This window comes from Providencia sp. PROV073, from assembly GCF_033688125.1.
Classification (GTDB): Bacteria; Pseudomonadota; Gammaproteobacteria; order Enterobacterales; family Enterobacteriaceae; genus Providencia; species Providencia hangzhouensis.
In genome coordinates this window covers 1-91,941 of record NZ_CP096356.1, presented here as the reverse complement: position 1 = coordinate 91,941, position 91,941 = coordinate 1, and the positions used below count along the sequence as shown (strand labels likewise).

General features: G+C 42.8%; 91 protein-coding genes and 3 pseudogenes. 76 read left to right on the top strand and 18 right to left on the bottom strand.

All coding sequences use genetic code 11. The features are described 5' to 3' along the window. Positions 1-301: 301 nt before the first annotated feature. From M1F17_RS22535 to M1F17_RS22420, 24 genes and pseudogenes are all read left to right on the top strand, one after another. A complete protein-coding gene (locus tag M1F17_RS22535) occupies positions 302-1,165 on the top strand; it encodes a ParA family protein (protein WP_071548932.1) in 864 nt (287 codons plus the stop codon). A 5-nt stretch (positions 1,166-1,170) separates the two neighbouring features. Then, the gene (locus M1F17_RS22530) at positions 1,171-2,181 is read left to right on the top strand and encodes a ParB/RepB/Spo0J family partition protein (protein ID WP_140172786.1); all 1,011 of its coding nucleotides are present in this window, start codon (positions 1,171-1,173) and stop codon (positions 2,179-2,181) included. Beyond that, the gene (locus M1F17_RS22525) at positions 2,178-2,618 is read left to right on the top strand and encodes a hypothetical protein (protein WP_140172785.1); all 441 of its coding nucleotides are present in this window, start codon (positions 2,178-2,180) and stop codon (positions 2,616-2,618) included. Before M1F17_RS22530 ends, M1F17_RS22525 begins: the two co-directional genes overlap by 4 nt. After that, complete coding sequence (locus M1F17_RS22520; protein ID WP_071548935.1) at positions 2,615-2,944, top strand: hypothetical protein; 330 nt, start codon at positions 2,615-2,617, stop codon at positions 2,942-2,944. Before M1F17_RS22525 ends, M1F17_RS22520 begins: the two co-directional genes overlap by 4 nt. A gap of 631 nt (positions 2,945-3,575) precedes the next feature. Further along, on the top strand, positions 3,576-4,439 hold the full coding sequence (gene bla, locus M1F17_RS22515; RefSeq protein WP_102139633.1) for a class A beta-lactamase: 864 nt from the start codon (positions 3,576-3,578) through the stop codon (positions 4,437-4,439). Between the two features lie 385 nt (positions 4,440-4,824). Then, entirely contained in the window at positions 4,825-7,185 is a 2,361-nt protein-coding gene (locus tag M1F17_RS22510) for a hypothetical protein (RefSeq protein WP_025441398.1), read from the top strand. Continuing rightward, positions 7,178-9,301, top strand: coding sequence for a site-specific integrase (locus M1F17_RS22505; RefSeq protein ID WP_025441397.1), 2,124 nt, complete (start codon positions 7,178-7,180; stop codon positions 9,299-9,301). The genes M1F17_RS22510 and M1F17_RS22505 overlap by 8 nt, the downstream gene beginning before the upstream one ends. Next, positions 9,298-9,876: a hypothetical protein gene (locus tag M1F17_RS22500; RefSeq protein WP_025441396.1), complete on the top strand. Its 579-nt coding sequence runs from the start codon at positions 9,298-9,300 to the stop codon at positions 9,874-9,876. Before M1F17_RS22505 ends, M1F17_RS22500 begins: the two co-directional genes overlap by 4 nt. Then, positions 9,863-11,269 (top strand): site-specific integrase, encoded by a 1,407-nt coding sequence (locus tag M1F17_RS22495; RefSeq protein ID WP_025441395.1) that lies wholly within the window; start codon positions 9,863-9,865, stop codon positions 11,267-11,269. Before M1F17_RS22500 ends, M1F17_RS22495 begins: the two co-directional genes overlap by 14 nt. A 15-nt stretch (positions 11,270-11,284) precedes the next feature. Further along, entirely contained in the window at positions 11,285-11,638 is a 354-nt protein-coding gene (gene umuD, locus M1F17_RS22490; RefSeq protein WP_318837472.1) for a translesion error-prone DNA polymerase V autoproteolytic subunit, read from the top strand. A 5-nt stretch (positions 11,639-11,643) separates the two neighbouring features. Beyond that, positions 11,644-11,868 (top strand): annotated as a pseudogene (locus tag M1F17_RS22485) (SOS mutagenesis and repair protein); the annotation flags it as partial. Between the two features lie 555 nt (positions 11,869-12,423). Next, entirely contained in the window at positions 12,424-13,407 is a 984-nt protein-coding gene (locus M1F17_RS22480) for a DGQHR domain-containing protein (protein ID WP_071979582.1), read from the top strand. A 2-nt stretch (positions 13,408-13,409) separates the two neighbouring features. After that, on the top strand, positions 13,410-14,294 hold the full coding sequence (locus M1F17_RS22475) for a hypothetical protein (protein ID WP_140172782.1): 885 nt from the start codon (positions 13,410-13,412) through the stop codon (positions 14,292-14,294). 275 nt (positions 14,295-14,569) lie between these two features. Further along, positions 14,570-15,751, top strand: coding sequence for a translesion error-prone DNA polymerase V subunit UmuC (gene umuC, locus M1F17_RS22470; protein ID WP_140172781.1), 1,182 nt, complete (start codon positions 14,570-14,572; stop codon positions 15,749-15,751). 673 nt (positions 15,752-16,424) lie between these two features. Continuing rightward, a complete protein-coding gene (locus M1F17_RS22465) occupies positions 16,425-16,715 on the top strand; it encodes a hypothetical protein (protein WP_140172779.1) in 291 nt (96 codons plus the stop codon). 64 nt (positions 16,716-16,779) lie between these two features. Beyond that, on the top strand, positions 16,780-18,780 hold the full coding sequence (locus M1F17_RS22460; RefSeq protein ID WP_140172778.1) for a ParB/RepB/Spo0J family partition protein: 2,001 nt from the start codon (positions 16,780-16,782) through the stop codon (positions 18,778-18,780). 41 nt (positions 18,781-18,821) lie between these two features. Next, positions 18,822-19,544 carry a plasmid SOS inhibition protein A gene (locus tag M1F17_RS22455; RefSeq protein ID WP_140172777.1) on the top strand — a complete coding sequence of 241 codons (723 nt, stop codon included), beginning with the start codon at positions 18,822-18,824 and terminating at the stop codon, positions 19,542-19,544. A gap of 13 nt (positions 19,545-19,557) precedes the next feature. Then, complete coding sequence (locus tag M1F17_RS22450; RefSeq protein ID WP_140172776.1) at positions 19,558-19,824, top strand: hypothetical protein; 267 nt, start codon at positions 19,558-19,560, stop codon at positions 19,822-19,824. Between the two features lie 938 nt (positions 19,825-20,762). Continuing rightward, entirely contained in the window at positions 20,763-21,014 is a 252-nt protein-coding gene (locus M1F17_RS22445; protein WP_140172775.1) for a hypothetical protein, read from the top strand. Between the two features lie 96 nt (positions 21,015-21,110). After that, complete coding sequence (locus M1F17_RS22440; RefSeq protein ID WP_140172774.1) at positions 21,111-21,449, top strand: hypothetical protein; 339 nt, start codon at positions 21,111-21,113, stop codon at positions 21,447-21,449. Positions 21,450-21,539: 90 nt separating this feature from the next. Beyond that, positions 21,540-21,782 carry a hypothetical protein gene (locus M1F17_RS22435; protein WP_140172773.1) on the top strand — a complete coding sequence of 81 codons (243 nt, stop codon included), beginning with the start codon at positions 21,540-21,542 and terminating at the stop codon, positions 21,780-21,782. 44 nt (positions 21,783-21,826) lie between these two features. Next, positions 21,827-22,633, top strand: coding sequence for an N-6 DNA methylase (locus M1F17_RS22430; RefSeq protein WP_257468653.1), 807 nt, complete (start codon positions 21,827-21,829; stop codon positions 22,631-22,633). A 463-nt stretch (positions 22,634-23,096) separates the two neighbouring features. Beyond that, the gene (locus M1F17_RS22425) at positions 23,097-23,576 is read left to right on the top strand and encodes an antirestriction protein (protein WP_140172772.1); all 480 of its coding nucleotides are present in this window, start codon (positions 23,097-23,099) and stop codon (positions 23,574-23,576) included. A gap of 76 nt (positions 23,577-23,652) precedes the next feature. Beyond that, a complete protein-coding gene (locus M1F17_RS22420; protein ID WP_140172771.1) occupies positions 23,653-24,519 on the top strand; it encodes an LPD29 domain-containing protein in 867 nt (288 codons plus the stop codon). Between the two features lie 107 nt (positions 24,520-24,626). Here M1F17_RS22420 and M1F17_RS22415 read toward each other — a convergent pair whose 3' ends face one another. Next, positions 24,627-25,073, bottom strand: a complete 447-nt coding sequence (locus M1F17_RS22415) for a transglycosylase SLT domain-containing protein (protein WP_140172770.1) — start codon at positions 25,071-25,073, stop codon at positions 24,627-24,629. A 473-nt stretch (positions 25,074-25,546) separates the two neighbouring features. Here M1F17_RS22415 and M1F17_RS22410 point away from each other — a divergent pair, with 473 nt between their 5' ends. From M1F17_RS22410 to M1F17_RS22235, 36 genes are all read left to right on the top strand, one after another. Then, positions 25,547-25,924, top strand: a complete 378-nt coding sequence (locus M1F17_RS22410; RefSeq protein ID WP_140172769.1) for a relaxosome protein TraM — start codon at positions 25,547-25,549, stop codon at positions 25,922-25,924. Between the two features lie 232 nt (positions 25,925-26,156). After that, positions 26,157-26,909: a hypothetical protein gene (locus M1F17_RS22405; RefSeq protein ID WP_140172768.1), complete on the top strand. Its 753-nt coding sequence runs from the start codon at positions 26,157-26,159 to the stop codon at positions 26,907-26,909. A gap of 171 nt (positions 26,910-27,080) precedes the next feature. Further along, positions 27,081-27,263, top strand: coding sequence for a TraY domain-containing protein (locus M1F17_RS22400; protein ID WP_180359551.1), 183 nt, complete (start codon positions 27,081-27,083; stop codon positions 27,261-27,263). A gap of 232 nt (positions 27,264-27,495) precedes the next feature. After that, the gene (locus M1F17_RS22395; protein ID WP_140172766.1) at positions 27,496-27,864 is read left to right on the top strand and encodes a type IV conjugative transfer system pilin TraA; all 369 of its coding nucleotides are present in this window, start codon (positions 27,496-27,498) and stop codon (positions 27,862-27,864) included. An 18-nt stretch (positions 27,865-27,882) separates the two neighbouring features. Next, complete coding sequence (gene traL, locus M1F17_RS22390; RefSeq protein ID WP_140172765.1) at positions 27,883-28,188, top strand: type IV conjugative transfer system protein TraL; 306 nt, start codon at positions 27,883-27,885, stop codon at positions 28,186-28,188. Positions 28,189-28,201: 13 nt separating this feature from the next. Further along, positions 28,202-28,771 (top strand): type IV conjugative transfer system protein TraE, encoded by a 570-nt coding sequence (gene traE, locus M1F17_RS22385; RefSeq protein ID WP_140172764.1) that lies wholly within the window; start codon positions 28,202-28,204, stop codon positions 28,769-28,771. Next, positions 28,755-29,528 carry a type-F conjugative transfer system secretin TraK gene (locus M1F17_RS22380; RefSeq protein ID WP_109913044.1) on the top strand — a complete coding sequence of 258 codons (774 nt, stop codon included), beginning with the start codon at positions 28,755-28,757 and terminating at the stop codon, positions 29,526-29,528. The genes traE and M1F17_RS22380 overlap by 17 nt, the downstream gene beginning before the upstream one ends. After that, complete coding sequence (locus M1F17_RS22375) at positions 29,515-30,876, top strand: TrbI/VirB10 family protein (protein WP_140172763.1); 1,362 nt, start codon at positions 29,515-29,517, stop codon at positions 30,874-30,876. The genes M1F17_RS22380 and M1F17_RS22375 overlap by 14 nt, the downstream gene beginning before the upstream one ends. Positions 30,877-30,934: 58 nt before the next feature. Continuing rightward, complete coding sequence (locus M1F17_RS22370) at positions 30,935-31,129, top strand: hypothetical protein (RefSeq protein ID WP_140172762.1); 195 nt, start codon at positions 30,935-30,937, stop codon at positions 31,127-31,129. A gap of 6 nt (positions 31,130-31,135) precedes the next feature. Next, positions 31,136-31,627: a transcription/translation regulatory transformer protein RfaH gene (gene rfaH / locus M1F17_RS22365; RefSeq protein ID WP_140172761.1), complete on the top strand. Its 492-nt coding sequence runs from the start codon at positions 31,136-31,138 to the stop codon at positions 31,625-31,627. 219 nt (positions 31,628-31,846) lie between these two features. After that, entirely contained in the window at positions 31,847-32,080 is a 234-nt protein-coding gene (locus M1F17_RS22360) for a hypothetical protein (RefSeq protein WP_140172760.1), read from the top strand. Positions 32,081-32,277: 197 nt separating this feature from the next. Further along, entirely contained in the window at positions 32,278-32,841 is a 564-nt protein-coding gene (gene traV / locus M1F17_RS22355; RefSeq protein ID WP_140172759.1) for a type IV conjugative transfer system lipoprotein TraV, read from the top strand. Between the two features lies 1 nt (position 32,842). Further along, positions 32,843-35,554: a type IV secretion system protein TraC gene (traC, locus tag M1F17_RS22350; RefSeq protein WP_272663195.1), complete on the top strand. Its 2,712-nt coding sequence runs from the start codon at positions 32,843-32,845 to the stop codon at positions 35,552-35,554. Continuing rightward, entirely contained in the window at positions 35,530-35,955 is a 426-nt protein-coding gene (gene trbI / locus M1F17_RS22345) for a type-F conjugative transfer system protein TrbI (RefSeq protein ID WP_272663194.1), read from the top strand. The genes traC and trbI overlap by 25 nt, the downstream gene beginning before the upstream one ends. A 9-nt stretch (positions 35,956-35,964) precedes the next feature. After that, positions 35,965-36,597: a type-F conjugative transfer system protein TraW gene (traW, locus tag M1F17_RS22340; RefSeq protein WP_272663192.1), complete on the top strand. Its 633-nt coding sequence runs from the start codon at positions 35,965-35,967 to the stop codon at positions 36,595-36,597. Continuing rightward, on the top strand, positions 36,594-37,589 hold the full coding sequence (traU, locus tag M1F17_RS22335) for a conjugal transfer pilus assembly protein TraU (RefSeq protein WP_272663190.1): 996 nt from the start codon (positions 36,594-36,596) through the stop codon (positions 37,587-37,589). Before traW ends, traU begins: the two co-directional genes overlap by 4 nt. Positions 37,590-37,604: 15 nt before the next feature. Further along, positions 37,605-38,225 (top strand): type-F conjugative transfer system pilin assembly protein TrbC, encoded by a 621-nt coding sequence (trbC, locus tag M1F17_RS22330; protein WP_272663189.1) that lies wholly within the window; start codon positions 37,605-37,607, stop codon positions 38,223-38,225. Then, positions 38,222-40,114 (top strand): conjugal transfer protein TraN, encoded by a 1,893-nt coding sequence (locus tag M1F17_RS22325; RefSeq protein WP_272663187.1) that lies wholly within the window; start codon positions 38,222-38,224, stop codon positions 40,112-40,114. The genes trbC and M1F17_RS22325 overlap by 4 nt, the downstream gene beginning before the upstream one ends. Then, positions 40,111-40,899, top strand: a complete 789-nt coding sequence (gene traF, locus M1F17_RS22320) for a type-F conjugative transfer system pilin assembly protein TraF (protein ID WP_272663186.1) — start codon at positions 40,111-40,113, stop codon at positions 40,897-40,899. The genes M1F17_RS22325 and traF overlap by 4 nt, the downstream gene beginning before the upstream one ends. 10 nt (positions 40,900-40,909) lie before the next feature. Next, a complete protein-coding gene (locus M1F17_RS22315) occupies positions 40,910-41,212 on the top strand; it encodes a hypothetical protein (RefSeq protein WP_071548969.1) in 303 nt (100 codons plus the stop codon). Between the two features lie 5 nt (positions 41,213-41,217). Then, positions 41,218-41,742: a type-F conjugative transfer system pilin assembly thiol-disulfide isomerase TrbB gene (gene trbB / locus M1F17_RS22310; protein WP_272663201.1), complete on the top strand. Its 525-nt coding sequence runs from the start codon at positions 41,218-41,220 to the stop codon at positions 41,740-41,742. Positions 41,743-41,869: 127 nt separating this feature from the next. Continuing rightward, entirely contained in the window at positions 41,870-42,271 is a 402-nt protein-coding gene (locus M1F17_RS22305) for a hypothetical protein (RefSeq protein WP_272663184.1), read from the top strand. Then, the gene (locus M1F17_RS22300) at positions 42,268-42,663 is read left to right on the top strand and encodes a hypothetical protein (protein WP_272663182.1); all 396 of its coding nucleotides are present in this window, start codon (positions 42,268-42,270) and stop codon (positions 42,661-42,663) included. The genes M1F17_RS22305 and M1F17_RS22300 overlap by 4 nt, the downstream gene beginning before the upstream one ends. Before the next feature lie 195 nt (positions 42,664-42,858). Further along, entirely contained in the window at positions 42,859-44,235 is a 1,377-nt protein-coding gene (traH, locus tag M1F17_RS22295; RefSeq protein WP_272663180.1) for a conjugal transfer pilus assembly protein TraH, read from the top strand. 12 nt (positions 44,236-44,247) lie between these two features. Beyond that, positions 44,248-47,139 carry a conjugal transfer mating-pair stabilization protein TraG gene (gene traG / locus M1F17_RS22290; protein WP_272677415.1) on the top strand — a complete coding sequence of 964 codons (2,892 nt, stop codon included), beginning with the start codon at positions 44,248-44,250 and terminating at the stop codon, positions 47,137-47,139. A 51-nt stretch (positions 47,140-47,190) separates the two neighbouring features. Beyond that, positions 47,191-47,688, top strand: a complete 498-nt coding sequence (locus tag M1F17_RS22285) for a hypothetical protein (RefSeq protein WP_140172750.1) — start codon at positions 47,191-47,193, stop codon at positions 47,686-47,688. An 88-nt stretch (positions 47,689-47,776) separates the two neighbouring features. Next, positions 47,777-47,983: a TraR/DksA C4-type zinc finger protein gene (locus tag M1F17_RS22280; protein ID WP_071548975.1), complete on the top strand. Its 207-nt coding sequence runs from the start codon at positions 47,777-47,779 to the stop codon at positions 47,981-47,983. A gap of 52 nt (positions 47,984-48,035) precedes the next feature. After that, positions 48,036-48,425 carry a hypothetical protein gene (locus tag M1F17_RS22275; protein WP_140172749.1) on the top strand — a complete coding sequence of 130 codons (390 nt, stop codon included), beginning with the start codon at positions 48,036-48,038 and terminating at the stop codon, positions 48,423-48,425. Positions 48,426-48,488: 63 nt separating this feature from the next. After that, on the top strand, positions 48,489-50,711 hold the full coding sequence (gene traD / locus M1F17_RS22270) for a type IV conjugative transfer system coupling protein TraD (protein WP_140172748.1): 2,223 nt from the start codon (positions 48,489-48,491) through the stop codon (positions 50,709-50,711). Continuing rightward, positions 50,711-55,837 (top strand): conjugative transfer relaxase/helicase TraI, encoded by a 5,127-nt coding sequence (gene traI / locus M1F17_RS22265; RefSeq protein ID WP_220693750.1) that lies wholly within the window; start codon positions 50,711-50,713, stop codon positions 55,835-55,837. The genes traD and traI overlap by 1 nt, the downstream gene beginning before the upstream one ends. A gap of 411 nt (positions 55,838-56,248) precedes the next feature. Beyond that, positions 56,249-57,187: a RepA family replication protein gene (locus M1F17_RS22260; protein ID WP_140172940.1), complete on the top strand. Its 939-nt coding sequence runs from the start codon at positions 56,249-56,251 to the stop codon at positions 57,185-57,187. Positions 57,188-57,893: 706 nt separating this feature from the next. Further along, positions 57,894-58,457: a ProQ/FINO family protein gene (locus tag M1F17_RS22255; protein ID WP_257468674.1), complete on the top strand. Its 564-nt coding sequence runs from the start codon at positions 57,894-57,896 to the stop codon at positions 58,455-58,457. Then, the gene (locus M1F17_RS22250) at positions 58,454-59,074 is read left to right on the top strand and encodes a DUF2913 family protein (protein WP_140172935.1); all 621 of its coding nucleotides are present in this window, start codon (positions 58,454-58,456) and stop codon (positions 59,072-59,074) included. The genes M1F17_RS22255 and M1F17_RS22250 overlap by 4 nt, the downstream gene beginning before the upstream one ends. A gap of 119 nt (positions 59,075-59,193) precedes the next feature. After that, entirely contained in the window at positions 59,194-59,760 is a 567-nt protein-coding gene (locus M1F17_RS22245) for a hypothetical protein (RefSeq protein WP_238789268.1), read from the top strand. A gap of 186 nt (positions 59,761-59,946) precedes the next feature. Then, positions 59,947-61,677, top strand: coding sequence for an ATP-dependent nuclease (locus M1F17_RS22240; RefSeq protein ID WP_140172934.1), 1,731 nt, complete (start codon positions 59,947-59,949; stop codon positions 61,675-61,677). Positions 61,678-61,679: 2 nt separating this feature from the next. Next, positions 61,680-63,095: a UvrD-helicase domain-containing protein gene (locus M1F17_RS22235; RefSeq protein ID WP_094962749.1), complete on the top strand. Its 1,416-nt coding sequence runs from the start codon at positions 61,680-61,682 to the stop codon at positions 63,093-63,095. A 152-nt stretch (positions 63,096-63,247) separates the two neighbouring features. Here M1F17_RS22235 and M1F17_RS22230 read toward each other — a convergent pair whose 3' ends face one another. The 3 genes from M1F17_RS22230 to M1F17_RS22220 all read right to left on the bottom strand — a co-directional run bounded on the left by M1F17_RS22230 (position 63,248) and on the right by M1F17_RS22220 (position 64,277). Continuing rightward, a complete protein-coding gene (locus M1F17_RS22230; protein ID WP_180359560.1) occupies positions 63,248-63,526 on the bottom strand; it encodes a hypothetical protein in 279 nt (92 codons plus the stop codon). Beyond that, the gene (locus M1F17_RS22225; protein ID WP_164529214.1) at positions 63,523-63,678 is read right to left on the bottom strand and encodes a hypothetical protein; all 156 of its coding nucleotides are present in this window, start codon (positions 63,676-63,678) and stop codon (positions 63,523-63,525) included. The genes M1F17_RS22230 and M1F17_RS22225 overlap by 4 nt, the downstream gene beginning before the upstream one ends. 83 nt (positions 63,679-63,761) lie before the next feature. After that, a complete protein-coding gene (locus M1F17_RS22220; protein ID WP_125894902.1) occupies positions 63,762-64,277 on the bottom strand; it encodes a hypothetical protein in 516 nt (171 codons plus the stop codon). Between the two features lie 1,159 nt (positions 64,278-65,436). Here M1F17_RS22220 and M1F17_RS22215 point away from each other — a divergent pair. Beyond that, on the top strand, positions 65,437-65,745 hold the full coding sequence (locus M1F17_RS22215) for a hypothetical protein (protein WP_140172933.1): 309 nt from the start codon (positions 65,437-65,439) through the stop codon (positions 65,743-65,745). Positions 65,746-65,804: 59 nt separating this feature from the next. Next, positions 65,805-65,948, top strand: a pseudogene (locus M1F17_RS22210) (arylsulfatase regulator); the annotation flags it as partial. A 100-nt stretch (positions 65,949-66,048) separates the two neighbouring features. Here M1F17_RS22210 and M1F17_RS22205 read toward each other — a convergent pair. From M1F17_RS22205 to M1F17_RS22195, 3 genes are all read right to left on the bottom strand, one after another. After that, positions 66,049-66,324 (bottom strand): type II toxin-antitoxin system YafQ family toxin, encoded by a 276-nt coding sequence (locus M1F17_RS22205; protein ID WP_140172931.1) that lies wholly within the window; start codon positions 66,322-66,324, stop codon positions 66,049-66,051. Then, positions 66,324-66,581: a type II toxin-antitoxin system RelB/DinJ family antitoxin gene (locus tag M1F17_RS22200; RefSeq protein ID WP_140172930.1), complete on the bottom strand. Its 258-nt coding sequence runs from the start codon at positions 66,579-66,581 to the stop codon at positions 66,324-66,326. The genes M1F17_RS22205 and M1F17_RS22200 overlap by 1 nt, the downstream gene beginning before the upstream one ends. 172 nt (positions 66,582-66,753) lie before the next feature. Continuing rightward, positions 66,754-67,383 carry a recombinase family protein gene (locus M1F17_RS22195; RefSeq protein ID WP_180359559.1) on the bottom strand — a complete coding sequence of 210 codons (630 nt, stop codon included), beginning with the start codon at positions 67,381-67,383 and terminating at the stop codon, positions 66,754-66,756. Between the two features lie 176 nt (positions 67,384-67,559). On the opposite strand from M1F17_RS22195, the gene M1F17_RS22190 reads away from it, so the two are divergent. Both M1F17_RS22190 and M1F17_RS22185 read left to right on the top strand, forming a co-directional pair. Beyond that, positions 67,560-70,586 carry a Tn3 family transposase gene (locus M1F17_RS22190; RefSeq protein WP_042849110.1) on the top strand — a complete coding sequence of 1,009 codons (3,027 nt, stop codon included), beginning with the start codon at positions 67,560-67,562 and terminating at the stop codon, positions 70,584-70,586. An 82-nt stretch (positions 70,587-70,668) separates the two neighbouring features. Continuing rightward, the gene (locus M1F17_RS22185; protein ID WP_180359558.1) at positions 70,669-70,842 is read left to right on the top strand and encodes a hypothetical protein; all 174 of its coding nucleotides are present in this window, start codon (positions 70,669-70,671) and stop codon (positions 70,840-70,842) included. Between the two features lie 103 nt (positions 70,843-70,945). Here the strand turns inward: M1F17_RS22185 and M1F17_RS22180 are convergent, their stop codons facing one another. Both M1F17_RS22180 and M1F17_RS22175 read right to left on the bottom strand, forming a co-directional pair. Beyond that, positions 70,946-71,641, bottom strand: coding sequence for an IS3 family transposase (locus M1F17_RS22180; RefSeq protein WP_272677417.1), 696 nt, complete (start codon positions 71,639-71,641; stop codon positions 70,946-70,948). A gap of 48 nt (positions 71,642-71,689) precedes the next feature. Next, the gene (locus M1F17_RS22175) at positions 71,690-74,695 is read right to left on the bottom strand and encodes a Tn3-like element Tn3 family transposase (RefSeq protein ID WP_001143760.1); all 3,006 of its coding nucleotides are present in this window, start codon (positions 74,693-74,695) and stop codon (positions 71,690-71,692) included. 163 nt (positions 74,696-74,858) lie between these two features. Here M1F17_RS22175 and M1F17_RS22170 point away from each other — a divergent pair, with 163 nt between their 5' ends. From M1F17_RS22170 to M1F17_RS22160, 3 genes are all read left to right on the top strand, one after another. Further along, positions 74,859-75,416, top strand: coding sequence for a recombinase family protein (locus M1F17_RS22170; protein WP_001235713.1), 558 nt, complete (start codon positions 74,859-74,861; stop codon positions 75,414-75,416). A 182-nt stretch (positions 75,417-75,598) separates the two neighbouring features. Beyond that, positions 75,599-76,459: a broad-spectrum class A beta-lactamase TEM-1 gene (locus M1F17_RS22165; protein WP_000027057.1), complete on the top strand. Its 861-nt coding sequence runs from the start codon at positions 75,599-75,601 to the stop codon at positions 76,457-76,459. A 258-nt stretch (positions 76,460-76,717) separates the two neighbouring features. After that, positions 76,718-77,194, top strand: coding sequence for a WbuC family cupin fold metalloprotein (locus M1F17_RS22160; protein WP_013023839.1), 477 nt, complete (start codon positions 76,718-76,720; stop codon positions 77,192-77,194). A 46-nt stretch (positions 77,195-77,240) separates the two neighbouring features. Here M1F17_RS22160 and M1F17_RS22155 read toward each other — a convergent pair whose 3' ends face one another. From M1F17_RS22155 to M1F17_RS22145, 3 genes and pseudogenes are all read right to left on the bottom strand, one after another. Continuing rightward, entirely contained in the window at positions 77,241-78,116 is an 876-nt protein-coding gene (locus M1F17_RS22155) for an extended-spectrum class A beta-lactamase CTX-M-3 (protein WP_011091028.1), read from the bottom strand. Positions 78,117-78,450: 334 nt separating this feature from the next. Then, entirely contained in the window at positions 78,451-79,713 is a 1,263-nt protein-coding gene (locus M1F17_RS22150) for an IS1380-like element ISEcp1 family transposase (RefSeq protein WP_000608644.1), read from the bottom strand. A gap of 459 nt (positions 79,714-80,172) precedes the next feature. Continuing rightward, positions 80,173-80,398, bottom strand: a pseudogene (locus tag M1F17_RS22145) (transposase); the annotation flags it as partial. A 154-nt stretch (positions 80,399-80,552) separates the two neighbouring features. Between M1F17_RS22145 and M1F17_RS22140 the strand changes: the two are divergent. Beyond that, on the top strand, positions 80,553-81,479 hold the full coding sequence (locus M1F17_RS22140; protein ID WP_125894908.1) for an Rpn family recombination-promoting nuclease/putative transposase: 927 nt from the start codon (positions 80,553-80,555) through the stop codon (positions 81,477-81,479). Between the two features lie 72 nt (positions 81,480-81,551). On the opposite strand, the gene M1F17_RS22135 is transcribed toward M1F17_RS22140, so the two are convergent. After that, positions 81,552-82,187: a recombinase family protein gene (locus M1F17_RS22135; RefSeq protein WP_125894910.1), complete on the bottom strand. Its 636-nt coding sequence runs from the start codon at positions 82,185-82,187 to the stop codon at positions 81,552-81,554. A 193-nt stretch (positions 82,188-82,380) separates the two neighbouring features. Between M1F17_RS22135 and M1F17_RS22130 the strand changes: the two genes are divergently transcribed. From M1F17_RS22130 to M1F17_RS22105, 7 genes are all read left to right on the top strand, one after another. After that, on the top strand, positions 82,381-82,623 hold the full coding sequence (locus tag M1F17_RS22130) for a type II toxin-antitoxin system ParD family antitoxin (protein WP_071548927.1): 243 nt from the start codon (positions 82,381-82,383) through the stop codon (positions 82,621-82,623). After that, positions 82,616-82,921 (top strand): type II toxin-antitoxin system RelE/ParE family toxin, encoded by a 306-nt coding sequence (locus M1F17_RS22125; protein ID WP_140172927.1) that lies wholly within the window; start codon positions 82,616-82,618, stop codon positions 82,919-82,921. Before M1F17_RS22130 ends, M1F17_RS22125 begins: the two co-directional genes overlap by 8 nt. Before the next feature lie 114 nt (positions 82,922-83,035). After that, positions 83,036-83,422: a pentapeptide repeat-containing protein gene (locus M1F17_RS22615; RefSeq protein WP_413242995.1), complete on the top strand. Its 387-nt coding sequence runs from the start codon at positions 83,036-83,038 to the stop codon at positions 83,420-83,422. 288 nt (positions 83,423-83,710) lie between these two features. Further along, positions 83,711-83,800, top strand: a complete 90-nt coding sequence (locus M1F17_RS22610) for a hypothetical protein (RefSeq protein ID WP_375547323.1) — start codon at positions 83,711-83,713, stop codon at positions 83,798-83,800. A gap of 60 nt (positions 83,801-83,860) precedes the next feature. After that, positions 83,861-84,187 carry a hypothetical protein gene (locus M1F17_RS22115; RefSeq protein WP_140172926.1) on the top strand — a complete coding sequence of 109 codons (327 nt, stop codon included), beginning with the start codon at positions 83,861-83,863 and terminating at the stop codon, positions 84,185-84,187. Positions 84,188-85,017: 830 nt separating this feature from the next. Beyond that, positions 85,018-85,872: a hypothetical protein gene (locus M1F17_RS22110; RefSeq protein ID WP_140172925.1), complete on the top strand. Its 855-nt coding sequence runs from the start codon at positions 85,018-85,020 to the stop codon at positions 85,870-85,872. A gap of 186 nt (positions 85,873-86,058) precedes the next feature. Continuing rightward, positions 86,059-86,241 carry a hemagglutinin gene (locus M1F17_RS22105; RefSeq protein ID WP_140172924.1) on the top strand — a complete coding sequence of 61 codons (183 nt, stop codon included), beginning with the start codon at positions 86,059-86,061 and terminating at the stop codon, positions 86,239-86,241. Between the two features lie 253 nt (positions 86,242-86,494). Here M1F17_RS22105 and M1F17_RS22100 read toward each other — a convergent pair whose 3' ends face one another. The 3 genes from M1F17_RS22100 to M1F17_RS22090 form a co-directional block, all read right to left on the bottom strand. After that, positions 86,495-86,737: a hypothetical protein gene (locus tag M1F17_RS22100; RefSeq protein WP_140172923.1), complete on the bottom strand. Its 243-nt coding sequence runs from the start codon at positions 86,735-86,737 to the stop codon at positions 86,495-86,497. 99 nt (positions 86,738-86,836) lie between these two features. Continuing rightward, positions 86,837-87,463: a recombinase family protein gene (locus tag M1F17_RS22095; protein WP_220693744.1), complete on the bottom strand. Its 627-nt coding sequence runs from the start codon at positions 87,461-87,463 to the stop codon at positions 86,837-86,839. Positions 87,464-87,811: 348 nt separating this feature from the next. Beyond that, a complete protein-coding gene (locus tag M1F17_RS22090) occupies positions 87,812-88,135 on the bottom strand; it encodes a hypothetical protein (RefSeq protein WP_318837475.1) in 324 nt (107 codons plus the stop codon). A 287-nt stretch (positions 88,136-88,422) separates the two neighbouring features. Here M1F17_RS22090 and M1F17_RS22085 point away from each other — a divergent pair. Then, positions 88,423-89,498, top strand: a protein-coding gene (locus M1F17_RS22085; RefSeq protein ID WP_413242978.1) for an IS3 family transposase whose coding sequence is annotated in 2 segments (ribosomal slippage) — positions 88,423-88,672 and positions 88,672-89,498 — 1,077 coding nt in all. Because the reading frame shifts where the segments join, the coding sequence is not laid out codon by codon here. Between the two features lie 36 nt (positions 89,499-89,534). Here M1F17_RS22085 and M1F17_RS22080 read toward each other — a convergent pair. Together M1F17_RS22080 and M1F17_RS22075 are read right to left on the bottom strand one after the other, a co-directional pair. Beyond that, complete coding sequence (locus tag M1F17_RS22080; protein ID WP_318837474.1) at positions 89,535-90,458, bottom strand: hypothetical protein; 924 nt, start codon at positions 90,456-90,458, stop codon at positions 89,535-89,537. A 298-nt stretch (positions 90,459-90,756) separates the two neighbouring features. Then, a complete protein-coding gene (locus tag M1F17_RS22075; RefSeq protein WP_140172787.1) occupies positions 90,757-91,638 on the bottom strand; it encodes a bacteriophage abortive infection AbiH family protein in 882 nt (293 codons plus the stop codon). Positions 91,639-91,941 lie beyond the last annotated feature (303 nt).

Genomic DNA, 91,941 nt, shown 5'->3' with positions numbered 1-91,941 from the left:
CATTTAGTTATACTTAAATGGTATGTTGAAGGTTCTTAATGTAAGCATAAGATAATTTTTTAGAAAATTTCGCTTGCGAAATTCATTGCATATCAATATTGATATGCAATGAATTTATGATATAATCCCCTCAAGATATGAATTTAGATTCATAGCTTTCAAAGATACATGAAGTTGTGTCTTTTTAGGCGAAACGCCTGACTCATAGGAGTGGATATGAAAATTGATATTAATATAAGTATATTCTTGTCACACCACACCTTTCTCAACATTTCGCATGCGAAATACTAAGGATTCTAATATGGAACTCAAAACAGGAAAAAAACTTGGCAAGCTAATAGTAGTGTGCAGCCAGAAAGGTGGTGTAGTTAAGTCTCAATCTACTAATGAAATATCTTTCAACTTGCAAAAAATGGGGTATTCAGTTCTAGAAATTGATGCGGATTGGACTACAGGGTTAACAGAACGTACCTTTCCGAATGAACTTCCATTGGAAATTGAAAAAGAACCATTAAAGCATGAGTTCACCCCTGGTGAGGCTAATACCTATCAATTGTTTTTTTCTAATACTGACATTAAACCGATAACTCTAGATGATGGACGTGACTTCATAGGCACAACGAGTGAACTTAATGAGGTTAACTATAGACACTCTGATTGTATGTTTGATTTCCGAGATCGTATATTAGAATTGAAGGAAAAATATGATTTTATTTTTATAGACTCAGCCCCTTCATATTCTAATGTAATGGTAGCAAGTCATATGGCTGCTGATTATTTATTAATTCCAACCTTACTAGAAAAACAATCAAGGAATGCTGTAGCTAAACAATTAACTTACATGCAAAAAATAAAGAAAAACTATAATCCATCGTTACAATTTTTGGGAACCTATGTGACTCAAGCTACAGTTGCGAACTATTCAAAACCACTTTTTGATGGTTATTTGGGGGCTGTGGATACTCATAACCTTAATATGCTAGTCGAAATACTTGAAGATAAAGGTTATACCCAAGATTATATCTTAGCTTATATTTCGTTTGCTCAAGCAACAGCAAAAGAAGCTATAGAATTAGGTATGACATTTAAAGAATATGAGCCTAAATCTAAACCAGCAATTCAATATGAAGAATTAGCAAAACGAATTGTGAAACAGGTAGGATAAATTAAATGGCTAAAAAACAATTTTTGAGTCGACTACGTGATCAAAATCGTAAATCGGCAACCGAAGCAATTAACAAAGTTATTGAAACTAAGTCACCTAATGAGGAAATCAGAGATATTGCTGCTCACCAAATTATGACTGATATTGCCCGCCCTGAATTAGAAACGGAAGGGCAAATAATTAGAGTTTCAATAGATGAAGTTTATGCAGAGAGTCAAGTTCGTCCAGAGGAAGATTTTGATGACTCCATAATAGAGGGAATGGCTGATACATTTAACACTGTAGGGATATTAACACCACCGCGTTGTTATCCAAAAGATAGGACTGGTTATAGGATTTGGATGGGTGAAACTCGTTGGCGAACAGCAAAAAAAAGAGGAGATACCTTTATTGATATTTATGTCGGTTCTCCACCCAAAAACGATAAATTTCGAATTATTGGTCAGTTGATAGAAAACCTACAACAATCCGGCCTTAAACCTTTAGCAACAGCAGTAGCATTTAATGAGCTTAAAACAGTTCATGGAATGACTGGAGAAGAAATAGCAAAAACTGTAGGTAAACCTACATCATTTGTGAGTAAACATTTAAAATTAATAAGTGCTCCTGAAAGTGTTACCACATTACTAAAAGATAAAGTAACTTTAGATGTAGACTTAGCATATACACTTACTCAGATAAATGAAATTAACCCCAAAATTGCTGAAAAACTTGTTGAAAAAGCAAGAAAAAATGGTGTTTCTCGTAATGAAGCAAAAGATGAATTAAGTAAAATAAAAAATAGAGATAAAGAAAAAATTTCGCATGCGAAATCAAAACAAGTTTCTCATTCAAAATCTCAAGTTAATACAAATGATGTGTGGCATGTTCAGGTGGAGTTTGATAACAAGATAGGTATTATTCTCACGGATAAAAAGCCTGAAAGTGACGGGGTTGTATGGGTAAAGCTTGAAAATAGCATCAACTCTGTCAATGTTGATAAATTAATAGTAAAAGGGTTAGTACAGATCAAATGATAGGTACGCCATTTTCAACTATGGCCACAGAGTTTCGTGGCCAGATTATTAAAACATGGTTATTGCAAATATCTGGTACAGCAACAGAAAAATCAAAAATATTATGTCAAACAGCTATTGAACTCGGTCTTACTGAAAGGTCTAAATCAATTCCAGGTTCTGCATTAATCCAATGGACAAAAACAACACCGACAAACACGCCACTTTGGGCTGCACAAAGCGCTCTTCTATTATTATTTGCTAATGAATGGAAACCAAGCACACATGTAGAATGGTGCGGAATGGCATCTCTATTACAACGGTTATATAAGAAAAATAGTATAGCTGAGATGTTAAGTTATCTACCTAAACATATAAATAAAGATATTGCAGCAGGCTGGATTACTGCAGCCATAGAGGAAGATGCAAATTTTAGAAGGCATAAAAAAAGAAAATGACTTTTTCGGGACTAGAAAAAATAATTACATCTTCAGGACGTCGTTCAATATCATCATCCTTGCTAGCATATTTACTTGATGCTTTTGATAACGGATTCGATGGTATTGATCTTGATTTGTTCCAATCAAATACTGGTTATGTAAGGACAAATATAACTCAAGTTGCAAACTATCTAAAAGATAAAGGAATCATTTTAATATACTACTATAGAGATCAAGGTGACAAAAATAACCGAGATTATATTGAGGAGAACATTTTTGGACGGTGGGGTAAGCAGCATTATAAATTAACATCTGATGTATTACGTTTGTATAGAAGGAATTAGAAAACCATTTCGCATGCGAAATAGTAGATGTGAATTATAAATTCACATGTTTGTTTTTTAAAATGGAGTAAAGTATACTTATACTGTGTATTTATACAGTATTGGTGCCCTATGCAAATTCCTATTTTCGAGAGTCTAGTTGCCTGTGGTTTTCCCAGTCCAGCGCTTTTCCCATATTGCTCTTTTTTGTCAATGTTCTGAAATCTATTAATAAATAACGAAAAAATAATAAGATAGTAAGATAAATCTCGTTCATACCTACTTTTACGGCGTTGACAACTATCACTCGGTCGAGTTTTTTCACTGATCCCCGCTGGGATCCCCTAATTGGTTGCCTTAGCGCTCATCCGAGCAAAGTTGAGTTAGGCTAGTTAACTAAATAATATAAATGGCCTTGTCCGACTCAGGCGAGACGGAACAACTTCGGTGGCCTCGATAAGCGCTGGCCCACTCCGAACCGTGAGAGTTTTTAAACAAACTGGTAAAGCAGACGCAATTCTCTTTCACTCGAAGCTGCTTTAAACCGCAGGTCGCGACCCATAACAGACGCTAATTCTTTAATCGATATTCGTTTTGATGTATCATCGCGAGCAGGAAACACCTTTCTTTATATCTAGGAAAAAACTATCGTATGTACTCCAAATTTGTTGTTTTTGTATCGCTGTTAAGCAGCTTAACCCTCAGCATTCCTGCCAACTCTTCTCCAGACCTGATAGTCAACAGCATCAAAGAGGTAGAGCAAAACCTGGGTGCTAAAGTAGGAGTCTCAATCTACAGCGTTTCTGATGGTTACCTTTGGCATTACAACGGCGATTCACGTTTTCCGTTGATGAGCACCTTTAAACCTCTTGCATGTGCGAAATTGCTCCACGATGTTGAAACGGCGAAGCTGTCGATTGATCGATCTGTGAAGATTGAGGAACAAGACCTTATTACTTGGTCGCCGATAACAGAAAAGCTTGTTGGAGAGAGCTTTTCCCTCAAGCAGGCTTGCACGGCTGCATTGGTTATGAGTGACAACACAGCGGCTAATATAGTACTGGACGGTATTAGTGGCCCATCTGAATTGACCTTGTTCATGAAAGAACTCGGTGATGAAGTAACGCGACTGGATCGTATAGAGCCTCATTTAAATGAAGCGCGAAGCGGGGATGAGCGTGATACAACAACACCTAACGCGATTGTAAAAAGCCTCGGGAAACTGCTTTATGGCGAGAAACTCTCAAGTGGCTCTAAAGAACAATTAATTGAATGGATGGCTGGCAACAAGGTGTCCGATAGCTTGTTGCGTTCAGTGCTACCAGAGGGGTGGTCAATTGCTGATAGGTCGGGTGCTGGTGGTTTTGGGTCTAGGGGAATCACCGCTGCGATTTGGTCAAATGAACAGCAGCCATTAATTGTTGCGATATATCTCACCCAGACTGAAGCTTCGTTTGACGAGAGAAATAAAGCTATTGCCAAAATAGGTAGAGAAATTTTCGCTTCTTATAACTAAGGCAACTTGGCGGGTACTAAGCACCTCAGCATCATAAGATGAGAGGTGTTCTTTCAATCTTCCTTTATAGCGGCAGCTAAATCGCAGCTAAAGACATCGATCAGGCCGCTCCGTATGTCCGCATTGTGCCGACTCCGGTATATGCGCAGGAAAATCATCTAACGTCCGGTTCCGGAAATTTCAGTTGGCTCTGTTAAAGCAACAGTGAGCGTATGCCCTCTCCCCCTTTAACGCTGCTCCTCAGAGACGGCTATACGGTAGTTATCTGCGGCCGTAGTTGAGCAGTGTGGTCATTTAGCAGTATCTCGCGCTATAAAAAACTGTATGTATATACAGTTTTTTATAGTAGGCTTATCTTGTAGAGCAAGGTGAGTGAGATCTCTTTATGAGTCGGGTTTCCCCAAAAAGTTTTCCCCAAGGTATCATTACGAAAGGCCACACAGATAAGAATTTCCAGTTTCTGGTTCTGTCCGGTAATGTTTTGCTTCTAATTCAATCTCACCTTGCTAATTTACCGCCGTCCCAGCGGCGGAGCGCTAATAGGGCTGTGTTCTACTTCGAATGTTTCCTGTGGCTAATCAACCATCCACCTATCACAAGCACTCTAGACCTTCGAACAAATGCTTTTCTGAGCATTCAGCGCCTTTTCTATGGCGCGCTTTACTCAAACTGTTTTCTGGCTGCTGAAGTAAAATACTCAGGCAGACAGAGACTTGTCCGGTATTTCTTTAAACTCCTCGCTGAGCTGTCTAAATCGTCTCCTATCAATATTTTTGTATATTCAGACCTTACAGATAGCCAGGTCCGAGAATGCATCGCTCAGTTTGAAGCTATTGGGATTGACCCTGTACGAGCAGCCAAGCTCATGGGGTGGCAAGTCGCAGACAGAAGCGCGAACTCATTTCGATTAAAGATGGGAGCCATCTTCGATGTTTTTGGGCCTGATTTTACGATGGAATTACACCAGGAGAGTAAGAAGCACGCCTTGGCTCATAGTCATTATAGTAACTACGCTAATGTGGTCTCTCGATTTGATGATTTTCTGCGCTGGTATGACGATGATCCGATAGACAGACCTTCCTTAAACGCTCACGTGCTCCAAGATCCAGTCTTTGTATATCAGCTTTTCTGGAGCTTTCAGCGCTGGCATTTCGAAGGGTACTCCGAGCGGAGCCAAACCCAACCGACGGAACGGGTGTTGGCAAACCTTCAGCGCCAATGGATCAGAATCATCTGTTGGGCAAAGTCTGTTCTGGTTAGCGGAGGGCTTATGTGTTCCCCGCTTGGCGATGTGTGGCCCGAAGGGAGCAAAAAGCTCACTCGATTCCTCCATGAAGTAGGCCACCATCGATACGCTGATGGTGAATCCCTTGTATCACAAAAGCTTTTGACCCAGATCCCACTGTCTGTCACAGATAAGGAGGCAACGGAGCTTCTATTCAGACAGATCGAAGACGACTTCAATAAAGTCGTTCGGTGGGCTCGACGGGAGATTGATCACATAGCTCATCGTTTGAACGTTATTGATCAGGCCTGCGATCAAGGGGATCTGATAACGCTAGGTTCTCGAATATCTGCTCGGGCTTATGGCCAGCCTGTGATGGGGATGAACAGCCTTATCAGAACTGTAAAAGAAACCCACAACGGATTTGCAATCATCGACCACGCTATGCGCGGCCACTTGGTAAGCGCAACAGGGAGTTCTTTTTCAACATCGGAGTTAGCGGCGAATCTGGCTATGCCGACGAAGTATGCGATTGCTCCCATCGCTCTCTGGCTAGTAGCGCAGCATCCCGTTCTGACCGAGGCATCTCTATTGAAATGCGAGTTATTCGACCGAAACGGTAAGCGAACCGGCTTTGTTAAGACCGACTCTGGATCTGTGCTTGTTGTGAAGAAAAACCGGAAAGGGAAGCAACAGGAGGTTGTACTGAGCGACGACGCAGCTTCGGTGGTCGAGCTGCTTATCCAGATCACGGCCCCGGTTAGGCGCTATCTCAAGGAGAAAAGGGATGATGCCTGGCGACGATTGTTCATCGTCGCGGGTGGTCAGGGCTTTCAGGAACCTTACACTTTCACAAACCAGACCAGCTTCGCCAAGATCCTCCGGCAGAAAGCCTTTATACAAGCTCATAGCGCCGAGTTAGGAGACATGGTCTCCGTATTGTCGCTGGCCCGGATAAGGGCTACCGCAGGTGTTCTCGTCTACCTCAAGTCGTTAAGCATAGAGAAAATGGCAGAGTCACTAGGCAACTCGAAACGAGTCGCCATGAACCATTATCTGCCGCCTACCATCATGCAGTTTTTCCAAGAGCGGTGGGTCAGGATTTTCCAAAACGCGGTGATTGTCCACGCTATGAAGGACTCTCCTTATCTGCTTGATGCAACGGACTTTAGCAGCATGAGTGAGTTGGATATGTTTCTAGAGGCGCATGCCCTTCGAACGCCGCCTGAAGAACCCGAACAGCTGAGTAGTTCCTCTGAGCAAATATCTGGTTCGTCAGATCCAGAGATCGTTATTTCTATCGATGAAGGCGTTCTTGGTGTGCTCCTCTCGCTAAAAATGGCCGTTGAGCAAGCTGGCCCACGTGCGGCGGGAACGGCTGTGTACTGGAGCCAGTTCGCAGCGAAGATAGAGGCTCACATTGAATCTGATGGTTATCTAGATCCATATATCCGCGGTTGTCTAGTTAAGGCTAAGGGGATAGCGAATCCTCAACAGTTTGAGGGTCTAGTCTATGGATGATAGCAGCGCGCTACCTCGCGAATTGGACTTCATAACGCGATCAGTCGATGCGGATCTAGGACTATTCCGAAGCGCTGAATGGCTCAATTCGAAGTTCGATGACCCAGTATGGAGCGCTCGTTTTGCCGAAAATGGCAAGAGAGACACTGTTATTGATTTCAGGGTTAGGCTCGATGATGGGCTACTGCTCACCCACCCAAGACATCACAACCTTTTGGAAAGCATAAAGGCATATTTATGTCTGTCGTCCCATCCGTTGGCCACCGGAGGCAGCCAGCTTGCCCCGAAGACGGTACAGCAAAGGGTTCGTACGACCTTAGGTATCATCGACTACTTTCTCCTGAGAGCCGAGCATTTCCAACTGGCATCCCATCAGTTCAAGCTAATTACGCCGCATGACATAACTGAGTTCATGGCTGTGTTGGCTACTGATCAGTACGCTAAGAACAATCTCTACGCTGCGCGTGAAGAGCTACAGCGTTTCCTTCGCCTCAACAGCCATCAGGTTACGAAGCTGGAGACACAGTACGTTCTATCAAAGGTTCCTGGAATCGCTATTGTTGATGATGTAGATGAGAGCAACCTTGGCTTATCAGAGTCGGAGATTGTTGCGGCTAGGATTTTTCTGTGGATCAACGGAAACTACAAACGCATACCGATTAAGGCGGGTAGTCATGGGCATTCATTTTTTAGTCATCAAGTTTCTCCAAACAGTATCTACTCTGAAATTTATCATGAGCGAACTTTAGTGACGCCTAAATTCCGGGGGCTGGTGCTGGACGAGCTCCACTTTAGCCCATCCGAGAAGACCTTTAGAGAGTATCCCATGGTTTCGTCCATGGTTCTGTATGATGATCCACTTCCCTCTGAGGCTGGGGTTGATTTCTACCGACAATCGCTTAAACGGATGGAACTCCTTAAGCTCTGTGGGCTGGACCATATCAACCATCTTTCGCTAACAGCCTTGGATAATAGAGCTTTCCTCGGGCAACTTAAGATGAAGGGCACCGGGCGTTACCGGTCGCTGCCTCGGGACGTCGTATTTTCATCGTTTCGGAACGCAGTGGAGTTCTACTTAGATTTGGGTCAGGTCCTTATCGATGGTTATCTGGCCTTGGCGCGAGAGGCTGATGCACGTGGATGTGCCATCGGGGATTTGACCCAATCTGAAACGATAGAGCTGATCCCAAAGAGGTTGCGAGACATCGGAGTAAGTATCTGGGATCTCTCGGCAGATTTTCGCGGGCAGAACCGTGGAGGCGGTAGCGCTCTGTTTTTTAAGCGGTTCAGAGAGAATGAGGGACTGCTCCAGCTAATTGAGGTACTTTATGGTGCCATCTGGATAATACTCGCTGCGCTTAGTGCCAGACGTTCTGGAGAGCTTAGGGATCTTAAGGCAGATACCTGCCTTGTTAAGAAGTCCCATGGCTATTATTTACAGTTTGACTTGCGGAAACGGAACTTCGGCAAGACTCGTGAACAGGTCCTTCGTCCCATTCCCAATGTCGCGGCCCGGTGCATTCTGAGCTTGGGTGATCTTCGTCAGAAGCTCTCCTTGCTTAGTTCAGTTACGATTTCAGATAGGCTGTTCAGCAAGCCTCATTATCGCGAAGTTGGCCTGTCTGCGATGGGTTCAGTAGACGCGGCCAAGGTGCTAAACCGCTTTTCTGACTATTTCGAAGTCCAACAGGACGCTACTGGGCATCGTTATTACATTCGTACCCATCAACTTAGACGCTTCTTCGCTATGACATTCTTCTGGGCCGGCGGATTTGGCGGCCTAGACACACTTCGGTGGTTTTTGGGTCATACGAATGTCGAGCATGTTTATCACTACATCACAGAGACCGTTCCAGGAGAGGTGTTGCGAAGAATCGGTGCCGAATACGCATCTGATGCACTTCTCATAGGGCAGAGCAACACAGAAGATCTGGGTAATCTCCTACGTGAGCGTTACGGATTGTCATCATTTTCCATCATGCAGTCGGATGAAGTCGCAGACTATATCGAAGACCTAATGATGGAAGGGTTGCTAAAGATAGAGCCAGTCTTCTTCGACACACCGACAGGAAAGCGCCATGAGATCCTCTTTAAAATCACCGGAGAAAATTCATGAAGAAAGCATCACGGCAGGTGTCTGCTCAGCTTGAGATTAGCAACAGATCTGTTCTTTCTCGCGTTGAGTATCTCGAATCGATTATTCACTCACCCGCCGAGCATCAAGAAAACATAACACTTTTGATCGCTTTGAAGAGCCAAAGTGGACTTGCAAAGCTGGCGGTTAGCGAAGCTTTTATTTCTCCTATGTCTCTCAATACGCTTAAGAACAGAGCGAATGACATACTCCCTGGTGGGTTTACGACTATTGATCACCTGAGACGCCAGGCCGCAAAAGCTATTCACGATTCAACCGTAGTCAAGCCTTCATCGTCCTCTATAACCAAGCAGGACCTCAAAGATAAGATTAAGGCTCAGGAAAGGACCATCTCTCAGTTGTGGGATGAAATCGCACTGGTTACGAATGTTTTTAGAGAATCAGTAACACTCGCCCAACAGTTTGCCGAGAAATGCCCAGACCCGGCAGATCTGATCCTTTTCAAAAAGCGCCGTAGAGAGCTGCTTTTAATGTTCTCATTAAGCAAGCGGCCTCAGACGCCTTTACATGAGAGCCCGTCCAATGCCGAAGGATGAGAAACTCTATAATCTAACGAGCGATGTTTTCCGATTACCTTACGGGGTTGATCGAAATAGCCACGTCCTCAGCGTCAGAGCTGATAACATTCCGCTTCTCTGTTGGCCCGATGGCAGGCCGTGCACCGAGGCGAACCTATATATGCTGCACTGTTTTGAGCGTGGACTTTCCCGTAAGGAAGGCGGTGGGACACTTACTCAATATGCCAAGCTTCTTTCACACCTTATTCGCTTTTGCTTTAACAACAACTACTCATTCATAGGGTTGACTGATTCTCGCTTTTCACTATTCATCAGAACGCTCCAAGGAGAAATGGATCCACGAAAACCAGAGCAGAGAAAACGGAGAGCAGCCCATGTGGCAAACATAGGGAGAACCTGCCTCGGCTTTTTAGGATTCGTTGGAGAACTCTATCTAGAACCGTCGTTCGTCGGCGCCGCAGGAACGATCAGGGCTGAGACGAAGGAGTTCAAGCTGGCTGGTCAGAGAAAGCAGATAGTCCATACCTATTGGCATCACCATTCCTTTCCTAACCCCGAGCCTCCAACACGGCGCTTACCTATCAATTCTACAAATATCGCAAAACTGATCGAAGTGATTCCGGATGTGAGCACGACGACCTATCAGAGAAGACGGCGTTTCATTCTGGTCAAGCTTTTGGAGATTACTGGGGCAAGGCGAGTTGAGATCGCGAACATCAGAGTCGAAGACATCTATAACGCGAGGAAGATGAAGCAAGAGCCTGTTCTCAAGGTCTTCACCGCCAAGCGCTCGGGAGGAAGGGAAGAGTACAGATACTTGCCGGTTTCCAAAATGGACCTTGAATTGATCGTAAATTTCATCGAAAAGTTCCGACACCGGATCATTAAGAAGACCATCGGTAGCGCTAGTGACTTGGGCTATCTGCTGATTTCGGAAAGTAGTGGACTAAGGCTCGCTACCGAGACGCTGACGAATGAACTACTGCTGCTTGCCAAGGCTGCCAAGATCGAAGAGCAAGCCTGCGCACACATGTTCCGGCATAGATTCATTACCAAGCTTTTTGTGGCTTTGATTGAGCAACATGAATTCGAAAATGGGGACGATTTTCGGCGTGCTCTCCTGGATGGTGAGACCCTCAAGAGAAAGGTTCAAGAGTACACGGGGCATACTTCGATCAGTAGTCTTGAACCGTATATTCACTTGGCTTTCGAGGAAGTGGCGAGGTTTGGAAGTACCTTAGACCTGATTAAAGCAAAGCTTGCCGTTGAATCGCTACGGTCCAATCTCAAGGACATTGCTATCGAACTCAGACACGGCAGGAGTCCTACTGAATTGAGCGCCCTCCTCCGCGACTATATCGACTTGGCGCTGGAGGAACTCAGTAGCGCCTCAATTTCTACAGAGAGCTGACAAGATATGGGCAGAATGAGTTCATATGGGAATCCCGCTCAAGACTACGTCGAACGTCGTTTATCGCTCGATGCTGAACTTATTCGCTATCCTGAAAGCACCTATTTTCTTCGTGCTTCAGGGGATTCGATGAAGGATGCGGGGATTTTTGACGGTGACTTATTAGTCGTTGAAAGTCACCTTACTGCCAGTCATGGGGAAATTGTAGTCGCCGAATACAATGGTGAATTCACCTGTAAGTACCTGCAAATCACACCGACTAAAGCGCTTATTCCCGCTAACAGCCAATTTCCCTCTATCCCCATCAATGACGATACGGACGTGCAAATTTTCGGTGTCGTTCGTTATGCCGTGCATACCTGTCGGTGAAAGATATGTTTGCGCTCATCGATGTTAATTCCATGTACACCGCCTGTGAATCTGTCTTTAGGCCTGATTTAAAAGGAAAGCCAATTATTTGCCTTTCGAATAACGATGGGTGCGTCATTGCGCGTTCAGCTGAAGCGAAACCTTATATCCGCATGGGAGCGCCTTATTTTGAAATCAAACAGATAATCAAACAAAAGCAAGTAGTTGTATTTTCTTCAAATTATCCACTTACAGTTGGGAAATACTTTAGACATCACATGTTGTAATGTTTCAGGTTGTATAAATTAGACGTCGAGATGAGGGGCGGTTACAATTTTTACTATTGGTTAAGAAATATCTTGAAAAAGTAGATGTATGAACGCGTAACCCCCTGGGGGAAGGCTTAGCAGTGTGAATAACGGATGATTTAGGTGTTAATGTGATTGAACAAAATAGGTCGTTTCCAGATGACTTCGGCTTTGACTATTGTCTTATGTGGATTAGTACGGAGAAATATCCCTCATTTATAAGTAGGCCACACCCTGACAGTGGCGAGGTCATCCTAGTCTGGACTCAACCTGTCAAATTCAAATCACGATGCAATTAGGTCCGACAGGTTGCTCTAACTCACCTCTGCCCCTAAGTGTGTTGTGAGCGTTTAAATACATTTCACCAAAGCACCATTTGACTTACTTTTTGTAATACCAGTAATTTGTCTACACAAACGGGTGACTTAACTTTCAGAATTTAAGACACAAGATGTTGTTCTTGGTATCATAAAAAAAATAAGAAAAAGGACTAAATTGATGACTCAAATTAATAAAATGGCATTCAGCATAGGTAATGATGATATTGATTTATACCTTACGGCAATGAAGGCTAGTGAAATTTTGCAAGTTGCCACAGTTTCTCGAGTAGATGAGGATGCACAAAAGGGGTATCAGCGTCATTTGTCAGAACCACGAGCTAAGCTGATCGCGGAATATTTAGATTCAGGGAATCTAATCCCAGGGGCCGTAATTCTGAGTGCTCAAGAAAACTCAGTTATATCATTCAGTAATTCTGAATTATCGATGGAACTGATTCCTAACTCTTTATTCGTTATTGATGGTCAGCATCGATTATATGGCGCTCATTTGGCAGAGCAAGATATTGAACTACCCGTGTGTATTTTTAAAGGTTTAGAACACACTAACGAAGTTCAATACTTTATAGATATAAACTCTAACCAGAAAGGCGTGCCTAAAACACTTCGTCTTGAGTTGTTAAAGTTTTTGGCTGAAGAGGACTCGCTCGATGCTGTTAGAGCCCGATTATTCGATGAGCTTGGAAATGAGCCTGATTCTCCCCTTTACGGAAAACTCAGTGCAACCTCTAGTTCTAGAGGTAAAATCTCGCATGTTCCATTTCAAGCAGCCTTAGACCCTATATTGAAAGTTCATCCATTATCTAGCTTGGCTTACGATGATAAAAAACGTCTATTATCAAACTATACCTCCGCTGTACAAGGTGTTCTTGAAAGCACATTAGGGAGCAGCGAAAAGCTAACTACAGCAGCATATTTTGAAGCTGTATTTAGCATCTTTGGACAAGTTTGCGGCCTTTCAATGATGTATTCAAAAAGCTACTCTGCCTCCGCACTAAAGGAAGTCTTAGAAGGTTTAAAACCATTCAACTTTGCTATTCATACAGGCACAAACCGTGATGCTATCAAGAAAATGAGTGATGAAATGCAAGAGCTAATTGAAATTCATAGCCACAAACTTGGCTCGGTTCAAGATTTGTTTTAATCATGATCAGTTCTGAAATATCAAAGGAAGTATTAGGCAGGCTTACTTCACTGGGATTCCAAAGAAGTGATAAGCCATCAAGTTATTCGATGGCTAATAGCTTCAAAAAAGCCCTAGTTAGCTCTATTGTCGATATAGATGTTCAAGTGATCAACTCAAGCCGCCTTGAGGTTACCATGCCGAAGAGTGACTATCTAAATGCAATTCTAACGGACTTTCACTTTGGAAAAGTTCGTGTAGAAAACCAAATTAAACACTTAACTGAACAGGTTAATGGTGATCTACAAGCTGCATGGTGTGTTGTTACAACTTATTATGCTTGCTACTTCATGTGCAATGAGATTTCAAGGATTGCAGGAAAATTCATAACCAACCTGACAGAAGAAGATCAAACCCGATTATTAAGTGCAGCTCAAGCAGGTACATCATCGATGTTTAACATTGATGGCCCAAGTAGCTTTGCTGTAATGGCTTCTCAAGGTAATAATTTTAATGAAATTAAACTAGATATCATTAAAACGGGAGCTAGACCTCATCAAGTCGCTTGGACAAATGTAAGTAGCCTAATCAATCCTATAAAAGTATCGGATAAACACAATACAGCATGTCAACTGCTAAAGGATATTGTATCTTCATCTAATGACAGGTGGGCTTTACCTAGCGCAATTAGAAATGAGTGGAACTACAGTGCACCTAGTCTTTATGGAGATTCTGGTACTGATATTGGAAAGAATTTTTTATCCCTTATGAAGCAAGGGTCTTCAGTTAAGTGGGCTTCAAAAATAGGTATTCAACCCCATGAAAATAACCGTGTTGCTGCGTTAGCATATGTATATGATTGCTTAAGTGGTGCGTATCAGTTGATCGATGGGCGCTTAAACAGTTGAAGCAAACCAATATTGGCCATTGAGCGGTTCAGTAGTTTTGAATACCCTATCAGTGAGCACCATCATCAAAGCGAGTGAAATTTCCATACTTTATCTAATTCATGTTTTTCTAAATTAGCTAAAATGCAACTCAGAAATGTCCAGAAGTGAGTTGTGTGGTGTCGAGTGGAGATTGTACGATTAAGCCCCTAAGTAATTAGTCCGTCAGTCTCCCTCGGTAATCAAATTAGTACATCTTAGCGATCAAATTGGTAAAAAATTAGACATGTAGATGAATGCCCACCTTAAAAAATAGACAGCGGGTTGGGCAGGGGGATTTTTCTGGTGTTAGACGCCAGCAACCCATGCGGCAGAATGGTTGCTCACTTACTCGCCTATTTTTAGCGGGAATTCTTAGCCAACTGTACCCGCTTTATGCCGATTTTAGTAACCGGTTTATGGCGGTAGTCGCTCAAATTGTGCCTCAAATTGAGGTTTACAGTATTGACGAATGTTTTTGTAACCTGACAGGCATGGATACGTTGTATTCCTGGCATGAGCTTGGCCATAAATTAAAAGAGGATGTATTCCGGTGTGCTCACTTGCCTGTAGGAGTGGGGATTTCCAGTACCAAAACGCTAGCTAAACTCGCAAATCACGCCGCCAAAACATGGAAAAAAACAGGTGGAGTTGTCGATTTAAGTGCGCCCAGTCGTCAGAAAAAACTCATGGCACTCGTGCCAGTAGGGGATGTTTGGGGAATTGGCCGTAAACTGGCAAAACGCTTAAATCAAAGTGGGATAGAAACTGCCTTGGATTTAAGTCGGCTGCCAACGTCCCAGGCGCGTAGACTGTATTCCGTCGTTTTAGAGCGAACGGTACGAGAGTTGAACGGGGAGTCCTGTCTTCAGCTGGAAGAAATCGCACCCGCCAAGCAACAAATTATTTGCTCTCGTTCGTTTGGCCATAAAGTCATGGACTACGAGTTAGTTCGCCAATCAGTGTGCGCATTTGCCGAACGTGCAGCAGAAAAACTACGTGAAGAAAAACAGTATTGTCGGTTAGTCACATTGTGGGTACAGAGTAGCCACTTTTCCCATCATGACCCGTACTATTATCGACAAGAAACCCAAGCCTTGGTTTATCCTACCCAAGATACGCGCGAGATTATTCAGGCGGCTGTCGCTTTGTTTGACCGACTTTGGCTTCCGAATGTGAAATACAGTAAAAGTGGGATATTGCTCAGTGAGTTTACCCCTTCAGGGCAAGTGCAACTGAATTTGTTTGAAAGTGGCCATAGTTTTCGTAAAAGTGGTGAGTTAATGCGGACAATTGACCGGATTAATCGAGGAAAAGGCGCTATCTGGTTTGCAGGCCAGGGAATACAATCGCAATCCGCTTTATGGAAAATGAAGCAGCAATTTCTATCACCCCGCTGGACAACTCAATTGTCGGATATTCCCATCGTAAAATGCTAATCATCAAGTGATGCTTTTTTAAACAGCTCTGATATTCATTCATTAATCAAACCATTATCCTTGTTATTAACAGGGCTATTTCAAGTTATCCACTGATTTTGTGGATACGCCCATTTTGAGTTTTGGGGCAACGGCTTTATTTTGGCGTTGAGCCAGTATTAAGCCGAACGCCGGATTGACCCCATTTACACACAGTTGGCGCAGGTTCCCCGTACACTCTCGTTCTCGCGCCTGTTTGGGGCGCGCTCACTGGCTCGCCAAATGTGGAAAATGGGGACAACCGGCTTGAAAGGTCAACCGCTGCGCCTTTTACCGTTTTCAACGTGGCGCAAAGGGCAGGGGTGCAGCTCCCTGCGGGACCGCCCCTGGTTCACTGCTTAGCTGCGCTAAGCGTTAATGGCGACTTGCCGTTCGCTTCTCTCGCTGCAAGTCGGGTGCTGCCATTTTCATCACCTGTGTGATTAATCTTTCATCGAGCCCCTCCGCTTGGCCTAAAACATAGCCTCATCTCGTCATACAGCAAGCGTAAAGTGCACTCCACCAAAATTCTTGTCGCTGCGCTTTCCAACAATTTTGTCTCCGCCCTTGCTTCCTTCCTCGTCTCGGCTATGTACGGCCTTTGCAGCGGAGGAACTCGACGAAAGAAATCATTAATACAAAGGAGGATTAAAAAATGTCATCACATCAAAACCTTGCAGCTCCAGAATCTAACGAAAGAAGGGTTAAAACCCCACTGACGCATGAGCAGAAAGCGGATTTATTGCATTACATTGCGCCATTAACACGGTTATTGGAGTTATTCGAGGGGGGTATTTCACCGGAGTTATACGACGAAGAAATCACGCTGCACAGTGATGCGTTCGATTCCAACAGTATTTTTATGAAAGACGGCTATCCGATTGGCTTTAGTGACAATTTAAACAACATGTTCTATCTGCGTCCTGAACTGATTCAGGCTTCTTAGGTACTAAGGGAGTTCATGAGCCTCCCTTAGCAAAGACACATTAAAAACAATAGAGGTATCAATTATGTCTACATTAGAAACTATCATTAACCCGAAACAACGTAAAGCGAAAAAAGGCACAAAATCCGCACAAGCCGACGCAATTTATCAGGCGTTGGACAGCATGGAAGCGCATGTATTGCCGTTATCGGTATTGGTACAGAGTGAACTCAATGTCCGTAAACGCCCAGTCGATGAAAAAGCCTTGTCAGAACTGGCAGACAGTATTCAAGCGGTCGGGGTGTTACAAAACTTGGTGGTTTACCCGATGGACAATGACGTCTACGGGGTTGCAGCGGGTCAACGTCGTTTACTGGCGTTACAACAATTGGTGACAAAAGGGCATTTAGCGTCGAGTTTCCCTGTGCCTGTCAAAGTGGTTTCAGAGTCCGATGCGCTGATTATTTCCCTGACGGAGAACAGCCAACGTGAAGCCATGCATCCAGCCGACCAACTTCATGCGTTTATCGAGCTACAAAAAACAGGAAAAAATGCGTCTGAAATCGGTGACTTATTAGGGTTTAGCACTCACCACGTGAAAAAATGTCTGCGTTTAGCAAACATGGCGCCCGAGCTATTAGCCGAATTGGATGCGGACAATATCACCCTAGACCAGCTGCAAGCGTTAGCCGGAACCCCTGACCATGACCGCCAAGTCATGGTGTGGAACAATGCAATAGGTTGGAAAAAAGAGCCACGTTACTTACGAGAAGCGGTCGAAGAAACCAAAACCCCTGTCGAAAATAATCGATTGGTGAAGTTTGTTGGGTTGGATGCCTACGAGCAAGCAGGGGGAACCCTTGAAATTGACCTCTTTACCGAAGCCGGATTTATTGAAAATGCCCCATTATTAGAAAAATTAGCACTCGATAAACTCACTGTCTGTGCGGAACTGTTAGCGGATATTGAGGGTTGGCAGTTCGGTATTGCACGTTTAGAGCGTCCGAGTTTTTACGGTAATGACGGGGAAACCTTGTCTATTAGTCATGCACCCGAGGCGGTCATTTCCCCTGAATTTGCGGATTTACTGGCTGAATTGCGTGCTCGTGAAACAGATTTACGTCAGCAATCATGGGAAACGAATGATGAAAATGAACAAGCTGACCTTTGCCAAGCCGTGGCAGACTGCGAAAAGCAAATCGAAGACATTAAAGATCGTACCAAAAATCAGGCGTGGACAGCCGATGGAAAAGCAACAAAAGGCGTAGTGGTCTACCTTGACCGTGATGGAGAACCCTGTGTCATCCGTGGCGTCATTGACTTAGCACAGCAAGAGTCACAGTGCAGTGAAGTGGAAAGCGAAACTGAAAGTGTGAGTGAGCAATCAACGACTCTAGTTGAGACGGTTTCTACCTACAGCGCAGCGTTGTGCAAAAGTTTGTCCTCAGAGCGCACCTTAGCGGTTCAAGCGGCATTAACACAGCACCCGAACGTGGCACTGGCGATTTTGGTTCATGATGCGTGCATTCAGGTGTTTGGTTCAGGGTATGCCAAAACCGCGTTTAACATTAAGTTTTCATGTACTCAGGAGGAGTTACTCAAAAATGCCCCGACCGCCCAAGACAGCGAAGCATTGCAATTAATCAATACGCAATTTGAGTCATGGTCAGCCCGTTTCCCCGAAGGGTGGCAATCCGATTTTTCATGGTTGTTGTCATGGGAGCAAGCGGATTTAGTCGCATTACTGGCATTTTGTTCCGCGCAAACCCTAAGTGAAGTGAACCATCATGCTCCGCACGATAACACGTTAGCTAAAGCCTTGCGTCCAATTGAACAGGTGATTGCTTTTGATTTTCGCCAGTGGTGGCAGCCAACCAAAGCCAACTTCTTTGGGCGTATAAGTAAAGACCAAATCAGCGATTGTTTAGCCGAGGCTGGCGCATCAGATAAAGCCCTTGAAGCCGTCAAAATGAAAAAAGGGGATGCCGCTGAGTTAGCTGAAAATACCCTTAAAGAGTCGCATTGGTTGCCGAGCTGTTTTCTCGATGCAAACGCTGACTCTCACCACACCGATAACGCGCAATAATCAACATGGAGACACTGCCCGAAAGGGCAGTGTGAATAATCATGACAACTATTCCAAACCATTTAGCCCTTGTGCCTTTTAATGACCGTCAATATGCCGCTGCAAAAGCCATCCTTTTTGTCGAAGATAAAATGCAAAAAGGGCAATACCAAAAACGATTTCCCTATGCGAGCGCGTTAATTCGCATTTTTACGGGGAATAAAGGGTCAATAACCGCAAAAGATTTGCACTATACATTGGTGTTATCTTTCGATGATAAACGTGAAATGCCGTCAAAAAATCGCTATCTTGCCGCCCTTGATACGTTTATTCAGTCTCGTGGTTATATTTGTCCGTTGCCGTTATGTGATCATCATGTGCGAGATTTTTTTCCTGAGCTGGATTACCGCGACCGTGAACGGCAGGGGCGTAAAATTCAGTCTCAAGTCCAAGTTGTGAGCCGTGCCCGACAAAAAGCCCAAATAAAAGCGCAGCAACAGTATCAAAATCGATTAGCTCAAGCTGAAATTGAGTTAGCCTTTATTACCCCCAGTGAGTTTAAATCGTGGTACAACCGGTTTAATCATGATGGGATTGAAGAGTATGATTTGATTGAATTGCTTGTAAACTGGACGACGCGATTTAACAATTTAAACTTGCGAAAATACCTTGATTTTGCCCCGTTGTGGTCGGCGCTCTTGGATTTCAATGACGATATCGATACCCGATCATACGGTGAGCAATTACTGGATAATTATGCCATTCCCAATAAATTAATCGGTTAAAAGGGTGTTGACGATGAATGAATGGAATGTGGTTTTACTCGAAACTGAAGACAGTTTGGTGCTAATGATGCGCGGTGAGCACACAAAAGAAACGGTCGTTAATTCAGCAATTGCCGCGAATGAAATTTCACAGAGTGACCGCGAAACGTGGTTAGCCTGTGAAGATATCAACGTGGGCTATTACAAGGCGGTGCCTAGAGAAGGGTATGCCACCTATTATTATCCTGTCAGTCAGGACGTTAAAGGGGCGTTTTTAGCAACCAGTCTTGTGCTATTTTAAGGTTGAGAGCCAATTAGTGAGTTGATGATGCAATTAAAAAGCAAACAAACACAATGTGTTCATTGTTATTACAATGGCACCTTTTTATCTGCTGCATAATACTTCGGGTCAGGTGGGTGTTAATGATGCCTTTAATGGCGAGATGACGGATAACAGTACACAGTTGGATGGTATGCGATTAACCTCCCTGAAAACTGTCTATTGTGGGGAGTGTCATCGACCTTTATGAACCGTTGAAGAACGAAAGCAATAAAGGGCTGTTCGGGTAAACCCGAACAGCCCTTTATCTCTCAAAAAACGAGGATAACCCGCTAGTCTTTGCGTTTGAGATCCGTGGGGTTTGTTAAAAAAAATGAGATTTTACTGAGGTTGCGATTGCGTATCGTTATTTTTATTTGTAAAAACAATGAGATGAAGATTTTTGACAAAAATTTAAATCAAAATTCATTTATCAAAAAAATACAATAACCCCTTATGGGTTCCTACGGCAGCTCGACTTCTTCGAGCTGTCGCCTACACTTCAACGCCATTCGTAAAACGAATGGGTTTCCGCAGAGCCGCAAGCGTCTCTGTCCTTCGGATAGCAAGCGAAACCTAACTGCACGGCATTTCGTGCTTCGCACGGCCGTTAAAGACGCCACGCGTTGCGTGTCGGCCGATTGCCTCCTCACCCGACGGTTATTTTCTTACTATCAGCCCATTCGCTAGGGCTATTGATTACGCCCTTAAGCTCAAGAACTTGCAAGGGTTCGCTTCGCCGCGTTGCGCCCCTGCAAAACCTTTCCCTTGAGGGCTTCATCGCCCTTGCCGCGACTGAACTGACAGTAAGATGAATTAACACTTTCAAAGAGAACTACGAGGCCATCGGTAAACGTCAACACCGCCACGCCAAAACCTCCAGAAAGATGAGTTAAAAGCCAAAAACAAGGAGTATCAACATGAATTATCAAATTTTTATTGCGGAAACCCATAAGAAAAATGTGACAGGGCAAACGGATGACGTTTATCACTTCAATTCCATTGCTGAATTCTTCACTTTTCTGAAAAAAACGAAATTCGCGGAAAAAATGAACATGAATTACCAATATGCCTTAACCGATGGAACAAAAAACACCGATTTAACTTACCGCGAAATTGAAAGCGCCAACCACCTTAAACCGTTTAAAAAACAGGTTCGCCAATACCGTTAAAGCGACCTATTGAATAGCGCGAAATCGTAACGCGCTATTCAATATCGAGCCAGTTCGATATTGAACCAACCACTAAATCATAAAAGGAGAAACAGTATGTATCACGCATTAGAGCAGTACGAAACAGACAGTTACCAAGAAACCCAAAGCGCGGAAATGATGTATTGGATAGGACGTGAACAAGCGGCTAAAACTGCCCCGACAGAAATCACCTTAATGCAATTTATGGATGCATTATCCGTTATGCCCCCGTTGGATTGGCAAGGCAATAACAATACTGAGTCCTTTAAATTGCAAGAGATGTTTTTGGGGAACGTGACTGACATTTTTGTCAAAGTGGACGGGCGCTATTTCACGTTTAGGGATGTATCAACGTTATCTCACGCGCAAATTATTTCGCGTGTGCGTTGTGCTGGATTACTAGCGCAACAATGAAAAAAGCAGGCTTGCGCCTGCTTAATCCGTGCCTTGAGCGACTTTAGCGTAGGAACTCAAGGTATTCACCCAATCAAAGGAGTAAATCCGATGAATACAAATATCATGGCATACGCTGCCAACCCTGTAAAGCCCCAAATGCCCGTTGCGTCAAAACGTCGGGTCATGCGTCACGATATCGCGATTAGTGATATTGAGCCTACCTATCGGGCAATGGCGCGACATATCGACAAACAGCTTAAACGCAAACAGCCCGTTCGCATCCCTGCAATGAATAACCATTGTTTGGGGCAACTCTTGCGCTGTTTGGAACTGCGTAAATCGTGGATTTAAGTTAACTCACTGCCCCTTTTCAGGGGCAGTTTTGGAGCGTCGATATGTCACAATTGAGTTTTTTTGATGTAGATTTAAGCCAACCTGTAAAAACCCCCAGTCCTATCATTTCAGGCTCACCCAATAAGATAGACACAAAGACAGACAAAACAGTCGAAAAAGCAACCCTAACAACTAGCACCAAGTCAAAGCGAGATTTTCACACCGAGTTTATTCAATTGTTTAATCAAACGGCACGTTATCACAGTCGCTTAGACGTGTTTCGGGATTTTATTCATGTTGCCGCGATTTCATTAGAAAACAGCGTGAAACAGTGTCCTGAGTTGGAGCAAACTTACTTTAACGTGATTGCGCGTTATGAAAGAGCCGATTTAGATGTGTTCGCCAAATTAATGGCAATTTGTGTTAATGCCTTAGACCAGCAAGCCACCGATTTTTTAGGGGCGGTGTTTATGTCCCTTGAGTTAGGCGAAGGGGCATGGGGGCAATTTTTTACCCCATTTCATATCAGCCAGCTAATGGCAAATCTTATCATCGGTGATTGCAGCACTATAATTGAAAAAAATGGCTATATCAGCGTGTCCGAGCCAACGTGCGGGGCGGGCGGAATGGTGATTGCCTGTGCCAATTCTGTGTTACAACAAGGTTACAACCCACAAATGCAAATGATCGCAGTGTGTACCGATATTGATGAGGTTGCCGCCCGAATGTGCTACGTCCAATTGGCATTATTGGGAATCCCTGCCATTGTGAATATTGGTAACAGTTTAACGCTGGACGTTCGTCAAACGCTATATACCCCGATGTTAATGTTAAATTCATTTCGCTTTAAATCCTTTTTAACAGCCTAATTCACGTTATTTCAAGGGGATTTATTCCCCTTTTTTGCGCATCGGCTTAATCCTGGCATCGAGCCAGGCTCAATCCGACAACGTCAACCCCTGCGCCTTTTTACGCTGACGCGTGGCGCAAAGGACAGGGATGCAAGCTCCCTGCGGGAGCTGCCCCTGATAAACCGCTTAACGTTGTTAAGCTCAAAGGACGCCTTGCGGTTCGATTCTCTCGCCGCAAGTCGGGTTGTGTCATTTTCAGCTACTGTGTTGTTAATCTTTCGCCAAGCCCCTCCGCTCGGGCTTAAACATAGACTCAACTCGTCATCCAGCAAGCGTAAAGTGCACTCCAGCAAAATTCTTGTCGCTGCGCTTTCCAACAATTTTGCTTCCGCCCTTGCTTCCTTCCTCGTTTCGACTATGTACGGCCTTTGCAGCGAAGGAACTCAACGAAAGAAATCATTAACCCAAAGGAGACACTAAAATGACTCAACAACAAAACCTTGCAGCTCAAGAATCTAACGAAAGAAATGGAAAAGACCAAATCGTTATCACGACAATTGAGGTGAAGAATGCTCAAGCTCGTTTAAAATTTTTACCTTCAAAATTAGGGCGGTACTGTATTGCCTTTGAAAATGCAATCTATAACTGGATGACTCGGAACGCCGTAGCCTATAACGGCGGTTATTGGGATTTTTATACGTTGTCGAATGGCGGTTTTTATCTGCAACCGACAAAAGGCTATATGCTCACTTCACCGAATGGATTTATGGACGATGTAAGTGCTCAAGAAGCAGGAATTATTGTCACTTTAATGATGTTAAGTCATTTTTCATTTGTGACCTATGAAAAAGAGCATCACGAAGATTGTGAGCGTATTTCTGCTTATTTTCATCAATTACGGGATTTTATTTTCACATTATCCCCTGAATCACAAACCAAAATATTAAACGCCATTGATTAAGTCTATCACGCGCAAGTCTTAGGCTTGCGCTTAATTGAACACCATCAATCAATAAATCAGAAAAAGGTAAATGAATATGGAACAGCAAACATTATTATCGGTTGGTCAAGTGGTTTACACTAATTTATATAATCTCGGCAAGGGGGTTATTGTTAATATTCATGGCGAGCAAAAACCACAAAGTATAAAGAATATGTATAATGTTATGGTCACAGGGGGCAATGCGGAATTTGATATCGTATTCTTTAATGGGAATAAATCAAATCGTTTACCGGAAAGTATTTTCCACGGCGTACAATGGAAAATTGAAAATGAAACGGTTGAACAAGAAACCATTAAATCATTAATTGAAAAAGCTGAGGCACATGAACAAGCAGAAAAAGCCGAAGAAGAACGAAAGATAAATGAATTTAAACAAGGTGTCGAATTCCAAAAAAACAACACAGAATATTCACACTTAACACAGATAACCTCTAATTCAGATAAGAAAGTCAAAATAGTCGGTAAAAATATCCGTGCTGAGTTAAAAAAACATTTTCCAAAAACAAAATTTTCAGTACGTAAACAGTATTACAGTTCTTATCATGTAAATTGGACAGATGGTCCGACAGTGGAGGAAGTCGAATCTATAATCAATAAATATGAAACATCGCGTTTTGATAGTTATACCGATTATCATTATAGTGAAACATCACCTTTTAACGTAGTTTATGGTGGTGCTGATTATGTTTTTACACATCGGGATTACAGTGATGAAATAATCGCATTGGCTATCAAATCATTGATTGATAAATATGGCGAGTCTTATGAGTTTGATACCGCGCTAATGACGGTTGAAAATTATCATCAAGGAATATTATACAAAATAGGACGAGAACAAATTATTGGGAATGATGGGATAGGTGGAGAAATTGGTCGAGTATTAAGAAAAAACAGTTATTAAAGAAAGCGCGCCTAAAGGCGCGTTTCTCGTTTTAATACTAAACCACATGCATTACTTAATATTAAACGTGATTATAGCGTTAAAAATAGAAAGTAAAAGGAGTAAGTTTAGTTATTTTTTTTAATGTTAAGATAAATGTGATAGACCTCAAGCGCATATTGATTTCTTTTTTGTTCTTGAGCCTCGGATTTTTTTAACCCTGCATTATAAGCCCCCACACCTTTCCAAATATCCCCTTGTATGCGAATAAATTTCGCGAGATAAAATGCACCCGTATAAATATTCATGCATGGGTCTTGCCTTAAATGATTTTCTGTAATGCCATACTGGGCTAATTCATTAAAATTTTGTGAATGAATTTGCATTAATCCAATCGCGTATCGTGTCGATGATGCTTGATTAATTGCATTCGGTTGGAATGAACTTTCACGAAAGGCAACCGCGCGTAATAAATCAGGGTCAATTTGATAATCTTTTCCTGCTTTATCATAGCAATCAAACGAAAATGAAAAAGGTGAGAAAATTAACGCAATGAGAATACAGATCATTCGCATATAAACCCCATAAAATAATAAATACGCTTAACTCAGAATCGCCCATTTTAATTAAAAAATAAAGCACCATTTAAATGCAAGCCAAAAGAAAGGAGGAGCAATAAATACGCTCCTCTGAAAGAAAGACATCACACCCCACGCAAAATTTCATTTTGCAAGAATTTATCATTAAATCAGGGTGTTAATTAAAAATAAAGCGGTGAAAATTTTAAAAATCTTAGTGTTAAGCCCATTACTAGCCCACCAATAGCGTCTATATGTGGGCTAAATAGATGCACTCTGTGTGTATTGCTAATAATATCAAATATATACAATTTTTCACTAAAATTAGTGGGCTAATGGTGGTCTATTGTAATATACTGTTTATATGTCATTTATTTTTCATGATTGTATTTGGTGGGCTATTTGTGGGCTGTGTGTTAATTGACCGTAGCCCACAAATAGAGGCTAGTAAAAACTAAGGAAATAAAAGAATGCCACGTCAACATATATATATGAAGCAAAAAACGTTAGATGGAATTCGTAATATTGTGGATAAACGAAAAAACGATGGTGCTGATGCAAACATTTCCAGTGTTGGCTCTGAATTACTGGATATTGGATTGCGCGTTGTTGAGAACTTAGAAAAAGACAAAGAAGGGGATGATGGTTTATCTTTAGAGGAGCGTTATAAAAAACAATTATTGGAAGAGGTGACTAAATCACGTCAATGTATTCAAATTTTATTCAAAATGATGTTTGATTTAGAAGAAATAAAAAATGATAATCGATATAACTATCGAGAATATATTGAAGATTTTAAAAACAGAACTCAATCAATATTAGATGAGTATTTTCCTGATAGCAATTAAAAAATGGTAATGTAAGAGCGAATATAAGGATAACTTAAAATAGCTTATTTACATTACGTGAATCTAATCAAATAGCGAGTAAAATAGGATATATTTTTATTAAAATAAAAATATATTAATTGATTTAATTATTACTAACATGGTATATTTAGAATAAATAGAATCACCCAATAATCGAGTTACAGCTCGATTATTGGGCTAATCAAATAACCCCACAGTTAAGGACGGTTAAATGACTACCTTCAATAATATTGATCCGCAATGTGGATCTCAAGTGATTTTTGATATCATTTATCAATTTAATGATAAACGTCTCTTTTATATCCGTAATAGCCAACATGATATCACTCATGTCAGTGATGATTTCTGTCAGATGGTTAATATTCCATCAAAATCACCTCTTCTTTTGAAAAACTTTCCCAAATTAAAAAAATTAGAGGCTTTGGAGAAACAAGTGATCACTAACAAAAACAGCAAATCACTTTTTTTCGCCTATAAGCTTAAATCTGAATTTTATTATCTTTTTTATGTTCATATTAAATGTATATCATTTAATGATAAAAACTACACAATAACAACTTTCAGCAAGTTTAGTGATTTCTTTAGCCATGAAACTATTTTTAACACAATTAATATTGCTGATGGTTTTTTTGTTGATGATGGTTTCCCAATTGACAATTATAATAATATTAATCCTGTTTCTTTAACTGTGAATAATGAAACAAAGAAAGAAGAGAGAATATCTTGGCATATTATTTGGCTTTTTTTAACAGGAAAGTCTATTAGATGGATTGCCGAGTTTAGCCATTTAAATAAAAAACAAGTTGAAAACTCATTAAATAAATATTACACCAATTCAGGAGTTTTAAATCAAAAAAATTTGCGAGCAATAGCCAGGAAATATGGATGGTGTAATTATATTGATAAAAATACGGTAGAACTTATTAATTTTCGCTTAAGTGAAGATGGAAAGATTTTAATATAGAAAAAGTTAGATTTAAATATTTTATTTTTAATTATTTATGGTTTTATATGCTTTTTAGGGGTGTTTTTGTGAATATCATCACAATCACCCCCCTTTATTTGGGACAGCTGTCCCAAGACATTGATTTTTATTTGTGTAATATAAATTCAGTCCAAAGGGATGGGTAAGGATATGAATGCAAACAAACATAAAAAGATTAGTGTTGATATTAGTTTAGTAACAGAAGAATGGTTAGTTAAAGCAATTGAATTATCTGGAAGAACTAAAAAAGAAGAAATTAGGATACGTCTTGCTCATAGCTTAAAAAACATTGAAAAAATAGATGATAATTATTGGGAAATAATCTCAGCCTAATTTTTTTTGATTATATAAACTGTTAAATAAAAAGACAGCGGGAAGACTTTGCCATTAAAAATGGATTTGTCGGGCTGGGGCGGTAGCGCATTTAAATTAAATGAATTTTTATCTCGCTTTATTTCTTTGAGATTAACGAAGGAATAAAGCGAGCTAAAAGCTCAGAAGTTATTCGAAACTCTTTAGGAGTTTATTTTGAAAATACTGAAATATCTATTAACAAGGAAAACGTATGAGTCAAATTGCTATTGAATCACCGGTAACAAAAAGAAAAGGTATTTTTGCACGAGCTTGGAATTCACTGAATTCTAAAGTCGCTAAATCGCTGTATAAATATGTTGCTTCACCATTACTCTTATGGATGGCCGCACGTGGCTTCGCACAAGCCGCCGATTTAGCGGCCGCAGGGGCAGAGGATGCAGGCGATACCTTCGGTGAAGGGTCATCGGTGATGTACTACATCATGATCGGTGAAGCGGTGTTGGTATTCTTAGCCTTTATGCGAGCACAAAACCCCGCGTTACTCCTGCTCATTCCTGTTTTCATTGTGGGAACTAAAATCGTCTTTGGTTTAATCGAAGCACCATCAACAGGCGGTTAATGGATTAGGAGTTGGATGATGGAAAACGAACGTGCCCAGCGATTCATTTTCCCTCAGACGTTAACCGAGCAAGGCGGTATTCTTCCATTACCCAATGATGAAACCGCCGTTCTACTAGGCCCCATGTTATGGGGCTTTTATGACGGACATTACATGACTGGCCTTGTGGTTGGTACGTTGCTCTGGTATGCCCTGAGGTACTTCAAAAAAGGGCGGGGAAGTCAGTGGTTACTCAATGCCTGTTATTGGTACTTACCCGCTTACTGCTTTAAAAGCATTTATAAATCTCTCCCTGACTCTGCGTTCAGACTTTATTTAAAATAGGAAGGAGGCTGCCATGAAACTGAGCGCAGCTAAATCCGCCACGAAATACACCTCGTTATTGTTTATTACACTGACCTTTATGTTAGGCCTCAGTTTGACAGGTAATATTTTCGCGTGGCTGAGATTAGATGATTTACTCAATAGTCGACAAGAAACGTATATCCCGATGTTTTTTGATACCCCATTTACCTTAACGCGCTCGCATGCGGATGCGAACTACCTTGAATCCGTCGCACAGTCGTTACTTTTTTTACGCTATAACGTCAGTCCGGAATCAGTGAAAGCAAACCATCAATCGTTATTACGGTATGTAGCCAAAGAGGCGCGACCTGAAATGCAAGATGTGTTGGCGGTCGAAGCCAAAGAAATCATCAATAACAACGTCACCTCGGCATTTTACATGACCAAAATGGAAGTCTATCCCGCTGACGGCATTATTGATATTCAAGGTGAGCTAAAAACGTGGATAGGTAAGCGCGAATCGTTACCTGAACATAAAAAATTACGGTTGCATATCAAGTATGTCAATGGAATTAGTGAAGTGATCAGCTTTGAGGACATTATTGATGAAGAAAAAAAGTAATCCGATAAAGCTTCTCTGTTTAGCGTTAGCATTTTGTGGTTTTGTCTCGACAGTGCGTGCCGAACCAACAGCGCAGTTGCCAACCCAAATTCCGGTGTCTCCGGATTCACAAGTGAAGGTGGCTTTTAGCAACAGTGAACCGAATATGTTGGTTGTGCCAGGTGACAGAATTGTGGCCATCGACAGTGCTCAAGGCATGTTTATCAATGGCAATCAAAAAGGGGCAACAGGTGTTGCGAATGGGGGCGTGGTATTAATGACCGCGCAAACTAAGCCCTTTACGTTTTACGTCAGAACGGCAGGGGGCTTAACGGTGTCGGTTGTGGCTGTTCCGCAAAAGCGTGATGGTCGCGTGTTGCAGTTTATCTCCAATCAACCGGCACAAAGTGCCGTCGCTAAACGTTGGGAGAGGGCTTTACCGTATCCACGTGTCTTGGTTGAAATTCACAAAGCGTTACTGAACCAACAAACGCCGAATGGGTTTATTCCTGCGCCTGTGACGGCTTTACCGTCATTCGCATTACCGTCAGCCTATCGGGTGACAGCAAACAAAATGTGGAATGGGGGAGAGCTACGGGTATACCAACTGGATGTGATGAACACCAGCGCCGTCTCACAACCGCTAAGTGAGCGGTTGTTCAATCAGCACAATGTCCGCTCTGTGGTTATCTATCCCTATAGCGATACTGTGTTGGCGGGTGCCACAGCAACGGTCTGGTTAACCGTTAGTAATGAGGTTGAAAATGGCAAATATTAATGTTCGTGCAAAGCGAAAACAAACGGCTCTGTTTGTGTTATTGGCCTTGGGATTAACGGGGATTGGTGGCGCAGCTTGGTACATGAGCTTACCTTCGAAGCCAAAAGCGGCCGCAAAACAATCGCGGCCTGCCCCCAATATGACAGGCGTCGTGACATCATCCTTTGATAAGAATGTGGGAAAATCGGCGATGGCCGATTTGCAATCCACGGCCTCTCAAATGGATAAGCAAATGAAGCAAGTGAACGCCCGTATTGCGAAACTGGAACAAGAAAACCGTGCGTATCGCGATAAAATTACTGAGCAGGATAAAGAATTAACTGCCTTAGGTGAAGAACTCACGAAAATGGGAAACGATTTCATACACGGTAATAGCAATAACGGTTTGCCACAACCGCAGCAACTGCCCGTAGGAACACTACCCACACCGAATGCACAAGCCAGTCAGCCAATCATTCCGCCGCCAACGGCATTTTATCAAGGGGGGCAATATCCAGTCGGGCAACCACAAATTAATGTGAATCCCGTACTAAAACAAGGTTTATCCTCGATGACGATTGAGTATGAGGATGAGCAGGAAAACACCGATTTACCGGATTTGCCCTACATCCCATCAGGCAGTTTTGCCAAAGCGATGGTGATTGAAGGGGCTGATGCGAATGCGTCTGTGACGGGAAACAGTAATCCCTCTCCAATGCAATTTCGGTTAACGGGTAAACTGATTATGCCGAATAACGAAGAGTATGATTTAAGTGGTTGTGCCGTTACCGCTGGGGTGTATGGCGATATTTCCAGTGAACGCGGATTGGTGCGTACCGACCGACTGTCTTGCAAACTGTTTGGTCATACCATCGATATGCCCTTTAAAGGCCACGTCTCTTTTATGGGGAAAAATGGGATTAAAGGCGAGCCGGTCATCCGAAATGGTGAGTTAGTCGGCTACGCCTTTGGCGGTGGCTTTCTTGAAGCGGTCGGTTCCGGTTTTTCAAAAGTGGGTGATAAAACGGTGGGTATTGGTGCCAGTAGCACAACCACGATGGCCGATGTGGCACGCGGTGGTGTCGGTGGCGGTGTACAGCAATCCGGAAAAATGTTGTCGGAATATTTCATTAAACGTGCTGAGCAATACCATCCGGTTATTCCCATCGGGGCAGGCATTGAAATTACGGTGGTGTTCCAGGAAGGTTTTCAGTTGAAGTTTATTGAACAAATGAAGAAAGCCAAATCGCAAAAACAAGCGGGGAACTCGCTGGAAAACTCCATTAATCAAGGTATCACCGTTTCAAAACAAGCATTAGAGCGGATTTCTTTAGGGGATGCCGTCCCCGCTGAGACTATCCCACAGTAACCGAAGTCCTTTCAGTATTTATTCTTAATTTTCATTGTCATCATTCAGGTACAGCCCAATGCAAAACCGAATTCGTCAGCTAAAAAAGCGGATGCGTTTGAGTTCGTTACTTATGACGCTCATTACGATTTCTCCGGCCGCGTTATTTGTTTCCCATCATGTGAGTTGGGACTCGGTCATCTTTTTAGCGATTTACAGCGGGTTAAGTGTTTGGGTTGTACAAATCCTGAGTGCTGACCATCAACTAAAGTGAGTCATCATGGAAAAGTGGTATTTATTATATTGTAAACGTGACCAGGTTTTACGCGCGATTGAGCACCTTGAGCGTCAAGGGGTGACTGTACATAACCCAACCTACAAAACTGAGAAAATGGTGAGGAATCGCCGTAAGAAAGTGATGGAGCCGTTATTTCCCAATTATTTATTTGTGAAGTTTGATTATGAAGTCATTCACTTTTCGACGATTGGCTCGACACGTGGCGTGAACTACTTTGTCCGCTTTGGTCAGAACCCCGTGGTTGTACCTAATGAAGTGATTGCGACACTGGTTGTACCTGATTTCGTGAAAGAGATGAGTGATAACTTACCGCAAAAAGGGGATGAAGTCGTCATTACGGACGGTATTTTTGTGGGTATTCAAGCGATTTATAACGAACCCGATGGGGAAGCACGTTCGGTATTACTTCTTAAAATCCTCAACAAAGAAGTTCCCAAAGTCGTCGATAACCGCAGCTTTGAAACCATTAAATAACAGGCTAAGGGGGCAGGTAGTAATGGAATCAATGACTTTTCCGATACTTGTGATTGCCATTATATTCTTAGGGTTAGCACTAAATGGGGCTATCCGTGCAGGTGAAGCTAAATTTGGAATACCCCTAAAATCAGTGTAATACCCGAACAATGCGAAGAGAAGGATTAAATTCATTTCAGCCATCGGGTTCGTTTTCTCAAATTATCAACAGGATTAATAATGGATATACAGTTTAAAGATTTTACGATAGATGGGGTTATTATTTCTAATTTAAAAAGTGTTAGGCGTGACCGACGGCTAATGAATGATGAAATGAACCAATGGCTAAATGAAAATAATATAACCGATATCATTAATATCGAATCCTTGGAATATGAGGTCCCTCCAACTATTGGAAGCCTTGGTGGTGTTAAATTTCACGGGTTTAGGCTTTGGTATAAAATCATCAAGTAACGTCTTTCGTTTAAATTCAAATTCCTAGAAACTCACTTGTCTCAAAAAGTACATGATTATCCGTTAATTAACCGTATTTAATTAAATGGTTATGAATAAAAATATTTTTATTCGTCACTGAATAAGCGGCGACACAAATTCATCGTTATTTCTCCACAAAACACTTCTTTTTGTCATTCATTTATAAGGTTCATTTTATGAAAAAATTCCTAATTCTAGGCGCATTAACCTTGCTCGCCGGTTGTACAGCGGGCATGAAAGATTCCTTTGATTGTAATGCCACCGCGCAAGATAGCTGCATGACGATGGAAGAAGCCAATCAAAAGGCAGCACAGCAAAATTTCACGTGGAACCATCCTGCTAATGGGGAGGGCATATCCCAAAAGCGAGTCGAACTGCCGCGGTTAGCACCGTTGGCAACCCCGACTGTGCCAGTTGTGACAACCGCGTCTCCAGCTCAGTCTGTTCGTACTGTGGTGCAGGATAATCGCGCTTCTTCACAAAATGTGGGGGCATTAGGTGCATTCAAGCCTTCATCCGCATCCGTTAAAAAATCCGTGCCATCCAATACACTACCCCCCATTCAACACACGGCACAAGCCTGGGCGAGTTGGAGTGATATTGGTATGGCACCGCCTCAACGATTACCGACCACGACGGCTCGCTTATGGATAGCCCCGTGGATAGATGAACAAGATAACCTGTATCAGCCTGCGGTTGTCTCTTTTGTGGTGAAAGATGGTCAGTGGAGAGTCCAGTAACATGAATGAAAAACCGTCCTTAATCGATAAGCTGCTTGCCCCGTTTCTCCCCAAGTCAAAAGACATTGTGTTTGATGACGAGCCCGAACCGGTATCGTTGCAAGAAGCGTTATTCAAGAACTTATTTACCGCATGGCGAGAGCCGGATGGAAGCAAAGGGGCGTCTGAAGCCTTGGACAATATGGATTATCCTTCCTTTTGCAGCGTATTACCGTATCGAAATTATGATGCGAAATCTGGCCTGTTTATCAATAAAACCACCATTGGCTTTTTATTAGAGTGTACGCCACTGGTGGGCGCGAATGAAAAAATTGTCGATGCGCTGGATTACTTTCTACGCAATAAGCTCCCGCGTAAAACGCCATTAACATTCATGTTATTGGGCAGTAAGTGCATCAGTGAACAGTTAGGCTATGGGCTAAAAGACTTTGGGTGGCAAGGGGAAGAAGCGGAGAAATTCAACCATATCACGCGTGCCTTTTACGAGCGTGGTGCTTTGGAAGGGCTGAATAATAAGCTCAATCTGCCGTTATCGCTACGCAATTACCGTTTGTTTGTGTGTTATGCCGAAGAGCATAAAAAAGCCGATGCACTCACATTACAAAAAGTAAATCAAACCCTCAGTATTGTCATGGAGTCCTTGGCTGGCGCCTCCCTGCACTGTGAGCAAATGGATGACAAAGGATTACTGCAACTGGTACGTGAAATCACTAACTTTCGACACGATCAGATTGCGTTATCAAGCAGTGAAGTTGACCCGTATGAGTCGCTCAATGACCAGTGCGCTGACCGTTCGATCAACGTTGAAATTCGGCCCGATGCTATTCATCAGTCGTTATCGATGGAAAAAGGCCAGAAAAGCAAAACGCGTATCATGAATTACATGCTGGAGAAAAACCCAACACAATTCGCTTTATGGCAAACGGGCGATAACTTGAGTAATTTGCTTGATCCTGCATCCAGTGTGTCTTGTCCGTTCGTCATAACCGTGTCCGTGTATGTTGAAGATTTGGTGAAAACCCAAAACGAGGCCAAGAAAAAGTTTATCACCAATAATAGTCGGGCTAACTCTAAGTACATCAATTGGGTGCCTGGCGTAAAGCGTAAAGCTGAAGAGTGGGGCGCATTGCGTGAAGAGCTGGACGCCAATCAAACCGCTCTCGCGCGTTACAGTTACGGTATCTCCTTATTTTGTGAAGACGATGATGATAAAGCGTTAAAAGCGGAAATGGCATTGATGAATACCTACACCACTAATCGCTTAAAGCTATGCCCAACAACGTTTATGCAATTACGTAACTATTTGGCGCTGTTTCCTTTTGTCATGCAAGAGGGGCTTTGGGGCGATATGGTGCGTTCAGGCGGCACACTTAGAGCGAAAGCCTTTAATGTTGCCAATTTATTGCCTGTGGTGGCCGATAATCGGATTTGTCAAAAAGGTTTACCTATCCCGTCGTATCGGCACCAACTCTCCTTTCTCGACATTTTTGAGCGGGGTTCAGGTCTCGGTAATGACAACTTTAATGCGGCGGTGTGTGGGACGTCAGGCAGTGGTAAATCATTCCTCATGCAAGCGCTGATCCGTCAAGTGCTCGATGCAGGCGGTTGGGCGTATGTGCTAGATATGGGGGATTCCTATAAAGAGCTGTGTCACAGTCTTGGGGGCGTCTATGTCGATGCTCGCGACCTTAAATTCAATCCGTTCGCGGGTGTCGTCGATATAAAAGAGGCCGCGGAAAGTATTCGTGACCTGCTCATCGTATTGGCGAATCCTTCGGGCGATATGGATGATGTGTCTAAATCTATCCTACTCAATGCCGTTCAAGATGTGTGGGAAGGGAAAGCGCCAAGCAAGCGTAAAGGCAATCAAGTCCTGATTGATGATGTTCACGATTACCTTAAAGCCGAAGTTGATTTGGGCTACTTTGATCCCCAAAGTACGGTCCAAAATAAGATGCAAGAAATCATTGTGGCATTGAAAAAATACACTACCAAAGGGTTATATGGGGCGTATTTTAATAGTGACAAGCCGGCACTGAATGAGCAGGTACGCTTTACCGTACTGGAAATGGGCGGACTGCAAAACAAGCCTGACCTGTTAGCCGCCGTCATGTTCTCGATGATGATCTTCATTCAGCAACGAATGTACTTAACGGCGCGCAGTATCAAAAAACTCGCGGCCATTGATGAAGGTTGGAAGCTACTGGATAACAAGAGTAGCTTTGTCGCCGACTTTATTGAAAGCGGTTATCGAACTGCCCGTAAATACGGTGGCTCTTACATTACCATCTCACAAGGGATCGACGATTTTGACGGCGATGGTGCCAGTACTGCCGCGAAAGCCGCGTGGAGTAACTCCTCCTTCAAAATTATCTTGCGGCAAAACATGGAAGCGTTCCGTAAATACAATCAGAAGAATCCCGACCAGTTCAATCCTGTTGAACGCGCCATTATTGAAGGGTTCCCTGCCGCAGGGGATGCACACTTTAGTGCCTTTATGCTGCGAATTGCGGGGCGCTCCTCATTCCATCGGTTGGTAACCGATCCGATTAGCCGGGCATTGTACTCAACCGATGGGGATGACTTCCAATTTCGTGAAAACCGCATGGCGGAAGGACTGTCACAACAAGCGGCGTTATTGGCACTGGCTAAGCGCAAATTCCCACAAGAAATGGAGACCTTATCCCAATGGCAGAGTCAAACACGACATTAGTCGATAAGGCAGTCAAAACGCCTGCACGAGGCATGAGCCGTCGTCGCAAAGAGTGCTTAAAAGCCATGAGCTTTTTTATGGTCATTGCCGTGGTGCTGAGTTTCAGTATTTCGGTATTTGTGGTGCGTTGGCTTGCCCCCGTTACCGTCACTTTCGACATGACAGGCACAGTCAACCAGTATCAGCAGCAAATGGCCATGCAGTTTAACAGCGAAAACCCATTGAGCGAACAGCAAATTGCAGATGCCACTCACCGTTTTCAAATGGCGCTCAGTGACAGTTTATCCGAGTACCAACAGTCACATCAGGCCCTGATTTTAGTCACGCCTGCGGTGGTGATGGGCGCGGAAGATATCACGGTCGATATTCAAGCCGCGATTGCAGACAAAATGGCGCAATAAGGAGGGAAAATGAAGCGAATACGGCAGTCTACACTGGCAGTCTTGTTTTGTTTACCTTGTCTTGTTACCGCCAAAGATCTCGGTGTCTGGGGGGATGTGTACCCCGTTCAAGAGCAAAGTATGTTGGACTTTATCCAGGGGCGGTTAAAGCAGATGGAGGGCACGGGGGAAATCGCGCAGATGCAGCAGGATTTTAAAGATCGCGTGATTGAAAATACCCTGCGTCCACCGCCTGTGGATTGGCTCAGTACGGATACTGAAGCACACACACTGTGGTACGACCCGACGTTTACGGTTCAAGGGGATTATGCCGATCACAATGGCGTGGTGTTTGCCCGCCAAGGCGACAAAATAAACCCACTCAGTCACGTGGCACTCGGGCAAACCCTGTACTTTTTAGATGCGGATGATCCGCGCCAAATCGCGTGGATGAATGCACAGCAGCCCGCGACCTTGCGTTATAAAGTCATTTTAACTAACGGCAATATCAAGGAGGCCACACAGGCGCTGAATACGCGTGTGTTCTTTGACCAAGGGGGCAGTTTAAGTCATCAGCTCGGGCTTCAGTATATTCCCGCAGTCGTCACACAAGAGGGCGACAAGCTCAAAATCGTCTCGGTGGCGATGCAGGAGGTGCGATGAATAAATTTACCCGTTGGCTATTGAGTGTGTGTGTCCTTGGCTGTGTGAGCGTGACAATGCCAGCGAAAGCCGATGTGATGTGTGAAGGGAATTTTGTTAATCCGATCACCGATATTTGTTGGGATTGCCTGTTTCCGATGACCATTGGTAATGTCCCCGTTTTCCCTGGCGTGGCACCGGATACAGAAAACCCTTCGATGCCGATACAGATTTGCCCGATGGGAATTTTATACCGCATTGGTCTTGCCATTGGCTATTGGGAGCCCTTTGCCCTAACGGATGTGACGCGTTCACCGTATTGCATGGTGAATTTAGGCGGCTTTAACATCAATGTCGGTAAAATGGGCGGGGGCAAAGGTACGCAAAATGACCCTGCCACTCAAGGGGCGTTCTACCATGTGCATTGGTACAAATACCCGCTGACCTATTGGCTCAATATCATTACCTCGGCAGGCTGTTTAGAGCGCGGGGATATGGATATCGCCTATTTGTCGGAGTTAGATCCCTTGTGGAATGACAGTTCGTTGTCGTCGATTATTGCCCCTGAAGCGTTTGTGTTTGCCAATCCTATCGCGCAAGGGGCGTGTGCTGCGGATGCGATTGCCAGTATTGGCAGCAAGCCCTTAAATGCGCTCTTTTGGTGTGCGGGTTCTCAAGGCAGTATGTATCCGTTTACGGGGTATACGGGGAATGAATTTAGCCCACAGGCTTCCTCGGTTCTGCTGTCTGAGCGCATGGCGTTTAAATTACATCGGCAAGGGTTGGTGATGAACAGCGTTGGGAAAAATCAGGAGGTGTGCTACACCTATCCGTCCCCGATTATCCCGAAAGACCGTTATCGCTATCAAATGGTGAATATGTACCCGGATACCGCGCAATGTCATCCTTTTGGTCGGTCCGTGATGCGCTGGCAAACGGGGCATGCCTCACCCAACAGTCGTAAAAACTTCGGTTATCTCATCTGGCGTAAACGTAACTGCGTTTTCCTCTAACACGAGGTCCTTTTCATGAAATCCGTTTTCTTTTTATTCGCAAGCGTACTGCTTGCGTCGACGAGTCATGCCTTAACGGATGACCAACAGTTTTTAGAACAGCTGCGCGACCAAAGCGCGACCTTGCGGGAACACTCCTTGCCGCCGGATGGCTTTAAGCCACCGGAAATCTCGGCCAAGGATAAAGCCTGGATTGATAGCTTATTAGCCAAGCAGCAGCATGCGCAGCAACAAGTTGCCGATGCGGCTAAAGCGCAAACAGCTCGGGAAACTCCGTTTATCTATTTTGTGTCGTTTTCTATTCCCGAAGCGGGACTCAAACAGATGGTGCCAGAGGCCACGCAGCTTGGTATCCCCACGTTGATTAATGGGCTGATTGACAATGACTTTCGTAAAACGGCCAGTGCCGTGTTTGAACTGACCAAAGACAGTGGTGAAGGGGGCGTACAAATCGACCCGAAAACCTTTGCACAATACGGCATTACGCAAGTTCCTGCACTGGTAGTGCGCTGTGAGCAAGGCTTTGATGTGATATACGGCAATATTCGTTTGATATCCGCCATTGAACGGATTGCCAGCAGTGGCGATTGCCATCAGGTTGCTCAAGATTGGTTGGTATCGAGGACGCGGCAATGAAACGGTTATTGATTGCATTATGTGGTGTGGGGGCTCTGTCACTGGGGTTTGCGGCCAATGATTATAAAGCAGGCTCAGAATTTGCGAATAGCCTGAAAAATAAAGGGACAGACACGATAAAAAACACCAATCCCGCCGACATTATTCCGAACTATACCGCCAATCCGTCAGAAAGTGGCTATTACGGTGGGGTGACGTCAGGCGCAGCTTCGGGGCTGGAAAATGCCGGTATGAAAGCGATGAATGACACCGATGCGGGACAAACCACGATGGAGGTCATGAAAAACCGACCACCGGATAAGTTAGATTTGGACGCCCCGTTCTTAAAAGCCGGCATTGATATGCGGGAAAAGGCGGAGTCAGAAAGCGGGCAAATTACGGTGCCGTGTCAGGATGTGACGCTGGATAAAACCGAAATCACGTCACACCAATGTGAGCGAACCCCAGCGGCCAGTTTAGCCTGTACTCGCACAGCCAAAATTACGTGGGAAGAGGATACACAATCGGTTTTGAAAGAAATTTATATCCCCAATGAACAAATCAAATATCACAATGTGGGCAGAAAACCGATTGTTGGGACATTTAATCTTGATCAAGATGGGCGAATTGAAGCCTTTACGATGTATGCATGGGCAAGAAAATGCGCCCCCTACAATGAGCCATTGTTTCCGTGGCATACAGATCAGGTTATCAGTTTATGGGGATTAACACTGACGGATTTAAAACCGCAACGCACCTGTAATTGGAATGATATGGGAAATGCAAAAACGGTTGTTGCTACTAAGGCCGTTAATGTTAAAGAGGGAAAGCATCAGTTTACGATTTCATTAACGGGGCTTTGGCAATACGGCAATATTACGGAAGGTAGCGTTGATTTATTGAATAAAAATCAATTAAGAATCAATTTGAAAATTAAGATGTGGGTACTCGAAAAAACGGTTAAACCCAAAATTGAATGGGTTGAACATTGTCCGTTTGATAAATCTGAAGAAGTGAAAGTTGAAACCCAATGTACTGAAAAAGGGGGCACGAAAACCGTCACGGTGGGCGGTAAAAAATACGATGTTTACAGTGAATGTTGGCAGTACACCGATTATTACGCCAAGCAGTCGGCAGACAATGGCAGCTGCGGTGACTACATGAAAAATCCCGCTTGCACCATTGTCAAAACCACCTGTATTGAATCCGTTGGCAGTACGTGTTTGCGGGAGCAAGCGGTGTTTTCCTGTGAAAAAGGGCTGACCGGAGGCGGGAAAATGTGCGGCGTTGAGCTGATTTGTGCCAGCGGCGAGTGTGACCAAATCAAAAATGATAAAGCCAACAGCTTCCAAAAAGCGGTATCGGCGTTAGCAGCGGTGGCGGCGGCAGGCGAAGATGTGGCAGAGCTCAATGACGTGAATGTCAGGGCTTTTACAGGTCAGCGTTATACCTGTCGTAAAGCGGCTGCGGGGTTTAATAACTGCTGCAAAAGTGGTGGTTGGGGAAGTGATGTGGGGCTGGCGCACTGTGACAGTGAAGAAAAAGCGCTGGGTAAAGCCAAAAGTCGCAATCTGACCATTTATGTCGGTTCCTATTGCTCGAATAAAGTCCTCGGGGTGTGTCTTCAGAAGAAAGAAGCCTACTGCGTGTTTGACAGTAAGCTTGCCAAAATCGTGCAAGAGCAAGGACGTGGCGGGCAGTTACGCATTGGTTTTGGTAGCGCCAAAAACAGTGACTGTCGCGGTATCACCGTCGATGAATTGCAGGCCATTAACTTTGACCGACTGAATTTTGCGGATTTCTATTCCGATTTGGAATCGGGCACCGATATTCCGGCTGACCAAGAACTGATTGACCGCGTAAAAAATCAAATCGCCAATGGCCTGCAAGGGCAAGGGGGACAAGGATGACAAGACGGATTTTAATATTGCTCATCAGTCTGGTGATACCCGGAGCGGGATTGGCCAACAATGAGGAAAGGGTTGAAACGCGAACGTATGTGGATGAGCCCATCGTCGGTTGGCACTGGTACAACGAGCCTCAACCGGAAGACGAGGAAGAGCCGCCAGAGCCAGAGCAAATCCCACTTTCGACGTTATCACCGACGCTGCAAAAAAAGGTCATGCAAAAGTTGACAGAAGAAGCCTTAGACACCGCGATTATGCAACCCTCGCCACAAAATGCCCTGCGATACATGGCGTATCAGCGCTTTTGGTTGGAGCAGTCCGGTAAGTTTGAGCGGTCAGTAAAAAAAGGGTTATTGCTTGACCCTACCCTTGATTACAACTTGGAGCACAGTCACTACAACAGTACGGTGCCATTGCAACTATCCCAACTGCAAGGCAAGGAAAAAGCGGCTATTCAATCGTTATCGTCACAATACGGTGTGTTTTTCTTTTATCGCGGACAAGACCCACTGGATAACCAGTTAGCTACCGTGGTTCGGGAATTTGCACAGTCACACAGTATTGCTCTGATTCCCGTATCCGTTGATGGCGTTCGCAGTGAAGCACTGCCTGAGACTCGACCTGATACGGGGCAAGTCGCCAAAATGGGTATCACCCATTTTCCGGCCTTGTTCTTAGTTGACCCGAAAAGTGAACATTACCAACCGCTTGCGTATGGGTTTATGACGCAAGATGCGTTAGCCCGCCGCTTTTTAGATGTCGCCACAGATTTTAAGCCTAATTATTAAGGATAAAGACATGACAAAACCCACGATAAAAGAACGATTAATTGAAAATACTTTGATTTACCTTGGCATGACGTTGATTTTTGCCTCACTGATTTTTTATGGACTGATCCATTACTTAATCGATATTCGCCACGGCGTTTTAAGTGAGTCTACAAAGCAAACCCTTCAAATGATACAAGAAACCGGCATGGTATTTATTTTCGCATTAGGGGCTGCGACGTGTTTGGCAGGGATGTTCTATGCCGTCATTAAAGCTTGGCAGCGCATTAAAGCCCCGACCGTTTTTCCGGAGGATGAGGAGAAAACATCGTGAGAATAATGATGTTAGCGATAATGTTGTTCTTCAGCGGTCTAGTTCAAGCGAGTGTGATGGATGATATTGCGGAGCTTGAAGCGCATAAAACCGCCCCAACCGAGCGAGAAACCGTCATTGAAGAAGAAACACCGCCATCAAAAATCAATACCGTTGTAGTTAAACCGTACCGATTACCCAACGGAAAGGTCGTCAATTTAAATGATTATACCTTGGTGTTGTTTATGCAAGCTAAGTGCCCGTATTGCCAGCAGTTTGACCCGCAATTAGCCTTACTGTCAGCGCAAACGGGATTTAAGGTTTTTGCGTACACGCTCGATGGTCAAGGCGATATGGCGTTTCCCAATGCGATACCCGCGCCCGCTGAAGTGGTGCAAACTTTTTTTGGGGCAGGGATGCAAGTTGTGACGCCTTCCGTGTTTTTGGTGGAGGTCAATACCTTACGAACATACCCACTGCTACAAGGGCTGACGGATATGCAGGATGTGATGAACCGAATCAACAGTAACTTAATGTTGGCGACACAATAAAGGAGATTTGGTGACTGAAAATGCGTAAAGCGCAAAAAGATGTGTAAGAAGTACTTTTTTTAGTGCTAAGTCTGTGGGGATATTTTACTGCTGACCTATTTTATCATTTGAAAATAGAGAACGTATTATGCCAAATAATCAGGTGGATACTGCAATCCAAGATGAGATAAATCGTGATAAAAATGCAAAACTCCAAAAAAGAATTCGTGAATTAAGAAAATACCAATCCTGTGAAGCGAAACGCCAAGACCAGAGCGCTTCTGAGTTTATTGGTTATGCTATCGCAGGTTTGGTTCTTTGGTTTGTGATGCATAAGGCGTTTGAGATGGCATGCTGGCCTGATAGTGAACTCGATGCTGACCCTAACTACTTAGGAACAAAAGGACTGTGGAATGTGGTGATGTATGTTGTGCCCTTTTGTTTTTGGGGTATTGCGATAAAACACCTTGTGATAGGGGTATTTTCTTGGATCGAATATTACTTTGCACAGTTTAAAATCACTCGGTTGAAAAAGAAGTTAGCCAAATGAAAAAGCGAGATTATCACATTATCGACCCACTGATTGAACCACTGGTGAAAACCTTCAATCAATGCGGTTTTAGCACTTATGCTTCCTGCCAAGGGCATGGTTGGCCTGTTGACTATCGGAAGCCCTATATCGCGTTTATATCGACAACTGAACATGCAGGGCGGCTTGAACAGCGCTTGCGGGAGGATATGGAATCCCCATTACCCAAGCTTAACTGGGGATGGATGATTGGCTGCGGGTTTAATGACGCTTATCAATTGTGTTTTTCACTGCGGCTTTGTGGCCATCGCCGAGGGTATTATCGCTACTGGCGGCCGTCAATCATCCATGATTTTGCGGTTATCGAGAAGATGCTCCTCACCGAGTTTGGTTCTCATTCTTCAATGGAATAACGCTATTTCGCTCGTTATCTCCCTTTAATCTCACTTTACTCTTTAATGCCGACACGCAATAGCTTGCGGATGATGGCACTCAATAAGGTTTACCCACAATGAATGATTTAATCAACCCTATTCCTTGCCGGAATAAGGCGATAAACCCTGCCTTATTCTCGTGTTGGCCTATTTATCTTCAATCCGGAGGCCCTAATGCGTAAAGGACTCATTGCTGTCATTTGTTCGGCATTACTCAATCAAACCGTGGCGGTTGCCAATGTGAACAGTGATATGAATAACTTCTTCAATAAGTTGGGCTTCGAAGGCAATGCCACCGATGCCCGTGCTTGGGAAGGTCAGGCCGCAGGTTATGCCACAGGCGGTAATTTATTCCTGCGTAGCCAAGTGAAGCAGTTGCAAATTGCGTCATTCACGCCGCCATCCATCAATGCGGGGTGTGGGGGGATTGATGCCTACCTTGGGTCTTTTTCTTATATGAACAGTGAGCAGCTGCAGCAATTTATCAAACAGATGATGACCAATGGGGCAGGATATTTATTTGATTTGGCATTGCAAACGACTGTACCTGAACTGAAATCGGCGAAAGATTTTGTGCAAAAAATGGCGTCAGATATCAATAGTATGAATATTTCATCGTGTCAGGCCGCCCAAGGCATTATTGGCGGGCTGTGGCCCACCAATACCGTGGCCTCACAAAAAATCTGTCAGGATATTGGCGGGGCGACCAATTTGTTTGAGGACTGGGCGGCTTCACGTCAAGGATGTACGGTCGGCGGGCAGATGAACAATGCCTTTAATAAAGCCCCTGAGAACATGAAAGACCAAATCATGCAGAATAAAAACTTGATGTGGGAAATCTTGGCCAAAAGTCAGTTTTTATCCGGCGATAACGAGTTAAAAGAGTTGGTCATGAACCTGACAGGTACACTCATTTTTGATGCCAAAGGAAATGTTAAAAGCACCATTCCCAAAGTGAACCGCCAAGAACTCATCAAAACCTTGATGGAAGGCGGCACGATGACCATTGAGGGATGTGTGTCTACCGTGGATTGTCTGGAGCTAAAAAGCAAAAAAATCACCATCAGCAGTCAAAATGGGCTTATCTCCATGACCAAAACCATGATTGAAGGCATTCAAGGCAAGTTACGCAGTGATGAGGGGTTAAGTGCCAAAGAAAAAGGCTTTATTCAAAGTACCTCTATCCCGATTTTGAAGTATTTGGTTGACCCGATGCAACTAAATATTCAAGCCAATTTATTACCGGCCCTGGCCGATTATATTGCTTATGACATTTTACTTCAGTACCTGCAGGAGTTGATTGACCAAGCTAAAGGGGCAATGGGAAGCCGAAATTACATGGAAGAAGCGGTGAAGCCGCTACGAGAAAATATCGCTGAAGCCTCACGCCAATTGGAATCCCTGCAGCAAATGGTCAACACCAAGGCCAATGTCTTGATTGAGCTGGAGCGACAAATGAGTTACTTGCGCCAACAAACCTCCAGTCAGCTGCAAGAGCGTTTTATGCAAAACACCCGCTTTAATATCGTCAATCCTGAAACACAAAAATAAAGGAGCCGCAATATGGCCGTGATAGATACCGTCTATGTGCTCGGCGGCGGTGAATACATGATGCAAGTATTCAACGGCGTCGCTGCATTGATAGGCTCTGATACATGGGACTCGATGTTCCGCATTGTATTATCGATTTCTGCGGTATCCGTATTGATATCGTTTATGAAAGCCCATGACCCGAAAGAGCTAATTAAATTTACAGCTATCATTGTGTTGGTCTCCAGTGTGTTGTTAGTACCCAAACGAACAGTCCAAATTATTGACCGTACCAACCCGACGGGGGTCTATTTAGTCGATAATGTCCCGTTAGGGTTAGCGGCACCGGCTAAATTTATTACCTCGATTGGAACGGGATTGACTGAGTTGTATGACATGATATTCCATACCCCTGACTCATTAACCTACAGTAAAACCGGCATGTTGTTTGGGGCAAATCTGGTCGGTAATCTCAGCGATGCGATGATGGTTGATGGAGATTTGGCGGAATTGATGGGGCTTTACACCAAAAACTGTGTCATCGGGGATATTTTAATTAACCATAAATATTCGTTTCAAGAACTGATGAGTAGCCGTGACCCTTATACGCTCATTTTCCAAAAACCAAGCCCGTTACGCGGCATTATTGTGCCCTACGGTAACACCGCTGCCGTTGGCGCTAATGGTGTTGCACAAAGTGGTTTCTGGACGTGTGCAGATATAGCAAAACATGTCTTAATGCCAAAACTCAATATCGATACACAAACGGGTGGAAAAACCTGGAATTACATGGTGAAACAAATCTTTGGCGGCCGTCCTGATGCCAATGTGTTGTACAGTAATATGATGGGCGATAGCTATAACTTTTATTACCAGGGGTCAGAAACTGCCAGTCAGTTGATGCGAAATTCCGTGGTGATGAACGCGCTTAAAAACGGCATCAGTGCTTACAGTGCGCAAAGCGGTGATACCGCCAGTTTAGTGAACTTAGCCTCCACGTCGTCATACAATAAAATGCGATTAAGTTGGGCGACGTCATCCCAAGTGGCGGTTTCCTTTGTACCGATATTGAATACCATTTTGTTGTCGTTAGTGATTGCGCTTTTTCCTATCTTTATCTTACTGGCGGTCATTCATTCACTTTCGGTGAAAATGTTATTCAACTACATCATGTCCATCATTTACCTGCAATCCTGGCCGCCGATGTTTGCCATTTTAAATTATGCGACCAGTTTTTACTTACAGGGAAAAACTAACGGCTTAGATTTTAATCTGGCGAATCAAGCCAGTATCCAACAAATGCACAGTGATATCGGGTTAATTGCCGGTTGGTTATCCATATCGATACCCTTTATTGCAGTTGCAATAGTGAAAGGATTAGGTCCTGCAATCGCGCAAGCGGGGAACTATTTAGGCACCGCCATCAACAGTTCGGCGACAGCCACTTCCTCACAAGCGGCGGACGGAACCTGGTCATTTAATAATATGCAAACGGGGAATGTAGCAGGCAATAAATGGGATACCAATGCCAGCTTCCGTGATGGTCAGATGACACGGCAACTGGCCAGTGGGGCAAGCAGCACGGTAACCAGTAGTGGCCAAGAAGTGATGGATATCAGTGGCGCGATGTCGAGATTACCGGTATCCATTAAAGGCAGTGAGGCAGTGGTGAGTTCGTTACAACAAAGTGCGAAGTTCGCTAAAACTCAAGCCGCGCAGTCGCTGAGTGCGTTCCAAAGTTCAGTGAATTCCGCATGGAATCAAGCGTCACAATTTACTAAGCAATTTGGTAACAGTGCAACAGCATCAACCTCTACAGATTCGGGATTGAGTGGCAATCAGGCCGAAGGCTTTAAGAAAGTGATTAACGCCACAGAAACGCGAGCAAAAAATGACAACATTAGCAATGAAGAGGCATTTGCCAAGCTCTTGAGTGAGAGCTTTGATGCGTCTAAAACCATGGGGGCAAAAGCGGAAGGCGGGATATCACTCCCAGTTATTGGGGGAGCTCAAGCATATACCGATGGTAATACCCGAGATACGGACAGTAAGCAAAGCAGCGTACAAGAGCGAAGTTCAAGGCATCAAGATACACGCAGTGAATCTGGTTCACAAACGAACCGCGACTTTACTGAAGGCTTAGATATGCTCAATAGCAGCAAAATCTCGGAAGGAACCAATCGACACGATAATGAGGCGAATTCAGAGATTAATCAAATTGTTGCAACACTGAATGTAGCGAAAAACCAATATGAGCAATACTCAAATAGCTTAACGGAAAGTAAGGAGTTAAGTGATATGGCGAGCTTCGCTCAAAATAACAGTGCGCAGATTGACAGTAATTTAGATCAAGAGTTTGCCAGCTACGTCAGGCAAAAAGCACCAAGTCAAGCAGATGAATTACTCAGTAATACCAGTGATATCCGTGTGGCAAAAGAAAGGGATGCTTTGGCTCAATCGTTTGTCAAAGAGCGGTTACTACCAAAACTGGAGAGTGAATACTCTCAAAATCGTGGAAATATCGAAGCTAAAGGTGCAGCTGCTTCAGGTGGAAATCTACACTCATCGAGTGATTTAATTGCTGAACATGAATCCAATGACAAACGGATTAAATCGATGAGTGAAGGAGCAGAAATAAAACATGATACAGCTCAAAATGTACTCGCAAAAGAGGCGTCAACAAAAGGAAATATTGCTAATATTAAAAATGATATAGAGAAAGGAAAAAAAGAAATTGACCTACGAAAAAATGAGCTTGAAATTAATCATCAAGTAGAGATAAAAAAACAAGAAACAAAGTTTAAAGAGGAGCAAGATCATAAGAAAAAAGCTGGTTTAATAGTGGATGATCGGCCGATAGAAAAGAAACCAGGCTCTAATGGAATAATGGATCCTGAGGATTTTTACAAAAAAAATAGTGATTGAGTCTGCATTTTAGGTTAAATAGTAGTTATTAGATTAAATTAAGGAATTAAAATGGTAAAAAGAATCAGTGTTTTTATTTTGATTTTTGTTTCATTCTTTTCTTATTCAAAAGTAAGTGTTATAGGATTAATAATAAATCAAGATACTAAAAAAATAGTGGCTGAAAAATACACTATAAAAAATGACAAGTCTCAATGGAGATGGGATTTGCTTCCAATGGAAGTGAAAGTTGATCATATCAAAAAAGCAGACGTTTCATTTGATGGCGATATTTTAAAAGGTGTGTGGCTTACATTACCTAAAGATAATTTTAATTATTTCAATGAAATACTAAAAAACAAATATGCATTGAAAGAAGAAAATACACCATTTTTAGGTGATAAGTATGCTATTTTTGAAAAAGAAAATGTTATTATTTGGATTCAGGCAAAACATATGTCTTTTGATATGAATGTTGTATATATGGATAAAGTATTTAAAGAAAAACTAGAAAAAGATATTAATGAAATAAAACAAGAAAGCAGAGAACGACTCATTGAACAACTATAATCCTAACGCACTTCGTTTGTTAACAGTCTATTCCCCTTAATAATAAATTTTTCAGGGGAATAGACTGTCTCGTCTCAAGAGGTTTCCAATGGCTGATGAAATTGATGTCTCTCAAGCTGAGAGCGATTTTTTGCTGTCTCTAAGATTGAGTCAACGTGCTCAATATCAGGGGCAGAGTGCAAAAGTTTGCGTCGAGTGCGGTGATAATATCCCGCTGGCTCGTCGAATCGCCTTACCTGGTGTTCAGCACTGCGTGGGTTGTGTCGAGCGCCAAGAGTTGTTCCGTTCCAGATAATGATTTTTCACATTCATACCCCGAATTTTTCCAAATATCTATTGAGGTTACAATGAAAAATATAATCCGTAATAAAGCGGTGTTCGCTTTATCGTTACTATTTTTGTCAAATATCACCTATTCATCAGAAGAAAAGAATAAACTTGATGAAGTTATGCTTTATTTTACATTATCTCAATGCAGTGAGTACGTGATTGGTACTCAACATCCCGATAAAACGCTTGATGACAATATAACAACTTATTTGGATTATCTTAGAATAGACAAAAAGGATATTTCGTTTCTCTCACAAGAAATCATTAAATTTAAAGACACCTTACCCACATTAGACCCTGTGTTATTTAAAGATAATGAAAATAGAGATAAAGAAGTTTCATTTTGTGCAATAGCCTCAGCGCATTATATTGAACAGTTAAAGAATAAATTGGGATTAACAAAATAAGTGACCTTCCTTCTCCGACTTTAAATCCTATTTTTTTCCTTATTAATTTAGAGTGATTTCATTATGAGTTCAACCAAGCATATTACGCAGGGTGGACAAGTCTTTAGCTATATGCTCGGCATGTTCATGCAAGTCAATAAGCGAATATCTTTTTGGCTTATTCTATTTTTCTTGATGATCTTCCCGATTATTTTTTATTTTAAAGTGCCACTGCAAGAAATTAAAAATGGCGGATTATATTGGTGGTTATATTTAACCGCAGGCGGTGAAAAAGCCTTATATCGCGTGGCACCCATTTATGAAGTGGATTTTGATGGCCAACTTTATCGGTTTACCTCAGATGCGATATTAAAAGACGATTATATGATCTATGCCGGAAATATCGTGCTACAAGAATTGGGATTATCCTTATTATGGGCATGTATTGTCGTCATTGTGCTGTTTTTTGTCATCTACCGAGTATTTCATGGCTTAGGTAAGCGCCAAGCGAATGATGATGTGATTGGTGGGCGTACACTCACGGAAGATATTAAGCATGTTCGCAATATGCTGCATGCACGACGCGAAGCGTCGCCTATTACTTTTGATGGGTTACCCCTGAAGCTTAACAGTGAAGTGCAAAACATGCTAATGCACGGTACGCCCGGTTCAGGAAAATCAAATACCCTCAATAAATTACTTATCCAGCTTCGCAAACGCGGCGATATGGTGATTGTTTATGATAAAGGGTGTTCCTTAATCAAACAGCATTACAATGAGAACATTGATAAGCTACTGAACCCATTGGATAAACGGTGTGAAAATTGGGATTTGTGGAGTGAATGCGTCACTATCCCTGATTTTGACAGCGCGTCCAATACGCTTATTCCCCAAAGCACTTCAGAAGATCCGTTTTGGACAGGGTCGGCGCGTACCATTTTTACGACTGTCGCGGCTAAACTCGGTAAGGATGATAAGCGAAGCTATAACAAATTATTGCGTACCTTATTGGCCATTGATCTTAAGACGTTGCGTGCGTATGTCGCAGGAACGGAAGCCAGTAACTTGATGGAAGAGAAGGTGGAAAAGACTGCCATTTCAATTCGGGGTGTCTTGACTATCTATGTTAAAGCGCTGCGCTACCTACAAGGGATTGAGCGTAATGGTAAACCGCCATTTGCGATCCGTGAATGGATGAAAACCGTCAACGAGAAAAAAGACCGTCACGGTTGGTTGTGGATCACCAGTAATGAACGTGAACATGAGTCTCTAAAACCGTTAATTTCCATGTGGTTATCGCAAGCGGCGAATACGTTACTGGAAATGGGTGATAACCGCGAGCGCCGAGTGTGGTTTATCTATGACGAATTGATTTCATTGCACCAGTTACCGAATTTACCCCTCATTTTGTCACAAGGCCGTAAATTTGGCGGATGTTTTATTCTTGGCTTTCAAAATAAAGCACAACTGAATGTGACTTATGGTAATGAAAATGCTGATGCAATGATGGATTTACTGAATACCCGCTTTTTCTTTCGTTCTCCCGATGAAAGTATCGCTAATTGGGTACGCGGTCAGCTCGGGCAAACGCGTAAAAAAGTGGCCAGTGAGCAATACAGCTTCGGGCCTGAAACAGTACGCGACGGTGTGTCATTCAGTAAGCAGCAAGAGGATGTGGATTTAATCAACTACTCCGATGTGCAAAAACTGCCCGATTTAACGTGTTATATCACATTGCCTGGGGAATACCCGGTCATTAAGCACGCCATGAAATATGAAAAGCTGAAAGTCATCGCGGAAGAATTTATCCCACGACAAATCAATGACAGCTTAGACCAAGAGATTGAAGCTGAAATTGACGAGCGGTTAAGCCTGGGGGCGCTGCCTGACGTGGTTAATCAGGCCATTGATAGCTTAATTAGCGGTAAACCGATTGAAACACCCGTTGATACGGCACAAAACAATATCGCTCCGGAAGTGGCTCAGACTCAACCACAGTCTATCGTTGAGCTCACATCGCAGTCAGTCACACAAAACTCCACGCCGATAACATCGGAAACCGCAGCATCTGGCAATCCACCGGAAGCCCAAGGCGGGCAGGAGGTCATCATTGATAACGTCTTGGTGAATACGGAAACAGGGGAAGTTTTGGGGGCAGTCGTTGAACAAGAGGAAAATCCACAAGACCTGTATGACAGTTACACGCGCATGCGGCAGGACGAAAAGGAAATTTTTAACCGACCCAAACCTTCCCAAGAAAAGCCAAAACACATAAATGATGATCATGATGAACCGGAGATGTGGTGATGCTGACTGTTGCACCGATTGCCAATAATGCGGCAAATTATTATACCCATGAAGACAATTATTATTTTCTCGGCAACCTTGAAGCCCGCTGGATGGGTGAAGGTGCTAAATCACTTGGATTAGAAGGCGAAGTCACTAAAGACCAATTAGGTGGGATCCTTGAGGGGCGCTTACCCAATGGCCAAAGTCTTGAGCGGATGGAAAACGGTAAAAATGCGCACCGTGAAGGGCATGACTTAACGTTTTCAGCACCCAAAAGTGTCTCGGTATTAGGACTTGTTCTTGGCGATAAGCGTATGATTGACGCACATAATCATGCCGTCGAGGTCGCCCTGAAAGAAGTGGAGAGCCTCGCGTCAACGCGAGTGATGGTTGACGGAAAAACGTCGCTGGAAATGACCAAAAACTTAGTTATCGCGGCATTTAACCATGATACGTCCCGCGAGCACGATCCTTTAGTCCATACGCATGCTCTTGTGATGAACATGACCGAACACAATGGCGAGTGGCGCACGTTATCCAGTGATACACAGCAAAAAAGCGGCTTTAGTGAGGCGGTTTATGCCTTACAAGTGTCATTAGGGCAAATCTACCGCCATGCTTTACGTGAGCGTGTGGAAAGCTTTGGCATGCAAACCCATGAAACAGGCAAGAATGGATTATGGGAAATTGTGGGCGTGCCCGTTGTGCCGTTTTCTCAGCGGCATTACCAAATCATGGATGCGGTGGGGCATGAAGCCTCACTCAAATCCCGTGATGTGGCCGCCCTCGATACGCGTCAAGCCAAAACAACCCCTGAAAAAAGTGAGTTGTTGACCGACTGGTTTGACCGCTTGGATAAAAATGGCTTTGGCCCTGAAGAACGCAAAGCGTTTTACGCTGAAGCCGAGCAGCGTCTTGCCAAAGGCCAGATGGGTGATACCTCTCGGGATATACAGCCCGATATTACCCGCGCTGTCACTGATGCGATTGCGTTACTCAGTGATAAGCAGCTTAGTATGACTTACAGCCAAGTGTTGGCTAAAACGCTTGGGGGATTGGAAGCCCGTGCGGGCATGATAGCGCAGGTGCGTGAAGCGATTGATGTGGCGATTGAACAGCGTCAACTTATTCCACTGGATGAGAAAAAAGGGTTGTTTACCTCGTCCATTCATTTAATGGACGAGCTGAAGCTGCAACAAATCGCCACCGACATGAAGCAACATAACCGTACCGTCAGTTTTCAGGTGCGGACAGAAACCCTCACGCCAGTCATGGAAAAAGTGGCGGACACCTTACCCAATATTGCGATTGTGGCCAGTCAAGGGCTTGGTAAAGCGCAGCGAGACGGGGTATTAGACGGTGTCACGATGGCCCAATCACAAGGGCGTGACGTGGCTGTAATGACCCTTGATGCGACCAGCGGTAAAGCGTTTGCCAATGATAATCGCTTTGCCACTGTGCCAAAAATGACGCTGGGTGATGGTCAACCACTCAAGCCCAACAGTACCTTAGTGGTGGCTAATGCGGAAAAACTGTCATTGAAATCGGCCTTATCTCTACTGGAAAATGCTCAATCTGCCAATGTGCAGGTGCTCATGATGGACAGTGGCGGCCGTAAAGGTACGGGAAACGTGTTGGCGACGCTGCAAGATGCGGGGGTGCCACGTTTTAAAGGTGAGTCTTCCGCTGTCTTGACGGTGAAAACGGCACACATTCCCGATAAAAATCATCGTTATGCGGCATTGGCGGCGGATTATGCACAGCTACACAGTGACATGAAACCCGTGGTTGCGCAGGTCAGTGGCGTTCGGGAACAAAAAATTGTCACTGACACCATTCGCCAAACGCTCACTGAGCGGGGCATGCTCAGTGAAAAAACGGTGACGGTGACACAGCTCAAACCCGTGTGGCTCGACAGCCATTCGCGCAAGCAAATCGACAGCTACCGTGAAGGCATGGTGATGGAGCGTTGGAATGCGGATAAAAAAGAGGTTGAACGTTACACCATTGACCGTGTGACGCCTGAAACTCGGTCGGTCACGTTGCTTGACAGTCAAGGGCAAAAACAGGTGATGAAACCGCAGCAATTTGATGGCCAATGGAGTGCGTATCAACGCCAAACGATGGACATCAAGCAAGGCGAGCAGTTAACGATATTGGCGAAGCAAAATAAGCTCTCTGCACGTGACAGGGTCACGGTAACTGGGTTTATGCCAAACGCAATAATGGTTAATTTCAACGGAAAAACGCACCGTATTGATGTACGAGACGGTGTCAAAGCCGATTATGGTTATGTTACCGCGCCAGGGCAACAGGCTAACGATACGGGCACAGTGTTATTGGCCGCATCAGCACGGGATACGCAACCCACATTACTCAATACGGCTGCGCGCAGTGGTGAACATATTACCGTGTATACGCCACTGGATAAGATGGAAACCGAGCGTCGTTTATCGCGTTCGCCAGTCTATCAGCAAGCGCGGCAGTTAGCGGGGGTTGAAGGGTTAGACAGCAAAGCCATTGAACAAGCCGTCGATAAAGCCACGGAAGCGTTATTGTCTAAGCCCGAAAAAGCCCTGCAACAAGGCATGGCGTTAGCACAAGAGAGTCAGGTTTTTTTCTCGCGCATCGATGCAATTGCCAAAGCGTTACCATTACACAACTCGCTCGACAGTCAATCGCTTGGGAAAGCTTTTGACCGCTTAGTCGCCCAAAAAGCCATCATCCCCGTGACCAGTGGTAAAGGCGCAGCCCAACAACGCTACGTGACGGCCAGTACGTGGGAGATGGAAAAGCAAATCCTGACCACCATTTTAGCCGGCAAAGGAACACAAACCCCACTGATGGAGTCTGTTCCTGAAGCCGTACTGGAAGGGCTAACGGAGGGGCAAAAGGCCGCCACTACATTGATTTTAACCACGCGTGACCAGTTTGTCGGCATACAAGGCTATGCCGGGGTGGGGAAAACAACTCAGCTGAAGGCTGTTCTCAAGGCCTTGGAAACACTCCCTGAGACGCAGCGACCGGAAGTGATAGGTCTTGCCCCCACACACCGAGCGGTGGGGGAAATGGCCGCTGTGGGGGTGAAATCACAAACCTTGCATGCCTTTTTGATGGATGCGAATCAACGCCAACAGCAAGGGGAAGTGCTGGATTTTAAAAACACCCTCTTTTTAGTCGACGAAGGTTCGATGGTCGGAAACAAAATTATGACTGAAGTGTTAGACGTGATTGGGCGCGGTGGCGGGCGAGCGCCGATTTCAGGGGATAGGGCGCAGCTATTGTCGGTGGACAGTGGTACACCGTTTTCCCTCGCGCAAGACCGTTCAACGCTGACGACTGCGGTTGTGAACGAAATTGTACGGCAAAGACCCGAGCTTCGCCCTGCGATTGAAGCCATCATAGCCGGTAATATTCAAACTGCGATGGATACGATGAATCGCGTGACGCCTGATGTGGTTCCCCGTCGCGCGGGGGCGGAATTCCCCGAACAGTCGGTGATAAATTCAGGCGACAAGGTCATCACACATATTCTTGATGACTATCGCGGACGAACGGTTGAAGCCCAAAAAGAGACACTGATTGTGGCACAAACCAACCGCGATAAAGATGAACTTAATCGCGGTATTCATCAAATCTTAGTCGAGCAAGGGCAATTACAAGGGGGAAAAGACGTCCCGATATTGGTGCGTGAAAGTACGCGCACAGAGGCCTTGTTATCAACGGCAGGACTGGCAAAACATGCCGGTAAAATTGCCCTCATCCAAGAGCAGTACTATCGGATTGAGGTGACTCAAGAGGGCGTCAGTGACGGAGTTGTGACCCTGGTTGATGAACAAGGCAAAAGGCATTTACTTTCGGCCTTTGAAAGTAGCTTGCTGGATATTGGTATTTACCGCCAAGAAACCCGTCATATCGCCGCAGGGGAAAAAATCAACTTTACTCGCACGGATAAAGAGCGCGGACGCGTGATGAACAGTGACTGGACGGTCAGTGAAGTCAGTGGTAACGGGCAAATCACCATTACTAAGGGCGATGAGTCACGCGTGCTTAGCCCGAATAGCGAATTGACAGACCAACATCTGGATTACGGTTATGCGGGCACGGCACACAAAGCGCAAGGGGCAAGTAGCTTGTATGTGATTGTCCTTGGGGGGGTTGAGTCAGGACGACGTATGCTGGCCACCTTACGTGATGCGTATGTGGCTTTATCTCGTACTAAAGCGCACGTGCAAACCTACAGTGATGATTTGGATAAATGGACAAAAGCCATTGAAAACCCCGGAAACCGGAAGACCGCGCATGATGTGTTGCTGGCTGAGCAAGACCGTGCCGCCAAAGTCGGTAATCAACTGTTTGACCATGCGAAACCCCTTAATGATACGGCGATTGGTCGCGCTTTAAGTCGGCAAATGGGGCTCGGTGAATCCCATGAAGGGAAGTTTGTTTATCCGTCCACCAAGCACCCCGAGCCACATGTGGCGTGGCCCGCATTTAATGAACACGGTAAAGCCCAAGGTACGGTGTTACAAGCGATTGAACTTGAAGAGGATAAATTGAAGGGGCTTCGTGCTGAAGTGCGCTTACTGGGAAGCGAGCAGGCACAATTTATTGTCGTCAAACCCAGTCAAAACGGGCACACCGTGATTGTGAACAGTCTAGAATCCGCTTTTGAGACGATGGCACAGCAACCCGAACAGGGTGTGGTGGTGCAACTCAATCCGGATGAACGTTTACACACGGCCATGATTGAAAAAATCACGCAAGGGGAAGTGGATAACGCCTATTCCAACCCGAATACCGCGCAAACCGATAAAGCAGACAGTGACCCGAAAAACCTGCAAACCCCCGAGGAGCAGGCGATTGATAAAGCCTTAAAAGAGGCTGAAGCTGCCCTGCGTCAGCAAGCGAACAGCGAGCCTAAAGTGCCAGAACTGAGCGAGGACGAACTGAGGCAGGTGATGGCGCAAGAGCGTGATAGCTTACTTAAAGGGGAACATGACTTAATGGAGGCGAAAGAGCGAGTCATTGAAAAGGCCGTTCAGTTTGAGCGTGAACATCAGCAACAACAACGAGACGTTTTGCGTCAACAAGAGCGTGAAATGGTGATGGAAAAATCCCGTGACCGTGAGTTTGGTGATTAACACCCTGTTATTTTAGTTTTAACCCGCATTGTCGGCGATTTCCGCCAGTTTCGTTTAGTTTTCTCTCGCGTCGAACCTCAAGTTTTATCACAAATTTTGTGAATAAATCGCGTCTTTATCGTGAAGACGTTGCTTGAATGCGCATAGAGTGCTAAATTAGCCGACAATTGATGTGAATTTTGTGGTCGCCACGCCGAAAGGTGGCAAGAGATGGGATGTAACACACAAACATGTGCTGTGAACCCAAATAGAAAACCCCTGTAATCTTCTTCTATCTTGGCGGACCGAGGAAAGATTATCAGGGGTCATCAGAGTAATTCCGCTAGGGGTAATGTTGAACTCCTAGCGGGGAGTATAGAATTATGTGCAAAAAAATTCAACTCCTTCCGTACAACATAAGTGCGGAGAGACATGTCTAATGGGATCTCAATTCCTGCAATCCCTTGTTCCGTCGGTAAAATTCATCGGCATTATGCGCCAAAATTTTTAGGGCAATTACCGAAATTAGTGCCTGTGCGTCGCTTTGCAGCCGCATTAAAGCGTCACGATTGGAACCGCAACCCCCATATTTACCAACTGCGATATAGCCGAAAGCAGCGGATATCGGTGCGTTCAGAGCGTCGAGAAACCTTTGATGCATTAGCGATGGCCATGATCGCCTATGCGGATTACAACCCTGAAAGTGATGCGTTGTTCGAAGTAATGTGCTCCGTGGAGAAGTTGGCGGAGTTATGTGGACAGCTGTATCGCTATGACAGTGGTCGTAAAAGTTACGACCCGATACTGCATGCCTTGCGCGACTGGGAACAAGCCAACCTGATTGTCATTGACCGCGATTTTGATGTCGAGGCGAAGCAATACAAAGCGATGCGTATTTGGATACGCCCTGAATTTTTCCATGGACTCGGATTTTCCGCATTAGAGCTGCGGGAAGTGGTCGCCAGCTTTAGCCGTTGGATGGAAAAAAAGGGATTAAAAGAGAGCTACCAAAAACGCTACGCCCAACATGTCTTGCGACTTGCGCGTGCGAATGTGGCGTCACTGGACACTAAGCACAAACTTCGCAACCTGCTCAACAAGCTCAAAACCCTTGTGGTTGGGAAAGATGAAGCCCTGAAACAAGAGAAAAAACATTTAGCCAAAGCGCTGAAGGAAAAGAAAGCCTTAGCCCAAAGTACGCGTGCGCCTGAAAGTCAAGAGCATGCCGCCTGGCGTCGCTTTGAAGCCTGGAAGGTGACGCAGCCTATTGCGGCCGTCATGGCCTTTGAGCGGAAAATGAAAGCCTTGTATCCGAGTGTTCAAGGGCAGGCCATTTACCTGCATTATCTGGAACACCTACCCGACGCCTAATTCCCCCCCCCTAAATTTACCGCCTTGACTGGCGGTGGTTTCGTTCGCCCCAAATCTGGATAGCCTGTTTTTTGAACAGGAAATTCGTTGTTCTAATCTCTCCATTCATCTCAACGATGACACCTCGACTATTTTCGTTGGATATTTACCCCATTAACTTCGAATGGGTTTATTCTCTGCAATTAACTTCGAATCAGTTTGGGGTTTTAAAGTTAAATTCGTTTTTAGGTTCTGAACTAAACGTCCTTTTTAATAAAAGGAGTTGCGGCTCTGCTTTTTCAAGCCGCACACTCTAAAGAGATAAACCCAATAAAGCCTTCGCTTACAAGCCATAAATGGCTGTCGCTCAGATTACGGTGTCAATATCGTGCCATTGCCCCCGTAAAGCTGGCCTTTGGCCACCTTAACGCGCAGCTACAGCCGTTCATCGAGGCTACGCCTCTTGCCCGTCTCACTGCGTTTTTCAAAGGGTCAAATACGCAAAATGACGGTGTTAGTTTCAATCGGCTCAACCAGGACAGGGGGTAGATTGGGGGATTAAACAGCACGTAACCGCTCACGCGGGTCTCGACGGCCCTAACCACTATTCGTTCTTTGTGACTATTTCTGCCGTCTACAGCCCTACGGGCGGGTGATTTCGGTTAAATTTCATGATAATCTGCGATTAATGCATTGATGATAAACACGATTTTGGTGTGAGGTTGGAATGGAACGCAAAACACTGACGTTAAAACGTCCGGCGATAGAAAAAGACTCGGAAAGTACTGAACCGGTTATTCAACGTCGCCGTAAACAGGTGGTGGTTAACACACAGCGTAAACCCCATAAACCCGCCAAAACAGCGCCAACTCAATCGACTAAAAAAGTAACCCCTGCGAAAAAACAGAAAGCGGTTGTCATCCCGTTAGAAAAGAAAGTCATTCCTCCAACGCCACCAAAACAACATCTGCCGTTAGAGGAGGCGATTGCCAATATTTCAGCCTATTGGCCACAACTCTTTCCCGATGGACAACTTCGACCCATGGCAGTGGGGACACGAGAGGCCTTATTTGCGGACAAAAAAGTCCGTGAACTGCCTATTTCATATAAAAAATTGAAACGCAGCCTGGCGGCCATTAGTCACAGTGTCAAATACCGCACGACGATTATGCCTGGTGCAGTACGTTATGATAAAGACGGCCAACCTAACGGGGCTGTCACGGAATCGGATGTGGCCGATACGTTAAAACGCATACAAAGACTCGCTAAACAACAATCACGACACACATGACAAAAGTAATAAATCCCCCGATTTCTGTTGAAGAAAAAAATCATTGGTTAGGTAAATTAGCCTTTTCCGCTTTAGTCGCGCTCAAGCTGGCGCAGTGGGATGGAAAAGCTGCCCGAAACGCCCAGTCCGAAAATCTTTTTCTGCTTCGCTGGCTACAAACGGCCCTGAAACAAAAACGGTTTCATCGTTGTGTCGTTCATGATTTTGAATGGCTCATTCACCTTGGCCAACAATGGCTAATGACCTCAAAATTAAAATCACGGTTAGAATATCTGTGGCGTTCGTGTTGTTGTGATATTACCAGGCAAAGTGATTTGTTTCGTTTAACCTACGCGACCGAGCTGCTTAAAGATTTGGGCTGGGACAGTGTGGTACTCAGTGAAGACCGCTGGCAAAAACTGATTGCGAAAAAGCCGATAGTCACTGCAATTCCCACCTTCTATGTTACTGCCTCTGCTTTAACCACTGGATTCAGTGATGAAGGAAAACAGATAGACTCGGTGGCGTTTTGGGTGCTGGGTGATAAAAAACAATTTAGCGAAGTCTTCAAACAACACCATCTTTGCGGTCAGTTCGATGAAAATTTGCCACACTATACGTTGTTGTTCTTACTGTAGGGTATGGATTTGCAGAGTTTTTCTCAAAAATACACTTAACGCACAGTTTGTGTATAGTTAGGCTTTAGTCCCTATGAGACTCAGTTGTTCGAAATTTAAGCTAAAAAAGGATATACTCCATGAGAAAAATCAACATAAGCTTAAACGACTGTTTTGGTGAAAAAATCAAAATGATTAGAGAGCGAGAAAAAAATTTTTCTCCAGATATTAATTGGTTTTCTAAAATGGATATTGAACGTTTAGATACATATATGACAAAATTTCAATTCAATTCATTTGAAGAAATTCCTCAAGATATGTCTAATTTTTCATACCCACCTTTTGAGGAAATTAATTTCGAATTACCATCGCTACTCAAGCCTGAACATATAGCTAAACTTCCTCTTCAACATCAGAAAAAACCAATAATAATAGAAGTAGACGGGCTTCTTTTTTTAAAAAACCTTGGGAAAGGTGCTTTTTGTATAGACCCTCGCCGTTGGCACAGAATTAAAACTTACATAGCCCAAGGGAATGTAACTTATCCTGAAGGGTTAAATGATGAGTTTGGTGTTTTTGATGGCCGTCACAGAACTCTTCTATTGATGCAATTATATAAGCGCAGATTTGTGCCTGTTGTCGTAGATGAAAAACAGTCTAAAGAATTTATAGCGGCTGCAAAACGATTGAAAGCGCTAAAATTCTAAATTTTGATAGATATGATGTTAGGATTTCCGAGTTTTTAGTTCCACTAATTGGGGCCCGCTTGGAAAACAGAAAATATCCTACGTTAAGGTTATGTTATATACAAATTGATATCAACTCTAGTTCCAACAAGTTTAAAAACTACAGTGGTAAAGAAAAATGCGTTCCCATTTTTAAGAGGCTAAAAGATGTCAGTAATAAGAGCAATAACAATACAGAATTTTAGAAGCATAAAAGAGTTTAAGTGGCATCCAAAACCTGGGCTTAACTGTATAATTGGCCCAGGTGACACGGGAAAATCCACAATTCTAGATGCTATAGACTTAGCGCTCGGAGCGAGACGAAGTTATAATTTTACTGATGCTGATTTTCATGGTCTAAATACTCAAGAGCCTATCGTGATAACAGTCACTATCGGTTGCCTAGATGGTGAGCTCATGAATATTGATAAATACGGCTTTTTTCTTCGTGGTTTTAACCACACATCACTTGAAATACACGATGAACCACAACCGGGTGATGAAACAGTTCTTACCATTAAACTAATAGTTGATCAGGATTTATACCCAGACTGGCGCTTGTACTCAGAAAGAGCAGAAAGTGAAGGTTTAGAGAAGCGTCTGCAATGGAAGCATAAAGAGTTACTAAGCCCAGCTAGACTTGGAACTACTACATATCAACACCTCGCTTGGGGTAACAGCTCTATCCTCAATAAACTCTCAGAAGATACCCTCGATGTTTCAGCAACACTTGCAGAATTAGGAAGACAAACTAGACAACACTTCGCAGATCAGCAAGTTGATGGTGTTAATGATGTTCTATTAAAAGTACAAAAAATCGCAAATGGATTGGGAGTACCAGTCGGTAAACTTAAAGCGCTATTAGATGTCAATGGAGTATCCCTTTCAAACGGCGCTATAAGCCTTCACAATGATGACAATACCCCTTTACGTCAACTAGGCACTGGCTCATCTAGATTGCTTATTAGTGGGTTACAAAAGGCTGCAAGCAAATCAAACATTATTTTAGTTGATGAAGCAGAATATGGGCTAGAACCATATAGAATAACTCGTTTGCTAAATGAGTTAGGTTCCAAAGATACACAGCCAACTCAGCAGGTGTTCATTACTACACATTCACCATATGTTCTCCGAGAGCTACAGGCTCAACAATTAAATGTATTAAGAAAAGTATCTTTAGCTACTCAAGTTTTTGGTAATACCCAAGAATCTCATAAACTTCATAGCCTTGAAGGAAACGATGAGCAACAATCGACTTTGCGTGCTTGCGCTGAATCATTCTTCAGTAAAGCTGTAATCGTTTGTGAAGGTAAAACAGAAATTGGATATGTTCGAGGAATTGATCTTCACAATCAAAGCACGAATTACCGTAGTATTAACGCATGTGGTGTCCATTGTGCCGATGGCGGTGGAGATAGCATGTTCGTAAGAGCGGAAATTTTTGCTCAATTAGGTTATCCCACCGCCATATTTAAAGACTCAGACAAAGCTCAGGAACATGTAGGACCTTCTCAACTGGCTGCGAGTAAAGGCATCGCTATCTATGAGTGGGGTAATAATTCTGCAACTGAAGATGTGCTTTTTATGGCTTGTCCGGCTCAGGTGATTCCTCAATTACTGGCTATTGCAATTCAGCGAAAAGGCCAAGCAGCAATCGAAGACCATATTATTGCTCACTCACAAAACCAAATAACGCTTGATGTTTGTCTAAATCACTTTCAAGAGAGTTATCGAGCGATTTTAGCCAAAGCTGCAAAAAAAAAGTCATGGTTCAAAGATATCGAACCAGCAGAAACGTTTGCACGGAATGTGATTGCTCCCAATTATGCTCAATTTTCAGAAGCTCTCACAACTACGACTAACCAACTGTTTCGATGGGCTCTAGAGCAAGGTGATTGATAATGAGCATAGAAGCAATTTTCGATAATGATGTTGGCTCTATAGTGGCTCCGGCAGGGTGCGGTAAAACCCAGTTGATCACTGATACTCTGGTGATAAAACCAAACAAGCCATATCTTGTCTTAACTCATACGACGGCAGGTGTAGCCGCTCTAAAACTAAGGTTGAAAAAATTATCTGTCCCAACAAAGAACTTCTTTGTTACAACAATAGATGGTTGGGCTTTGAAATTAGCAAAAAACTTTCCTGTTTCATGTCCTATACAAACCTCTCCTGAAAATCCAAAGGCATTCTATCCAGAGTTAAGAAGAAGTGTTCTTGCGTTACTCCAAAATGGGAACGTAAACGACATTCTAAGAGCATCATATTCACGACTACTTGTTGATGAGTACCAAGACTGTAACTTGGTGCAACATCAGGTAGTAACAGAGCTATCGTCATTAATTCCGACGACAGTTTTCGGCGATCCGATGCAGTGTATATTTAACTTCGCAGGAAGGATGCCTGACTGGAACACAGAGGTTCAAGCAAGGTTTCCTCAAATACATGAATTAACAGTACCATGGAGGTGGAATAATGCTGGTTCCCATGGTCTTGGACAGTGGGTACTCGATTGCCGAAATATATTGATCCAAGGTAATAAAATAGATCTTTCGACATGCCCTGGTTATGTTCACCACAAGCCATTGTCCGGTGTTGCAAGCACTGACTTACAAGCTCAACAAGCTGCTCAATATGATATTTTTAATAGAGCTCAAAATGAATCTTTGCTCGTAATCGGTGATTCAATAAATGCAAGATCTAGGCATAAATATGCTCAAAGTAGTAGGAATATTGATGTCGTTGAGCCAGTGCAACTCGACGATGTAGCTAATGCTGCTCGCTCTTTTGATAGTGCGCAAGGCATAGATTTGGTTGATGCCATTCTTACCTACTCGGGTGAGATGATGACCAATGTGCAAAGGCCACAGACCCTACAAAGATTACGCACTATTCAAGCAGGGAGAAGTCGAATACCTATCACTTCACTGGAGACTGCTCTCCTCAATGTTCTCCAGAATAGCTCTCGCAATAATATTCTGACGGCTTTGCTGCAATTAGAGTCTAAACAAGGAGCTAAAGTTTATCGCAAGGCTGCATTTTCAGCGCTGAAAGACACTATTTCACTTTCAAGCTCTATGCCTGACCAGACCATATTGGACGCCGCTTCATCAATTCGTGAGCAACTCAGGCTACATGGCGATCGACGAATATCTCGCCGCGCAATTGGATCGACACTGCTACTGAAAGGGCTAGAGTGTGATCATTCACTAATTCTTAACGCTGATAACATGAATGCACAACATCTATACGTTGCTTTATCAAGAGGGGCAAAATCAACAACTGTTTTTTCTCAAAGCAACCTGATTGGCCCATAACCATTTAATGGGGTGTTTTGACTTAAAGAACGGTTTGTCTGATTGATTCTTAAAACGCTTTTAAAAACATAGCGTTATAATGGTTTGTTAAAATTAAAAACTTAATATTCAACATACTAATCAACTGAATATTAAGCTTATTTTTAATTTCTTTATTTCATAAATTCAATGCTATTAATTTCATCCTCTGTTAAAGGTAGAAATTCTTCCATGCTGTCGGCTACACTGTGTGCATAAGCACTAATATCCTCTTCATCGACTTCACCTAAGCTATTCCTCATGCTCTCTGCAAACTCTTCGATATTATTGATAATATTAGCATGCAAGCTCGGATCTGCTTTAATAGCGGGGTTCAGTGATGAGGGGAAACAGGTTAACTCAGTAGAGTTTTGGGTGCTTGGGGAGAGAAAACAATTTAGTGAAGTAATCAAACAGCACCATCTTTGTGGTCAGTTCGATGAAAATTTGCCACACTATACGTTGTTGCTATCACGTTAGGATGTATCATATCTACAGCGTCATACACTTTAGGTAATAAACGCTCACGTTTGCGATTGGCTAAAAAATCGTAATAGCGGATCATCTTAAAATGCCGTGGTGGGTATAGAATGGGATTCCTGCGTAGAACCCATTCTGATTTATTTATAGCATAGAATAATGTAGAATTTATTGTGTTGTATTCGAAGGTTTTTTACATCCTAGTTCTATAAGTGCATCAGTAATAAATGGAAATGCTGGTTGTTGCCATGGATTAATATAATTTGGTTTTAGGCTTGTTACTTCAAATTTTGTTTTATTTTTATTGTCATAAACCCATCTCTTTGTCGTATTTATTTCTTCATACTTATCAATCTGATATTTGATGTTATCAAGAATATCTTTTAATGAGATGGATGGACAGTTCCCTGTTCCTTTTGTTACGTACTGCTGCGCCGCTTCCAAAAATCCCAAACAGTGAGAGTATTCGTTGCTTGAACCTTTTTGGGCTCCATTATTACAAATTTTGACCAAATCTTGAATTGATGGTGCTGCATAATAGGTGGCTTTTGGTGTATCTATGTACTTGCTGATGTCACCGAATAGTTGAGAGTCAATAATTGATGTGTTTTTACTTAATACTATTGAAGGAAAAAAAAACATCGAAAATAAAATATAACTAATTGATATGTTAGGTTTAAGCATAATTTTATTTATCCCAATAAGTGAGATGGTGTTAGAAAAACTCTTTCTTAACTGAAGGTATACAATGTTAATCTAAAAATGCACAGTATAACATGGAGTTGGATTTTTACCGTACATGGCTAGGAATCTATGGTCACTCCTTTTTTGCAACACAGATTTTGAAGATATTGTTGGCTTGCATGAATCTATACGGCGTCTGAATCCGCACCTAATGAACCTTGTAAAATTGAGCTGCATTGGCTCCTGAGGGCCAATGGAACGAAAACGTACGCTAATTAGTGTACGTTTTCCGAATGGTTGGCAGTTATCGCAGCTACCCTGTCACTGCCCCCTGAATTGTTTGTCACTTAGACATTAATGAGTGTCAATTTTGTTTAATCCCATGCCCGTTTGGTGAATAGGGTTAACATTTTTCGTGATTTGACTGACATGATGACCTGGACGAAAAGGAATGTGATTTTTTATTTATAGTCAATGTGTCCACTAATTCATTGAAATCGTGCGATTAAATACATCTAGATAGAGTGTGAAAATGCAAATTAGACTTCACTCGAACATTGAGAGTCGAAAAACGGACAGAAAATCGATTCTGCGTTATGAGGGGTTTGAAGCCTAACCGTACGAGATCGTACGCTAAGTTTATTTTTTTAGCGGGTTTGGCGAGTAAAGAAAACGAGGGTTTTGTTTACTCTTTTCATTGATGGCAGTATCCATCAGTTTCAGACACTTCCGACGTTAATAAACTCGGTAATCAAAGTAAATCTATTCGACAACATAACGGCTTTATAGACTTAAAATCATATAGTTACTTCCTTAACGTACGTTTCCGCACGGTTAGGCTTCAAACCCCGATTAAGGTCCCATCAATGAGAAATATGCATAAAAAAAACATCAAATTAATGGTGTCGGATTTTTCGGCGGTTCCGGCGTGGAACCCCAATCACTAACCGTATGACAAAGACACCCAATCCCTCAATTACCTTTGAAGAAAAAAATCGTTGGCTGGGTAAATTTACGTTTGCGGCTTTAGTAGCGCTCAAGATGGCGCAATGGGATGGAAAAGCTGCCTGAAACGCCCAGCCTGAAAATCTTTTTCTTCTTCCTTAGTTTTGTTATCTTAGCGTATTCTTACCTTACTTAACTTTTTCATGAGGTTTGTATGCGCTATCTTCTAATTTTTCAGATTTATGATCGTAGTTGTGATATTTACCATGAAGAAATTTTTGAAAGTTTTGAGCCTTTTATGTCATTGCATGTCGGTGATCATGTCAACCCTAATAGCCTTCCCAAATTAGCTTCATTGGCTGAGACGATTATTCATCCTTTAGGCGGTAAATTTAAGCTCCAAGTTTCTGAGATTGAACATATGTTCCATTCTACTAATGATCTCGACAAAGGTGGTTTTGTAGAACATTCTGTTGGAGGGCATACGACTCTAATTACGTTGCAAAAATCGACAGAGGAGTGAAGCACTAAGCAGGGTAAATAAGTAGGGGTTCGCTTGGGAAACGGAAATTATCCTACGTTAAGCTGGTGATGGACAGCACATCAAAGGTACAGATGAACTACTTCTGTCAGCAATATTCAGGATATTTTTGGTTTGCGAAATGGATGGAGCGACTGGCTCAGGGGATTGCTGATGGTGTTATCGAGGTTCCGAAAGACCGCTAAAATAGTAGACCGGAAATTCCGGCGCGGCGTAGAACCCCATAACCATAGTCGAACTACAGTAACTTCCTATACACGAGTGCTTCATGCCCCGTTAAGTAGATTAATATTGGCTAAAAATATCTTGGTGAGAACCCGTTCTCGCTAACTTTAATTCTTGACCAGTAATTTTATAAATTAGTAGCCAATCGCCTTCAATATGAGCATCTCTATATCCTCGCCAATTACCTGTTAAAGGGTGGTCTACATAGTCCGCAGGGATCTGTTCTTCCTTTATTAGTAACTCAATTAATACTTTTAGCTTGTTTAAATCCTTCCCTCTTTTTTTTTGTCGCTTAACATCCGCCTTAAAAGCACTAGAACGAATAGGAGTTAGCATCAGATCCCCAAATCATCGAAAAGTGCATTGGTTGAAGAAAATGCTTTTCCATTCCCTTTTTCTAATTCTTCAATTGCCTCTTTAGTCACAACATTTGGTGTTTTGATATCAAATGGTAGTTTTCCTTCATCGGCAACACGAATCATAACCATACGGATAAGATCAGATGTATTTAAGCCCATCTTTGCAAGTGCAGATACAGCTCGTTCTTTGACATCTTGAGAAATTCTAGCTTTAACAGTCGTATCAGAAATCATATTATTATCCTCATGTGTTATCACTCTTTTATTGTGTGCCTGATGTGCCCACAAATCAAGCTTTTTTGAAGTTTATGTTTACTATGGGCTCTTTTAGGGGGGCTAGCCCACTTCATCGAAAAGCCCAAATTTTGCTCGTAACACATTGATATCATAACTATGGATAAGTCATTTATTTCGCTGCTTTCATCGATTTTGATACCTTTGAAATCGTATGTCTTGAACAACCTATCAGGTTTTCTATCTGACTATAGCTTTTCCCTTCCATCAGCAAGCCTTTAATATTTTGGTGTAATATTTTATTGATCGGGCGACCTTTATATTTTCCTTCTTGTTTGGCTTTTTGCACTCCTTGGGCTTGGCGACGGCGTCTATCCTCATAATCCTTTCTCGCAATTGCAGCCAGCATGTCTAACATCATACCGTTAAGAGCCGCGAGCATTCGTTCTGTAAACGCATCAGTGCTACTCATAAATTGATAACTGGTTGGAAGATCTAAAGACACAATCTTTAGCCCTTTATGTCCAATGAGATATTTTAATTTTTCCCAGTCATCCGTATTCAAGCGGCTAATTCTATCCACTTGTTCAACTAAGATAATATCACCTGCCATGGCCACATTGAGCAAGCGGAAGAGTTCTGGTCGGTGAAGTTGAGCACCCGACTCATTCTCCTCAAACCAGCAGGCAATTTGCAGCCCCATTCCTTCCACAAACCTAAGTAGTTCTTTTTTTGCTCTAGACGCATCTTGCTCATGCGTTGATGCGCGAAGATACCCATAAATTCGTGTATTTGTATTCATTGGTGCACTATACATTGGTGTTGTTATGTCAGTGCATTATACATCGGTTTTTCATACTTACTACACTAGAGTTTACTTAGTGAAGTTAAGGTAGACTTAAATTGCACTTTTATATCGATTACGCGCGCGTCCATTATATGATGTTGTTTATTTTTAGAGGATATAACATAACCACAATGAAAGAGATTAAATCAGGCCGTATTCAAATTTTGACAGAACAGGAGATTCATGAGCTCTATTCTCGTCCAATATTTAATCAAATTGAGCGTGAAGAATATTTTTCATTAGATCCGAGTATAAAAAAAATCCTCACTAAAATGGGAAAAATTGAAACGAAAATATATTTAATTCTTCTGATTGGTTATTTTCGCGCGAAGCCTGTTGTCGCTCAATTTAAACTACGAGAGGTTAAACAAGATGTCGACTATATTTATGCGACACATTTTCCAAATAGAAAGCCGAAATACCCCTTTATTGCTAAAAGTACTCGAGCAACATTGATCGCTAAAATGCATGAAATACTGGGTTTTTCGCGGTTATTAAGACAAGATAAACAAGCCTTGATAGAGCGTTTGGGTGATGTCGCAACAATCTGTACATACCCCAAATATATTTTTGATGAATGCCTCGCTTTTTTAGGTCAAAACAGAATTGGATTAGTGGGTTATTCCACTTTGCAAAATATGATCACCACGGTTTTAGCTAATGAGAGGCATCGTACCGAGTTGATCCTTTCAAATAGCGTGCCACCAATAATACATAAAAAATTAAAGAAGATACTGCATACAAAAGGGGTTTTAAATAGTCTATCTGGCCAACAAGGCGCAGCTAAAGATTTTACACCGACAGAGCTCGCAAGTGAAATTGAAACGCATAATGCCATAAAAAGTGTTTATCCCGACGTAAAACGTCTTGTTGGTGAATTGGGATTATCATTAGGTAATTTAAGCTATTATGCATCGATTATTCAACATCAATCGATTTATAAAATTCGTCGATTTCCCGAATGGCAAGGCATGTTATATCTGGTTTGTTATCTATTTTTTCGCTACCAAGAAACTAATGATAAATTGGTAACAGCTTTTTTATATGTGACGAGAAAGCAAAGGGAAGCTGCGAGTGCTTTAGCTAAGTTACGCATTGCAGAAGAACTGGAAATTATTCGTGAAAAGTTAATGCATGCGGGTAATATTTTACACCTCTTTGTTGATGAAAACGTCAGTGACAATACGCAATTTGGTGATATTCGCCAAAATGCATTTGCAATGATGTCTAAAGATGAAATTCAGTTAATAAGTCAACATCTTAATAAGAATAGTTTTGATAAAACCCATTATGAGTGGCTATACATTGATACACAATACAGAAAAATTGCGAATACAATGAGGTCACTCTTTCTCGCGATTGATATCGAGTGCGAACCAGGATTACAACTACTATCTTCCCAATTATTAACAGCAAAATCAGAACTTCAAAAAGATAAGCACATTTCTACCGTCGATCAGCGGTTACTGTTAAAAAACGATAAACCTTTTATCCTGATAGATGAACAGGTTAATACTCAACGATTTGAATACTATTTATACCAAAAAGTGGCTCGGATGATTGAGAGTAACAATATTTACATCAATGAAAGCGCCAGCAACAAGCGTTTAGACGATGATCTGATTTCAGCCACCGAGTGGAAAAAAAGCCATGTCATCATTCAAAAAACAGGATTAACTCGGCTCAATACACCGATACAACAAACGCTTTCGGAATTAACGCAAAAACTGAGAGACCAAATGGAGCGAATTGGTCGCAATATCCATGATGGAGCCAATGATTTCGTGACACTTCAACCGCGTTCAAATCAGTTAACATGGAAACTGGCGAATAAACGCTGGAAAGATGACATTGATAATCCCATATATAACCAGCTCCAACATATGGGGATCATTGAAATTATGGACTATGTTCATCAAAAAACGGGTTACTTAGATGCATTTAAAAATATCGCATCAAAAAAGAAAAACACTAAGGCCAAAGAGGGCGATTTACTCGCTTGCATATTTGGAAATGGCTCAAACTATGGTGTTCATCATATGTCATCAATATCAGATAGAGCCATCGGTGTGCTTAGAGCCGTCAATGATGGTTATATTAGGCCTGAAACAACGAGTGAAGCTAATGATATGATAGCTGATGCTTTAGCAAAACTCCCCATTTTCAAATATTATACGATTAACGAAAGTGCCCCATTTGGTAGTATTGATGGCCAAAAACATGGTTGCCGAATCAATACATTTAAAGCCCGTTTTTCTGCTAAATATTTCCGAAAAGGGAAAGGCGTATCAGCACTCACATTAGTTTCAAATCATGTACCAATAAATACGAAAGTGATTTCAGCCAATGAATATGAGGCTCACCACGCATTCGATTTACTCTATAATAATACCAGCCATATTCAGCCCAAAACATTAGCAACAGACACGCATGGCGTTAACAATGTAAACTTTGCTATCCTTGATCTCTTTGGGTATCAGTTTGCCCCGCGATATGCAAAATTTAAACACGTTTTTAATGAATTGTTTGAGATCGAGTATGATGAAATCCTTTCCCTGAAACTTAAAAAATCGCTCAACTTATCACTCATTCAAGAAGAGTGGGAAAATATTCAATGGATAATTTGTTCATTAAGCCGTAAAACGACGACACAAAGCACGGTGATTACTAAGCTTTCTAACAGTAAGAAAAACAATCGCACCTTAGCGGCTCTTCGTGAATATGACCGAATAATTAAGTGTTTATACGTTCTCGATTATGTTGATGACAAAATGCTCAGGCAGTTTGTCCAACAAGCACTTAATCGGGGTGAGGCTTACCATCAATTACGGCGTGCAATTGCGTCAATTAATGGTAATCAATTCAGAGGTGGCGATGATTACCAGATAGAACAATGGAATGATTGTGCTCGTATCATTGCTAACTGCATTATTTATTATAATTCTGCATTATTATCCAGTTTGATTGAAAAATTTGCGCGTGAAAATAATCAAGAAGCGGTGAATATGATAGCTGAGTTATCACCTGTCGCATGGCAGCATATACAGCTGGCCGGTAATTACACCTTTGGCCTTAAAAAAGATAATATTGTACTGGAAAGATTACTGGAGAATTTAGATCCTCTTATTTCAGAAGAGTCGTTAAGCTTAGCGGCATAGTCTATTAATATTATTAAACTATATATCGGCTGTAGTCCTTGATATCAAAGGGCTACAAGCAAACTTTGGACTTTTCGATGAAATGGGCACACAACCCCATATAGGAATTAAACCTGAATATTTGGCTATGTTATACCGAACCACTGGTGATTTAGATGGATTGAAACTCCCAAAAAGAAATCGTCATGGAAAAGTAAAAATGAGTGAAGTTTTATTGTTTAAAAAGGAGTTTGAAAATAAAAATGAAGGAGGGTAAATCTCTAGTATTGCTTTATTTTAAATTTTTGGAACGTAAAAAAGTGTGGGGTATTTACACGATGTAAATACCCCATTTATAACACAGTCATCTCGTAGAATATTTATGCCGCACTTCGGTACTCAAATGGCGTCATGTCATTGAGTGAATCGTGCGGCCGTTCGTTGTTGTATAGCTCAATCCAGTCTTCGGTTATTTGCTTCACTTCGTTCAGGTTGTTGAAAATGTAGCAATTGAGTACATCATCGCGATAAGTTCGGTTAAATCGTTCAATGTATGCGTTTTGATATGGGCAACCGGGTTTAATGTAATCAATCATAATGTCATGTGCTTTTGCCCAATTTACAAACACTTCCGAGGTGAATTCGCTGCCATTATCAACCCGAATTTTCTCAGGGTAACCGTGCCACTCAGCAAGTTGGTCAAGATAGCGTATGACACGCAATGACGGCATGCTGGTCGCAATATCAATACCTAAAACTTCGCGATTAAAGTCATCAATAACGTTAAATGTGCGGAACCTGACTTTGTTGTGCAAGCTGTCACTCATAAAGTCCATTGACCAAGATTTTCCCAATGCATTCGGTGCAGCTAACGGCTCTGGGTTACGGTTGGGCAGTCGCTTTTTGCCTTTGCGTCGTAGGTTCAGTTTTAGCTCCTTATAAACGCGATAAACACGTTTGTGGTTCCAACTGTGGCCTAGCTTTCGAAGGCGTTTAAAGCACTTCGGGAACCCCCACCGATAATGCTTGTCGATTAAAGCATTCAAGGCATCAATGATTTCGTCATCATCGGTCAGCTTTGGCTCGTAATAGGGGTCTGACGCTCAGTGGAACGAAAACTCACGTTAAGCAACGTTTTCTGCCTCTGACGCCTCTTTTAATGGTCTCAGATGTCCTTTGGTCACCAGTTCTGCCAGCGTGAAGGAATAATGGCCGAGCATATTGATATGTCCGTGGCAAAGCGGGGAGAGGCGTGCGATATCTTCATCATTCAGTGTTTCACCCTGCGCCCGGAGATGATCCAGGGCTGCCTGCATATAAATAGTGTTCCATAACACGACGGCGTTAGTGACCAGCCCCAGTGTGCCCAGTTGATCTTCCTGACCGTCGGTATATCGTTTTCTTATCTCACCTTTTTGACCGTGACAGATGGCTCTGGCAACGGCATGGCGACTTTCTCCCCGATTAAGCTGGGTCAGAATGCGCCGGCGGTAATCTTCATCATCAATATAATTAAGCAGATACAGCGTTTTGTTGATGCGCCCCACTTCAATGATTGCCTGAGTCAGTCCGGAAGGACGTTCACTTTTCAGCAATGAACGGACCAGCACTGAAACCTGTACTTTGCCCAGCTTCAGGGAGCCAGCGGTCCGGATCATTTCGTCCCACTGAAGGACTATTTTTCGGGGATCTGATTGCCCTCTGGCAATATCATTCAGCACGCCATAGTCGGCATCATGGTCCATTCGCCAGAAAACCGAAGCACCGGCATCAGCCAGGCGTGGAGAAAACTGGTATCCCAGCAGCCAGAAAAGGCCAAAGACAAGTTCGCTGGCACCTGCTGTATCGGTCATAATTTCGGTTGGATTCAGCCCGGTCTCCTGTTCCAGAAGACCTTCCAGCACAAAGATAGAGTCCCTCAGCGTCCCCGGTATAACGATGCCATGAAAGCCGGAATACTGATCGGACACAAAGTTGTACCAGGTGATCCCTCTGTTATTACCAAAGTATTTGCGGTTCGGTCCGGCATTGATTGTTCTGACTGGCGTAACAAAGCGCATTCCATCTGCAGATGCCACTTCTCCTCCACCCCATATCTGTGCCAGTGGCAGCGTTGCCTGAAAATCAACCAGTCTGGCATTAGCGCTGGTGATAGTTTCAGCCCGCAGATAGTTCGCTTTTGTCCAGTTCAGCCGGTGTCGGGTCAGTGCAGGAACATTTGATCTGATCAGTGGTTCCAGACCGATATTGCAGGCTTCAGCCATCAGCACGGCGCTGATGCTGACGGGCAGATCATCAACTCTGGCACTGGCTTCACTAGCATGGAAAAACTCATCAGCAAATCCGGTATGGGCGTTAATTTCGAGCAGCAACTCCGTTAAATCCACCGGAGGGAGTAGATCACTGATCATTTTGCTCAGTCGTTTCAGACTGTCCGGCTCATCAAGACTGGCGAGGGGAGAAATTGTCAACCGGGGCTTCGGGCCAGAAACATCGAGTTCGACAGCCTCATTTTCGCAAAGACGTGCAGCAACCTGTCTGTAACGACTATCAAGCTGATGACCCAGAGATTTTATTGCTTCCTGCGGGTCTGTCGGGTGCCCCAAAGAACGATAAACCTTAATCCGGTTTGCCTGCCAGTCAGCACCCTGTAGTAATCTTGCACGAGGATCTCCCCACCGGTTACTGCCGGTAACGTAGACATCCCTCCGCCTCAGACTATCCTGCAGTTTACTGAGAAAGCAGAGCGTGTATCCCCTGCGGGTGATATGTTTTTCCTTGTTAATCACCAGCCGTTTCCATGACCGACTGATAATTTCCGTTGGTGCGTCGTCAAAAAACTGCCGCCGTGAGCTGAACTCCCGGCTGAGGTAGTCACAGGCATTCAGAGTGGTAACCCCGGCAGGTGCGGATGAAAATTTAACGGTATTCAGCAGATGGGGCAGGAAACGACGAACGCGCCCGTACTGCTCCACCATTTCTTCATGAAAATTATCGTCTGAGGGCCGGGCAATTTCACGGACAAGCGTGATGATTTCAGCCAGCTTTTGCCTTGGGATGTAGCTGAACACCTCAGCACGAATCGATTCGTCCGGTGTTTCTTCTTTCAGCAGGTACGAACATGCGCTGGCGAGCGCCAATGCAGATTTATCCAGATCCTTCAGCGAGCGGAGCCGTTTTTTCTGCCCAATCTTTCTGGCGTCACGGATGATAACGGCCAGCATGGCGTCCAGAACGTCCAATGCATCATCCAGCGCCAGCGTTTCCCATGCAAGGACAAAGGCAACCAGAACCGCCATCCTTTTCTGCGGTGACATCCTGGCAATATTGAACACCGAAGTCATACCAGCATAACGTGCGAGATTTTTCAGGCGCACAGCCGGGAGTGTACTCAGGTTTTCAGCATGCAGGCCAAAATCGTTCAGAGTTTTCCAGCGTTCAATTGCTTCATTAAACGCCGGACCACTGATGGTCACAGGGCCCTTTTTCAGTGATTCCAGTAAAGACAGGCGGCTGCAATCAGTTGGCCCCAGCAGCATCTCCAGCTGTGAACGCTGTTCGGCTGACGGTATCAGTGCCAGTTTGTTCCACAGGCGCAACGTCGCCTTTTCCCTTACCTCTGAAATCAACCGGGTCAGCGTAGTGGCTCCGGGGAGAATAATACGATGTTGCATAAGCCACCCTGTCGCCAGATCGAAAAGCAGGCCAGGACGTTCGTTGCTTATCCAGCTCCGGGTATATAAAAGACGGGTAAGGCGAAATGTCCAGGGCCAGGCAAATTCACGATACTGATAGTGCTGACGTATCAGCGCTGCATGCTCACGGCGGGTATTTTCCCTCTGACCGTATTCTGCAAGAACGGTGATATCACGAATCCCGAGCTGTCTGGCGGTAAAATGCCGGACGCCGGAAGGAATATGATTCATATCGGTGAGGAAGGTGCCCAGAAAACGGACACATCCAATTTGCAGGGCAATGCCCAGACGGTTGTGATCACCTCTGCTTTTTCCGATAAATTCCTTGTCTGCTTCATCAAGGTGAAAATATCGTGCCAGCTGAAGCTCATCCGGTTCACCGGTGAATCTGCCATAGCTTTCAGTCTGCTCAGTGGTCAGAAAGTCAACGGGCATATCGGCCTCCCTGCCTGACGGGCATTTAGTAACATTTTTCCAACCGTACGAAATGTTATAAATTATCGGACATCGTAAAACTGTTACATTAATATGTCTATTAAATCGTAAATTTGTAATAATAGACATGAGTTGTCCGATATTCGATTTAAGGTACATTTTTATGCGACTTTTTGGTTACGCTCGGGTCTCAACCAGTCAGCAGTCTCTTGATCTTCAGGTCAGAGCACTCAAAGACGCAGGTGTGAAAGCAAACCGTATATTTACCGATAAGGCATCCGGCAGTTCAACAGACCGGGAAGGGCTGGATTTGCTGAGGATGAAGGTGGAGGAAGGTGATGTCATTCTGGTTAAGAAGCTCGACCGTCTTGGCCGCGACACTGCCGATATGATCCAACTGATAAAGGAATTTGACGCTCAGGGCGTGGCAGTCCGGTTCATTGATGACGGGATCAGTACCGACGGTGATATGGGGCAAATGGTGGTCACCATCCTGTCGGCTGTGGCACAGGCTGAACGCCGGAGGATCCTAGAACGCACGAATGAGGGCCGACAGGAAGCAAAGCTGAAAGGAATCAAATTTGGCCGCAGGCGTACCGTGGACAGGAACGTCGTGCTGACGCTTCATCAGAAGGGCACTGGTGCAACGGAAATTGCTCATCAGCTCAGTATTGCCCGCTCCACGGTTTATAAAATTCTTGAAGACGAAAGGGCCTCGTGATACGCCTATTTTTATAGGTTAATGTCATGATAATAATGGTTTCTTAGACGTCAGGTGGCACTTTTCGGGGAAATGTGCGCGGAACCCCTATTTGTTTATTTTTCTAAATACATTCAAATATGTATCCGCTCATGAGACAATAACCCTGGTAAATGCTTCAATAATATTGAAAAAGGAAGAGTATGAGTATTCAACATTTTCGTGTCGCCCTTATTCCCTTTTTTGCGGCATTTTGCCTTCCTGTTTTTGCTCACCCAGAAACGCTGGTGAAAGTAAAAGATGCTGAAGATCAGTTGGGTGCACGAGTGGGTTACATCGAACTGGATCTCAACAGCGGTAAGATCCTTGAGAGTTTTCGCCCCGAAGAACGTTTTCCAATGATGAGCACTTTTAAAGTTCTGCTATGTGGTGCGGTATTATCCCGTGTTGACGCCGGGCAAGAGCAACTCGGTCGCCGCATACACTATTCTCAGAATGACTTGGTTGAGTACTCACCAGTCACAGAAAAGCATCTTACGGATGGCATGACAGTAAGAGAATTATGCAGTGCTGCCATAACCATGAGTGATAACACTGCTGCCAACTTACTTCTGACAACGATCGGAGGACCGAAGGAGCTAACCGCTTTTTTGCACAACATGGGGGATCATGTAACTCGCCTTGATCGTTGGGAACCGGAGCTGAATGAAGCCATACCAAACGACGAGCGTGACACCACGATGCCTGCAGCAATGGCAACAACGTTGCGCAAACTATTAACTGGCGAACTACTTACTCTAGCTTCCCGGCAACAATTAATAGACTGGATGGAGGCGGATAAAGTTGCAGGACCACTTCTGCGCTCGGCCCTTCCGGCTGGCTGGTTTATTGCTGATAAATCTGGAGCCGGTGAGCGTGGGTCTCGCGGTATCATTGCAGCACTGGGGCCAGATGGTAAGCCCTCCCGTATCGTAGTTATCTACACGACGGGGAGTCAGGCAACTATGGATGAACGAAATAGACAGATCGCTGAGATAGGTGCCTCACTGATTAAGCATTGGTAACTGTCAGACCAAGTTTACTCATACTGAAATAATTGGGGGGTGATTACCACCGTAAATTTTTCCCAGACGGTAAAAAGAATTACAGACTTTTATCAACTAAAAAAGTGGCCTGAATATCAGCACTACCGTCAATACCATTTCAGTAAATCAGGATAGGGAAAAATTGGCAAACCCAGTTCTTCACTTGCTCTGCGGGTTCTGTCACCCTGACGTCATACGGTAATCCCCCCCAATTCATTAATCGACAAGGTCATCCTGATGAAACAAATTACCATGAGCGATATGCAGCAACAGAGCGCAGCGGCTGTGCAATCGCCTCGGCTCCGCGCGCACCGTAATTTCCATCCAGAATTAAGCGATTCGGTCCAACGTCTGGCTATTGCCATGGAACCTGGGACCTACGTGCGCCCGCACCGACACCCTCACACCTTCGAGCTACTGTTGCCATTAAGGGGTCGTTTCGTGGTGCTGAATTTTGACGATCGGGGTACCGTCACCCATCGGGCGATATTGGGGGAAACCTGTACGGTGCTGGAGATGGCCGCAGGAACCTGGCATGCCGTGCTGTCGCTGGATACCGGTGGCATAATTTTTGAAGTAAAACACGGTGGCTATCAACCCGTGGCTGCCGATGACTATGCGCACTGGGCTCCAGCGGAAGGAGAACCAGGAACCACGGAGCTTATGGCCTGGTATGCGCAAGCGCAGGTGGGCGACAGCACTTTTGCCGTCTAAGGCGATAAACAAAAACGGAATGAGTTTCCCCATTCCGTTTCCGCTATTACAAACCGTCGGTGACGATTTTAGCCGCCGACGCTAATACATCGCGACGGCTTTCTGCCTTAGGTTGAGGCTGGGTGAAGTAAGTGACCAGAATCAGCGGCGCACGATCTTTTGGCCAGATCACCGCGATATCGTTGGTGGTGCCATAGTCACCGCTGCCGGTTTTATCCCCCACAACCCAGGAAGCAGGCAGTCCAGCCTGAATGCTCGCTGCACCGGTGGTATTGCCTTTCATCCATGTCACCAGCTGCGCCCGTTGGCTGTCGCCCAATGCTTTACCCAGCGTCAGATTCCGCAGAGTTTGCGCCATTGCCCGAGGTGAAGTGGTATCACGCGGATCGCCCGGAATGGCGGTGTTTAACGTCGGCTCGGTACGGTCGAGACGGAACGTTTCGTCTCCCAGCTGTCGGGCGAACGCGGTGACGCTAGCCGGGCCGCCAACGTGAGCAATCAGCTTATTCATCGCCACGTTATCGCTGTACTGTAGCGCGGCCGCGCTAAGCTCAGCCAGTGACATCGTCCCATTGACGTGCTTTTCCGCAATCGGATTATAGTTAACAAGGTCAGATTTTTTGATCTCAACTCGCTGATTTAACAGATTCGGTTCGCTTTCACTTTTCTTCAGCACCGCGGCCGCGGCCATCACTTTACTGGTGCTGCACATCGCAAAGCGCTCATCAGCACGATAAAGTATTTGCGAATTATCTGCTGTGTTAATCAATGCCACACCCAGTCTGCCTCCCGACTGCCGCTCTAATTCGGCAAGTTTTTGCTGTACGTCCGCCGTTTGCGCATACAGCGGCACACTTCCTAACAACAGCGTGACGGTTGCCGTCGCCATCAGCGTGAACTGGCGCAGTGATTTTTTAACCATGGGATTCCTTATTCTGGAAGAGACGAAATAACAACAACATGAATAGTCAATATTTTACCTGAAGCGAGCCACAACGCGTCCGATTTTATGCTTCCGAAAGGCAAATACGGACGTCGCCAGAATGAAACCTAAATTCCACGTGTGTTTTTTATTAGCTTCAAAAATCACTATTTCACGAAGAATTTAGACTGCTTCTCACACATTGTAACATTATTTACAACCACCTTTCAATCATTTTTGATAAATCATTGATTTCATCTTTGCTGCAATGATACTTAATAAACTCTGCAAGTTATCCACAGAGCAACACTCAATTTTATTGATGATATTCTTATTATACCAGACATTTTTCATACACTCCCTTGTACGGATAGTTTTCCGACAACTTCATGATTACATATCTTGCGGTTTTGATTATTTTTGCTGCAAGAAATACATACTTCAAACGAAAGGTCTTTATTTGCTGTCTGTATTCTGAAGAGTCCAAGGAATCAAACTTGAACAACAAAAATAGGTTATATGAAAGCATCATCATTTGAAACACGGCTTCATTCGCCCAAAATGACTTTAGCAAGAGATGACCCACCGCCATGTCGTATTTGGCTTCTTTGATATAGTTTTCAGCATTACCACGCTTTTCATAGTATATAACTACTTTTTCAGAAAGCAAGGTAGTATTTGTTACAAAGAAAAAGTAGTCGTATTCGGAACCTTCTAAAAGTGATAATTGTGCTCTTTCTTTTTCTGGTTTCAGTACGCGAGATACGACAAATCTTCTGTCTTTTTCCCATTTAACTAATTTTGTATACAGTTCTGTAGTTTCTCTACCTTCTTCTCCTTTAACGAATACAATTGATGAATTCGTTGCTTGTGAGGTGAGTGTAGAATAACTTTTGGCTTTAATTAAATATTTGCATCCAAGAGATTCTATCGTTTCGATAATTTTTTCATCAAAGTAGCCACTATCCATTCGAAATAAAATTTCTAAATCGTCTGATTTGATGTTAGCAACAATTTCTTTGATCATTTCCGCAGCACCGTTTGCAGTGTAAGTATTGCCACTTCTTACAAATCCGGTAACATATGCTTTTAATTCGTCGCAAAATGCAAATTGGATATTGTAGCATCGGTTTCCCAGTTTCTTAGGATTATATCCTTTTGACGCACCTTCTTGATGACCTTCTACGTTAATTACACTACTATCAATATCAATCGTAATGGATGTCAATTTACTTTTAGTGAGCAGTTTTTTAAAGACTTTAAAATTAATGTCTCTAAACATTTGGGTTGTCTTGAAGTTGAAGTTTCCTAGAAACCGTGACACTGTTTCAGGTTCTTTTACGGAAATATCAAACTCGTTGACGAGGGGATCATTTTGAAGTAGCTTTAGACGTTCTAACTTATCAATGCCAATGAAGTGACCGCAGAGCATGGTCTTTATATGATTCATCTTGATTTTATTTGTTGAGTCATTATCAAATACGAGGTCATTTTCAATAAAATCAAAAATCCCATTGCTTTTTGCATTCTCAAGGAGCAGAAAAAGACCTGCATTTGATGTTAGATTCTTAGCTTTGAAATCAATTTTATTAATCATAATTAGAACCCCTTTTTACTACTTTTCTTACTATTATTTTACCATATATCGAGTCATAAAAGCTGATAATTTAACATATTTTTGAGCACTTTTCTTTCACCCAATGGGTGAAAGCTGAATTTCGAAGGAATGCATATTTATCAAGGCTTTGATTATGCTTTTTGAAGTACTGACGTAGAATCTAGGTCATATATACTTTAGATTGATTTAAAACTTCATTTTTAATTTAAAAGGATCTAGGTGAAGATCCTTTTTGATAATCTCATGACCAAAATCCCTTAACGTGAGTTTTCGTTCCACTGAGCGTCAGACCCCTAATAGTAAGCGGTACGACTGATACCAACCACATGACAGCACTTCACTACGCTTGCGTTATACTGCACCTGTAACTCGTGTGCCCAGACTTTCCGTTCTGCCACAGGCGCTAGAGCTTTTTTATGATGTCTTCTTGCATCTGTGACTTGAGACTCAACTCAGCATACATCTGCTTACGTCGACGGTTCTCTTCTTCAAGCTCTTTCAAGCGGCGCACATCAGACGCTTCCATACCGCCGTATTTTTCGCGCCATTTATAAAACGTTGAATTACTGATGCCGTACTTACGACAAATATCTTTCACCGGCATACCCGCTTCGGCTTCTTTTAAAATCGCCACAATCTGGCTTTCAGTCATGCGTTTGCTCATCGTAAAACTCCTTTGGCGCGTGAATCACCTTGTGTCTGAAGTCGTGCGTATTGGACAAGTGGCCAACGAACATACCTCGACGTCAAAAAGCGGACAAGCGTCGTCATTTTGAGTATCCTAGCCACTTAAGATGTGACGTGTGAAAGGCGGATTGATGAAACCCAAACAGACCCCGACAGCCCATGATGCCGCTTTCAAAGGCTTTATGACGCAAGTTGACAGTGCTAAGGACTTTTTTGAGATACATTTGCCGGAGCACATCAAAGCGCTGTGTGATTTTAGTACCTTGTCACTGACCAATTCTTCGTTTATTGATAAGCAATTACGCTCCCGCTTATCGGATGTGCTTTACTCGGTACAAACCACTGAAGGTGAAGGGTATATCTACCTGTTGGTCGAGCATCAATCGACGCCGGATAAGCTGATGGCGTGGCGATTGATGCATTATGCGTTTTTAGCCATGAATCAACACCTTCAGCAAGGGAATAAAACGCTGCCGTTGGTGGTTCCGGTGCTGTTTTATCACGGTGGCCGCTCACCCTATCCGTATTCCCAGTTGTGGACCGATTGTTTTCCGTTACCCGATATCGCCAATACGTTGTATACCCAACCGTTCCCGTTGGTCGATGTGACGGTGATTGATGATAATGAGCTGGTGAATCATCGCAAAGTGGCCGTGATGGAGCTGGCGATGAAGCACAAATATTTGCGGGATGAATTTGACCGAGTTATCCCGTTATTGGCACAAGCATTGAATCAACAGTATAATAGTGATAACGACATCATCACTATCCTCAATTACCTGTTCATTGCGCTGGATTCGCCGAACTTTGAACATATTGTCCAGCAATTGAGTGAACAGGCAGATAAGCATCAGGAGGTCATTGTGAACATTGCACAACGCTTACAAGATAAAGGCGAAAAAATCGGCTGGGAAAAAGGCCGTGAAGAAGGCCGTGAAGAAGGGATGCGTGAAGCGCAGATTATGATGGCGCGTAATCTCTTGAAAAATGGTGTCAGCCTTGAACTGATTATTGAAAGTACCGGTTTAAGCCGTGAAGATCTGATTTCCTTGCAGTGATATTTTTCTGTTCGCAGTATCTTATGTGCTGCGAACCCCCTCACCAATAACAGAAAATGAAATAAATTGTCTTTATGATTTCTGTTTGTCATTTAACTGAATACGGCACACTTGAGAACGACTATAGCCAGTCGCTTCCGCGGTTTCTCGAATACTGAGTCCTTTGATTTTTCGATAATAAATTACCTTATCATGGCGTTCTCTATCGGGTTGCTTCCCTTTGTATTTACCTAATGATTGTGCACGTTCAATACCTTGTTTTTGGCGTTCCCGGCGGCTAATCCAATCTTTGTGGGACATGGCGGCCATTAGATCAATTAACATGGTGTTAATGGCCGAAAGGACGGCTTGAGTGATAGGATCATTCTGTGTCAGATCTTGATTATTTAGAGCTTGCCAAGATGTCGGAATATCTAAACTCACAATGCGTAACTCATGGTGCTCAATTTGTTTTTTCAGTTTTAACCAATCTGCGTTATTTAATCGGGTCAGTCGGTCAATTTGTTCAACGAGCAAAATATCACCCTGTTGACTGTCACTGAGTAAACGAGAGAGTTCGGGGCGTTCTAATTTTGTTCCGCTGATGTGTTCGCGATAATAATTCGCAATTCGTCCACCTCGTTCTTCAACAAAATCATTGAGCATCTTTTTTGCTCTATCTGCATATTGATCTTCAGAGGAGGCTCGAAGGTAAGCACGGATGAACATTTTTTCACCTATCTATCGCATTTAAGTTATCCCATAAAAAGTATCGCATATAGGTTATTGCATTGATAGTGATTTGATGCATTTTAGGTTATCGCTCTGGGGTATACCCTAAAGCTATAGATTGAATTGACTTGATTTTATAAAATGGGTCAACTAAAATTTTTGTGTTAATAATTAACACAAAGGTAATTTTATGGCTCGTACAACAAGTGTAACAATCGGAGCTCAACTGGATGAGTTTGTTAATCAACTCATTTCGTCTGGAAGATATGGCTCAACAAGTGAAGTCGTTCGCTCTGCTCTACGTTTACTTGAGGTCCAAGAAAAACAAACAGCAGCATTGAAGATGTTAATTGATGCCGGTGAGCAAAGTGGTGAGTCGTCGTTAACGCTCCAAGATATCGCTAAGAAAGTGAAGAATGCTCATAATGTATAAACTTTCCAATTTAGCGGCTAAAGACTTTGAAGGGATATTCGAGTATACCCTCGTGAATTTTGGTGTTAGGAAAGCGGATGAATACACCAAAAATTTACACGATGTATTAGAAGTGATTAGCAGCAATCCATTGATAGGAATCGAGTGTACAGAAATTGCAGTTGGGGTTAGGCGTCATAACCACTCTAAGCATGCAATTTTTTACCGATATAGAACCGATGATATTTTTGTTATCCGAATTCTTCATCAACAAATGGAGCCGTTAAAGCACTTTTATTTTGACGAGTTTGAAAAGTAAGTTGACAAATATTTTAATAGAATTATCTTCATGCTGAAGATTAAAGTACCCTTTCTAGTTTTATCAGAAAGATAACCTAAAAAAGGTACTTATATGAATATTTAGCTATTATTTATTAATACAGCATTACATTTTATCATCTTTAGCCATGCTGTCTTTAGCCATGCTGTCTTTAGCCATGCTGTCTTTAGCCATGCTGTCTTTAGCCATGCTGTCTTTAGCCATGCTGTCTTTAGCCATGCTGTCTTTAGCCATGCTGTCTTTAGCCATGCTGTCTTTAGCCATGCTGTCTTTAGCCATGCTGTCTTTAGCCATGCTGTCTTTAGCCATGCTGTCTTTAGCCATGCTGTCTTTAGCCATGCCGTCTTTAGCCATGCTGTCCTTAGCCATGCTGTCCTTAGCCATGCTGTCCTTAGCCATGCTGTCCTTAGCCATGCTGTCCTTAGCCATGCTGTCCTTAGCCATGCTGTCTGCATAAGAAGCTGCAGCTGTCATACATAACGCACTAGTTAAGATTACTAATATTAATTTTTTCATAACAAATTTACTCTCTATCAGTTTATTTATATTAATACTACCATTATAACTATGGGTCATTGATTAAAAAATGATTACAAATTTGTCATAAAGCGAGGAGTAAGAAATATGGGCTTGTTGCAAATAATAAATTTGCGCATTTTTAACTCAGCGCTAAGAAAGTGAAGAACGCTCATAATGTATAAACTTTCCAATTTAGCGGCTAAAGACTTTGAAGGGATATTCGAGGGGCTTGTTGCAAAAATTACCTAAGTGGAACAAATCCGAGTTCATTTAGCAAAAGCTGACATAGTAGCTATTGATATGAGAATATTGAATTCTCAAAATCAAGCAAAATTATAAGAACATATAAATACTTTATCAACCCAAGAAAAAAATTAAATTGTATTAATGAGGTGATATATGGCTGGTATGTATTACTTGGGTAGTGGTTTGTCTGTAGGCTTAGGAACTCCGTCCTTAACAATATTATCGGATGAGTTAAAAAAAGAGCTGCAATCACATGCATATATTATCGATAAGATATTTGATTCCTTCGATTATGATCTAACTGTCGATTTCACATCTTTATCTACAGAAGAATATAAAATTTGCCATATGGCTTTATGTAATATAGTTAACTCTATTAAACGTCAAAATGACCGTGAAAAAATATGGATTGTTAGTCTTTGGAATGAAGAGTTACATAAAAAAATGCAATTATCACCTTTATATAAAGTAGCTGACTAGTGGGTATGTGACGATTTTAAATCGTTAAAATTGTAGTTTAACAATTGCCAATCAATCGTCCGTTTTTGTGACAACCCTAACTGATACTAGGTATCGGAAAAATCAGTGGTTCAGGCGTGGAACCCCAAAAAATCCTGATCCTCAATAATCCCGTTATCCTCGACCGTTGCTTAACGCTATTAACGCCTCCCCAATCCCAGTAAACGAATTGATTTATCGCTTTTTTCTAAAGAATGCATTTCCTCTGTGAGTGACACTTCTCTAGCGTGTCACTTTTTGCCCTCCGCCAAATTCCAATTCTACGCCATTTTACGTGATTTTTTCTTTTAGCCAGCCGATTGCTTTACCTATACTCTTTTTTCATCGTAGCAGGCCTTCTGTGCGGTCGATTTTTTTCGGGGGTGTGGAGGATTTTAGTCATTTTGCGTTTTACCGCTAGAGTGTGCAATTTACTACTTTTGCTGCATATTGGGGTGTTTGAACTTCATTATCACTAGATGTGGGGTTTTCGGCATCCTTTTGATACGCAAGGCAGGAATGAGAATTGCGTTTTACCCGCTATTGACGGCAAATGTGCAATTGGTAGGGGAATTTACGACGTGAGGGTGTGGTTAAAAAAATAGCGAATCACTCTGACCGATCACCAGAGGAAAATTTAGGGCTGAAAAATAGGGGTTGCCCTGAGTGCGAAAATTTGATTTAGTATAAGGGCATGAGCTCTACGGCCATCGCACTGATTTTTATTTTAAACCTCCCTTACTTTATTTTTTGAAGGTATAGGCTGGCGTAGACGGTTCCTGATTACCTTCATTAAAAATAAGGTATATAGTATGAATACAACTCAATTTCTGACGCCCATTAATCCCGTTAAAATGGCGATGACGTCATCGATGCTTTCCTCTTTTGAGGTCTTACACTCTTTTGTCTATGACGTGATTAAACCTCTTTTTCCTAAGCAGCCCTATTTATCGCGGACGATCCGCGATGCACTCAGTTTATCAATAGGCTATAAGTCCTACTCGGATTTAGTGGACAGTGCACGGCGAAACACCGCAACGTCAAACGATACAGAAGGAAATGTATTTGACTTCAAAAAACATGAAGATGCGGTGTGGCTCTCTGTATGTCATCTTGCTGAAAAATTATGGACACATAAAAAACATGAAGTCTTTACGGAACTTGATGATTTGCATTCGATCTTGACGCATGATTTTTTTGCTTTTGTTATTCTAGAAGGTAAATCCACGGAGCTATCGTTAAGCCTTAAAAATAATGAAATTATCGGGGCTGGACGGATCGAAAATTTGTACGAAATGAATAGTATCAGGTTATTTAACCAGCATACATTACAGTTATATCATCACTTTATCGAATGGGGTTATCAGCCTTATTTAGATCCGATAACCTTTCAAGTATTAAATAATACATTTATGCTTACCCTAGATATGCAATTGGCAGATGATATCGCTAAATTTAAAAAGGCTGAAACTCTAGATACAGAATCTAAAAATGCACTCGCATTGCATATTAATGCACAGATGGATAAGGTGTTTATTCGAAATAACTTCTTTTATGATCAGCAAAGTTTTACGCCATTTTCCATCAAAACGCATTTTTATGATATTGATGGCGATGCGATGTTTATCTCTGACTTGTATCAAGTCGATAAACCATTTAAAAATTAAAATAACTATTTAATATTACTGCATGGAACATCGCCTATAGCCCTTGATATCAAAGGGCTATGAGCTAAACTTGGACTTTTCGATGAAATGGGAGCGAAACCCCTTTAAGCAAGTTTCGAAAGTATTAAAAAAAATTAATGGCAGAATGATAGAAAAAATAAAGATAGTTAATTACAGGAGAATTAAATGGCTTACGAAATATATGCTGAGTGTCCTTGTTGTGAAGTGACAGCCGATAGCATCAATGAAATCGAAGAAGTTTTTGGGTTTCGTATAGTTCAAAATGGAGAAAAAATTCCTCAATCCTACTGCAAGATATGTCGCGGATTACGCTGCTCACCCGATAATAAAAAATGTCAAAAAATTTAGTATAACATCCCTATTGAGCTTGTAACAAAAAGCCCGCAAATGCGGGTTTTTTGTTACAAAATACTTCGATGCCGTAATTAAGTTTCAATAAGGGGTATTTTGATTTAAACAACGGTTTGTCCGACTACACCTTGTAAGCTCATATAATCCAATGGGTTAAGACTAGATATTGATTTCATATTGCGATGTACATCTTATTTGGGTTCCACGCCGGAATCACCGTAAATTCCGATACCATTAATTTGGTGTTTTTTTATACAACAGGAATGACAATAGTATAACAAAATTGCCTAGGTGATGAATTGTCAGATTCGTATGTAGACAAAGCAAGATCTAAATTTGGGTAATGCTTTGCTGCTAGTTCAATTTTATCAATTAGATAATCATCACTATCACTTATATGCCCATTATACAACGCTTGCTTAAAATTTTCGCCTTCGTGTATTTTTATACTATATTTTGTTTCTATTTCTTTGATTTTACTGAAAATACTCATTTTAAACCCCTTTCTTTTTAAAATACCTAAATGATGATTATACCAATTCAATGTATTGGCATACGTTTATGCTCATTATAAATTCAATTTTTACTTTCTTTAAATAGACTGTTTAATTGCTCGACTTATAGTACCTCTGCTACAGCCTAAAACTTTTTGAACTTGGCTCCATGAGTGGCCGCTATCGAGTAAACGGTTGATTGCATCATATCGATTTTGATTTACCTGACGACCTTTATATTTTCCTTCTTTTTTAGCTTTTTCTATTCCCTGTTTTTGTCTTTCACGACGTTGCTCATAATCACGTCGTGCAACTGCGGCTAACATATCAAGTAACATATCGTTAATAGCGGCAAACATTCGACTATCAAAATCATTCATATTTGCAGATAGCCAAGTTGTCGGTACATTAATAGCCATGACACGGATATCTTTTTGGTGGATCATTTTTTTCAATTTATTCCAATCATCCATAGTTAACCTAGAGAGCCGGTCAACATCTTCAATTAATAAAATATCTTGAGTTTGACAATCCTTAAGAAGCCGAAACAACTCTGGGCGATCTAAACGTGAACCTGATTCATTTTCAATGTAGTAATTACAAATTGACAGCCTTCGTTCTTTAGCGAATGCTTCCATTGAGTTTTGAGCTCGAGTTGCATCTTGTTCTGATGTTGATGCTCGAAGGTAAGCTCTAACAAAGCGATTTTGTACTGCTGAGGTCATTATAGAGAACCAGTTCTATTTAAGTGGTAATTAATAGGTTAAACAGTACCAGAATTGGATGGTGTTGAAAAGGTATACCTAAATTACACCAATGAGTTATTGCATATCTGAGATGTATTATGAAATACACTTTCTCTAGAGAGGTGAAAAACACCTAATATTACTAGGTGGCAGGTTTGTGCTGTGTGTTGCATCCACCGGTTGAACTCACAGCCAGGAGCGGACGTTGCTTACATTTTTCCGTGTTAACATACAGGTTGCAGTTCATTTTAAATGAGACGCTCAGGTTTTTATTAATCCATGCCTTACAATAAATCTCAAAAATTTAATTTCCATTATGAATATTAATTAGTCATGAAACTGATAAGCCCTGCCTCGAAAACTATTTATTGGGGAGGATTTTAATATACCCCATTTATTTTGCATTTCATGAAATAAGTCAATTTCTTGCTCAGTAACATTTCTCTTCTCACGATAAACCAGCGCGAAGTCTTTTTTATATACTCTAGCCATAAAGCTTCTATAGTTTGTGTTCCACATCACTGGAGGTTCTGAAATATTATCAAACACAGCCACTACAATATCTCTGTTCATTGATGTCTTCTGTTGATAATAAATAGCGTAGGCTTGGGCAATCAAACGTCTTTCCTCCTCATATTCTACTTTACTCATTTTTTTACATACTGCCTTTGGGAAAATAACAACGGCAAAAATGGAATTACGAGTATAAGATGAGTCATCCTCTCCCAATAAAATAGCCCGACTACTAATAGCCCGCCCTAAAGTTTCTTTGAACTTAGCAATAATACTTTTGGAAAGTTCTCTACGACTTAACCGATCAAAATCACATAGAACCTCCAATACTTTTTGGTTTGCTTCGAACTTAGTTGTAACTATCCCGTAAAATAATACAGCTCACTCGTAGAATTTCTTGTAAACTAAAACAAAGGAGTTTTACGATGAGCAAACGCATGACTGAAAGCCAGATTGTGGCGATTTTAAAAGAAGCCGAAGCGGGTATGCCGGTGAAAGATATTTGTCGTAAGTACGGCATCAGTAATTCAACGTTTTATAAATGGCGCGAAAAATACGGCGGTATGGAAGCGTCTGATGTGCGCCGCTTGAAAGAGCTTGAAGAAGAGAACCGTCGACTTAAGCAGATGTATGCTGAGTTGAGTCTCAAGTCACAGATGCAAGAAGACATCATAAAAAAGCTCTAGCGCCTGTGGCAGAACGGAAAGTCTGGGCACACGAGTTACAGGTGCAGTATAACGCAAGCGTAGTGAAGTGCTGTCATGTGGTTGGTATCAGTCGTACCGCTTACTATTACGAGCCAAAGCTGACCGATGATGACGAAATCATTGATGCCTTGAATGCTTTAATCGACAAGCATTATCGGTGGGGGTTCCCGAAGTGCTTTAAACGCCTTCGAAAGCTAGGCCACAGTTGGAACCACAAACGTGTTTATCGCGTTTATAAGGAGCTAAAACTGAACCTGCGACGCAAAGGCAAAAAGCGACTGCCCAACCGTAACCCAGAGCCGTTAGCTGCACCGAATGCATTGGGAAAATCTTGGTCAATGGACTTTATGAGTGACAGCTTACACAACAAAGTCAGGTTCCGCACATTTAACGTTATTGATGACTTTAATCGCGAAGTTTTAGGTATTGATATTGCGACCAGCATGCCGTCATTGCGTGTCATACGCTATCTTGACCAACTTGCTGAGTGGCACGGTTACCCTGAGAAAATTCGGGTTGATAATGGCAGCGAATTCACCTCGGAAGTGTTTGTAAATTGGGCAAAAGCACATGACATTATGATTGATTACATTAAACCCGGTTGCCCATATCAAAACGCATACATTGAACGATTTAACCGAACTTATCGCGATGATGTACTCAATTGCTACATTTTCAACAACCTGAACGAAGTGAAGCAAATAACCGAAGACTGGATTGAGCTATACAACAACGAACGGCCGCACGATTCACTCAATGACATGACGCCATTTGAGTACCGAAGTGCGGCATAAATATTCTACGAGATGACTGTGTTATAAATGGGGTATTTACATAGTTAAACCTGTACAGATAACTTCTCCTCTTACAAATTGATCAGAGATATACTCAATTAAATCATCAAAAATAAGTGAAACCCGATCTTCCTGCTTTCCATTTAAGTAATCACTAGCCTTGTTAAGCTCATTAAACCTCTCAATTTTAAACCCTTCTTCCTTAAAGTATAAACCTGCATCCCTACTTATGGATGGGCTTAGGATATATGTCGCTAACAAATCAAGTTCTATCAACTTATCATAGTTGGTAAAAAATCCTTCTCGTGCTGCGCGTTCTTTTTCCTCTAGGTATCCTACGAATTCATTTACGGTACTTAGCTCTTGTGTTAGAGCTTCAATGGTTGAGCTATCAAAAACGTGTATATAGTTACCATGACGATCTCTACAGTTAGTGATGATACCATCATGAATACCATTACCTAGATAAAGCGGATATTGGCAGCCGTTAGCGATGGCAACACGATAGACATTTAGTTGATTGATGCTTTCGCTATTTATAAACGGAAATTTATCACTCGACAAACATTGTTCAGTAAAATAAATTCGGTCATAATGTGTGCGAATCCAACTTTCTGCCCCTTCAATCTGCTTTACTGAATTATCAACTGCTCTTCTTTTCCAACGCTTCCAAGCTACAGAAGTACCATCCTCTTCAGGAATATTTTTTTCTCTATCTTCAGTGTATTTAACTTCTTTATCCGAAAAAATAATGACTGTATTATTGTAATAAACCAGAAGATCGCAGATTTCCTTCCCTTTTCCATTTTGCTTGATACCTTCATTACTATATAAACTGGTCCAAGACCAGAGCTTTAGAAAAGTTTTATCACAAATAGCCGCTAATTTTCTTTCAGTTTCAGTAAAGCCTATGTTTTTCTTTGGGGAAATAGACTTTTTATTTATTTTATCTGTGCTCATTGTTTCCCTTGTAACTATTTTAGCAATAAAGCACCTCTTATAATACTATAAAAATCAATGCCTTACCATGATTTCCATCACACTTCCCTAGAGATTCCCATACTTATCTGAACAATAATAACTATCTACTCACTAAGAGTATTGAACTACGATGCGTTACGATCTCATAGTAAGCATGAACGTTCATCCAACCCTTACTTCGGTCTAGTTCTCTGATCAGCATTTATAAGATGAGCTTCCGCTTCTCGCTCATAGCGGACTCAATAGCCAGTTTTGGGTAGAATGATATGTGTTTCACTCAGATGTCTTCATACTGCACGTAAGAAATATTTGAGTCTCTGACATCATAATCTTCTAAGCTGCCTGACTTTTCCTCACCTCTATATAAAGCAACTATCCATCGAGCGTTTTCTTGGATGCATTTATTTATTTCAGCGAAGTATTTACCGTCAACTTCGGCAAGCGAATGGCCTAAGACAATGACCTCATCCACATTTTTAAGCGACGAGAAAAAAACACTCTCTTCTTTAATTATGTCTTCAATTATGTCTTCGCTGGGCTTGAATGTATTTCCGAAGTATTCGTCTATGCTGTCGTACGCCTCTGCTATTCTTGTATCTTGATCCGGTCCTATATATGGATTTAGTGACTTTTCCTCCCTAAAACTGTGACCTAGTATGAGATCGTCATCGTAACTACAATTGCCGTGAATATGTATAATTTGCTCGTCTGGAACGGCATAGATTTGCTGCAAGGTATTTGTATAATTAAATGAAAAATAGAGACTTTCTCTTGGTATGGGGGGGATGTATTGCTCAGAATTGTAAGCATCGGCTATGTTAATCCCTTTAACCCAATCAGCGAATTGCTTCTTCAAGCGAGCTGACAGCATCCGTGTGATTTTATCTACTTCATATTGGTAATCGTGATGGTAGGCATCGCTCCAATCATCGGTATTGTACGAAGCCAAAAACATCTCACTGTTTTGAAGGATAAGCTCATAATCAATTTCACCTAAAGCACTTTCTAACTCGTTCCACTCGTCTCCAGCTGGTATGTATTCTTCTATCGAATCATATAGTTCTTGGTCATTTTTTGCCACATACGACTTAAAGTGCTTGTATCCTGTTGGTAAGCCATGTCGAATGTCAAATCCGTTTCCTATTATGTAAAGCCTCATCGTTTTTCCCATAGTCGAATTGTAAAAAGATATTAATCTGACCTGCTCCCAGTTGACTCCCCCCTTTAAGTAATGCCTTCATCAGATGTAAAACAATCTGCAAATTTCCACAGTTCGCTCAAAGCCAACTGTCAGAATTGATTTTTTTCTGCGAGATAAGTTTGTTTAATAATATCAAATGACGTCAAACTTTATTCATTCTCCCATTCAAGATTCTTCCATTATGACTTAAATAATAATGTATCGTTAAAGGGGTAAATGTAATTCAAATGATATGTAAATTGTAAACTAGGATATACTTAT

Bases quoted from the DNA above. Each gene is read 5' to 3' on its own strand.
- M1F17_RS22535 (WP_071548932.1), top strand. From the start codon at position 302: ATGGAACTCAAAACAGGAAAAAAACTTGGCAAGCTAATAGTAGTGTGC.
- M1F17_RS22530 (WP_140172786.1), top strand. From the start codon at position 1,171: ATGGCTAAAAAACAATTTTTGAGTCGACTACGTGATCAAAATCGTAAA.
- M1F17_RS22525 (WP_140172785.1), top strand. From the start codon at position 2,178: ATGATAGGTACGCCATTTTCAACTATGGCCACAGAGTTTCGTGGCCAG.
- M1F17_RS22520 (WP_071548935.1), top strand. From the start codon at position 2,615: ATGACTTTTTCGGGACTAGAAAAAATAATTACATCTTCAGGACGTCGT.
- bla (WP_102139633.1), top strand. From the start codon at position 3,576: ATGTACTCCAAATTTGTTGTTTTTGTATCGCTGTTAAGCAGCTTAACC.
- M1F17_RS22510 (WP_025441398.1), top strand. From the start codon at position 4,825: ATGAGTCGGGTTTCCCCAAAAAGTTTTCCCCAAGGTATCATTACGAAA.
- M1F17_RS22505 (WP_025441397.1), top strand. From the start codon at position 7,178: ATGGATGATAGCAGCGCGCTACCTCGCGAATTGGACTTCATAACGCGA.
- M1F17_RS22500 (WP_025441396.1), top strand. From the start codon at position 9,298: ATGAAGAAAGCATCACGGCAGGTGTCTGCTCAGCTTGAGATTAGCAAC.
- M1F17_RS22495 (WP_025441395.1), top strand. From the start codon at position 9,863: ATGCCGAAGGATGAGAAACTCTATAATCTAACGAGCGATGTTTTCCGA.
- umuD (WP_318837472.1), top strand. From the start codon at position 11,285: ATGAGTTCATATGGGAATCCCGCTCAAGACTACGTCGAACGTCGTTTA.
- M1F17_RS22480 (WP_071979582.1), top strand. From the start codon at position 12,424: ATGACTCAAATTAATAAAATGGCATTCAGCATAGGTAATGATGATATT.
- M1F17_RS22475 (WP_140172782.1), top strand. From the start codon at position 13,410: ATGATCAGTTCTGAAATATCAAAGGAAGTATTAGGCAGGCTTACTTCA.
- umuC (WP_140172781.1), top strand. From the start codon at position 14,570: ATGCCCACCTTAAAAAATAGACAGCGGGTTGGGCAGGGGGATTTTTCT.
- M1F17_RS22465 (WP_140172779.1), top strand. From the start codon at position 16,425: ATGTCATCACATCAAAACCTTGCAGCTCCAGAATCTAACGAAAGAAGG.
- M1F17_RS22460 (WP_140172778.1), top strand. From the start codon at position 16,780: ATGTCTACATTAGAAACTATCATTAACCCGAAACAACGTAAAGCGAAA.
- M1F17_RS22455 (WP_140172777.1), top strand. From the start codon at position 18,822: ATGACAACTATTCCAAACCATTTAGCCCTTGTGCCTTTTAATGACCGT.
- M1F17_RS22450 (WP_140172776.1), top strand. From the start codon at position 19,558: ATGAATGAATGGAATGTGGTTTTACTCGAAACTGAAGACAGTTTGGTG.
- M1F17_RS22445 (WP_140172775.1), top strand. From the start codon at position 20,763: ATGAATTATCAAATTTTTATTGCGGAAACCCATAAGAAAAATGTGACA.
- M1F17_RS22440 (WP_140172774.1), top strand. From the start codon at position 21,111: ATGTATCACGCATTAGAGCAGTACGAAACAGACAGTTACCAAGAAACC.
- M1F17_RS22435 (WP_140172773.1), top strand. From the start codon at position 21,540: ATGAATACAAATATCATGGCATACGCTGCCAACCCTGTAAAGCCCCAA.
- M1F17_RS22430 (WP_257468653.1), top strand. From the start codon at position 21,827: ATGTCACAATTGAGTTTTTTTGATGTAGATTTAAGCCAACCTGTAAAA.
- M1F17_RS22425 (WP_140172772.1), top strand. From the start codon at position 23,097: ATGACTCAACAACAAAACCTTGCAGCTCAAGAATCTAACGAAAGAAAT.
- M1F17_RS22420 (WP_140172771.1), top strand. From the start codon at position 23,653: ATGGAACAGCAAACATTATTATCGGTTGGTCAAGTGGTTTACACTAAT.
- M1F17_RS22415 (WP_140172770.1), bottom strand. From the start codon at position 25,073: ATGCGAATGATCTGTATTCTCATTGCGTTAATTTTCTCACCTTTTTCA.
- M1F17_RS22410 (WP_140172769.1), top strand. From the start codon at position 25,547: ATGCCACGTCAACATATATATATGAAGCAAAAAACGTTAGATGGAATT.
- M1F17_RS22405 (WP_140172768.1), top strand. From the start codon at position 26,157: ATGACTACCTTCAATAATATTGATCCGCAATGTGGATCTCAAGTGATT.
- M1F17_RS22400 (WP_180359551.1), top strand. From the start codon at position 27,081: ATGAATGCAAACAAACATAAAAAGATTAGTGTTGATATTAGTTTAGTA.
- M1F17_RS22395 (WP_140172766.1), top strand. From the start codon at position 27,496: ATGAGTCAAATTGCTATTGAATCACCGGTAACAAAAAGAAAAGGTATT.
- traL (WP_140172765.1), top strand. From the start codon at position 27,883: ATGGAAAACGAACGTGCCCAGCGATTCATTTTCCCTCAGACGTTAACC.
- traE (WP_140172764.1), top strand. From the start codon at position 28,202: ATGAAACTGAGCGCAGCTAAATCCGCCACGAAATACACCTCGTTATTG.
- M1F17_RS22380 (WP_109913044.1), top strand. From the start codon at position 28,755: ATGAAGAAAAAAAGTAATCCGATAAAGCTTCTCTGTTTAGCGTTAGCA.
- M1F17_RS22375 (WP_140172763.1), top strand. From the start codon at position 29,515: ATGGCAAATATTAATGTTCGTGCAAAGCGAAAACAAACGGCTCTGTTT.
- M1F17_RS22370 (WP_140172762.1), top strand. From the start codon at position 30,935: ATGCAAAACCGAATTCGTCAGCTAAAAAAGCGGATGCGTTTGAGTTCG.
- rfaH (WP_140172761.1), top strand. From the start codon at position 31,136: ATGGAAAAGTGGTATTTATTATATTGTAAACGTGACCAGGTTTTACGC.
- M1F17_RS22360 (WP_140172760.1), top strand. From the start codon at position 31,847: ATGGATATACAGTTTAAAGATTTTACGATAGATGGGGTTATTATTTCT.
- traV (WP_140172759.1), top strand. From the start codon at position 32,278: ATGAAAAAATTCCTAATTCTAGGCGCATTAACCTTGCTCGCCGGTTGT.
- traC (WP_272663195.1), top strand. From the start codon at position 32,843: ATGAATGAAAAACCGTCCTTAATCGATAAGCTGCTTGCCCCGTTTCTC.
- trbI (WP_272663194.1), top strand. From the start codon at position 35,530: ATGGCAGAGTCAAACACGACATTAGTCGATAAGGCAGTCAAAACGCCT.
- traW (WP_272663192.1), top strand. From the start codon at position 35,965: ATGAAGCGAATACGGCAGTCTACACTGGCAGTCTTGTTTTGTTTACCT.
- traU (WP_272663190.1), top strand. From the start codon at position 36,594: ATGAATAAATTTACCCGTTGGCTATTGAGTGTGTGTGTCCTTGGCTGT.
- trbC (WP_272663189.1), top strand. From the start codon at position 37,605: ATGAAATCCGTTTTCTTTTTATTCGCAAGCGTACTGCTTGCGTCGACG.
- M1F17_RS22325 (WP_272663187.1), top strand. From the start codon at position 38,222: ATGAAACGGTTATTGATTGCATTATGTGGTGTGGGGGCTCTGTCACTG.
- traF (WP_272663186.1), top strand. From the start codon at position 40,111: ATGACAAGACGGATTTTAATATTGCTCATCAGTCTGGTGATACCCGGA.
- M1F17_RS22315 (WP_071548969.1), top strand. From the start codon at position 40,910: ATGACAAAACCCACGATAAAAGAACGATTAATTGAAAATACTTTGATT.
- trbB (WP_272663201.1), top strand. From the start codon at position 41,218: ATGATGTTAGCGATAATGTTGTTCTTCAGCGGTCTAGTTCAAGCGAGT.
- M1F17_RS22305 (WP_272663184.1), top strand. From the start codon at position 41,870: ATGCCAAATAATCAGGTGGATACTGCAATCCAAGATGAGATAAATCGT.
- M1F17_RS22300 (WP_272663182.1), top strand. From the start codon at position 42,268: ATGAAAAAGCGAGATTATCACATTATCGACCCACTGATTGAACCACTG.
- traH (WP_272663180.1), top strand. From the start codon at position 42,859: ATGCGTAAAGGACTCATTGCTGTCATTTGTTCGGCATTACTCAATCAA.
- traG (WP_272677415.1), top strand. From the start codon at position 44,248: ATGGCCGTGATAGATACCGTCTATGTGCTCGGCGGCGGTGAATACATG.
- M1F17_RS22285 (WP_140172750.1), top strand. From the start codon at position 47,191: ATGGTAAAAAGAATCAGTGTTTTTATTTTGATTTTTGTTTCATTCTTT.
- M1F17_RS22280 (WP_071548975.1), top strand. From the start codon at position 47,777: ATGGCTGATGAAATTGATGTCTCTCAAGCTGAGAGCGATTTTTTGCTG.
- M1F17_RS22275 (WP_140172749.1), top strand. From the start codon at position 48,036: ATGAAAAATATAATCCGTAATAAAGCGGTGTTCGCTTTATCGTTACTA.
- traD (WP_140172748.1), top strand. From the start codon at position 48,489: ATGAGTTCAACCAAGCATATTACGCAGGGTGGACAAGTCTTTAGCTAT.
- traI (WP_220693750.1), top strand. From the start codon at position 50,711: ATGCTGACTGTTGCACCGATTGCCAATAATGCGGCAAATTATTATACC.
- M1F17_RS22260 (WP_140172940.1), top strand. From the start codon at position 56,249: ATGTCTAATGGGATCTCAATTCCTGCAATCCCTTGTTCCGTCGGTAAA.
- M1F17_RS22255 (WP_257468674.1), top strand. From the start codon at position 57,894: ATGGAACGCAAAACACTGACGTTAAAACGTCCGGCGATAGAAAAAGAC.
- M1F17_RS22250 (WP_140172935.1), top strand. From the start codon at position 58,454: ATGACAAAAGTAATAAATCCCCCGATTTCTGTTGAAGAAAAAAATCAT.
- M1F17_RS22245 (WP_238789268.1), top strand. From the start codon at position 59,194: ATGAGAAAAATCAACATAAGCTTAAACGACTGTTTTGGTGAAAAAATC.
- M1F17_RS22240 (WP_140172934.1), top strand. From the start codon at position 59,947: ATGTCAGTAATAAGAGCAATAACAATACAGAATTTTAGAAGCATAAAA.
- M1F17_RS22235 (WP_094962749.1), top strand. From the start codon at position 61,680: ATGAGCATAGAAGCAATTTTCGATAATGATGTTGGCTCTATAGTGGCT.
- M1F17_RS22225 (WP_164529214.1), bottom strand. From the start codon at position 63,678: ATGATCCGCTATTACGATTTTTTAGCCAATCGCAAACGTGAGCGTTTA.
- M1F17_RS22220 (WP_125894902.1), bottom strand. From the start codon at position 64,277: ATGCTTAAACCTAACATATCAATTAGTTATATTTTATTTTCGATGTTT.
- M1F17_RS22215 (WP_140172933.1), top strand. From the start codon at position 65,437: ATGCGCTATCTTCTAATTTTTCAGATTTATGATCGTAGTTGTGATATT.
- M1F17_RS22205 (WP_140172931.1), bottom strand. From the start codon at position 66,324: ATGCTAACTCCTATTCGTTCTAGTGCTTTTAAGGCGGATGTTAAGCGA.
- M1F17_RS22200 (WP_140172930.1), bottom strand. From the start codon at position 66,581: ATGATTTCTGATACGACTGTTAAAGCTAGAATTTCTCAAGATGTCAAA.
- M1F17_RS22195 (WP_180359559.1), bottom strand. From the start codon at position 67,383: ATGAATACAAATACACGAATTTATGGGTATCTTCGCGCATCAACGCAT.
- M1F17_RS22190 (WP_042849110.1), top strand. From the start codon at position 67,560: ATGAAAGAGATTAAATCAGGCCGTATTCAAATTTTGACAGAACAGGAG.
- M1F17_RS22185 (WP_180359558.1), top strand. From the start codon at position 70,669: ATGGGCACACAACCCCATATAGGAATTAAACCTGAATATTTGGCTATG.
- M1F17_RS22175 (WP_001143760.1), bottom strand. From the start codon at position 74,695: ATGCCCGTTGACTTTCTGACCACTGAGCAGACTGAAAGCTATGGCAGA.
- M1F17_RS22170 (WP_001235713.1), top strand. From the start codon at position 74,859: ATGCGACTTTTTGGTTACGCTCGGGTCTCAACCAGTCAGCAGTCTCTT.
- M1F17_RS22165 (WP_000027057.1), top strand. From the start codon at position 75,599: ATGAGTATTCAACATTTTCGTGTCGCCCTTATTCCCTTTTTTGCGGCA.
- M1F17_RS22160 (WP_013023839.1), top strand. From the start codon at position 76,718: ATGAAACAAATTACCATGAGCGATATGCAGCAACAGAGCGCAGCGGCT.
- M1F17_RS22155 (WP_011091028.1), bottom strand. From the start codon at position 78,116: ATGGTTAAAAAATCACTGCGCCAGTTCACGCTGATGGCGACGGCAACC.
- M1F17_RS22150 (WP_000608644.1), bottom strand. From the start codon at position 79,713: ATGATTAATAAAATTGATTTCAAAGCTAAGAATCTAACATCAAATGCA.
- M1F17_RS22140 (WP_125894908.1), top strand. From the start codon at position 80,553: ATGAAACCCAAACAGACCCCGACAGCCCATGATGCCGCTTTCAAAGGC.
- M1F17_RS22135 (WP_125894910.1), bottom strand. From the start codon at position 82,187: ATGTTCATCCGTGCTTACCTTCGAGCCTCCTCTGAAGATCAATATGCA.
- M1F17_RS22130 (WP_071548927.1), top strand. From the start codon at position 82,381: ATGGCTCGTACAACAAGTGTAACAATCGGAGCTCAACTGGATGAGTTT.
- M1F17_RS22125 (WP_140172927.1), top strand. From the start codon at position 82,616: ATGTATAAACTTTCCAATTTAGCGGCTAAAGACTTTGAAGGGATATTC.
- M1F17_RS22115 (WP_140172926.1), top strand. From the start codon at position 83,861: ATGGCTGGTATGTATTACTTGGGTAGTGGTTTGTCTGTAGGCTTAGGA.
- M1F17_RS22110 (WP_140172925.1), top strand. From the start codon at position 85,018: ATGAATACAACTCAATTTCTGACGCCCATTAATCCCGTTAAAATGGCG.
- M1F17_RS22105 (WP_140172924.1), top strand. From the start codon at position 86,059: ATGGCTTACGAAATATATGCTGAGTGTCCTTGTTGTGAAGTGACAGCC.
- M1F17_RS22100 (WP_140172923.1), bottom strand. From the start codon at position 86,737: ATGAGTATTTTCAGTAAAATCAAAGAAATAGAAACAAAATATAGTATA.
- M1F17_RS22095 (WP_220693744.1), bottom strand. From the start codon at position 87,463: ATGACCTCAGCAGTACAAAATCGCTTTGTTAGAGCTTACCTTCGAGCA.
- M1F17_RS22090 (WP_318837475.1), bottom strand. From the start codon at position 88,135: ATGAGTAAAGTAGAATATGAGGAGGAAAGACGTTTGATTGCCCAAGCC.
- M1F17_RS22080 (WP_318837474.1), bottom strand. From the start codon at position 90,458: ATGAGCACAGATAAAATAAATAAAAAGTCTATTTCCCCAAAGAAAAAC.
- M1F17_RS22075 (WP_140172787.1), bottom strand. From the start codon at position 91,638: ATGAGGCTTTACATAATAGGAAACGGATTTGACATTCGACATGGCTTA.